Genomic DNA, 85934 nt, shown 5'->3' with positions numbered 1-85934 from the left:
TTCCTTCCCCGCGGGCGGGGGCGCTTACGCTACGGGGCGTGACCGGACTCCTCGGCCCGGCGGAGATCCGGGAACTCGCCGCGCGCCTCGGCGTCACGCCGACCAAGAAGCTCGGCCAGAACTTCGTGCACGACCCCAACACCGTGCGCCGGATCGTCACCACCGCCGGGCTGACCCCCGACGACGTGGCGCTGGAGGTCGGCCCCGGCCTCGGCTCGCTCACGCTCGCCCTGCTCCCGGTCGCCGCGCACGTACACGCTGTGGAACTCGACCCGGTGCTCGCCGCCGCGCTGCCGGAGACCGCCGCCCGCTTCGCCGGGACGGCAGCCGAGCGGCTCACCGTCCACCCGGCCGACGCGCTGCGGGTCACCGCCGCCGACCTGGCCGGCCCGGCGCCCACCGCCCTGGTGGCGAACCTGCCCTACAACGTCGCCGTGCCGGTCGTGCTGCACCTGCTCGCCGAACTGCCCACGCTGCGCCACGGCCTGGTGATGGTGCAGAAGGAGGTCGCCGACCGGCTCGTCGCCGGTCCCGGCTCCAAGGTGTACGGCATCCCGTCGGTCAAACTCGCCTGGTACGCCCGTTCGCGCGCCGCGGGGAAGGTCCCGCCGAACGTGTTCTGGCCGGTGCCGAACGTCGACTCCGGCCTGGTCGCGTTCACCAGACGCGAGCCGCCCCGTCCGGAGGTACCCCGGAAGGCCGTCTTCGCCGTCGTCGACGCCGCGTTCGCGCAGCGCCGCAAGACGCTGCGCGCCGCCCTGGCCGGCTGGGCCGGTGGCGCGGACCGAGCAGCCGCGGCGCTCACCGCCGCCGGCGTGGACCCGTCCGCGCGGGGCGAATCGCTCACCGTCGAGCAGTTCGCCGCCATCGCCGCGTCGGCCCCGGACGCCCCCGGCGGCGAGCAGTAGGCTGGCGCCGTTGCCCGACCCCTCGCCGAGGAGCTGACCGTGCCGAAGCCGTTCGACATCCGCCCACGTCCGGTGGAGTCCAGCCGGTGACCGAGGCATGGCGACCGGGGGACGAGGACGGGCAGCGGCGCGGGGCCAGCGGCCCGGTCAAGGTGCGGGTGCCCGCCAAGGTCAACCTGCACCTCGGGGTCGGACCGCTGCGGCGGGACGGCTACCACGAGCTGAACACCGTCTACCACGCGATCTCCATCTACGACGAGCTGACCGCCCGTCGCGGCGACACGCTCACCCTCACCATGGAGGGCGAGGGCGCCGGGGAGCTGGCGCTGGACGACACCAACCTGGCGCTGCGCGCCGCGCACGCGCTCGCCGGTTACGCGGGCGTCGCCCCGCACGCCCGGCTGCACCTGCGCAAGCAGATCCCGCTCGCCGGTGGGCTGGCCGGCGGCAGCGCCGACGCCGCCGCCGCACTGGTCGCCTGCGACACGCTCTGGGGCACCGGGCTGTCCCGCGACGAGCTGGCCGGCATCGCCGCCGACCTCGGCTCCGACGTGCCGTTCCTGATCCACGGCGGCACCGCGCTCGGCACCGGCCGGGGCGAGGCGGTCAGCCCGGTGCTGGCCCGCCCCACGTCCTGGCACTGGGTGGTGGCGATCGCCGACGGCGGCCTGTCCACCCCGGCCGCGTACCGGGAACTGGACCGGCTGCGCGACGCCGGAGCCGCCGGCACGCCCCTGGGCAGCACCGACGCGCTGCTCGCCGCGCTGCGCCAGCGCGACCCGCGGGTGCTCGCCGCCACGCTCGGCAACGACCTCCAGGACGCCGCGCTGACCATGCGCCCGTCGCTGGCCGAGACGCTCAAGGCGGGCGAGGCCGCGGGCGCGCTCGCCGGCATCGTCTCCGGCTCCGGGCCCACCTGCGTCTTCCTCGCCACCGGTGAAGCAGACGCGGTCCGGATCGCCGCCGAGATCACCGCCGCCGGGGTGTGCCGGGAGGCCCGCGTCGCGCACGGCCCGGTCGCCGGCGCCCGCGTGGTCTGACGACCCGTACCCTTGACTCAGGCGTCCCGGGCCCCCGGGACGCCTGAGTCATGAAGGGTGGGTCAGTGGCCAACATCGTCAACCTGGACCGGGTGTCCAAGGGGTACGGCGCCGCGGGGCCGCTGCTCACCGACGTCTCGCTCGGCCTCGACGACGCCGACCGGGTCGGTGTGGTCGGCCTCAACGGCGCCGGCAAGTCGACGCTGCTGCGGCTGCTCACCCGCACCGAGGAACCCGACGACGGCCGCGTCACCCACCGCCGCGACCTGCGGGTGGCCTGGCTGCCGCAGCGCCTGGACCTGGCCCCCGACCTCACCGTGCGGGACGTCGTGCTCGGCACCGCCTGGCTCGGCGAGAGCATGGGCGCCGAGCACGAGTGGGCCGGCGACGCGGGCGTGCGCGCCATCCTCGACGGCCTCGGCATGCCCCACCTCGGCCTGGACACGCCGGTCGGCCCGATGTCCGGCGGGGAACGCCGCCGCGTCGCGCTCGCCGCGCTGCTGGTCCGCGACGCCGACCTGCTCGTCCTCGACGAGCCCACCAACCACCTCGACGTCGGCGGCGTCGACTGGCTGGCCCGGCACCTCGTCACCCGCAAGGGCGCGCTCGTCGTGGTCACCCACGACCGCTGGTTCCTCGACGCCGTCTGCACCACCACCTGGGAGGTCGCCGACCAGACCGTCCGGGCGTACGAGGGCGGCTTCGCCGCGTGGACGCTCGCCCGCGTCGAACGGCAACGCGTCGCCGCCGCCACCGAGGCCCGCCGCCAGAACCTGCTCCGCAAGGAGATCGCCTGGCTGCGCCGGGGCGCTCCCGCACGCACCTCCAAGCCCAAGTTCCGCATCGACGCCGCGAACGCGCTCATCGCCGACGTGCCGGAACCCCGCGACACCATGTCGCTGCAACGGCTCGCCACCGCCCGGCTCGGCAAGCAGGTGTACGACCTCGAACACGTCCGGCTGCACGCCGGCCCGAAGGAGATCCTGCACGACACCACCTGGCAGGTCGGTCCCGGCGACCGGGTCGCCATCCTCGGCCGCAACGGCGCCGGCAAGACCACGCTGCTGCGGATGCTCGCCGGGGTGACCGGCCCCGACGGCGGGCGCTTCGCCGCCGGGCAGACCGTCCGGCCCGCGTTCCTGTCCCAGGAACTCGCCGAACTCCCCGGCCACCTGCGCGTGCTGGAAGCCGTCGAGGAGGTGGCCCGGCGTGTGCAGTTCGGCGACCGGGAGATCAGCGCCGCCCAGCTCGCCGAGATCTTCGGCTTCGACGACAAGCGGCTCTGGACCCCGGTGGGCGACCTGTCCGGCGGTGAGCGCCGCCGCCTCCAGATGCTGCGGCTGCTCGCCGGGGAACCCAACGTGCTGCTGCTCGACGAGCCCACGAACGACCTGGACACCGACACGCTCGCCGCGCTGGAGGATCTGCTCGACTCGTGGCCCGGCACGATCGTCGTGGCCAGCCACGACCGCTACCTGATCGAGCGGGTCACCGACGTCGCGTACGGCATGTTCGGTGACGGCCGGCTGGTGCACCTGCCCGGCGGCGTCGACGAATACCTCGCGCGCGCCGCCGCGGCCGGCGGCCCGGCGCCCGCCGACCTCACCCCGGCCACGGCGGCGCCGGCGCGCGAGGGCATGTCAGCGGCCGAGGTACGCGTCGCGAAGAAGGAACTGAACCGGCTGGAACGGCAGATCGCCAAGCTCGAACAGAAGGAGGCGGGCCTGCACGAGCAGCTCGCCGCGAACGCCACCGACTACGCCCGGGTCGCCGAGCTGGACGCCCAGCTCAAGGAGGTACGAGCCGAGCGGGACCGCACCGAGGAGACCTGGCTGGCCCTCGCCGAGGAGCTCCCGGGCGGCTGACCTGCCGCCGGGGTGGGGGGTGTGCGGCGTCACTGACCGGCGTACGGGACAATCACCCGTGGAACCCTCGTCCGAACGGTCTTTTGGAGACGCAGAGATGGCCCACACCCCCGTCAACCACCCCGCGCGGCCGATCTACCGGGCGATCGGCGGGATCGTTGGTCTGTACTTCGTCGTCTTCGGCGGCCTCGGCGTCATCGCCAGCGCCGGCAACGACTTCCTCGCCCAGGACGACACGAAGGTCCTCGGCCAGGGCACCAACATGGCGTTCTCGCTGCTGTCGGTGCTGTTCGGCGTCGTGATCCTGGTCGGCACCGCGATCGGCCGCAACCTCGACGTGGCGATCAACCAGTGGCTGGCCTACACGCTGATGGTGATCGGCCTGGCCGCGCTGGCGTTCCTGCAGACCGACGCCAACATCTTCAACTTCTCGATCATGACCGACGTCGTGGTCCTGACCCTGTCGCTGGTGCTCCTGATGGTCGGCATGTACGGCAAGGTCGGCTCCGACGACGAGCACGAGGCCTGGCAGAAGGCCCGCCTGGTGCTCTGATCCCGTCTCGTACCGAAGGCCCGGCGCGCTGCGCCGGGCCTTCGGTGTTTTCCGGACGCCGACGGACATCCCAAGCGACAATTGCCCCGAATCAGTCACACGGCTGGAGGGCATCATGGCGCACTTCCCGGTGAACCACCCCGCGCGGCCGCTCTACCGGGTGCTGTCCGGGCTCATCGGCCTCTACATCCTGGTCTTCGGCGTCTTCGGCGTCTTCCAGACCTGGGGCGAAGGACTGTTCGGCCGGGACAGCGACTGGGCGCTCGGCCTGCGCACCAACCTGGCCTTCTCGCTGGTCTCCGTGGTGTTCGGCGCGGTCCTGCTGGTCGGGGCGTCCCGCCGCGACAACCTCGGCCACTACATGAACCTCACCGCCGGCGTGGTCTTCCTGGTCACCGGCATCCTCATGATGTCGGTGCTGCAGACCCCGGCGAACTTCCTGAACTTCTCCATGTCGACGGTCATCGTGTCGCTGCTGTTCGGGCTGGTCCTGCTCGCCACCGGCCTCTACGACAAGGTCGGCACCGCCGAGCACGCCGAGGAGGAGCGGCAGCGCCGGTACCACCCGATCGGTGAGCGCTGACGCGGCTGTCGTGCTGACCCGGCGTCAGCCGCGGGGGATCGGCCCGGGTTTCGACTCCAGGTGCGACAACCCGTTCCAGGCCAGGTTCACCAGGTGCGCCGCCACCGTCTCCTTGCGCGGCTTGCGCACCTCCAGCCACCAGCGGCCGGTCAGCGCCACCATGCCCACCAGCGCCTGGGAGTACAGCTCCGCCAGCTTCGGGTCGTACCCCCGGATGGAGAACTCGCCCGCCAGGATGTGCTCCACCTGGTGCGCCACGTCGTTCATCACGCTGCTGAAGTTGCCCGTCGCCGACATCAGCGGCGACTCACGGACCAGCACCCGGAACCCGCTGGTCTCCTCCTCGATGTAGGTCAGCAGCGTCAGCGCGGCCTGCTCCAGCAGCTCCCGCGGGTTGCCTGCCGTCAACGCCGTGGTGATCCGGTCCAGCAGAGCGCGGACCTCCCGGTCCACCACCACCGCGTAGAGCCCCTCCTTGCCGCCGAAGTGCTCGTAGACCACCGGCTTGGAGACCTTGGCGCGCGCCGCCACCTCCTCGATCGAGGTCGCGTCGAAGCCCTTCTCGGCGAAGATCTGCCGGGCGATCGAGATCAACTGCTCGCGCCGCTGCGTCGCGGACATCCGTACCCGGGAGGGCTTCGCCGCCGGCACGGGCCGCCGCCGGGCGCGGTCGCTGCCGGAAACGTCGGTCACCCGTCCATCCTGCCAGGCGCGACGCTCTTGGTCAGACCGGCCGCTGTCGTACGCCTGTTCTAATCTGCGTCGGTGACCGACCCACTCGCCGCTGAGGCGCGGCGCCTGCGCATGGACGAGCAGCTCTCCGTCGCCGAGATCCGGGCCCGCCTGGGCATCGGCCGCGACCGGGTGTACGCGCTGCTGCGCGGCATCCCGCCGCCGGAGTGGACCCGCCGGCCACGCGCCCGGGACGACACCCGTGCCGAGGCCCTGCGGCTGCGCGCGGCGGGCCGGTCGGTCAACCAGATCGCGGCGCAGCTCGGGGTCGCGAAGTCGACCGCGTACCAGTGGGTGCGGCACCTGCCGCTGGACCCGGACGACGCGGCCGCGCAGCGGCGCCGCGCGCACTCGCAAACGATGACGGAGGCGCGCTGGAGCGCGTACCGGGAGGCGCGCGACGCGGAGCAGGCAGCGGAGCGGGCACGAGCCGCCGGTGTGGTGGGCGATCTCGGCGAGCGGGATCTGCTGATGCTGGGCGCGGCGATCTACTGGTGCGAGGGAGCCAAGTCCAAGCCCTGGCGCCGGGCGGTGACAATCCAGTTCGTCAACACCGATCCGGGGTTGCTGGCCCTGTTCCTCCGATTCCTGGAGGTCTGCGGCGTGGACCGGACGGTGCCGACCTATCGCGTGAGCATCCACGAGTCGGCGGACGCCGAGGCCGCTGTGCGCTGGTGGGTGGCGCGGCTGCGGCTGCCCGCGGAGAGGTTTCGCCGCACGGTGCTCAAGCGGCACAACCCGACGACGGTACGGCGGAACACTGGCGACACCTATCACGGCTGCCTCGTGATCACCGTGCCCCGCAGTCGTGAGCTCTACTGGCGGATCGAAGGTATGATCGCCGAGCTGTTCCGGATCGCGGGCGAAGCGCAAGGGGAAGACGCTGCTCCGTAGGTCTTGACATGGCGATGGGGTGTGGGGTAACGGCAACCCGCAGGCCTTTGGAGCCTTGAGCTCCTGGTTCGAATCCAGGCACCCCAGCTCATTCGTCGGATCGCTCTCGGGCGAACGGCGTTTGTGCGGCCGGATGCGAATTGTGGCGAGCCGCGTGGTTAGCATGACCGCGAGACTGTCGCCGTCCCGACGGGAGCCACGTCGTGTCCCAGCCCCACCTCCGCACCGTTGTCGTGCTCGCCGCCGGTGAGGGCAAGCGGATGAAGTCGTCCCTGCCCAAGGTGCTGCACCCGCTGCTCGGCCGTACCCTCCTCGGTCACGTCCTCGCCGCGGCCGGTCCGCTCGGCGCGGACCGCACCGTGGTCGTGGTCGGCCACGGCGCCGACCAGGTCCGGGAGCACCTGACCGAGGTCGCCCCGGGTGCCACGCCGGTGCTCCAGGAGCGCCAGCTCGGCACCGGGCACGCGGTCCGCATCGCGCTGGACGCGGCGCCGGACGCGACCGGCACCGTCGTGGTGATCAACGGGGACGTGCCGCTGCTGCGGCCGGAGACGGTCCAGGCGCTCGTCGAGGCGCACGAGGACGCCGCCGCGGCGGCGACCGTGCTGGCCGCCGAGGTGCCCGACCCGACCGGCCTGGGCCGGATCGTGCGGGACGTACAGGGGCACCTGGAGCAGATCGTCGAGGAGCGTGACGCCACCCCCCAGCAGCGCGCGCTGCGGGAGATCAACGCGGGCATCTACGCGTTCGACGCGGCCCGGCTGCGGGAGGCGCTGGGCAAGCTCTCCACCGACAACGACCAGGGTGAGGAGTACCTGACCGACGTCTTCGCGCTGCTGCGCGACGCCGGTGAGCCGGTGGCGGTGCACTGCGCCACCGACCACGTGGAGACGCTCGGCTGCAACGACCGGGTCGAGCTGGCCGCGCTGCGCCGGCTGCTGCGGGACCGGGTCAACGAGGGCTGGATGCGTACCGGGGTCAGCATCCTCGACCCGCACACCACCTGGATCGACGTGACGGTGACCGTCGAGCGGGACGCGGTGATCGACCAGAACACGCAGCTCCAGGGCGCCACGGTGGTCGGCGAGGGTGCGCTCGTCGGCCCGGACACCACGCTCGTGGACACGGCGGTGGGCGCGGGCGCGAGCATCGTGCGCAGCCACGCGCTCGGCGCCGAGGTGGGCCCGCAGGCGAGCGTCGGCCCGTACGCGTACCTGCGGCCGGAGTCGCGGCTGGGCCGCAAGGCGAAGGTCGGCACGTTCGTGGAGACCAAGAAGGCGTCGATCGGTGACGGCTCGAAGGTGCCGCACCTGTCGTACGTGGGCGACGCGACGATCGGCGACCACAGCAACATCGGCGCGGCCACCGTCTTCGTCAACTACGACGGGGTACGCAAGCACCACACCACCATCGGCAGTCACGCCCGTACCGGAGCGGACAACATGTTCGTGGCGCCGGTGCGGGTGGGCGACGGCGCGTACACCGCCGCGGGTTCGGTGATCACCGGCGACGTGCCGCCCGGTGCGATGGCGGTGGCGCGTGGTCAGCAGCGCAACGTGGAGGGCTGGGTGCTGCGCAAGCGGGCCGGTACGGACGCCGCGGAGGCGGCGCGGCGGGCCGGTGAGGGTGCGACGGACACGGGCGGCGCCGCAAGCGAAGGTGACTGAATCCACGGGGATCGGCGGGCCGTGGGTGGATCGCTGAACCGGGGGCATACTGCAACCGAACAGTCCCCGGCCCCACCGCCGCCGGGTACCACCGACATACGGGAGCAGACGGGCCCATGGGCAGCATCGTCGCCGAAAACCGCAAGAGCCTGATGCTCTTCTCCGGGAGGGGTTTTCCGGAGCTGGCCAAGGAGATCGGTGAGGTGCTCGGCGTCGCGCCGACGCCGGCCGACGCGTACGACTTCGCCAACGGCGAGATCTTCGTACGGTACAAGGATTCGGTCCGTGGTTCGGACGCCTTCGTGGTGCAGTCCGTGACGCACGGCGTGAACACCTGGGTCATGGAGACCCTGATCATGGTCGACGCGCTGAAGCGCGGCTCGGCCAAGCGGATCACCGTGGTACTGCCGTTCTACCCGTACTCGCGGCAGGACAAGAAGCACCGTGGCCGGGAGCCGATCTCGGCGCGGCTGATCGCGGATCTGCTGAAGACCGCCGGCGCGAACCGGATCCTGACCGTGGACCTGCACACCGCGCAGATCCAGGGCTTCTTCGACGGCCCGGTGGACCACCTGTTCGCGATGGACGTGCTGGCCGAGTACGTGGAGCACAAGTACGCGGGCCGGCCGATGACTGTGGTGGCGCCGGACTCGGGCCGGGTACGCGTGGCCGAGCGCTGGACCGACCGGCTGGGCGGCTGCCCGCTGGCGTTCATCCACAAGACCCGCGATCCGCTCAAGCCCAACCAGGTGGTGGCGAACCGGGTGGTCGGTGAGGTCGAGGGCCGGGTGTGCCTGATCGTGGACGACATGATCGACACCGGTGGCACGATCACCAAGGCGGCGGACATCCTCAAGGAGCAGGGCGCAGCGGAGATCGTGGTCGCCTCGACCCACGCGCTGCTGTCGGATCCGGCGACGGAGCGGCTGAAGAACAGCCCGATCAGCGAGGTCGTGGTGACGAACACGCTGCCGCTGCCGTCGGAGAAGCAGCTGGACAAGCTGACCGTACTGTCGATCGCCCCGCTGCTGGCGCGGGCGATCCGGGAGGTCTTCGACGACGGCTCGGTGACCACCCTGTTCGGTGGCCTGAGCTGAGCGTGCGGTCCGGTCGCCGGGGGGTTTCCGGCGGCCGGGCCGATGCCCTGCGGAACCGGCGGGGCGGTGATATGGGGGACTGCCGGAGAGCCGGGAATTCCCTCGGGTAGACTGGTGCGGTTGCCACGGCGAGGGTGCCCGGCGGGCTGCTGACAAGCACCGCACGGAGGCGCCGTCATCGACGCGGTGCTCCGGGCGGTCGTTCATGACCCTAGCCCCAGCGAGCCCCTCGCCCCAGCACCGCCAGACGACAAGCCGCCGCAGCGAAGCATCAGGAGTTTCCCCGTGTCCGAGGTAAAGATCAGCGCCGAGCCCCGTACCGAGTTCGGCAAGGGTGGTGCCCGTCGTACCCGCCGGGCCGGCAAGGTGCCCGCCGTGCTGTACGGCCACGGCGAGAAGCCCAAGCACATCGCGCTTCCGGCGCGCGAGTTCGCCGCCGCGATCCGTAAGGGCGGCGCGAACCAGCTCTTCGCGATCGAGGTCAGCGACGGCACCCAGGTGCTGGCGCTGCCGAAGGCGATCCAGCGTGACCCGATCAAGGACACCTTCGAGCACGTGGACCTGCTGCTGGTCCGCCGCGGCGAGAAGGTCACCGTCGAGGTCCCGGTCCAGCTGACCGGTGAGGCCGCGAAGGACACCCTGATCGTGCACGACCACGACACGCTGTCGGTGACCGCCGACGCGACCAAGGTGCCGGACCACCTGGAGGCGTCGATCGAGGGCGCCGAGCCGGGCACCACGATCACCGCCGCCGACGTCGAGCTGCCGGCCGGCGTCGAGCTGGCCACCGACGAGGAGACCGCTGTCGCCTCGGTGACCGCCGCTCCGACCGCCGAGCAGCTCGAGGCCACCCTCCCCGAGGTCGAGGAGGCCACCGAGGAGGCCGAGGCCGAGGTCGGCGAGGAGACCGCCGAGGGTGCCGAGGGCGCTCCGGCCGCCGAGGGCGAGGAGGCCCCGGCCGAGGCGAAGACCGAGGCCTGACCGGTCCGCAAGGCTGTGCGACAGGCGTCCCCGGTTCCCGGGGGCGCCTGCCGGCGTATCGGGACGGCTGGTCGGGCGAGCGAGCGGGAAGGGGCGTCGGGTGACGGACGAGGCGGGGCCGTGGCTGGTGGTCGGCCTGGGAAACCCCGGCCGGGAGTACGCGGGCAACAGGCACAACGTCGGGTTCATGGTGGCCGACCTGCTGGCGGCCCGGGTGGGTGCGAAGTTCGGGCGGCACAAGCGTGCGATGGCCGAGGCCGCGGAGGGGCGGCTGGGGTTCGGCGGCCCGAAGCTGGTGCTGCTGAAGCCGTTGACGTACATGAACCTCTCCGGCGGTCCGGTGGCCGGGCTGGCGCAGTTCCACAAGATCCCGCCGGCGCACGTGATCGCGGTGCACGACGAGCTGGACATCCCGTACGGGCAGGTGCGGGTGAAGTGCGGCGGCGGCGAGGGCGGGCACAACGGTCTGCGCTCGATGTCGAAGTCGCTCGGCACCAAGGACTACGTGCGGGTGCGGTTCGGCATCGGCCGGCCGCCGGGCCGGCAGGACCCGGCTGACTACGTACTCTCGGATTTCTCCCCGTCGGAGCGCAAGGAGCTGGAGTTCCTGGTGGACCGCGCGGCGGACGTGGTGGAGTCGGTGGTTCTGAAGGGCGTGGAGCCGACGCAGAACCTGTACCACGGGGGTTGACCGGCGGGGCGGAGCCCGGCCGGTAGCCTCGGGCGGCGGGAGCGAAGGCGGGTGACGGGAGCATCATGGGCAGTCCTCCGATGATCGACGGCGGGTTCGCCCGGTGGCTGGCGTCCCGGGCCGGTCAGGCGCTGACGGCCCTGCGCGCGGAAATGGGCTTCGCCGACGCGGGCGCGCTCCGGTCGGCCGGTGACAAGGTCTCGCACGATCTGATCCGCACCGAGCTGGCGAAGTGGCGGCCGGCGGACGCGGTGCTGTCGGAGGAGGACGAGGGCTCGCGGCTGGCCTGGACGGCGGAGGTGACGGACGCGGCCTTGTCGCGCCTGACCGCGGACCGGGTCTGGATCATCGATCCGCTGGACGGCACCCGGGAGTACGCGGAGGAGGGGCGCGCGGACTGGGCGGTGCACGTGGCGCTCTGGTCGCGTAACGCGTCGCGCCCGCACGGTCTGGTCGCGGGCGCGGTGGCGCTGCCGGCGCAGCACCGGGTGCTGGGCACGGACCACCCGCCGGCGTACCCGCCGATGACTGTGGAGGCGGCCACCGGGGGTGGCGCGCGGGTCATCCGGTTGGCGGCCAGTCGTAGCCGTCCGCCGGTTTTCCTGACCGACCTGGCAGAGGACGTCGGCGCTCATCTGGTTCCGATGGGCTCGGCGGGCGCGAAGATCGCCGCCGTGGTCACCGGTGAGGTCGACGCGTACATCCACGCGGGCGGTCAGTACGAGTGGGATTCGGCCGCTCCGGTCGCTGTGGCGACGGCCACCGGTCTGCATGCTTCCCGGATCGACGGTTCTGCGCTGAAATACAACGGGGCCGACCCGCGTCTACCGGATCTGCTGGTCTGCCGCAAGGATCTCGCGAGTCGGTTGCTTGCAGCGTTGCAGCGGCATTCCGGGTAACCTGAGCGTTCTTCTTCACGAGTCCGACCTGAAAGGTCTGGAATCCGATGTACGGATCCGTGCGAATCGAGTTCGTGTCATGACGTCCCCCGCCGCGTACCAGGTGTCGCACCTCGACGCGCTCGAGGCGGAGAGCATCTTCGTGATGCGCGAGGTCGTCGCCGAGATGGAACGGCCCGTGCTGCTGTTCTCCGGCGGCAAGGACTCGATCGTGATGCTCCGGTTGGCCCAGAAGGCGTTCGCGCCGGCCAACATTCCCTTCCCGGTGATGCACGTGGACACCGGGCACAACTTCCCCGAGGTGCTCGACTACCGCGATCAGCGGGTGGCCGAGCTGGGCCTGCAGCTCATCGTGGCGAGCGTGCCGGAGGCGCTGAACAAGGGCCTGGTCCGTGAGTCGGCCGACGGCATGCGCAACCGGATCCAGACGCCGGTGCTGCTGGAGGCGGTGGAGAAGCACCGCTTCGACGCGCTGTTCGGCGGCGCGCGGCGCGACGAGGAGAAGGCGCGGGCCAAGGAGCGGGTGTTCAGCTTCCGCGACGAGTTCGGCCAGTGGGATCCGAAGAACCAGCGTCCGGAGCTGTGGGCGCTCTACAACGGCCGGCACCACCCGGGCGAGTCGATCCGGGTGTTCCCGCTGTCGAACTGGACCGAGCTGGACGTCTGGCATTACATCGAGCGGGAGCGGATCCCGCTGCCGTCGATCTACTACGCGCACGAGCGCGAGGTGATCGAGCGCGACGGCATGCTCTACGCGGTGAACGAGTTCTTCCGGGCGCGCGCCGGTGAGCAGCCGTTCAAGGCCCAGGTGCGGTACCGGACCGTGGGTGACGCCTCCTGCACCGCGGCGGTCCGTTCGGACGCCGACACGGTGGAGAAGGTGATCGAGGAGGTGGCCGCCACGCGGATCACCGAGCGCGGCGCGACCCGCGGCGACGACCGGGTCAGCGAGGCCGCCATGGAGGACCGCAAGCGAGAGGGCTACTTCTGATGAGCGTCGAGACCCTGGCCCCGGCCGAGAGCGAGACCGCGCGGCCGATGGACCTGCTGCGGTTCGCCACCGCGGGCAGCGTCGACGACGGCAAGTCGACGCTGATCGGCCGTCTGCTCTACGACACCAAGTCGCTGTTCAGCGACCAACTCGCCGCCGTCGAGGCGGTCAGCGCGGCCCGTGGCGACGAGTACACGAACCTGGCGCTGCTCACCGACGGCCTGCGCGCCGAGCGGGAGCAGGGCATCACCATCGACGTGGCGTACCGCTACTTCGCCACGCCGCGGCGGAAGTTCATCATCGCCGACACCCCGGGGCACATCCAGTACACCCGGAACATGGTCACCGGCGCCTCCACCGCCGACCTGGCGCTGATCCTGGTGGACGCGCGTAAGGGCCTGGTCGAGCAGTCCCGCCGGCACGCGTTCCTCTGCTCGCTGCTGCGGGTGCCGCACCTGGTCCTGTGCGTGAACAAGATGGACCTGGTGGACTGGTCGCAGGAGGTCTACGAGCGGATCGCGGACGAGTTCACCGCGTTCGCCGCGAAGCTCGACGTGCCGGACCTGACCGTGGTGCCGGTCTCCGCGCTGCAGGGCGACAACATCGTCACCCGCTCGGAGAACATGCCCTGGTACGAGGGCCCGTCGCTGCTGCACCACCTGGAGCGGGTGCACATCGCCTCGGACCGCAACCTGGTCGACGTGCGGTTCCCCGTGCAGTACGTGATCCGGCCGCAGTCCACCACCGTCACCGACTACCGGGGCTACGCCGGTCAGGTGGCCTCGGGTGTGCTCAAGCCGGGCGACGAGGTGATGGTGCTGCCGTCGGGCTTCACCAGCCGGATCGCCGCGGTGGAGACCGCCGACGGCCCGGTGGACGAGGCGTTCCCGCCGATGTCGGTGACGGTCCGGCTGACCGACGAGCTGGACATCTCCCGCGGCGACATGATCTGCCGGCCGAACAACGCCCCGATGGCCGTGCAGGACATCGAGGCGATGGTCTGCTGGATGGACGAGACGCGGCCGTTGCAGGTCGGCGGCAAGTACGCGATCAAGCACACGACCCGTTCGGCGCGGGCGATCGTGCGCGGGCTGCACTACCGGCTGGACATCAACTCGCTGCACCGCGACGAGACGGCCGGTGAGCTGAAGCTCAACGAGATCGGCCGGGTTCGGCTGCGCACCACGGTTCCGCTGCTGGCCGACGAGTACCGCCGTAACCGCACCACCGGCGGCTTCGTCATCATCGACGAGTCGACGAACCGTACGGTCGGCGCCGGCATGATCGTCGAGGCCGGCTGACCCTGGGTGTAAGGAAGGGCCCCTTGTTAACAGCGCACTGTTAACAAGGGGCCCTTCCTCTACCGCAGGCGTTAATAAGGGGCCCTTCCTTACAGCCGGGTGACGCCGTCGGCCGGGACCACGGTGAGTGTGCCGGGGGCGGTGAAGCCGCGCTTCGCGTACGCCTGGGTGACGGCGGCGGCCACCGCGTCGGCGGCGTCGGCGTCGATCAGGGCGAGCACGCAGCCGCCGAAGCCGCCGCCGGTCATCCGTGCGCCGTACGCCCCGGCGGCCAGCGCCGCCTCGACCGCGGTGTCGATCTCCGGCACGGTGATCTCGAAGTCGTCGCGCATGGAGGCGTGCGAGGCGGTCAGCAGCGGACCGGTGTCGCGGACCCGCCCGGCGCGCAGCAGCGCGACGGTGTCGAGCACCCGCTGGTTCTCGGTGACCACGTGCCGGACCCGGCGGCGGGTCTCGTCATCGTCGAGGCGTGCGAGCGCGGCGTCGAGGCCGGCCACGTCGACGTCGCGCAGCGCGCTCACCCCGAGCGTCGCGGCGGCCCCCTCGCAGCTTTTGCGCCGGGCCGCGTACTCGCCGTCCGCGTGCCGGTGCGGCGCCCGGCTGTCGATCACCAGCACGGCCAGCCCGGCGCCGTCCAGGTCGAACGGGATCTGCTCGATCTCCTCGGTGCGGCAGTCGAGGAACAGGGCGTGCCCGGCCCGGCCGCGGATCACCGCGGACTGGTCCATGATCCCGGTGGGCGCGCCGACGTAGTCGTTCTCGGCGCGCTGGGCGAGCCGCGGCCACCGCCCGGCGGGCAGGTCGAGCCCGCCGAGGTCGACAAGGGCGGCCAGCACCGCCGACTCGATCGCCGCCGACGAGGAGAGCCCGGAGCCGACCGGCACGTCGGAGGCGACGGCGAGCCGCGCGCCGGGGACGTCGTGGCCGTCGGCGCGCAGCGCCCACACCACCCCGGCCACGTAGGCGGCCCACCCGGCGACCCGGCCGGGCTCGTCGGCCTCCGCCGCGCCGAACTCGACCGGTTCGTCGTCGAGTTCCGACCAGACGGTCCAGCGTCCGTCGGGGGCGGGCGCGGCGGCGACCACGGTACGCAGCGGCAGCGCGAAGGGCAGCACGAAGCCGTCGTTGTAGTCGGTGTGCTCGCCGATCAGGTTGACCCGTCCGGGAGCCGCCCAGCGGCCCGCCGGTTCGGTGCCGTACCGCTGCCGGAAGCCGGCGGTGGCGCGGTCGGCGACGTTCATGAGGGCTGTCCCGCGACGTGGGCCCGGTAGAACGCCCAGGCGTCGCCGACCATGTCGTGCAGGGTCGGCTTGGCCGGCGTCCAGCCCAGCTCGTCGCGGGCCAGCGCGGAGGACGCGACCAGCTCGGCCGGGTCGCCCTCGCGGCGGGGGGCCACCTCGACCGGCACCGGCTGCCCGGTGACCTCGCGGACCACGTCGACCACCTGCCGGTTGGTGAAGCCGTTGCCGTTGCCGAGGTTGTAGATGCGGTGCCGGCCCGGGGTGGCCGCGTCCAGCGCGAGCAGGTGGGCGCGGGCCAGGTCCTCGACGTGGATGTAGTCGCGGACGCAGGTGCCGTCGACTGTGGGGTAGTCGTCGCCGAAGAGTTGGAGCTTCTCCCGCCGCCCGGCGGCCACGTCGAGCGCGATCGGGATGAGGTGCGTCTCCGGGTCGTGCCGTTCGCCGATGGCCAGCCCGTCGCGCAGGTACGCCCCGGCGACGTTGAAGTAGCGCAGCGAGACGGCGGCCAGGTCGTGCGCGATCGCCTCGGAGGTGAGCGCCATGTCGACGGCCAGCTTGGTGGCGCCGTAGGTGCTGGTGGGGGCCTTGACGGCGGTCTCCGGGATGGGCAGCTCGGTGGGGTTGCCGTAGACGGCGGCGGTGGAGGAGAAGACCATCCGGGGCACCCGGGCGGCGCGGACCGCGTCGATGAGCGCGATCGAGCCGACCGTGTTGGTGTGCCAGTACAGCTCGGGGCGGATCATCGACTCGCCGGCGGCGATGAGGGCGGCGAAGTGCAGCACGCCGTCGAACCCGGCGTCGGGGGTGAGCACCTGGGCGGCCTCGTGCACCGGCAGCTCGACGTGGGTGGCGTCGGGGGCGAGGGCTTCCCGGTGACCGGTGCGCAGGTCGTCCAGCACGGTCACCTGGTGGCCGTGGTCGAGCAGCATCCGGGTCACCACGCTGCCGATGTAGCCGGCGCCGCCGGTGACGAGCAGTTTCACGTCGGTCCTCCTGCCTGGGCCGCGTCCCGCGGCGGCCGTCCCGCGATCACCCTACGGCTGAGGGCTGTGTCGCGGCTGTCGAGTCGAGTCCGCCTCTATTCCATCATAATCCTTCATGATTGAACAGATCCGAACATTGGGCCGAGCGTACGGTGGTCGCTGTCTACCATCCTTCTCATGCGGGAGGGTGGTGGTCCCGGGCCCCGGCGGCGACCGTCGGGGCGGCCCCGACGCGAACCCGGCCCGCTGGCCCGCACCGTTGCCCGTCTCGTGGTGCGCGGCGCCGACGGCGCCACCCGCCTGGTCACCGCCCTGCTCGGGGCCAGCCCCACCGCCGGGCGGGAACGGATCAGCGAGGCCGAGCTGCGGGATCTGGTCGCGGCGAACACGCTGCTCGACCCGGACGAGCGGCGGATCATCGACGAGGTGCTGGTGGCCGGCGCCCGGCTCGTCCGCGAGGTGATGGTGCCCCGCACCGAGGTGGTCTTCCTCAGCGCGGCGCTCCCGCTGGCGCAGGCCCAGCGGCTGGTCCGGGCCGACCCGCACACCCGCTACCCGGTGGTCGACGGCACCCACGACGACGTGGTCGGCCTGGTGCACCTGCGGGACGTGCTGCTGCGCCCGGACGCGGACCGGCCGCTGCTGGTCGGCGACCTGATCCGGGAGGTGAAGCGCCTGCCGGACAGCAAACGCGTGCTGGCGGCGCTCACCGAGATGCGCCGGGAGGGCCACCACCTGGCCGTCGTCGTCGACGAGTACGGCGGCACCGCCGGCATCGTCACCTGCGAGGACCTGGTCGAGGAGCTGGTCGGGGAGATCCGCGACGACGAGCACGGTCCGCTCGAACCGGAGCCCGCAGGCCTGCCCGCGGTCGTCGACGGCCGGCTCAACCTGACCGACTTCGCCGAGCGCACCGGGGTGTCGCTGCCCGCCGGGCCGTACGAGACGGTGGGCGGGTACGTGATGGCCGCCCTGGGCCGGCTGCCCGTGGCGGGCGACGAGGTGCCGGTGGCTGTCGACCCGGCCGGCGGATCGGTTCCGGCCGATCCGGCGGGCTGGCTGCTGCGCGTGCTCACGCTCGACGGCCGGCGCGTGTCCCGCCTGGCGGTCTCCGCCGCGCGGCTGCCCGAGCCCCGGCGCGAGGTGAACGGTCCGCTTCCGCCCGTACCCGCCCGATCCACCGGCCCGTCATGACGGACGCCGGGGCTTGCTGACAGAATTGCCGCCATGTCCGACGTACCCGCCCGCCCGCGCGTCTTCTCCGGCATCCAGCCGACGGCCGACTCGTTCCACCTCGGCAACTACCTGGGCGCGTTGCGGCACTGGGTGGCGTTGCAGGACAGCCACGACGCCTACTACTGCGTGGTCGACCTGCACGCGATCACCGCCGGGCACGACCCGTTGGTGCTCAGGCGCCGCAGCCGGGTCGCCGCCGCGCAGCTGTTCGCGCTCGGCCTGGACCCGGAGCGCAGCACGCTGTTCGTGCAGTCGCAGGTGCCCGAGCACTCGCAGCTCGCCTGGGTGCTCGGCTGCATCACCGGCTTCGGCGAGGCCGGCCGGATGACCCAGTTCAAGGACAAGTCGCAGAAGCAGGGCAGCGAGCGGGCCAGCGTCGGCCTGTTCACGTACCCGATCCTCCAGGCCGCGGACATCCTGCTCTACCAGGCGAACGCGGTGCCGGTCGGCGAGGACCAGCGGCAGCACCTGGAACTCTCCCGCGACCTGGCGCAGCGGTTCAACTCCCTGTTCGGCAGCACCTTCACCGTGCCCTCCCCGCACATCGTGAAGGACACCGCGAAGATCACCGACCTGCAGGATCCGACGGCCAAGATGTCGAAGTCGTCGTCCTCACCGGCCGGCATCATCGACCTGCTGGAGGACCCGGCCCGCTCGGCCAAGAAGATCCGCTCGGCGGTCACCGACACCGGCCGCGAGATCGTCTTCGACGCCGAGGGCAAGCCGGGCATCACCAACCTGCTGACGATCTACTCCGCGCTGTCCGGCCGGTCCATCGACGACCTGGTCGCCGCGTACGACGGTAAGGGCTACGGCGACCTGAAGAAGGACCTCGCCGAGGTGGTGCGGGAGTTCGTCACGCCGATCCAGGAACGCACGAACGCCTACCTGAACGACCCCGCCCAGCTCGACAAGCTGCTGGCGCGGGGCGCGGAGAAGGCCCGATCGGTGGCCGCCGGGACGCTGCGGGACGTGTACGAGCGGGTCGGCTTTTTCCCGCCGGTGCGGTTCGAGTAACGGCCCGGACGGGCGGAGACGGGTGACGCAGCCGGTGGCCGGAGGGGTGGCGCGCGACGTGGCGGGCAGTGACACGGCGCCGGGCGGCGCGGACACGATCCAGATCGGGATCGCGGTCGACGTCCCCGAGCCCTGGGGCGGGATGCTCACCCGCCGCCGGGTCGAGGCCGGCGACCCGCTCGCCGTCCCCGCGCACGTCACCCTCCTCGGGCCCACCGAGATCCCGGTACGCGCGCTGCCCGCCGTCGAGGAACACCTGGACCGGGTCGCCGCCGCGCACCTGCCGTTCACGCTGCACCTGCGCGGCACCGGCACGTTCCGCCCGGTGACCCAGGTGGTCTTCGTGGCGGTGGCGGCCGGAATCAGCGAGTGCGAGCTGCTCGCCGCCGCTATCAACTCGGCCCCCGAGCTGCGGCGCGAGCTGCGCTTTCCGTACCACCCGCACGTCACCGTGGCGCAGGACGTGCCGACCGAGGTGCTCGACAAGGCGTACGAGGATCTCGCCGACTTCTCCGCGTTGTTCCAGGTGGACGCGTTCACGCTGTTCTCGCACAGCGGGGCGACCCGGTGGCAGCCCCGCCGCGACTTCCGGCTCGGCGGCCGGAGCTGAACATCCGACCGGCTGGGCCACCTCCGTCACGGGCGGAGATCGGCGAGGATGACGGGGTGAACGTCTTCGGCCGGATCGAGGCGGCGGTCGGGCGCCGCATCGACGCGGCCCGGAGCCGCTCGTCGGTCTTCGACCACGTCTGGCGGGCCGGGACGCTCTACGCCGACCTGCTCGCCGGGCGGCTCGCCGCCGCCATCGCGTACTACGGCTTCTTCGCCGTGTTCGCGCTCGCGCTCGTCGCGTACTGGATCTTCGGCGCGGTGCTGCGCGACAACGAGGAGGTCAGCCGCGGCGCGGCCCACTTCCTGGAGGAGAACCTGCCCTTCCTCGACCCGGCGCAGATCGCTGAGAGCAGCGGCACCGTCGGCGTGGTCGGCCTGGTCATCCTGGTCTTCACCGGCATCGGCTGGGTGGAGGCGATCCGCTCCTCGCAGCGGCTGATGTACGGCTTCAACCAGCAGCCCGGCAACCTGGTGGTGCGGCGGCTGGTCGACCTGGGCGTGCTGGTGGCGGTCTTCGTGCTGCTGTTCGTCTCGGTCGCCGCCGTGGACGCGCTGGAGTCGCTGCTGCGCTTCCTGCTGCGCAGCACCGGCTCGGTGGGCCTGACCACGATCAGCGCGCTGCTGAGCGTGCTCGTCAACGCCGTGCTCGCCGCCGCGCTGCTGCTCGCCGTGCCCCGGCTACGGATGAGCCGGCGCCGGCTGCGCCCGGCGATCCTGACCATCGCCGTCGGGATCACCCTGCTGAACACCGTGGGGCGCTACTACGTGGTACGCACCGAGCGGAACCCCGCGTACACGGTGGTCGCCACCGCCGTGGGCCTGCTGCTCTACCTCTACCTGCTCAACCAGCTGGTGCTCTTCGGCGCGGCGCTCGCCGCGACCAGCCGGTACGGCCGGGTGGTGGACCTGGCCGAGGGCGGCGCCCGGGAGGTCGACGTGGAGGCGGACGTGCTCGACGAGGAGACCGAACCGGGGACACCGGGAGGAGCGGGATGAGCGCGCGGATCCGGATCGACGCCGAGTCGGCGGTGCCGCCGTACGAGCAGGTGCGGGCGCAGTTCGCCGCGCGCATCGGCGACGGGCGGCTGCCGGTGGGCACCCGGCTGCCGGCCGTGCGGCAGCTCGCCGCCGACCTGGGGCTGGCGGTGAACACCGTGGCGCGGGCGTACCGGGAACTGGAGGGCGCCGGGCTGGTGGAGACGCGCGGCCGGCACGGCACGGTGGTGGCCCCCGGCCGGGACGACGCCACCGACCGGCTGCAGCGGGCCGCCGCCGAGTACGCCGCCGAGGCGCGTCGCCTGGGTGTCGCGCCGGAGCGGGCAATCGCGCTGGTCCGTGCGGCGCTGGACGCCGGTACGCGTGGCTGAGCGTGGTCCCCGAAGCGGGGAGAGTCCGATGATTGCGTTCCCCGGTCCGGCAGGCGGCGACCATGATGGGCCGGTGGGCGCACTCGTGACACTGGACCTGCCGGACGACTCCCCGATCCGGGGCCTGCCGTGGATCATCACGTTCGGCCCGCTCGGCGCCGAGGACGACTGGGAGCCGGTGGTCTGCGGCCCGTACGAGCGACAGCACGCGCTGGCGCTCGCCGAGGCGGTGGTGGCCGACGAGCAGCTGATGGCGGTGGTGGAGCCGCTGCTGCCGGCGCTCACGCCGGAGGAGATCCGCGGCGAGATCGCCGCCGCGCAGATCGCCGCCGAGGACGAGGCGGCCGAGATCGACCAGGCGGACCTCTACGGCGACTTCGAGGACGTCATCGACGAGGAGCTGGAACGCGCCGCCGACCGCGAGCCGGAGCCCGAGCCGGCGACGGCACCCGACCGGGAGGAGATCCGGGCCGGGTTCGCCCGGATCGCCGCGCTGCTCACCGCCAAGGGCGGCTGAGAACGCGCTCGCTCCTCGATGGACACCGGCCCCCCGGGAGCGTGCTCCCGAGGGGCCGGGGCCACCTCACCCCCCACCACAAGGGGTCGGCAGCCCAGCCGCCCGTCGGCGCGGGGCACAACGGACGGCCAGGTCGTTGGCGGGTTACCCGGCTCAGCGCCGTTCGAACCACGCAGCCGCGTCCACCGGCAGGACGTACCCGTCGCCCCGCTCGGTGAGGTCGGCGCTGGCGACGAGCGGGCGGCCGTGGCCGCTCACCGTCACGTCGGCGCCGCTGATGTTCACCACGCACGTCACCTCGGCGTCGCCGGCGGTGCGGCGGAACGCGAGTACGCCGGGCTCGGTCTCCAGCCAGGTGATGCCGTCCAGGCCGGCCAGCGCCGGGTGCTCGTGCCGGACGCGCAGCGCGGTCCGGTACAGCTCCAGCGTCGAGCCGGGCGCACCGGCCTGGGCGGCCACCGACAGCTCCCGCCAGGTCGCCGGCGCTGGCAGCCAGCTCAGCTCGCTGCCGTCCGGCCCGAAGCCGTACGGGGGCAGGTCGCCACCCCACGGGATCGGCACCCGGCAACCGTCGCGGCTCTCTCCGGTACGCCGGAACGCCGGATCCTGACGCAGCTCGTCGGGAAGGTCCAGCACCTCCGGCAGGCCCAGTTCCTCGCCCTGGTAGACGTACGCGCAGCCGGGCAGCGCGAACATCAGCAGCGCGGCGGCGCGGGCGCGGCGCAGGCCGACCTCGCCGTCGCCGTACCGGGTGACGTGCCGCTGCCGGTCGTGGTTGGAGAGCACCCAGGTGGTCGGCGCGCCCACGATCGTGGACTCGGCCAGCGCCGTGTCGATCACCTTGCGGAACGAGTCGGCCGACCAGGTGGCGTCGAGGAAGTCGAAGCTGAAGGCCTGGTGCAGCTCGTCCGGGCCGATGTAGCGCGCCAGGCGCTGCGGCGTCTCGGCCCACGCCTCGGCGACAGCCATCCGGCCGCCCGGGTAGCTGTCCAGGATCGGCCGCCAGGCGCGGTAGATGTCGTGTACCTCGTCCTGGTCGAAGTACGGCAGCCGGCCCTTGCCCAGCAGTTCGGACTGACGCTGGCCGGTGGTCATCGAGTTGAAACCGACGTCCGGCAGGCCCTCGGCCTTGATCATTCCGTGCGCCACGTCGATCCGGAAGCCGTCCACGCCCCGGTCCAGCCAGAAGCGCAGCACGTCCTCGAACTCGGCCCGCACCTCCGGGTGACGCCAGTTCAGGTCGGGCTGGGCCGGGTCGAACAGGTGCAGGTACCACTGGCCGTCGACCACGCGCGTCCACGCCGGGCCGCCGAAGATGCTCTCCCAGTCGTTCGGCGGCAGCTCGCCCTGCTCGCCCTTGCCGTCGGCGAACAGGTAGCGCTCACGCTCCGGCGAACCGGGCCCGGCGGCGAGCGCGGCGGTGAACCACGGGTGCGCGCTGGAGGTGTGGTTCGGCACCATGTCGACGATGATCCGCAGGCCGAGCGCGTGCGCGTCGGTGATCATCTCGTCGAAGTCGGTCAGGTTGCCGAACAGCGGGTCGACGTCCCGGTAGTCGGACACGTCGTAGCCGGCGTCGACCTGCGGCGACGTGTAGAACGGCGTCAGCCAGAGCGCGTCCACGCCGAGGTCGCGCAGGTACGGCAGGCGCTGCCGGATGCCCTGGAGGTCACCCACGCCGTCGGCGTTCGCGTCCGCGAAGCTGCGGACGTACACCTGGTAGACGACAGCGGACCGCCACCAGTCGTCGTCGGCGGTGCGAGGGGTGGTGCTGGGGGCGGAGGTCATCGCTGTCGATCCCGTTCTGTGGCGGCTTCTGGTGCGGCGCAGGGTGTCTGAGAAGAATGCCGCCATCAGACTGCAAGAGTCAAGCATTCCTTGCGCAAGAAATGGCAGCCGTCACCCGCGCCGGCCCTCGCGCCGCCTCCCGCATCCCGGGACGCCCGCTCACCCGTACCGCCCGCCCGACCCCGTCGATCATGAGGTTGACGGTCCCCGCTGCCCGATTCGTCCCCGCCAACTTCATGATCGGCCCTGCCCGGGTCCGGGGGCGTTTGGGCGGTGATCAAGGGGTTTGTGTGCGGGAGGGAGATCGACTCCGCCGCAAACTCCTTGATCAACGGGGCGAAGGGGGGCGGGGGAGGCGGGGAGGGGCCGGGGGGGTCAGGCGGGGATGGGGAGGGACGGGGCGGGGCGCTGGCGCTTCGGGGGGTCGGCGGGGCGGGTCACCGCGGTCGAGCCGCGTACCACCAGCTCGGGGCGGAACAGGTACTCGGAGTTCGGGGAGGGGTGGCCGTTGATCTCGTCGACCAGGGCCCGCACCGCCGCCACCGCCATGGCGGCCACCGGCTGGCGCACGGTGGTCAGCGGCGGGTCGGTGAACGCCATCAGCGGGGAGTCGTCGTACCCGACCACGGAGATGTCGCCCGGCACCGACAGCCCGCGCTGGCGGGCCGCCCGGATCGCGCCCAGCGCCATCAGGTCCGAGCCGCAGACGAGCCCGGTCGCGCCGCGCTCGATGAGCCGGCCGGCGGCCGCCTCGCCGCCCTCGACGCCGAACAGCGACAGCTCGGTCAGCTCGGTCAGTTCGTCCTCGGTGATGTCCGTCAGGCGCCCCATCGCGGCCTTGTAGCCGGCGACCTTGCGCTGCACCGGCACGAACCGGTCCGGGCCGGTGATCAGGCCGATCCGGCGGTGCCCGAGCGCGACCAGGTGGGCGACGGCGAGTTCGGCGGACTCCCGGTCGTCGCAGGAGACGAACGGCGCGGGGATGCCGGGCGCGTACCCGTTGATCATGACGATCGGCAGCGGCCGGGCCAGCAGCGTGCGGTAGCGGTCGTGGTCGGCGGCCGTGTCGGCGTGCAGGCCGGAGACGAAGACGATGCCGGAGACCTGGCGGTCCAGCAGCATCTCCACGTACTCGTCCTCGCGGACGCCACCCGGCGTCTGCGTGCAGAGCACCGGCGTGTACCCGGTGGGGGCGAGCGCGGACTCGATGATCTGGGCGAACGCCGGGAAGATCGGGTTGTCCAGCTCCGGCACGACCAGGCCGACCAGTCCGGCGCTGCGCTTGCGCAGCCGGGCCGGTCGTTCGTAGCCGAGCACATCGAGGGCGGTGAGGACGGCCTGCCGGGTCTCGGGGGCCACACCGGGGCGGTCGTTGAGCACCCGCGACACCGTGGCCTCGCTGACTTCAGCCTGTTGGGCGATGTCGGACAGTCGAGCGCGCATGTGCGGCACTTTAGCCCAACGGCAAAGTCTTGCGTACACTTCTGCAAGCCCTTCCATTCTCTGCAACCTCTTGCTAACGTCCCCGCAACATGCGAGAGCAGCGGCGCAGCATCTCGGCGCCGGTCAGCAAGAACTTTCAGAGGTTTCCACTGGTGGGCCGCCCTTCCCCCGGCGGGCCGCCATGACGACAGGAGTACCGATGCGCATCCGTACCGCGGGTGTGGTCGCCGTCCTCGGCCTGGCGCTCGCCGCCTCCGGCTGTGGTGACAGCGGCAGCGACGACAAGCCGGCCGCCGGCGAGTCCGCCAAGGCGACCGGCGGCAAGCTGGTCATCTGGGCCGACGACAAGCGCACGGCCGCCCTCAAGCCGTTCGCCGAGGAGTTCGGCAAGGAGAACGGCGTGACCGTCGAGGTCCAGGCCGTCTCCAAGGACCTGCAGACCAACTTCGTCACCGCCTCGCAGCAGGGCAGCGGCCCGGACGTCGTGGTCGGCGCGCACGACTGGATCGGCAACCTGGTCCAGAACGGCGCCATCGACCCGGTGCAGCTCGCGGCCGAGCAGAAGTCCGGCTTCAACGAGACCGCGATCAAGGCCGTCACGTTCAACGGCCAGCTCTACGGCGTGCCCTACGCCACCGAGAACGTCGCGCTGATCCGCAACACCGAGCTGGCCCCCGAGGCGCCGAAGACGATCGAGGACCTGGTCGCCACCGGCAAGAAGCTCAAGGCCGAGAAGAAGGCCAGCGAGATCCTCTGCCTGCAGTCCGGGCAGAACGGCGACGCGTACCACATCTACCCGCTCTACACCTCGGGCGGCGGCTACCTGTTCGGCACCGCGGCCAACGGCGACTACGACCCGAAGGACCTGGGCGTGGGCAAGCCGGAGTCGATCGCTGCCTTCCAGAAGATCGCCAAGCTGGGTGAGAAGGGCGACGGTGCGCTGAAGCGCTCCATCACCGGCGAGAACTCCATCGCCACCTTCACCGGCAAGAAGTGCGCGTTCCTGGTCTCCGGCCCGTGGGCCGTGGCCGACGCCAAGAAGGCCAACATCTCCTACGACATCTCCCCGGTCCCCGGCTTCGCCGGTGGCAAGGAGGCCCAGCCGTTCGTGGGCGTCCAGGCGTTCTACGTGGCCGCCAAGGGCAAGAACAAGGCCCTGGCCCAGGAGTTCGTCACCAACTACGTGACCAAGCCCGAGCTGGCCGTCGCGCTGTACAAGGCCGAGCCGCGCCCGCCGGCGCTGACCGCCGCCTTCGACCAGGTCAAGGGCGAGGACCCGGACCTGGCGAAGTTCTCCGAGGCCGGCAAGAACGGCCAGGTTCTCCCGGCGATCCCGGCCATGGCCGCGATCTGGGACCCGTTCGGCAAGGCGGAGGCCGCCATCATCGGTGGCGCCGACCCGGCCAAGACGATCACGGCCGCCGGCAAGACCATCCAGGGTCAGATCAAGTAATGAGCGCGCCGCTGTCCGGCCCGGGGTCTGCACCGCAGGCCCCGGGCCGGGAGCCCGTACGCCGTGGGCTCCCGCGCACGTCCCGTACCGCGCGGCAACACGCGCCGATCACCGCGACCGGCCTCGTCGTCAAGGTGGTCCTGCTCGGCCTGGTGGCCGGGATCGCGATCTGGGCGGCCTTCCCGCTCATCGAGGCCGAGCACTGGCTCGCGCTGGGAGTCCTGGCGGTCACCACCGCCGGCCTGTTCTACCTCTACCTGAGCCGCCGGCACATCCCGGCCAAGTACCTGGTCCCCGGCACGCTCTTCCTGATCGCGTTCCAGATCTTCCCGGTGCTCTACACCGCGAGCACCGCGTTCACGAACTTCGGCGACGGCCACCGCGGCAGCAAGGACGACGCGATCGTCGCCGTGCAGACCTCCTCGGTGAAGCAGGTACCCGGCTCGACCGAGTACAACCTCACCATCGCCACCACCGGCGACCCGGCGACCGGCTCGCTGGTCTTCCTGCTCAGCGACCCGAAGACCAAGGATGTCTTCGCCGGCGACGCGGACGGGCTGCGCAAGCTCGACGCCGCCGACGTCGAGGTGAGCAGCCTCAGCGGAAAGATCACCGCCGCGGACGGCTACACCCTGCTGAACATCGGGCAGGCCAGCAGCCGCAGCGACGCCGTCACCGCGCTCATCGTGCCCACCGACGAGGGCGCCATCCGCTCCAACGGCCTGACCCGGGCGTACGAGGGCAAGGCGGCGCGGGCGTACGACGCCGCGTGCGACTGCGTCAAGGACAGCGAGACCGGCAAGACGTGGACCGCCGACGAGAAGGCCGGCTCCTTCATCGCCGCCGACGGCGAGCGCCTCGCTCAGGGCTGGAAGGTCGACGTCGGGCTGAAGAACTTCAGCACCGTGCTCACCGACCCGAACATCTCCGGCCCGTTCTTCGGCACGCTGGCCTGGAACTTCGCGTTCGCGATCGGCTCCACCGGCCTGACGTTCCTGCTCGGCATGGCGATCGCGCTCGCGCTGCACTCACCCCGGATGCGCGGCACCAACTTCTACCGGATCCTGCTGATCCTGCCGTACGCCATGCCGTCGTTCGCCATGCTGCTGATCTGGCGGGACATGTTCAACACCGACTTCGGCCTGCTCAACAACCTGTTCGGGCTGGACGTCGACTGGTTCGGCGGCAACTGGTCGGCGCGGATCGCGGTGCTGCTGGTGCAGTTGTGGCTCGGCTACCCGTACATGTTCCTGGTCGCCACCGGTGCGTTGCAGGCCATCCCGCGGGAGCTGACCGAGGCCACCTCGGTCGACGGCGCGTCGCCCTGGCAGTCGTTCAAGGCGGTCACCCTGCCGCTGCTGCTGGTGGCGCTGTCGCCGCTGCTGATCGCGTCGTTCGCGTACAACTTCAACAACGTCAACGCGATCCTGTTCACCACCGAGGGTGGGCCGTTCGCGCCGGACAACCCGCGTAACGGCGCCACCGACCTGCTGATCACCTACACGTACCGGCTCGCGTTCGGCGCACAGGGCGCCGAGTTCGGCCTGGCCGCCACCGTGTCGATCTTCATCTTCGCGATCGTGGCGACGGTGTCGGCGATCAGCTTCCGGCGGACCCGCAAGCAGGAGGAGGTGTACTCGTGACCACCATCGCGGAGACGCCCGCACCCACCCGCCGGCCGGCCCGTGGCTCGCGCGGCCGCTGGTTCACCCAGGTGGGCTGGCGGCACCTGGTCGGACTGGTGGCGGTGGCGTTCAGCCTCTTCCCGATCCTGTTCGTGATCTCGGCGGCGTTCAACCCGCTCGGCACGCTCTCCTCCACCGAACTGCTGCCGACCGGGGCGTCGCTGGAGAACTTCACGAACCTGTTCGACAACACGGCGTTCGGCCACTGGTTCCTCAACTCGCTGCTGCTGGCGGGCGTGGCCAGCTTCGCGTCGATCTTCCTGTCGTCGCTCGCGGCGTACGCGTTCTCCCGGATGCGTTTCGCCGGGCGCCGGGTCGGCCTGCTCGCGTTGCTGCTGATCCAGATGTTCCCGCAGTTCCTGGCGATCGTGGCGATCTTCCTGATCTTCACCACGCTCACCGACCTCTACCCGGCGATCGGGTTCAACACCCCGTGGGGCCTGTTCCTGCTCTACATGGGTGGCGCGCTCGGCGCGAACACGTGGCTGATGAAGGGCTTCTTCGACACGCTGCCGAAGGAGCTGGACGAGTCGGCGACCATGGACGGTGCGTCGCACGTGCAGGTCTTCTTCCGCATCATGCTGCCGCTGGTGGCGCCGATCCTGGCGGTGACCGGCCTGCTCGCGTTCATCGGGTCGATCAACGAGTTCATCATCGCCAACGTGTTCCTCACCGAGCCCGAGTCGAAGACCCTCGCGGTCGGCATGTTCGGCCTGGTCGCGGGCGAGCGTAACAACAACTTCGGGATGTTCGCGGCGGGCACGCTGCTCACCGCGATCCCGACGGTGCTGGTGTTCCAGCTGCTCCAGCGCTACATCGTCTCCGGACTCACCTCCGGAGCGGTAAAGGGCTGAGCCTCCTCGGCTCACGCTGCGGCAAGGGCGTCGTGTCGGCGTACACCGGAGCGGTTCTCGGGCGGACCGCCGCGGTCGGGTGAACCGACCGCGGCGGGTGCCCGCCCCCTCTCCCTGTCGGTACGACGCGAAAGGCAGCACCATGTCCCTTCAGCCGCACCACGACGGCTCCGCCACCTACGTCCCGGAGCAGGAGCCCGCGCTCGGGCAGACCGTGCCGGTCTTCGTCCGGGTACCGGCCGGAACCGGCGTCTCCCAGGTACACGTGCGCACCACCGGCGACGGCGAGCCGCGCTTCGCCGAGGCACGGATCGACCGCACCGACGGCGGCGACGTGTGGTGGCGGGCCGACGTCGAGGTCCGCAACCCGGTCAGCAACTACCGCTTCCTGCTCGACGGCGAACGCGGCACCCGCTGGCTCAACGCGGCCGGGCTGTCCGGCCACGACGTGCCGGACAACGGCGACTTCAAGCTGGTCAGCTACGCCCCGCCGCCGGCCTGGGCCCGCGACGCGGTGATCTACCAGATCTTCCCGGACCGGTTCGCCCGCTCCGCCGCCGCCGACGGCCGGACCGTGCCGGACTGGGCCATCGGATGCGACTGGGACACCCCGGTCATCGGCCGCGGCCCGGAGACGCCCCGCCAGTTCTACGGCGGCGACCTCGACGGCGTCACCGAGCACCTGGACCACCTGGACCGGCTCGGCGTCAACACCGTCTACCTCACGCCGGTCTTCCCGGCGCGCTCCAACCACAGGTACGACGCGTCGAGCTTCGACACCGTCGACCCGCTGCTCGGCGGCGACGCGGCGCTGGCCCGGCTCGCCGACGCGGTGCACGCCCGGGGCTGGCGGCTGCTCGGCGACATCACCAGCAACCACACCGGCGACGCCCACGACTGGTTCACCGCCGCCGTCTCCGACGTGAACGCGCCGGAACGCGAGCTGTACTACTTCGACCTGCCCGGCTCGGACTACGAGTCGTGGAACGGGGTGAAGTCGTTGCCGAAGCTGAACTGGGGCAGCGCCGAACTGCGCCGCCGGTTCGCCACCGCCGAGGACTCGCTGTTGCGCCGCTGGCTGCGCCCGCCGTACGGGCTGGACGGCTGGCGGGTCGACGTGGCGAACATGACCGGGCGGCGCGGTGCGGACGCGTACACCCACGAGGTGGCGCGGCTGCTGCGCGAGGTGGTCGCCGACACCCGCCCGGACGGGCTGCTGCTCGCCGAGCACGGCCACGACCACACCGGTGACCTGGACCGCGACGGCTGGCACGGGACGATGAACTACGTCGGCTTCACCGACCCGGTCTGGTCCTGGCTGCGCCACGGCGACGACCCGGTGCCGAACTTCCTCGGCACCCCGGGCGGGGTACGGCGGCGCGACGCGGGCGCGGTGCTCGCCACCATGAACACCTACCGGTCGCTGGTGTCGTGGCGCTCGTACACGCACTCGTGGCAGCTGCTCGGCTCGCACGACTCGGCCCGGATCCGCACCGTGGTCGGCGACGCGGCCCGGCAGGAGGTGGCGGCCGGGCTGCTCGCCACCATGCCCGGCACGCCGGTGGTCTTCGCCGGGGACGAGCTGGGCCTGACCGGTACGAACGGGGAGGGCTCGCGTACCCCGATGCCGTGGCACCGGCCGGAGAGCTGGGACCGGCGCACGTTCGAGGCGTACCGGTCGTTGCTGACGCTGCGCCGCGACGAGCCGGCGCTGCGGCACGGCGGCCTGCGGTGGGTGCACGCGGACGCGGACACGCTGGTGTTCCTGCGCGAGGCGCCCACGTCGACGGTGCTGGTGCTGGCACGGCGAGCCGCAGGCACCCCCGTCCACCTGACCGGCGTGGGAGCCGCAGACAACGTCTACGGAGACGCCCCCGCCCTCCACCCCGACGCCGAGGGCACGGTGACCCTCCCCGCTGACGGCCCCACCTTCCAGGTCTGGCGCCTGCGCTGATCCCGCGTCGCCGCCCCGTCGATCTTGCGGCTTCGGCCCGTGTCGCGCGGCTTTAGTCCCGTATGTCCGGGCGGGAACTGCAAGATCGCGGGGAGGGGGGTCACGGTATGACGGCAGGTCGGCGGGGCGACTACTACGAAGCGTCGTTGATGGGAGAGGATGGGTCGCGTGGAAGCTCTTCGACTGATTCTTCTCTACGTCCATCTGATCGGTTTCGCGCTGCTGCTCGGTGGTGGGATCGCCCAGTACGTCTCCGGCCGGCTGCGGATCAACGCGGCCATGCTCTGGGGCGCGATCATCCAGATCCTCACCGGCATCGGGCTGTCCGCTCCGCTGCGTGACGGGGACGAGCCGGCCCCGGCGAAACTTGTTACCAAGTTGGTGCTCGCGCTGCTCATCTTCGTCATGGTCTTCTTCTCCCGTAAGCGGGAGACCGTCAACCGTGGCCATTTCCTCGCGATCGTCGGGTTGACGCTGGTCAACGCGGCCGTCGCGGTGTTCTGGCGTTAGTTCGCCAGCAGTCGGGGAACCTCGGGAAAACGGACGTTCGCGACACCACCGCGCACGCCCACCGGCCGGAGAAGTGACGTGCCCCACCCAAGGGTTACGCCGGGGTAACGGACGCTCAACAGTCGTGCACGATTGTCGGCCGGTGGGTGGGCGCGGGCGTACGCTCCCGTCCGTAACGTGGGACGCCGGCGGCACTCCGCAGGCCGGCGAAGGGCTGCACACCGTGCACGACGCGGTGTGCAAGGGGAAGGAGACGTCTTGCGCTCTGTGCGTGGGATGCGGATCGCCTCCGCCATCGTGGCGGGTGGACTCGTGCTGGGCGCTGCCGCGTGTGGTGAGGCTCCGGACGACGACAACAACGCCGGCGGCGACGGTGGCAAGAAGTTCAGCGCCTGCATGGTGACCGACGTCGGCGGCATCGACGACAAGTCCTTCAACGCCTCGGCCTGGAAGGGCCTCCAGGAGGCGCAGAAGGAGAACGACAAGATCGAGATCAAGAACGTCCAGTCGAAGGCCGAGGCGGACTACGAGGTCAACCTGACCGGGTTCGTCAACCAGAAGTGCGACTTCATCCTGGCCGTCGGTGGCCTGATGTCGGACGCCACCAAGGCCGCGGCGGAGAAGAACCCGAACCAGCAGTTCGGCATCGTCGACGCCAACCCGGGTGTCTCGAACGTCTACCCGATGCAGTTCGACACCGCGCAGGCCGCGTTCCAGGCCGGCTACCTGGCCGCCGGGATGAGCAAGACCGGCAAGGTCGGCGCCTACGGCGGCCTGCCGATCCCGCCGGTCACCATCTTCATGGACGGCTTCGCCGACGGCGTGGCGTACTACAACAAGACCAAGAGCAAGAACGTCCAGGTTCTCGGCTGGGACAAGGCCGCCCAGAAGGGCTCCTTCGCCAACTCGTTCGAGAAGCAGGACGAGGGCAAGAAGGTCTCCGACGCGCTCGTCGCGCAGGGCGCCGACGTCGTGATGCCGGTCGCCGGTGGCGCCGGTCTCGGCACCACCTCCGCGGCCAAGGCCTCGGGCGGCAAGTACTCGGTCGTCTGGGTCGACATCGACGGCTGCGAGAGCACCCCGGACTGCTCGGCGATCCTGACCACTGTCGTCAAGAACATCCCGGAGGCCGTCAAGGAGGCCGTGCTGAAGGCCGCCGGTGGCGAGAAGCTGCAGTCCACCCCCGGCTTCGTGGGCACGCTGGCGAACACCGGCGTCTCGATCGCCCCGTACCACGACTTCGAGAGCAAGGTCCCGGCGGACCTGAAGGCCGAGGTCGACAAGATCAAGGCGGACATCGCCGCGGGCACCATCACCGTCACCTCGAAGGCCCAGCCGACCAAGTGACGGTTCCGCCGGCCGCCGCGGTGCGATCATCGGCAGCGGGGGCCGGCGGACACCAGGTTTGACGATCCGGCCGTCCCGGCGCGACGGGGAAGGTACCCCCAGCGCCGGGGCGGCCGATCAGCTTGACTCCCCCCGACATCCCCACCCGGCGTGGTGGCGGCGCGGCAGGTCGCTACGCTGCACCATCGCTCGCACTCCAGGAGGTTGCGCTGAGACTCGAACTGCGCGGCATCACCAAACGGTTCGGTGATCTGGTCGCCAACGACCACATCGACCTGACGGTGGAGCCTGGAGAGATCCACGCCCTGCTCGGCGAGAACGGCGCCGGCAAGTCGACCCTGATGAACGTCCTCTACGGCCTCTACCAGCCGGACGAGGGCGAGATCCTGGTCGACGGCAAGCCGCTGAAGCTGAAGGGCCCGTCGGACGCGATCGCCGCCGGGATCGGGATGGTGCACCAGCACTTCATGCTGGTGCCGGTCTTCACCGTGGCCGAGAACGTGATGCTCGGCGCCGAGCAGGTCAAGGGGCCCTTCGCCGGGATCCTCGACCGGCGGCGGGCCCGGCGCGAGGTCGCCGAGGTCTCCGAGCGGTACAACCTGCGGGTCGACCCGGACGCGGTGATCGAGGACCTGCCGGTCGGCATCCAGCAGCGGGTGGAGATCGTCAAGGCCCTCACCCGCGACGTCGACCTGCTGATCCTCGACGAGCCCACGGCCGTGCTCACGCCGCAGGAGACCGAGGAACTGCTCACGGTCATGCGGTCGCTCAAGGCCGCCGGCAAGTCGATCGTGTTCATCACCCACAAGCTGGGCGAGGTGAAGGCCATCGCCGACCGGATCACCGTGATCCGGCGCGGCAAGACGGTGGGCACCGCCGAGCCGAGCGCCAGCCGGGACGAGCTGGCCGCGCTGATGGTGGGACGCAGCGTCCGGCTGACCGTGGACAAGAAGCCTGCCACCCCCGGCAAGCCGATCCTGGAGGTCTCCGGCCTGGTCGTGGACGACGACCGGCAGGTACGCGCGGTCGACGGCGTCGACCTGACAGTGCACGCCGGTGAGGTGCTCGGCGTCGCGGGCGTGCAGGGCAACGGCCAGACCGAGCTGATCGAGGCGATCATGGGCCTGCGCCCGGTGCTCGCCGGCACGATCAGCCTCGACGGCGAGCCGACCCACGGCTGGTCGACCAAGAAGGTGCTCCGCGCCGGCGTCGGTTACGTGCCGGAGGACCGCAGCGTCGACGGCCTGGTCAAGGAGTTCTCCGTGGCGGAGAACCTGGTGCTGGACATCTACGACCGGCCGCCGTTCGGCAGGGGCCTGTCGCTCAAGCCCGACGCCATCGCGAAGTCGGCCCGGGAGCGGATCGAGCAGTTCGACGTCCGTACCTCCTCGGCCGACGCGGCGGTCGGCACGCTCTCCGGCGGCAACCAGCAGAAGGTGATCGTGGCCCGGGAGCTGTCCCGGCCGCTGAAGCTCTTCATCGCCGCGCAGCCCACCCGGGGCGTGGACGTCGGCTCGATCGAGTTCATCCACAGCCGGGTCATCCGCGAGCGGGACATCGGCACCGCGGTCATGGTGGTCTCCAGCGAACTGGACGAGGTGATCGGCCTGGCCGACCGGATCGCGGTCATGTACCGCGGCCGGATCATCGGCATCGTCGGCCCGGACACCCCGCGCGAGGAGATCGGCCTGCTGATGGCCGGCATCACCCCGGACGCCGCCACCCCGGACGCCGCCACCGCGACCGAGGACGGCCCTGGCAACGAGGACGAGGCATGACCAACCCGAACCCCGTCTCGGGCTCACCGGACAAGGAGCCGGCGACCGAGGCGCAGGAGTCGCTGAGCGAGGCCCGGGCGACGCCGACGCAGCCGGCCGGTGACACCGAGCAGACGGTGCCCGCCACCGCGACCGCGAAGAAGCCGGAACCGGCCGGGGAGTCCCGTCCCGGCATGGGCCGGATGTTCCTGGACAACCTCTGGGCGGCGAACACGTTCACCGTGACGGTGCTCGCGGTGCTGCTGGCCATGGTGGTCGGCGCGGTGCTGATCATCGTGTCCGACCCGGAGGTGCTCGCCACCTACAGCTACATCACGGCCCGTCCCACCGACGCGCTGAACGCCAGCTGGACTGTGGTCAGCGAGGCGTACGCGAACCTGTTCAAGGGCGCGATCTTCGACCCGGACGCGGTCGGCTTCACCGCCGCCATGAGCCCGATCTCGGAGACGCTCACCTACGCCGCGCCGCTCGTCTTCACCGGCCTGTCGGTGGCGCTGGCCTTCCGCGGCGGCCTGTTCAACATCGGCGCCCAGGGCCAGGCCACGATCGCCGTCATCCTGGCCGCCGTGGCCGGCTTCGCGCTTCCGCTGCCGCCCGTCGTGCACCTGCTGGTGGCGCTGATCGCCGGCGCGCTCGGCGGCGCGCTCTGGGGCTTCATCCCCGGCATCCTCAAGGCACGGGCCGGCGCGCACGAGGTGATCAACACGATCATGCTCAACTACGTGGCGGTCTACTTCCTGTCCTGGATCATCGTCCAGAACGGGGTGCAGAACCCGAACCGGGCGGACGCGATCAGCAAGCCGGTCGAGTCCTCCGCGCAGCTGCCCCGCCTGCTCGGCGACGACCTGCGGGTGCACGCCGGCATCCTGCTCGCGGTGGCGGCCACCTGGTTCATCGCCTGGCTGCTCAACCGCTCCACGCTCGGCTTCGAGCTGCGGGCCGTGGGCGCGAACCCGGACGCGGCCCGGACCGCCGGCATCAGCGTGACGAAGACGTACGTGCTGGTGATGGTGTTCGCGGGCATGCTGGCCGGTCTCGGCGGCTCGACCATGGTGCTCGGCACCACCGCCACCGCGCTGACCCCGCTGGTGATCGCGCAGATCGGCTTCGACGGCATCCTGGTCGCGCTGCTCGGCCGCGTGAAGCCGTGGGGCGTGCTGCTGGCCGCGCTGCTGTTCGGCGCGCTCCAGGCCGGCGGCAACCGGATGCAGTCGTACTCCGGCATCTCGCTGGAACTGGTCACCGTGCTCCAGGCGCTCATCGTCATCTTCATCGCCGCGCCTGCCCTGGTGAAGACGATCTTCCAGCTCCGGGCGGCCCGCGCCGCCCGGTTGCAGACGAGCCTCGCGAAGGGCTGGTGAGCATGTCCACCACCGCTGTCCCCGAGGTCGCCGTTACCGCGGTCGACGAGGGTTTCTGGACCCGTAACCGGAAGATCGGCGCGGTCCTGCTGGCGCTCGGTGTGCTCGCGGCGGTGCTGTTCGGCGCGCTCGCGACCGACCAGCACGCGCGGTTCACGCTCAGCGAGACCGAGGGCGGGGCCGCCCTGGAGATCAACGGTACGGTCGGCGCGATCCTGTTCGGGCTGATCACCGCCGCGGCCGGAGGCGCGCTGCTGGCCGGTGTGCCGAAGCGCTGGTTCACGCTGCTGCTCGGCGCCGGGCTGGTCGCCTTCGTGCTGAGCTTCCTGTGCTGGCAGGTCTCGGCCGCGCCCGAGGGCCGCAACTTCATGCCGCTGGTGAACGTCGTCCGCGGCACGTTCATCCTGGCCCTGCCGCTGATCTTCGGCGCGCTCGCCGGTGTGCTCTGCGAGCGTTCCGGCGTGGTGAACGTGGCGATCGAGGGCCAGCTCCTGATGGGCGCCTTCTCCGGCGCGCTGTTCGGCAGCATGTCCGGCAGCGTCTGGGTGGGCCTGGTGGCCGCCGCCATCGGTGGCGCGTTCATCTCGTTCCTGCTGGCCGTGTTCTCCATCCGCTACCTGGTCGACCAGGTGGTCATGGGCATCGTGCTCAACCTGCTGGCGGTCGGCATCACCGGCTTCCTGTACGAGCGGCTGATGCAGACCGACGCGGCGAAGTACAACAGCGCTCCCCGGTTCGGCAACTGGGAGATCCCGCTGCTGTCCGACATCCCGCTGATCGGCCCGGCGTTGTTCCGGGGCAACATCTTCCTCTACGTCGGCCTGCTGCTGGTGCTCGTCATCCACCTGGCGTTGTTCCGTACCCGGTGGGGCCTGCGGACCCGCTCGGTCGGCGAGCACCCGACCGCCGCGGACACGCTGGGCGTGAAGGTGCTGCGGCTGCGCTACCGCAACGTGATCCTGGCCGGTCTGGTGGCGGGTGTCGGCGGCGCCTCGTACACGCTGGCGCTCTACTCGTTCACCAAGAACATGATCGGCGGTAAGGGCTTCATCGCCCTGGCCGCGCTGATCTTCGGCCGGTGGAGCCCGACCGGCGCGTTGCTGGCGGCGCTGTTCTTCGGCTTCGCCGACCAGCTCGCCACCTACCTGGGCGCGATCGGCAGCAGCATCCCGAGCCAGTTCCTGGCGATGCTGCCGTACCTGGCGACGATCCTGGCCGTGGCCGGGCTGGTGGGCAAGGTCCGGGCGCCGGCCGCCGACGGCAAGCCGTACATCAAGGGCTGACCGCCCGCCGCGACACCGTGCCCGGCGGGGCGACCCGCCGGGCATCGTCGTCTCCGGCCGCACCCGCGACCGATCGGCGTTGAATGGGCAGAATGGGGGTTGTGATGGAGATCGACTGGGATCGGCTGCGTACCGCCGCCACCGAGGTCATGCGGCACGCCTACGTGCCGTACTCGAAGTTCCCGGTGGGTGCCGCCGCGCTCGTCGACGACGGCCGGGTCGTGGTCGGCTGCAACGTGGAGAACGCCGGCTACGGCGTCACGCTCTGCGCCGAGTGCGGCGTGGTCTCGCAACTGCACGCGACCGGCGGGGGCCGGATCGTGGCGCTGTCCTGCGTCGACGCCACCGGTGAGCCGCTGATGCCGTGCGGCAGGTGCCGGCAGCTGCTCTGGGAGCAGGGCGGGCCGGAGTGCCTGGTCGAGGCGAAGGGCGGACCGCTGCGGATGGCGGAGCTGCTGCCGCACGCCTTCGACGTGGCCGACATCGAGGCGGTGACCGGTGAGCATCCGGTGCCCGTGGTGCCGGACCGGCTGGCCGCCTGGCGGGGCCGGGGCACCGTGTTCGTGCACCCCGACCTGTCGGCCGGGCAGCAGGTCTGGACGACGTACTGGGAGCGGTCGTCGGGGGAGACCACTGACGCCGAGACCGGCGTGCTGGAGGAGGGGTCGACCTGGGACGACCCGGCCGAGGCGATCGAGTGGGGGCTGGCGCGGACACCGCGCGTGGTCGTGGTGGACGCTTCGGGGACGATCTTCTGGGCTGGTGAGGGTGAGCCTCCGACGGAGATTCCGTCCCGTTGGGGTGGTTGAGGTGGGGGAATCGGGCCGACCGTGCCCGGCTCCGGGCGGTCAGGCTTGATCCCTCCGCCGGTCACGGTCGGCCCGATTCCTCGACGGTCACCGTTCGCGGGGTTGCCGCGACCAAGCGCGATTACTGATTGGATCTTGTAAGTGAGTGCTTTCACGGCGGTTGACGTCATCCGGGCCAAGCGGGACGGGGGTGTGCTGAGCGACGGGCAGATCGACTGGGTGGTCGACGCGTACACCAAGGGTCTGGTCGCCGACGAGCAGATGTCGGCGCTGGCCATGGCGATCCTGCTGCGCGGCATGACCGCGCCGGAGATCGCCCGGTGGACCGCCGCCATGATCGCCAGCGGCGAGCGGCTCGACCTGTCGCCGGTGTCCCGGCCGACTGTGGACAAGCACTCCACCGGCGGCGTCGGTGACAAGATCACCCTGCCGCTGACCCCGCTGGTGGCCGCGTGCGGCGCGGCGGTGCCGCAGCTGTCCGGCCGGGGCCTGGGCCACACCGGCGGCACGCTGGACAAGCTGGAGTCGATCCCGGGCTGGCGGGCGGCGCTCACCAACGACGAGTTCATCGCCCAGCTCCGCGACGTGGGCGCGGTGATCTGCGCGGCCGGTGACGGGCTCGCCCCGGCCGACCGCAAGCTGTACGCGCTGCGCGACGTCACCGGCACGGTCGAGGCGATCCCGCTGATCGCCAGCTCGATCATGAGCAAGAAGATCGCCGAGGGGACCGGCGCGCTGGTGCTCGACGTGAAGGTCGGCTCCGGCGCGTTCATGAAGAACGTCGACGACGCCCGCGAGCTGGCCCGCACCATGGTCGAGCTGGGCGGCGCGCACGGCGTCCGGACGGTCGCCCTGCTCACCGACATGTCCACCCCGCTCGGCCTGGCCGTCGGCAACGCGGTCGAGGTGACCGAGTCGGTGGAGGTGCTCGCCGGCGGCGGTCCGGCCGACGTGGTGGAGCTGACGCTGGCACTGGCCCGGGAGATGCTCGACGCGGCCGGCCTGCCGGACGCCGACCCGGAGGCGGCACTGCGGGACGGCCGGGCGATGGACTCCTGGCGCACGATGATCCGGGCGCAGGGCGGTGACCCGGACGCCCCGATGCCCACCGCGAACGAGGTCGAGCTGGTCACCGCGACCGAGGACGGCTGGGTCGCCGAGGTCGACGCGTACGCGATCGGGGTGGCCGCATGGCGGCTCGGCGCGGGCCGGGCCCGCAAGGAGGACCCGGTGAGCATCCCGGCCGGCGTGGTGCTGCACAAGCGACGCGGTGACCGGGTACGTGTCGGCGACCCGCTGTTCGAGCTGCGGGCCGAGCACGCCGAGCGGATGCCCGCCGCGCTGGACGAGGCGCGCCGCGCGGTGCGGGTGGCGCCGGACGCGCCGGACGCGACGCCGCTGGTCGTCGAGCGGATCGGCTGACCGGGGACGGCCATGGTGCCGGCCCGGCGGGAGCCGCTATCCTCCCAGGCCAGGGGGGATCGGCCGGCGACGAGCCGAGGTGAGCAGACAGGGGCTTGACCGTGCGCGTACCCGCTCCCGATCCCCGGGCCGTCCGGGAGGCGAGCCTGGACGAGTTGTCCCGGCTGGGCCTTCCGTTGCCGCCGCCGCAGTTCCCGCTGGTGTGGGAGCCGGGCGACGAGATCGAGCTACGTCCGACCCCGGAGATCGAGGCCCGGATCGCGGTGCTGCACGTGATCCTGGCCCGCTGCTTCGGGATGCCCGCGCAGGCGGCGATGGGCTGGCTGCTGGAGTCGCACCTGGTCGACTCGGTGACGCCGCCGGAGTGGCAGTTCGTGATGGGCGGCCGGGGCGACCACAGGTCGTTCGTGCTGCACCACGACGCGCTGTTCTCGCTGGCCTGGGTGCTCGGGCTGGCGAAGGAGCTGGACCCGACGGTGCCGGTGGACGAGCGGCTGGTCGAGCGGATGCCGAACCTGGTGGCGGGGGAGACGTTCGGCCAGTGGCGGGCCCGGATCCTGGCGGCGCCGCAGCATCCCGGTGACGCCGCGGCGCTGCTGGATCTGCACTACTGCCTCGACTGGGCGTACCTGGAGACGGAGAAGGCCGGGCGCGCGCTGCCGGGCCTGGTGGACGCCAACGCGATCGGGCAGCGCCGGTGGGCGCTGGAGTGGGCGGTGGTGCTGCGCGGGCCGTACCACGACGAGCCGCCGGGCTGGGAAGAGGTCGACCTCTCCACCTGAGCCGGGTCAGCGCGGGCGGTGCACGCCGAGCCGGACGGAGAGCGTGACCGGCACCGGCTCGGGCAGCGCGGCGACGCGTGCGGCGAGCCGTTGCGGGTCGGCGTGCCAGGCGCTCGGTCCCATCCCGACGAGTGTGGTGACCTCGGCGCGGGTCAGCGCGAGCCGGGCCCGGTGCCCGGTCGCGGACTCCTCGGCGAAGTGGGCGCCGAGGCTGCCGGCGACCCGGTCGGCCTTGTCCGGGTCCACCCGCAGCAGGTCCAGCGCGTCGACGAGTTCGGTCAGGTGGTCGGCGGCCGGGGTGACCACCAGCAGCGCGCCGCCCGGGTCGAGCACCCGGTGGAACTCCGGGCCGTTGCGGGGCGCGAACACGTTCAGCAGCACGGCGGTGGACCGGTCGGCCAGGGGCAGCCGCTGCCAGGTGTCGGCCAGCGCGGCGGCGGCCCGCGGGTGCGCCCGGGCCGCGCGGCGCAGCGCCGGCTTGGAGACGTCCAGGGCCAGGCCGGCGGCGTCCGGCAGCGCCGCCAGCACCGCCGCGAGGTAATGCCCGGTCCCGGCGCCGGCATCGACCACCAGGGGGTACGGGTCGACGTCCGCGACGCGGACCGCTGTGGTCGCCAGCGCGGCGGCGACGGCGTCGTAGTGACCGGCGGCGAGGAAGCCGGCGCGGGCGGCGACCATCTCGGCGTTGTCCCCGGAGTGCGGGGCGCGGCCGGCGAGCAGGTTCACGTACCCCTGCCGGGCGATGTCGAAGCTGTGCCCGCGCGGGCAGCGCAGCGCGCGTGCGGTGCCGGCGGTGGTCGCGGTGAGCGGCTCGGCGCAGACCGGGCAGCGTAGCCGGGCGAGGACGCGGTCGTCCACGGCTCAGTCCTCCGTCGCCGGTCGGCCGGTGAGGTGGTCGATCACCCGCTGGCTGAGCGTGCCGAGTGCGGCCACCTCGGCCGGGGTGAGCCGGTCGATCAGGTGCCGGCGGACGGCCGCGACGTGCCCGGGTGCGGCGGCCTCGACGGCCCGGCGCCCGGCCGGGGTGAGCACGACGACCGAGCCGCGGCCGTCGGTGGCGCACTCCTCCCGGGTGACCAGGCCGCGTTGCTGCATGCGGGAGATGTGGTGGGACAGGCGGCTGCGGGACCAGAGCATGCGATCGGCCAGTTCGCTGAGCCGTAGCCGCTGCTCCGGGGTCTCGGAGAGGTCGCTCAGGACGTCGTAGTCGGGCTCGGAGAGGCCGGCGTCCTGCATCAGTTCCCGGGCCAGTTCCAGGTCGAGCAGGCGGCGCATGCGGCGGTAGCCGCGCCAGGCGCGGTCCTCCTGCTCGTCCAGCCAGCGCGGTTCGTCCACGGACCGATCCTACCGGTGTTGTTGACATGTCACCAAGTTGCGGTCTAGGTTGATGACATGTCAACCAAACTGCCGTCCCGGCTGGTACGGCTGTTCGCCGGCCTGGCCCTGTTCGGCGTCAGCGTCGCGCTGATGGTCCGCGCCGACCTCGGGCTCGCGTCCTGGGACGTGCTGCACCAGGGCCTCGCCGACCGCACCGGCCTGCCGATGGGCCTGCTGGTCAACGGCGTGGCGCTGCTGGTGCTGCTGCTGTGGATCCCGCTGCGGCAGCGCCCGGGCGTCGGGACCGTGGCGAACGTCGCGCTCGTCGGCCTGGCCCTCGACGCGACGCTGGCGCTCCTGCCGCCGGTCGCCCCGCTCGCCGGCCGGATCGGCCTGCTGGTCGCGGGCGTCCTGCTCAACGGCCTCGCCACAGCGCTCTACCTCGGCGCCCGCCTCGGCCCCGGCCCGCGGGACGGGCTGATGACCGGCCTGGCCGCCCGCGGCCTGCCGCTCGGCCCGGCCCGCACCGCGATCGAGGTGACGGTGCTGGCCGTCGGCTGGCTGCTCGGCGGCGTGGTCGGCCCCGGCACCCTGCTCTACGCGATCGGCATCGGGCCGATCGTCGCCTGGTTCGTGCCCCGGCTCACCGCCCCGGCCGCCGTCCCGACAGGAGTGACCTCACCATGCCCCGCCTGACCGTCGTCGTCGCCAGCACCCGCCCCGGCCGCGTCGGCCGGCGCATCGGTGACTGGTTCACCGCCGCCGCCGTCCGCCACGCCGGCTTCGACGAGGTACGCCTCCTCGACCTGGCCGAGGTCGGGCTGCCCTTCCACGACGAGCCGCACCACCCGTCCGAGCGGGTCTACCTGCACGAGCACACCCGCGCCTGGAGCGCCGAGATCGACGCCGCGGACGCCTTCGTCCTGGTCATGCCGGAGTACAACTACGGCTTCAGCGCGCCGCTGAAGAACGCGATCGACTACCTCTACCACGAGTGGCAGCACAAGCCGGTGGGTTTCGTCAGCTACGGCATGACCTCCGGGGGCCTGCGCGCGGTGCAGATGATCAAGCAGGTGGTGACCACGCTGAACATGACACCGGTCAACGACCAGGTGGTCGTCTTCCTGCGGCAGGCGCTGGACGAGGCGGGCGAGCTGCGACCCGACCCCGGCCGCGAGGAGGCCGCCGTGCTCATGCTCGACCAGCTCGCCCGGCTGGCCGCCGCGCTCGCGCCGCTGCGGGTTGCCGCATGAGCGCGCGGCTCTGGGAGCTGTTCGGCGAGCGCGGGCGCGGGGTGCTCGCCACGCTGCGCCGGGACGGCCGGCCCCAGCTGTCCAACCTCGACTACCTGGCCGAGCTGGGCCTGATCCGCTGCTCCACCACCGGCGACCGGGCCAAGGTGCGCAACCTGCGCCGCGATCCCCGGGCGAGCTTCCACGTGACCACCACCGACGGCGGGGCGTACGCGGTCGCCGAGGGCACCGTGACGCTCACCCCGCCCGCCGTGGCCACCGACGACGCGACGGTCGACGAACTGGTCGAGGTCTACCGGCGGATCCGCGGCGAACACCCGGACTGGGCCGACTACCGGGCCGCCATGGTCGCCGACGGGCGGGTGGTCCTGCGGCTCGCGGTGGAGCGGGTGTACGGCTGGCGACCCTGACCGCCCCGGTCCACCGCCGCGCCCGTACCGGGGGTGACTAGGGTCTGAGCATGGTCGCAATCTCGTACGAGGACATCGTCAAGGTCCCGAAGGCGCTGCTGCACGATCACCTCGACGGCGGCCTGCGGCCCGCGACGATCGTCGAACTGGCCGCCGAGGTCGGCCACGAACTGCCCACCACCGACCCGGCGGCGCTCGGCGTCTGGTTCACCGAGGCGGCGAACTCCGGCTCGCTGGAGCGCTACCTGGAGACGTTCGCGCACACGGTGGCGGTCATGCAGACCCCTGCCGCGCTGCGCCGGGTGGCTCGCGAGTGCGCGCTGGACCTGGCCGCCGACGGCGTGGTCTACGCCGAGGTGCGCTTCGCGCCGGAGCAGCACCTGGAGCAGAACCTGACCCTGGACGCAGTGGTCGACGCGGTGGTCACCGGGTTCCGGGAGGGCAGCGCGCTGGCCGCCGAGGCGGGCACCCCGATCCGGATCGGCACGCTGCTCACCGCGATGCGGCACGCGGCCCGCTCGCAGGAGATCGCCGAGCTGGCCGTGCGGCACCGCGACACCGGTGTGGTCGGCTTCGACATCGCCGGCGCCGAGGCGGGGTTCCCGCCCACCCGGCACCTGGACGCGTTCGAGTACCTCCAGCGGGAGAACTTCCACTTCACCATCCACGCCGGTGAGGCGTTCGGCCTGCCGTCGATCTGGCAGGCGATCCAGTGGTGCGGCGCCGACCGGCTCGGCCACGGCGTCCGCATCGTCGACGACATCACCCCGGGCAACCCGCCGGTGCTGGGCCGGCTGGCCGCGTACGTGCGGGACAAGCGCATCCCGCTGGAACTCTGCCCGTCGTCGAACGTGCAGACCGGCGCGGCGGCCTCGATCGCCGACCATCCGATCGGGCTGCTGCGTGACCTGCGGTTCCGGGTGACGGTGAACACCGACAACCGGCTGATGAGCGGCACCTCGATGTCGCGGGAGATGGCGCTGCTGGTGGAGGCCTTCGGCTACGGCTGGAAGGAACTCCAGTGGTTCACCATCAACGCGATGAAGAGCGCCTTCATCCCGTTCGACGAGCGGCTGCGGATCATCGACGAGGTGATCAAGCCGGCGTACGCCGAGCTGATCGGCTGATCACGACTGGCGGGGGTGGCCGGAGAGCAGTGCGGCCACCCCGCGCAGCACCTGCCCGGCACGGGCCGCCTCGGCGCCCAGCCCGGTCTGCCGGCGCAGCACGGCCGGCTCGGCGCGCAGCAGCGCGACCCCGCGCCGGAGCAGCACCCGGGGCGCCTTGCGCTGCTCGGCGAGATCCCGGGCGAGGCGGCGCAGGAACGTCGCGCCGCGCGGGCGGCGCAGCGCGTACGCCCCGGCGAGCAGCCCCAGCCGGCGGCACTCGGCCACGATCTCGGCCGCGAAGATCCCCTCGGCGACGAAGATTGGCGATCCGTCGACATCGAATGGCCGGGTGGCTACCCGACGGTCTGCGCCGATCGCATAAACCGGCACTTCGGCCTTGCCCTCACGAGCCAGTCGGGCGATTGTTTGCACCGCCGTGTCCGAATCCCAGGACAAGGGGGACTCCCAATCCACCTGTCCGTTTCGACGCGGACACGTAGGGTCATCGCCATCCTTGTAGAAGTCGTCCAGGCAGAGCACCGGAAGTCCGGTTCGCTGGGCTATGTATGACTTTCCCGACCCCGATGGGCCGGCGAGCAGGACGACGCGATGCGGGTGTTCCATTACCTTCAGTGACTCCGGCCAGACGGATTGCTATCAAATTGCATCAACATCTCATCACACCTCCGGTGAGGGACAACCTGGTCTTTCTCTTTGCGGAGCGGCGTGATGGAATCTCGGAGGTCCGACCCGCCGGGTCGGTCGCTCGGCGTTGCCCGCAGGGTGGCGCGGGGCGCGGTAATGCGAGGGCGGTGACGTGAGCAAACGGCCAACGACGGCGGGCTCCTTCCTGTCGCGGCTGCGCCGGCCGATGAGTCGGCTGCGCGACATGCCGATCTGGTCCAAGCTCGGTCTGATCATGATCGTGCCGACCATCGCCACGGTCGTGGTGGGCACCAGTGGTCTGGTCGACCACCTGGAGACGCTCAACAATGCCAACCGGGCGGGGGATCTGGCCAACCTGATCGGCTACTCGGGTGACCTGGTCGACACCGTGCAGGACGAGCGGGTCGGCGCCGTGCTCTTCCTCGGCGCGAAGGAGTTCCAGACCCGGGCGCAGTACCAGGAGGGCTACAACCGCGCCAACCAGCGGGTGGACCAGGCGAAGTCGCCGTACCTGCGGCAGCGTGGCGAGATCGACGACCTGCCCCGCAACTTCGTCGGGCTGCTCGACACGATCGACACCCAGCTGAAGGACCTTCCGGCGACCCGCAGCCAGGTGCTGAACGGCAAGCTGAAGATCAATGACGCCGACCAGGCGTACCGCCAGCTGATCGAGGACCTGCTGGCCATCCGCGACTCGGCCACCCAGCTCGCCGGCGACAACGACCTCAGCGACCGGATGCGCGCGGCGGCCGCCGTCGCCCGGCAGAAGGAATACCTGACCCAGCGCCGGGTCGTCGTCCACCAGGCGCTGACCCAGAACCAGTACACCGCCGCGCTGCGCGAGCAGTTCATCGCCAGCGGCACCGGTCAGTCGCAGTCGCTGGCGACCTTCCAGTCGGTCGCCACCGAGCCCGACAAGCTGTTCTACGAGCAGACCGTCTCCGGGCCCGACCTGCGTAAGGCCGACCGCTTCACGAGTTTCGTCTCGGGCAACAACAACGGCTCGATGGAGAACGCCCCGTTCGGGGCGGACCAGTGGGACCAGACCATGGTCGCCAACGCCAAGCTGATCCGGACCGTGGAGGCCCGGCTCGACGGCAACGTGGTCCGGCAGGCCGACGCGCTGCGCTCCGACACCCAGCGCCAGGTGTTCCTGGAGACCGGCCTGCTGCTCACCATGCTGCTGCTGGCCATCCTGTTCGCGTACCTGGTGGCCCGCTCGATGGCCCGGTCGCTGCGTGACCTGCGCCAGGGCGCCCTGGCGGTGGCCCAGTACGGGCTGCCGCAGGCGGTCGCCCGGCTGCGCGACCCCCAGGTCACCGGCCAGCTCTCCCCGGTGCAACTCGCCAACCAGATCGCCGAGCCGCTGCCGGTACGCAGCAAGGACGAGTTCGGCCAGGTGACCGAGGCGTTCAACGCCGTCCACCTGGAGGCCGTCCGGACCGCCGCCGAGCAGGCCGCCCTGCGGGCCTCGGTCGCGACCATGTTCGTCAACCTGGCCCGCCGCTCGCAGATCCTGGTCGACCGGCTGATCGGCCACCTCGACCGCCTGGAGCGCGGCGAGGAGGACCCGGACCGGCTGGCCGAGCTGTTCCAGCTCGACCACCTGGCCACCCGGATGCGCCGCAACGACGAGAACCTGCTGGTCCTCGCCGGTGCGGACTCCACCCGTGTGCAGCGCGAGCCCGCCGCACTGATCGACGTGCTCCGCGCCGCCCAGTCCGAGGTCGAGCACTACACCCGGATCGAGTTCGGCGTGATCGACCGGGACATCGAGGTCGCCGCCCACGCGGTCAACGACCTGGTGCACCTGGTCGCCGAGCTGTTCGACAACGCCACCGCCTTCTCCCCGCCGGACTCGCAGGTCATGGTGGAGGCCCGGCGGGTCGGCGACCGCGCCTCCCTCTACGTGGAGGACCGCGGCATCGGCATCAGCCAGGAGCAGCTCCGCGACCTCAACGAGCGGCTGGCCACGCCGCCGCAGGTGGACGTCGCGGTCTCCCGGATGATGGGCCTGGTCGTGGTCGCGCGGCTGGCCGCCCGGCACGGCGTCCGGGTCGAGCTGCGGCCGGGCGCCGACCGGGGCACCGTCGCCGACGTGACGCTGCCGACCTCGGTCCTGGTGCCGCGCGCCCTGGCCGGCCGTGGCCTGCCCGGACCGGCCCTGCCCGCAGCGGGCCCGCAGCAGAACGGCCCGGCACCGGCCTTCGGTGCCCTGGCCGCCTTCGGCAACAACAACCCGCCGAGCCTGCCGCCGGCGCCCCACCCGGGCTCCTCGGGCAACCAGGTCACGCTCGGCGGACGCGCGTTCGACCCGGCGCCGCGCAACGGCTCGGGCACCCCGGCGAACGCCGGTGGCGGCCGTGCCATGCCGGCCTGGTCCGACCTGACCGGCGCCAGCCCGTCCGGCGGCGACGGCGGATTCGGCGGCCGGCCCAACGGCCAGTCGACGGACCCGCTGCCGCAGCGGCGGAACCCGGCCGACGGCGACCCGGGCAGCACCGGGCAGCAGCCGGCGATCCCGCGCCAGCTTCCGAGCAGCCCGGAGGCGCGGCCCTACAGCCCGCCGCCGGTCTCCGCGCCGCCGGTCCCGCCGGTGTCGGCCCCGCCGCTGCCCCCGGTCTCCGGCGCACCGGTCTCCGGTAACCCGCTGCCGTACCGTCCGGTCTCGGCCGCGCCGGTGTCCGGTGACCCGTTCTCCGGCCGCCCGGTCTCCGCGGTGCCGGTCTCCGGTGACCCGCTGCCGTACCGTCCGGTCTCGGCCGCGCCCGTCTCCGGGCACCCCGCGCCGGTGTCCGGGCAGCCCGCCTCCGCGCCGCCGGCGAACCAGCCGCAGGCGCGTCCGATGCCCGCACCGGGTGTCAGCGCCCCGCCGGTCTGGCCGCCGGTCACGCCGACCCCGGCTCCGGCGGCGCCGGAACGCGCCACCAGTGGCATGGACATGACCACCGAGCTGCCCCGGGTGCCGCGCACGGAGATTCCGGCCCCGCAGCAGGCGGCCGGCCAGCCGTCCGCCGCTCCGGCCGCGAGCCGGCCGGCCGAGGCCCCGGCGGCGAGCCGCCCGGCGGCACCGGTGGCACGCCCGGCCGCGCCGCAGCAGCCGGGCAACCGTCAGCGGTACGCGGACGAGACGATGGAGCTGCCGATCTTCCGGGAGCTGGAGTCGGCGTGGTTCCGTACCCGCCGGCCCGGGCCCAACGAGGAGCCGGCGGCACCGGCCGCGACGACGAACGGCGGCGCCGCCACCCAGCAGTTCGCCAAGGTGGACACGGCCGGCCGGCCCGTGCCGCAGAAGACACCCGCAACGACAGGTAACACGCCGATGGCACACACTCCGACGGCCGGCGGAGCACCGCGTGACAACGGCGCGGCGAACGGGAACACCCGTTCCGCGTACACCGGCGGGTTGCCCACCCGGCAGCCGACCGCGTCGCCGCAGTCCTCCTCCCCGTGGCAGACGGCGGCCGACGACGGCTGGCGTGCCGCCTCGGCGGCCACCGAGGTTCCGGTTGCGGAGACCACCCAGAAGGGGCTGCCGAAGCGGACGCCGATGGCGCAGCTCGTGCCCGGCAGCATCGAGAAGCCTTCCGCGTCGGTGCAGCGGCGTACTCCGGAGGGTGTTCGGGGCCTGCTCTCGGCCTACCATCGGGGCGTGCAGCGTGGGCGTAACACCGACAGCAACACGACCGGCCCGGAGGGCACTCCGGGCGGGCAGCAGTCCTCGCAGTCTGACTCAGGCCCAGTGGCCGGGAGCGGGCAGAAGGAGCAACAAGGATGACTACTACGCAGGATCTCGGATGGCTGCTCGCCAACTTCGCCGACCGGGTGCCCGGTGTGGCGCACGCGGTCGCGGTCTCGGCCGACGGCCTGCTTCTGGCCTCGTCCCGTGACCTTCCGCGGGACCGCGCCGACCAGCTCGCCGCGATCGCGTCCGGTCTGGTCAGCCTGACCCAGGGCGCGGCCCGCTGCTTCGAGGGCGGGGCGGTGTTGCAGACAGTCGTCGAGATGGACAACGGTTTCCTGTTCCTGATGTCCATCTCCGACGGCTCGTCGTTCGCGGTGCTGGCGGCGCGAAGCTGCGACGTGGGTCAGGTCGGGTACGAGATGGCCCTGCTCGTGGACCGGGTGGGCGATGCCCTGACGCCGCAGCCGCGCACGGCTGTGGGGATGATGGGCTGAATGACGCGCTGGCCGGTGGGTCAGGTGCGGGAACAACTACGACAGCGACGGATGTCACCGGGGCGAGCCGGTGCCGGGTACGAGGGAGGTGAGCGGCGAAATGGCGGATCGTGACGAGCCGACCGGAGCGTTGGTCCGGCCGTACGCCGTCACCCGCGGTCGTACCCGTCCCCGGCTCGACATCGCCCTGGAGGCACTCGTCGAGACGACGGTGCGCGGCCGAGCGGTTGCCACTGGCAATGGTGGCCACGGTCGTGAACACCAGTACATCGCCGCGTTGTGTGACGGACGTGTGCAGTCGCTCGCCGAGATCGCGGCGCGGATGCAGCTTCCGCTCGGCGTGGCCCGGGTGCTCATCGCCGACATGGCGACGGACGGCCTGGTCGCGGTCCACGAGCCGACCATTTTGGACGACTCCGACGACGCGGTGGGCACTGAACTGCTGGAGAGGGTGCTGAGTGGACTTCGCAGGCTCTGACATGTCGCACCGGCCGCCGGCCCCGAGCGGCCGAGTGACGTCGGCGAAGATCGTTATCGCCGGTGGGTTCGGCGTCGGCAAGACGACGCTGGTCGGCTCGGTCTCCGAGATCACGCCGCTGACCACCGAGGCGATCATGACCTCCGCCGGTGTCGGCGTCGACGACACCCGGCAGGTGCCGGGCAAGACGACGACCACGGTGGCGATGGACTTCGGTCGTATCTCGATCGACCGGGATCTGATCCTGTACCTGTTCGGTACGCCGGGTCAGACGCGGTTCTGGTTCATGTGGGACGAGTTGGTCCGGGGTGCGATCGGCGCGGTGGTGCTGGTCGACACCCGGCGGCTCGCCGACTGCTTCGCCGCCATCGACTTCTTCGAGCACCGGCGGCTGCCGTACCTGGTGGCCATCAACTGCTTCGACGGCATGCAGTACCACGATCCGCAGGACGTCCGGGACGCGCTGGCGATCTCCCGCGACGTGCCGGTGGTGCCGTGCGACGCCCGTAACCGGGAGTCCACGAAGCACGTGCTGATCTCGCTGGTCGAGTACGTGCTCACCATGCGGCGCTCGCGGGCCGTCGCGCCCGCCTGACCGACACGCGGAAGCGCCCGGCGGCCCCAGGGCCACCGGGCGCTTCCTGCCGTCCGGGGTCGGACACGGTATGCGACCGCCCGGTGACCCTCCACGCGGGACGGTCGCCGGGCGGTGAGCGGGGTCAGGCGTACCGGGTCCAGGTACCGCGGAACACCTGGTACACGGCGAGCGAGTCGGGCTCCATGCCGCCGTGCCGGTCGGCGTTGAACGCGTACCCGCCGGCGATGCCCTCGACGGTCTGCGCCTGGAGGAGGGCCCGCAGCCGGCCCCGGTCCAGGCTCGTCGCCATCCGCGCCGACGTGGCCAGGAGTTGGAGCGCGTCGGAGGCGTACGGGGCGAAGTCCGGGCTGACGCCGTGCCGCTGCGTGTAGCGGTTGACGAAGTCCCTGCGGGCCAGCTGGGCCGTCGTGGTGGCGGTGGCGGCGGAGACGTCCAGGCAGGCCGGGTGCACCGCGTACGCGCCCTCCACGGCTGCGGCGTTCGCGCCCTGGACGGTGTCGTCGGCGACCGCGCCGGCGTCGAAGAAGATCGGGCCGCGGTGACCGGCGGCGCGCAGCTCCCGCGCGGCGACTCCGGAGTCCGGCGCGGTACCCCAGACCACCACGCCGTCCCGCTGGCCGCCGGAGACGCGCTCGGCGGCGGCACGGAAGCGCCGGCCGGTCGCGGGCAGGCGTACCGTGCGGGCCAGGTCGACGGTGCTGTCGGCGAGCGCCTCCCGCATCGCCCGCACACCCGAGTCGCCGTGCATCCCCTCGGCGGCGAGCACCGACACCCGCCGGATCTTCTTGGACTCGAACAGCTCCACCAGGCGACGCGCCATGTCGACGGCGTCCGGGGTGAGCTTGTAGGTGAACGTGCGCTCGTCCAGCGGCAGCACGATGCGGTCACCGTAGCCGAGCGACAGGAACGGCGTCTTGACCCGCTGGGCGGCCGCCGCGAGAGCCGCCGAGGTCTCGCCCAGCACACCGCCGATCAGCGCCTGCGCACCGATCCGGGTGAGGTCGGCGGCGTGCCGGGCGGCGACCTCGGGATTGCTGCCGTTGTCCAGGATCTGGAGCCGGACCGACCGGACCAGGTTCCCCACCGGCAGGCCGGTGCGGTTGAGCGAGTCGGCGGTGAGCTGCAGGGCCTGCCGCTGGGCGACGCCGAGCAGCGAACCCGCGCCGGTCAGTTCCAGGCTCGCGCCGACGATCAGATCCTGGTCGCTCGGCGCGCTGCTGGTCGGGCCGTCCTCCGGCCGCTGGCCCTGCGGAGCGCAGCCGGCGAGCAGCAGGCTCCCGGCAGCGGCGGCGAGGACGCCCCGCCGGGTGAGCACAGTGGAGTCGAACGCCGGTGTCGCCAATGGAATCGCCTTCCCACCCCGGCGAACAGGCGCCGCCGCTGGTCCGCCGGGTATGTTCCCGGCCGGTCCAGCCCAGCGTCAAATCGCCCCGGTGTGGGATGGAACACCCCCGGCGAGTCCGGTCAGGAGCGGTAGCCCGCCGAGCGGTACTCGTACTCCCGGTCGTCGTCGCGGTCGCCGGTGTCGCGGGTGAAGTCCCAGCCGCCGGCCGCCTCGCGGCCCGGGCGCCCGCCCACGGCGAAACCGCCGATCTCCTGGCCGCGCCGCCAGCCCCGGAAGTATCCGGTGGTGTTCTCGGCGAGGCTCGCCGCGTTCCGGACGATCCGCAGTGGACGCTCCTCGCGCAGCGGGGAGCCCGGCACCAGGTTGGCCTGCGGCACGCGCTTCGGCAGCCCAGCCTTGGTCTCGGCGCCGACGGCCGGACGGGCCGCCTGCTCGGCCGCCTGCCAGCCGGTGTCGGCGGTGGTCGACCACTCCAGGTCGGCCTCGTCGCCGTGCCCGACGAACCAGGCGGACTTCGCCTGCGCGAAGATCAGCAGGTCGCCGTCACCCTCGTCGGAGACCGGCGGCGGCCGGTGCTCCTTCGGGGCGGGACGCCGCTCGGGCGCGGCGGGCAGCGGGACGCGGCCCGGGTCGCCCTGGTCGACGAGACGCAGCGGCGGCGTCTCCAGGCCGGGGTCTGCCGAGCGGCTCATCTCGTCGCGCAGCGCCCGGTCCGCCAGCGGCGGCGGCTCCACCAGCCGCAGCATCGGCGGCTCCTGCGGCAGGTCGTCGGCGAGCCACGGCGGCGTGACCCGGCCCGGATCGCTCGGCGCGTCCACGCCCCGCCCGTACGGGTAGGTGGTGCCCTCCCGCTCCCGGGCGGTGTCGTCCTCGTTGTTCACCAGCGGCCAGTTCGCCCGGGAGCCCGGCGGCGCCTCCGGCGCGGGCGGACGTGGGGCCGGCACCGGAATGCTCAGGTCGGTGGCGCTGAAGCCACCGGTCGGCGGTTCCTGGTGCTGGTTGGTCTTGGGCCGGGGCGGGATGACGGTGCGCTGCCGCTCGGCCCGCGCCTTGTTGATCGCCGCGGTGGTGAGCGTCGGGCGGAACGGCTCGCCGGCCTCGGCCGGCGGTACGGCGCCGCGCGGGGACGGGGCGATCGGGGTGATCCCGGGGGGCGGCGGTGGCGGCGCGGAGATCGGCCGGTTGGTGGGGCCGTCCACCCGCGACGGCAGCGGCGCGCCGGTCGGCTCGGGTCGCGCCGGGGGAGCCGACGACGGCCGGCCCAGTGCGGCTGCCGGAGCGACGGGCGTGACCGGAGTCGGGGCGACGGGCGGCGGCGTCACGGGCGCGGGCGCGACGGGCGGCGGGCCGAGCGGCCGGGGCGTCGTCGTGGCGGCCGGACCGGACACCGGCTCCGGACGGCTGCGGCGCCCGCCGGGGAGCGGCTCGGGACGGCCGCGACGGCCGGCCGGTTCGGGTGCGCCGGCCGGTTCGGGACGACCGAGGTGAGGCTCGGCGATCGGCTCCGGCGGGATCGAGCGCACCGGACGCAGGTCGGCCGCGGGCGCCGGGGCCAGCTCGTCGACCTGCTCGCCCCGTCGTGCGGCGGCCCGGCGGCCGGTCGCGGGGGAGGGAGCGGTGCGTTCGGCGAGCGCGCCGACGAGCGCGTCGCAGCCGGCGTCGCAGGTGCGGACGGAGGCGACGGCCTGCCGTACGGTCTCGGCGACGGCAGCGGTGAGCGTGCGGTTGACGGTGGCCCGCCGGGGCGTCTCGGAGATGGCGACGCGTAGCGCGGTCACCGCGTCGGAGACGGCGTCGGCGTCTGCCACACCCTCGCCGGCCAGATGCGCGACGACCGCGTCGGCGGTCGGCGCGCCTCCACGGCCCGCGGGGCCGAGGAGCATGCCCGGCTCGGGCAGCGCGTCGAGCACCGCCAGGGCGACCCGGTCGGCCGGATCCGGGTAGGCCCGCAGCGCGGCCGGGTAGAGCTCGCGGAGCACCTCGCGCAGCGTCACCGCGGCGGAGTGCCGGCCACTCGCCAGCGCCGCGTGCGCGGCCAGGACCTGCGTGTATCCGGCCAGCTCACGCGGTGCCGGGAGGGTCACCGCGGAGAGCGCACCGGCCTGGAGCGCGCGGGCCAGCCCGACCGCGCGGCGCTCGGCGGGCGGGGACTGCATCTCCTCCAGGGAGTCGTCGTCGGCGAAGCGCTCGGCGAAGTCGTCGACCGAGTCGTCGTCGGCGATCGCCAGCGGCCGGCCGGCGGCGCTCAGCAGCGAGGTGACGATGTGGTCGTCGCTGTCGGCGGCGATGGCCGCGCCGCTCGGACCGCCGGACCGCTCCACCAGCAGCGCGACCAGCCGGGCGTAACCGGCGGGATCGTCACCGATCTCGCAGACGTGCAGCAGACGGCCTGCGTCGTCGACCACAGCGGACGTCAGCGTCGTTCCGGCCGAAGCCGTTCGGTCGGCCGGATCTGCCGAGGCCAGACCGCAGTACACGCGCACGAGCGCCACGGCGTCGTCCTCCTCCCGGGACACAGGTCTTGCTCTGCCAGAGACTGATGCTCCCCGCTCCGGGTCAGTCGCGCCAGTCCACAACCGCAGAGATCTTGCCGACAATGGTGCGCCAACCCAGACTTGCGGTTTGTGCCCCGATTTTCTTCAGCCGGCGCCGGCCCAGGAAACCACCGACGCCACCGTTGACGGAAGCGCGCAGAGCCTCGTCCAGGTCGTCCAGGCTGGAGCCGGCCGAGAGCATGTCCAGCACGGCGGGTAGCCGCAGGGCGTACGCCAGGTCACGGGCGATCTCACCGGCTTCGATGAGCAGCTCGTGGTCCCACGCGTCGTGGCCGCCGCGCAGGTTCTCGACCACCAGGTCGAGCTCGTACGTGTCCTCGTCCAGCGGGGCGATGTCGGCCGGTTCCAGCCGTTCGGACAGTTCATTCCAACTGTCCAGCTGGGACAGATCGTTCGGCGCACCGGAACGGATGAAAGTGACCAATGACTCGGGGGTCTTGAACAGCAGGAGCCGGCCCTTGTGGGTGAGGAAGAGCGGCACCTCCTCGTCGCCCGCCTCGTCCTCGTCCTCGTCGTCCTCGGAGTCGTCCTCGTCGGCCTCGGCCTTCTCGTCGCCCGAGGCGTCGGCCTTGCCCTTGCGGCGGGACTTGGCGTCCTTCTCCTCGTCCTCGTCGTCCTCGTCGTCCTCCTCGGCGGAGAGGGCGGCGAACTCCTCGTCGAGGATCACCACCTCCTCGTCCTCCTCGGTCTCGACGACCTGGCGGCGGGCCAGGAACGGGTCGTCCTGGTCGCGCTCGGCGACGTCGGTCGGGGTCAGCTCGCGCGCCGGCCGGTACGCCCGCAGCGTGAAGCCGGTGCCGGCGGGCAGGGCGATCTCCACCGGGTCGATCCGCACCTCTTCCCAGAGCGCGCGGTCCGCCGGCGGGCGGTCCTCCTCGACCTCGTCGGCCGCGGCGGCGGCGTCGGTGTCGTCGAGCTCGGGCTCGTCGGCGTCGGGCCGTTGGGGCGACTGGCGGGCCACGCTGACCTCCGTGTGCGTTCGGGTTGCCCACCCGGCGGCGTCGCGCCGCCGAGTGACTCTGCGCACATACCCTAGTGGGCGACGGTTCCGACCGGGAGTCGCACCCCTTGGCGTCGCGGCGGCACGACAAGTAGCGTTGCTACGCATGAAGGCGCAGGCGCTGCACGGACACCTGGACGCGCTCCTGCTCGCCGTGCTGGAACGGGGTGCGCTGCACGGCTACGCGATCATCGAGGCGTTGCGGGCCCGCAGCGGCGGCACGCTGGATCTGCCCACCGGCACCATCTATCCGGCGCTGCGCCGGCTGGAGCGGGCCGGGCTGGTGGCGAGCACGTGGAGCACCGTCAACGGCCGGGAGCGCCGCACGTACGAGCTGACCGAGGCGGGCGGCCGCGCGCTCGCCGGGGAGCGGGCCGGCTGGCACGAGTTCAGCGCCACCGTCGGGCGGTTCCTCGGCGCGGACGAGCCACCCACCGCCCCGGCCTGACGGGCGCGCCCCGGCAGCCGCTCAGCCGGCCGACCGGCGGTCGGCGAGCACCCAGCAGCGGGCCGCCCGGGCCAGCGCGAACCAGGCCGCCGAGACCACCACCATCCCGATGACCAGGGGTGGCCAGGTGAGCGCGGCGTCCCACAGCCCGATCGACCAGCCGAACAGCGCGCCGCCGGCGACCGCGCCGAGCAGCAGGCTGCCGGTCAGACCGAAACCGATCAGCCGCGCCGGGCGGACGAACCGCGGTGCACCCCACCGGGCGACCAGCGGACCGACCAGCAGCGCGACGAGCGCCAGCGCGGCGACCACGCCCCAGATGCCGTTCAGCGCGGCGGAGAGCAGCAGGTAGCTCTGCGGCGGCGGCGGACCGTCGCTCCAGCTCGACCCCTGCCACGTCAGGTCACCGGCGGCGATGAGCACCACCGCCACCACGAGCGTGCGCAGCGCCAGCCCGCGCAGCGCGCCGACGGCCAGCTCGGCCTGGAAACCCGGCACGAGCTGGGCGTCGCTGCCGAACTCGGCGACCGCCCGCCGCTGCGCCTCCGCGCGCGGCAGGCCCCCTTCCCGGTACGCCTCGACGGCGTCCTCCAGCGCGTGCCGCGCCTCGGTCAGCAGGTCGGTCTTGAGCCGGTGCGGCCCGTGCAACCGCGTGGACAACTCGTGCAGCCGGCGGTCGACCACTGCCTCCTCATGCACCCGCATGGGGTAAGCCTGCCACCGGCGGGCGACACCCGCGTCAGGGAAGACCCCGATCGGCCGGGCGTCAGGGCGTGATCGCCAGGTAGCCCCGTTCGGCCGCCTCCTGGCGCAGCCACTGCTCCCGGTACCAGCCGGGGCGTGCCACCAGCTCGTCGTGCCGGCCGCGCTGCACGATCCGGCCGCCTTCGAGCACCACGATCTCGTCGAACCCGGCGAGGCCGCTGAGCCGGTGGCTGATCAGCAGCACCGAGTGCCCGGCCGGGGTGGCGGCGAGCGTGGAGTCCAGCACCGCGTCGGCGGCCGCCGGGTCGAGCCCTTCGGTCGGCTCGTCGAGCACCAGCACCGGCGGGGCGGCCAGCAGCGCCCGGGCCAGCGCGAGTCGCTGCCGCTGCCCGCCGGAGAGCTGCCCGCCCTGCTCGCCGACCACCGTGTCCCAGCCGTCGGGTTGGTCGCGTACCCAGTCGAGCAGGCCGGCCGCCCGGGTCGCGGCGACCAGGTCCGCCTCGGTGGCGTCCGGGCGGCCGAGGAGCAGGTTCTCCCGGACCGTGGCGTGGAAGACGTACGCCTCGGCGAGCAGGCCGCCGACCACGCGGGGCAGGTGCTCGGCCGGGATCTCGGACACCGGCACACCGCCGGCGGTGACGCGGCCGGTATCGGGGCGTACCGCGCCGGTGAGCACGGCGGCGAGCGTGCTCTTGCCGGCGCCGCTCGGCCCGACCACCGCCACCCGCCGGCCGGCCGGCACGTCGAGGTCGAACCCGGTCAGGGCGGGGGCGGCGCCGGCCCGGTAGCGGACCGTCACGTCGGTGAACCGCACGTCGTGGCCGTCGACAGTGGGCTCCGGCGCGTCCGGTGGCCGTGCCGGGCCGGGCTCGGTGAGCAGGTCGGCGACCCGGGCCAGCCCGGCCCGCAGCTGGGTGCGCTGGCGGGCCGCCGCGACGAGCGCGAGCGCCACCTCCACGGCGGCGAGCGAGCCGACCGCGAGGACGCCGACCAGCACGCCGCCGACCTCGGCGCGCAGCGCCACGACCACCACGGCGGCGGCGGTGAGGCCGCCGACGAGGACGCCGAGCGCGTCCACCGCGAAGCCGGTCGCGGCGAGCCGGCGTTCCAGCCGGGCCAGTCGTCCGGCCCGCTCGTCGGCGGCGGCGAGCGCGGCGCCGGTGGCCCCGAACGCGGCCAGGTCGGCGGCGCCGTGGGTGAGGTCGACCGCGTCGACGGCGAGCGCGCCCCGCAGCGGGGCCACCTCGTCGGCGGCGCGGCGGGTGATCCGGGCGGCGAGTGCGGGCAGCGCCACTCCCGCCACGAGCAGGCCGAGCGCGAGCACACCGGCGGCGGGCGGCGAGATCAGCGCGGCGACGCCGACGGCGAGCACGCTGACCAGGGCCGCCGCGGCTCCCGGTACGAGGACGCGCAGTAGCAGGTCCTGGGCCGCCTCCACGTCGGAGACCAGCCGGCTCAGCGCGTCCCCGGTACGGCGACCGGTCTCGCGCCGGGCGGCGAGCGTGGCGAAGACGCGGGCCCGCACGTCGGTGATCATGCGGAGGACGGCGTCGTGTCCGGCGAGCCGTTCGGTGTACCGGAACACGCCCCGGCTGACCGCCAGCGCCCGGACCGCGACGATCGCCACCGTCAGCCGGTCCAGCGGTGGCCGGCCGGCGGCGCTCATCAGCAGCCAGGTGGCGGTGGCCATCAGCGCCAGGCCGGCGAACTCGGTGGCGGCGGCCAGCAGCCCGGCGCCGAGCAGCCGGCTCAGGTAGGGCCGGGCCAGGCGCAGCACCGCCCGTTCCGCGCCGGGGATCATCGGGGCACCGCCGGGCCGGTGGCGGTCGGGTGCAGTTCGGTGACCCGGCCGTCCTCGACGCGCAGGATCCGGTCGGCGTCGGCGAGCAGCGCGGGCCGGTGCGCGACGAGCAGCGCGGTACGCCCGGCGACCAGTCGCCGGGTCGCGTCCAGCACCACCGCCTCGCTGGCGCTGTCCAGCCGCGCGGTCGGCTCGTCGAGCAGCACGATCGGCGCGTCCCGCAGGAACGCGCGAGCCAGCGCGACGCGTTGCCGCTGACCGCTGGACAGGCCGTGACCGCGCTCGCCCAGGCGGGTGTCCAGCCCGTCGGGCAGGGCGTTCACCACCTCGTCCAGCGCGGCGCCGGTGACCGCCGCGGCGAGCGCGGCATCGGAGGTGTCCGGTGCGCCGAGGCGGATGTTGTCGGCCAGCGACCCGGCGAACAGGTGCGCCCGCTGCGGCACCCAGGCCAGTTCGCGCCGCCAGTCGTCGAGGTCGACGCCGGCCAGGTCCACCCCGTCGACGGTGATCCGGCCCGAGGTCGGTGCGACGAAGCCGAGCAGCAGGTTGAGCAGCGTGCTCTTGCCCGCGCCGCTGGGCCCGATGATCGCCACCCGGTCGCCGGGCCGGATGGTCAGCGTGACGTCGCGCAGCGCCGTGGTGCGGTCGTACGCGACGGTGACGCCCTCGAAGCGGATCTCACCCCGGCCGCGCGGCGCCGGACGGCGCGGCTCGGCGGTGGCGGGCGCGTCGGTGGCGGAGAGCGTGAGCGCCTCGTCCAGCGCGGTGAGTCCTTCCATGCTGGCGTGGAAGCGGCTGCCCGCGGCGCGCAGCGGCAGGTACGCCTCCGGGGTGAGCAGCAGCACCAGCAGCGCGGTGGAGAGCGTGAGACCGCCGCCGAGCAGCCGGATGCCGACCGGCACCGCGACCAGCGCGACGGACAGCGTGGCGACCAGTTCCAGCACCAGCGCGGACAGGAACGCGATGCGCAGCGTCTTCATGGTGGCCTGGCGGTGGCCGTCGGCCATCCGGCGGACCACGTCGACCTGCCCCTTGGACCGGCCGAACGCGCGCAGCGTGGGCAGCCCGGCGACCATGTCGAGGAAGTGCCCGCCGAGCAGCGACAACCGGCGCCACTGCCGTTCGGTGGCGGCCTGCGCCTGCCAGCCGAGCAGCGCGCCGAAGATCGGGATGAGCGGGATGGTGAGCGCGATGATCAGCGCCGAGCTCCAGTCGGCGAACACGATCCGGGCCAGCACCGCCACCGGCACCGTGACGCTCAGCACGAGCTGCGGCAGGTAGCCGGTGAAGTACGGGTCCAGCGCGTCCAGGCCGCGCCCGGCCAGCGTGGCGAGCTGTCCGGCCCGCTGCCCGGCGACCCAGGTCGGGCCGTGCCGGCCGACCGCGCCGAGCAGGTCGGCGCGCAGCGCCGCCTTCACCGTGGCGGCGGCCCGCGCCGCGACTGTGCCCTGCGCCCAGCTCACCAGCGCCCGCCCGGCCACAGCGGCCACGAGACCGGCCAGCGCCGGTCGGTGCAGCCGCCCGTCGAACGCCGTCGCCAGCAGCGTCGCCAGCGCGGTGGCCTGAGCGATCACCAGGAGCGCGGTGAGCCCGCCCAGCACCGCGAGCACGGCGAGGTCGCGCCGGGCCGCGGGGACCCGACGCAGCAGACGCGGGTCGAACGGGCGGCGGTTCACCAGTACACCGGTGCCCTGCCGTCGATCCGTCCCCGGAACACCCACCAGCACATCGCCTGAAAGCCTAGTAGGGCCGGCACGAGCGGTAGCGCGAGCCATCCCAACAGCGCCAGCGTCGGGCGGCTGGCGGCCGCCTCGGCCACCGTCAGCGACGCCGCCGGGTCGGCGGTGGAGACCAGGATCCGGGGCCAGAGCGCGGCTCCGATCAGCGGCGCGGGCAGCGCCAGCGCCGTCGCGGTCGCGGCGAAGGCGACCAGGGCCCGGCCCCGCCGCAGCGCCGCGCGGGCCGCCAGCAGCGCCGCCACGAGCGCCAACGGCAGGAGTACGGCCACAGCCGGGCGCGCCACCGCGGCGCGTACCCGATCGGAGAGCACGCCCAGGACGGTGGCCGCGCCGACCGCGACGAGTGCGGCGGGCACCAGGCCGGCGGCCAGCCGGGCGAGGGCCGGGGCCTCGGCGGCGGGCAGCCGGAGCGTGAGGAACGTCGCACCGTGCACCGCCACCAGCGCGAGCAGGGCCAGCCCGGTAGCTGCGACGAACGGGGTGGCGAGATGACCGACACCGACCACATGGCCGTCGGCGCTCAGCGGCACGCCCTGGAGCAGGCCGGCGAGCACCGCGCCCCAGCCCAGCGCGGCCAGTACGCAGCCGACCACCACCACCCGGTCCCAGCGGGCGCGGGCGGCGGCGGAGGCCGGGCGGCTACGCAGCTGCACCCCGGCGGTCACCAGCACCACACCGGCCAGCGCGGCGAGCACCGCCGGGTAGAAGCCGGAGAGCAGCTCGCCCTCCAGCCGGGGGAACGCGCCGAACAGGATGCCGACGGCGGCGACCAGCCAGACCTCGTTGCCGAGGAAGAACGGCCCGAGCGCGGTGAGCGTGGCCCGGCTTCCCGGTGCCGGGCCGCGCCGGGCCAGCAGCAGGCCGACGCCGTAGTCGTAGCCACCGAGCACGAGGTAGGTGGCGAAGAAGAGGCCGAGCAGGGCGTACCAGGCGAGTTCCACGGCGGGCTCCCTCAGACGAACACGGGCTGGTGGTGGGCGTCGCTGCCGGGCGCGGGCGGGCGGCCGAGCGCGGGGTCCTGCGCGCCGCGGGCGGCGTGCCGGGCCAGCAGCGTCCAGTTGGTCACCGCGAGCGCGCCGAGCAGCAGGCTGAACCCGATCAGCGAGGTGAGCATCAGCCCCGGTGAGACCGGCGAGACGGCCTGCGCGGTGGGCAGCAGCCCGTACGCGGCCCAGGGCTGGCGGCCGACCTCGCGGGCGATCCAGCCGAGCAGCATCGCCACGAAGGGCAGCGGCAGGCCGAGCAGGATCAGCCAGAGCGGCGCCTTCAACCTGATGATCCAGTCGCGCCAGAGCAGCGGCAGCAGGAGCCAGAGCGCGCCGAGCGTGAAGCCGATCAGGATCATGAAGCCGAGGCCGACGTTCGAGAGCACCGGCGGTTCCCAGTCGCCCGGGCCGAAGCGGGCGGTCCAGTCGGCGACGAGTGCGTCCCGGTCGGGGCCGCCGCCGAACTTGGTCGGCTGAAGCTGCCCGACCGGCCCGAACTGGGCGAAGCCGAAGCCCTGGAGCATGCTGACCGCTAGGGCCGCGGTGACCAGGCCGAGCCGCAGCGAGGTGCGGAACAGCGCGTAGTCGGGGGTACGCCGCAGCAGGTGCCAGGCGCTCACCGCGGCCATCAGCAGGCCGCCGGTGACCAGGCTCGCCGAGATCACGTGGCCGAACGCCATGCCGAACGTCGGGTTGGTGAGCAGCGCGCCGAAGTCGGTGAGGTGGGCGACGCCGTCGCGGACCTCGTACCCGACCGGGTTCTGCAGCCAGGCGTTCGCCACCATGATCCAGAAGGCTGAGGCGTACGCGGTGATCGCCACGCCCCAGAGCAGCGCCAGGTGCACGCCGCGCCGCAGCCGGTGCCACCCGAAGATCCACATGCCGAGGAACGTGGACTCCAGGAAGAACGCCACCAGCGTCTCGATGGCCAGTGGCGCGCCGAACACGTTCCCGACGTAGCGCGACAGCCCGCTCCAGTTCAGGCCGAACTGGAACTCCATCACGATGCCGGTGGCGATGCCGAGCACATAGTTGATCACGTAGAGCTGGCCCCAGAACCGGGTCAGCCGCTCGTACACCGGCTTGCCGGTCAGGTAACCGGCCGTCTGCAACCCGACCAGGAGCGTGACCAGGCCGAGCGTGACCGCCACGAACAGGAAGTGGATCGAGGTGGTGGTGGCGAACTGGAGGCGGGCGAGGAGCAGCGGGTCCACTGTCGTCCTCCCATGTGTTGGCTCTCTTGTCGTAGCCAACCTACACGTAGCCTGCCTACCTATCAGGGTGCGCGAACCCGGAGAAGTCCCGTAGGGGGCGACGTCAGCTCAGGAACAGGGCGAACGGCAGGGAGACGAGCGTGCCCGCGACCGCCAGCGCCATCGCGCCGAGCACCCGCGGCGGACGGTCCGCGACGAGCAGCCGCTGCACGCGTACGTCGAGGTCGCGGTCGCCGAGTCCGAGCGTGCCGGCCGGCTGGACCCGGTGCTCGGCGGCGGCGAACCGGCGCAGCGCACCGGCCAGCGGCGCGTCCGCGTGCAACTCCCGGGCCTTGTCGTCGGCGCGCATCTCGACCAGCAGCGCCACCCGCGCGTGCGCGTCCCGCACCCACTGGAACCAGGGCAGCGCCCGGCACAACGCGGTGAACGGCAGCAGCACCAGGTCGTGCCGCTCCTGGGCGTGCGCCCGCTCGTGGGTGAGCACCGCCGCCAGCTCGGCCGGGTCGAGCAGGTCGAGCGTGCCCGCGCTCACCACCACCCGGGGACGCACCCCGGGCAGGCAGTACGCCGCCGCGCTCGGGTGGTCGAGCACCAGCGCGCCGGGCACCGTGGGGTCACGCCGGGCCACCAGGTGCAGCAGCTCCCGGTGCCGGCGCTGAGCCCGGACCGCGCCGTGCAGGCTGCGTACCGTCGTGGTCAGCAGCACTGCGCCGATGCCGAGACCGACGCCGACCAGGCTGAGGTGCGCCGCGCCCACACCGGCCGGCAGCGTGCCGTGGGCCAGGTCGTCGACCAGGGCCAGCAGCGCGTGCCCGGTCGCCCGGTCGTACGCGTCGAGCCCCAGCGCCATCGGCAGCCCCATGGCCGACAGGCCGAGCGCCAGCCCGACCGCCTGCCAGCAGATGATCGCCACGCGCGGCGCCCGCCAGGTCCAGCGCGCGGCGGCGAGGACCTGCGCGGTCAGCCAGCAGGCCAGGATGATCGCGGCGAAGTGCAGGGCGTACGCCACGGCAGCCGCCCTACCGGTCCGTCGCCTCGTCGAGCGCCGGCCGGCCCGGCCGGGGGTTCTCGACCCGGCCGGCCGGTCCGTCCTCGACAGTCGCCCCGGCCTCGGCGCCGAGCGCGGCGCGGAGCACGTCCGCCTCCGTGCCGGTCACCGAGCGGGCGAAGCGTACGAGTGCGGCGTCCCGGCTGCCGCCGAGGTCGAGGGCTTCGAGCATGAGCTGGGCGATGTGCGCCTCGCGGGTGGCGGCCGGACGGTACCGCCACGCGCGGCCCTCCCGCTCACGCTGCACCATGCCCTTGCCGGCGAGCCGGTCGAGCACGGTCATCACGGTGGTGTAGGCGAGTTCCCGGCCGTCCAGGGCGTCGGCGACCTCGCGTACGGTCACCCCGCCCGACGAGGCGGGCGCCGCGTCCCACAGCACGTCCATCACCGCACGCTCAAGATCCCCCAGCCGAGTCACCCGTCAATCCTACCCCCGGTAGTAGATGCCTTCCGCCGCCCCGGTCCCCGGTTCCGTTCGCCGTCCCTCCCTCCCGAAGATCAACACCAGCTCGGGGAGGTGGTGTGGTCCGAGGCGGCTCGATGCAGCCACCTCGCCGTGCTGGTGTCGATCACGCTGTCCTCGGGCGGCGGACTGCCCTCGGTCAGACGCCCTTGGGGTGCCAGACCGTCTTGGTCTCCAGCAGCGCGGTCATCCGGGTGATGCCGGGGTCGGCGTACCAGTCGTGGTCGGCCGGGGCCGGCCGCAGCACCCGCTTGAGGTTCTCCGCCGCCTTGACCTCCAGGTCGGCCGCCAGGTCGGCGTCGGCGACGCCGGTCAGGTCGATCGCGTTGACGTCCATGTGCGCGGCGAGCGCCGGCACCGTCTCGGTCAGCCGGCCGGTGAGGATGTTCACCACCCCGCCGGGCAGGTCGGAGGTGGCGAGCACCTCGGCCAGCGTCACCGCCGCCAGCGGCGCCGCCGGGGAGGCGGCCACCACCACCGTGTTGCCGGTGACGATCGCCGGGGCGATCACGCTCACCAGGCCGAGCAGCGCGGGCTCCTCGGGGGCCACCACCGCCACCACGCCGGTGGGCTCCGGCGCGGACAGGTTGAAGTACGGGCCGGCCACCGGGTTCGCCCCGCCGTACACCTGGGACAGCTTGTCGGACCACCCGGCGTACCAGACCCAGCGGTCGATCGCCGCGTCCACCTCGTCGGCCGGGACGCCCAGGGCCACGAACTGCTCGCGCCGGCCCTCCAGCATCTCGGCGACCCGGTAGAGGATCTGACCCCTGTTGTACGCGGTCGCCCCGGCCCAGCCCTTCACCGCGGCGCGGGCGGCGACCACCGCGTCCCGCGCGTCCTTCCGGGAGGCAAGAGACACGTTCGCGGATTGCACGAGATACGACCGTCCCGACTCGCTGCGCGGGAACTTCCCGCCGATGAAGAGCTTGTACGTCTTGCGTACCGCGACCCGCTCAGACATTGAGGTACCCCTCCAGCCCGTGCCGGCCGCCCTCGCGACCGTAGCCCGACTCCTTGTAGCCGCCGAACGGCGACGTCGGGTCGAACTTGTTGAACGTGTTCGCCCACACCACGCCCGCGCGCAGCCGGTCGGCCAGCCACAGGATCCGGGAACCCTTGTCGGTCCAGATCCCGGCCGACAGCCCGTACGGCGTGTTGTTGGCCTTCTCGACGGCCTCCGCCGGGGTGCGGAACGTCAGCACGGACAGCACCGGGCCGAAGATCTCCTCGCGGGCGATCCGGTGGGCCTGGGTGACGCCGGTGAAGATGGTCGGCGCGAACCAGAAGCCGCGCTCGGGCAGCTCGCACGGCGGCGACCAGCGCTCCGCGCCCTCGGCGGACCCGGCGTCGGACAGCTCCCGGATGCGGGCGAGCTGCTCGGCCGAGTTGATCGCGCCGATGTCGGTGTTCTTGTCCAGCGGGTCGCCGACGCGCAACTGGGCCATCCGGCGCTTGAGCGACTCCAGCACCCGGTCGGCCACCGACTCCTGCACCAGCAGACGGGAGCCGGCGCAGCAGACGTGGCCCTGGTTGAAGAAGATGCCGTTGACGATGCCCTCGACGGCCTGGTCGATCGGGGCGTCGTCGAAGACGATGTTGGCGGCCTTGCCGCCCAGCTCCAGCGTCAGCTTCTTGCGGGTGCCGGCGACCGAGCGGGCGATGGCGCGGCCGACCTCGGTGGAGCCGGTGAACGCCACCTTGTCCACGCCCGGGTGCTCGACCAGCGCCCGGCCGGTGTCCCCGGCGCCGGTGACGATGTTCACCACACCGGCCGGCAGGTCGGCCTGCTGGCAGATCTCGGCGAACAGCAGCGCGGTCAGCGGGGTGGTCTCGGCCGGCTTGAGCACCACCGTGTTGCCGGCGGCCAGCGCCGGGGCGATCTTCCACGCCAGCATGAGCAGCGGGAAGTTCCACGGGATGACCTGCGCGGCCACGCCGAGCGGCTTCGGGTCCGGCCCGAAACCCGCGTGGGGGAGCTTGTCGGCCCAGCCCGCGTAGTAGAAGAAGTGCGCGGCGACCAGCGGCAGGTCGACGTCGCGGGACTCCTTGATCGGCTTGCCGTTGTCCAGCGACTCCAGCACCGCCAGCTCACGCGAGCGCTCCTGGATGATCCGGGCGATCCGGAACAGGTACTTGGCCCGGTCCCGGCCCGGCATCGGACCCCAGACCTTCTCGTACGCGCTCCGGGCGGCGCGGACCGCGCGGTCCACGTCGTCGGCGCCCGCCTCGGCGATCTCGGCCAGCACCTCCTCGGAGGCCGGGTTCACCGACTTGAAGCTGCCGCCGGAGGCCGGGTCGACGAACGCGCCGTCGACGAAGAGCCCGTACGAGGGCTTGATGTCCACCACCGAGCGGGACTCGGGGGCGGGTGCGTATTCGAACATCGCGTTCAGTCCAGGGTGAAGTAGTCGGGGCCGGCGTAGACGCCGGTCGTCAGCTTGGTGCGCTGCATGAGCAGGTCGTTGAGCAGGCTCGACGCGCCGAACCGGAACCAGTCCGGGCTCAGCCAGTCGGCGCCGACCGTCTCGTTGACCATGACCAGGTACTTGATCGCGTCCTTGGTGGTCTTGATGCCACCGGCCGGCTTGACGCCGACCTGACGCCCGGTGGCGGCGCGGAAGTCGCGGACCGCCTCCAGCATCACCAGCGTCACCGGCAGGGTCGCCGCGACCGGGACCTTGCCGGTGGAGGTCTTGATGAAGTCGCCGCCCGCGAGCATGGCGAGCCAGGACGCCCGCCGCACGTTGTCGTACGTGGCCAGCTCACCGGTCTCCAGAATGACCTTGAGGTGCGCGTCCCCGCAGGCTTCCTTGGTGGCCACGATCTCGTCGTAGACGTCGGCGTAGCGCCCGGCCAGGAACGCGCCCCGGTTGATCACCATGTCGATCTCGTCCGCGCCGGCCTCGACCGCCGCCCGCACGTCGGCGAGCTTGATCTCCAGCGGGGCCTGACCGGACGGGAACGCTGTGGCCACGCTGGCCAGGTGCACGCCGCTGCCGCGGAGCACCTCCGCCACGTACGGGACCATCGACGGGTAGACGCAGACGGCGCCGACGTGCGGGCAGCTCGGGTCGGCCGGGTCGGGGCGCAGCGCCTTGGCCGCCAGCGCCCGCACCTTGCCCGGGGTGTCCGCCCCTTCCAGGGTGGTCAGGTCGACCATCCGGATCGCCAGGTCGATCGCCTCGGCCTTGGCGGTGGTCTTGATGGAGCGGGTGCCGAGTTGTGCCGCCCGCTGCTCCGCGCCGACCTGGTCCACGCCGGGCAGGCCGTGCAGGAAGGTCCGCAGAGCGGTCTCGGATCGTCCCAGCTCGGTGAGGTCCGACCGGGCCGACGTCGTTGTCGCCGTCATGCCCCGAATAGTACGCACCCGCGAGTCGAGTGATCTTGCTCACTTGTGAGTGCCGCACGTGAGCGGTGTCGCTGGTCGTACCGCACCCGCCCTGCGCCGCGCTGCCGAACGGTAGGTTGAGCGATCGTGGACGTACACGTCATTGACCATCCGCTCGCCCAGACGCGGCTGACCGCCATGCGGGACGCCCGGACCGACTCGTCGTCGTTCCGGGCGGCGCTGCGCGAACTCACCACCATGCTGGTGTACGAGGCCGCGCGCTCCTTCCCGGTCGAGAAGTACTCGATCCAGACCCCGGTCACCGCCACCGAGGGCAGCCGGCTGGCGAACCCGCCGCTGCTGGTGCCGGTGTTGCGGGCCGGTCTCGGCATGGCCGACGCCGCGCTCGGCCTGCTGCCCGAGTCGTCGATGGGCTTCGTCGGCCTGGCCCGCGACGAGGAGACGTACGAGCCCCGCGCGTACATGGAGTCGCTGCCGCGCGACCTCAGCGGCCTGCCGGTGCTGGTGCTCGACCCGATGCTCGCCACCGGCGGCTCGCTGGAGCACTGCTGCCGGCTGCTCGCCGACCGCGGCTGCACCGACATCACCGTGCTGTGTGTGCTCGCCGCGCCGGTCGGCATCGAGCGGCTGGAGCGCTCCGGCCTGCCGCTGCGCCTGGTCACCGCCTCGATCGACGAGGGCCTGAACGACTCGAAGTTCATCGTCCCCGGTCTGGGTGACGCCGGCGACCGCCAGTTCGGCGGCATGCCCCGCTTCTGAGACCGGTCCGGTGCGGCGGGACGCCCTCCGCACCGTGGACCGGCCCCACCCGGCGAGTCGATGCGCGGGGGTGCGGGGAGGCGCTAGCGTTCCGGGCCATGACTGGTGTTGCGCTCGCCGAGGAGCTGCTGCTCCTCGCGTATGACGACGAAACCGGCAAGGCCACCATGCCGCGGATCAGCCTGGACCTGGGCATGGCCGCTGCGGTGCTGGTCGAGCTGGCCCTGGCCGGACGGGTCGCGTACGCGGACGGGAACCTGGCGGTGGTCGACCCGGCCCCGACCGGCGAGCCGATCGCGGACGCCGTACTCGCCAAGATCGCCACGGACACCCCGCACACGCCGTCGTCGTGGGTGCAGCGACTGCGGCACGGGCTGCGCGACCGGATCCTCTCCGACCTCTGCGGCCGGGGCGTGGTCCGCGACGTCGACGAGACCGAGCTGGGCTTCATCCACGTGCACCGCTACCCGGTGGCCGACGCCTCGGTCGAGGCGGACATCCGGCAGCGGCTGGCCGACGCGCTGACCAGCGGGCAGCTCCCGGACGAGCGGACCGCCGCGCTCGCCACGCTGGTCGCGGTGCTGCGGATGGAGCCCGCGCTGGGGCTGACCGGCCCGGCTGCCGAGGACGCCGGCCGACGCCTGGAGGAGATCGCGGCGGGCGCCGGGTTCTCCGGCACGGTGAGCCTGGACGACAGCGTGGTACGCCCGTCGATCAGCCTGGTCATCGCCGCACTGGGCCAGGCAGTCGACGCCGCCCTGGGCAAGCGGTAAGGAAGGGCCCCCTCTTAACGCCTCCGGTAGAGGAAGGGCCCCTTGTTAACGCCAGGCGTTAACAAGGGGCCCTTCCTTGCATCAGGGGTCAGAGGCCCAGGGCGGCGGCGATCTCGTTGCGCAGCTCGGTCACCGCGGCACGCGCGCGCTGCCGGGCCGCGGGCACGTCGCCGCCGCTCACCGGCTCCACCACCTCCAGGTACGCCTTGAGCTTCGGCTCGGTGCCGGACGGCCGGATCACCACCCGGGCCGCGCCGGTGCGCAGGATCACCACGTCCGCGTCCGGGAGCAGGTCGGACGCCTCGGTCACCGGCTGCCCGAGCAGCGCGGTAGGGGTGGCCGCCCGGATCCGGGCCATCGAGTCCGCGATCACCCGCAGGTCCTCCACCCGGACCGAGAGCTGCTCGGTGTGGTGCACGCCGAACTCGGCGGCGAGCTCGTCCAGCCGGTCGAGAAGCGTACGGCCCTCGGCCTTGAGACCGGCGGCCAGCTCGGCGACAGTCAGCGCGGCGGTGATGCCGTCCTTGTCCCGGACGTGTTCCGGCGCGACGCAGTAGCCGAGCGCCTCCTCGTAGCCGTACACGAGCGGCTCCCGGCCGCCGCCGGCCCGCACGATCCACTTGAACCCGGTGAGCGTCTCGTCGTAGGGCAGGCCCCGGGCCGCCGCCATCGCCCGCAGCAGCGCCGACGACACGATCGTGGTGGCGTACAGGCCGGTCACGCCGCGCCGCATCAGGTGGTCGGCGAGCAGAGCACCCACCTCGTCGCCGCGCAGCATCCGCCAGGATCCCGCGTCGCGTACGGCCACCGCGCAGCGGTCCGCGTCCGGGTCGTTGGCGATGGCCAGGTCTGCGCCGGTGCGGTCGGCGAGCGCGACCAGCAGGTCCACCGCGCCCGGCTCCTCCGGGTTGGGGAAGCTCACGGTCGGGAACGCCGGGTCCGGCTCGGCCTGCTCGGGCACCACGCCCGGCACGCCGAATCCGGCGCGCGCGAACGCGGCGGTCAGCACCGCGGCGCCCACCCCGTGCAGCGGCGTGTACGCCACCTTCAGGTCGCGCGGTCCGGCCGGGTGCACCACGGCGGCGGCCCGCTCCACGTACGCGGCCACCAGGTCGTCGCCGAGCACCTGACCGGCCGGGCCGAGCGGTACCGCCGCGAGGGGGCCGACCGCGCGGATGGCCGCCTCGATCCCGGCGTCGGCGGGCGGCACGATCTGCGCGCCGGCGCCCAGCTCACCGCCGAGCTGTGCGCCCAGGTAGACCTTGTAGCCGTTGTCCTGCGGCGGGTTGTGGCTGGCGGTGACCATCACGCCGGCCACCGCGCCGAGCTGCCGGACCGCGAACGCCAGCACGGGTGTGGGCAGCGGCCGGGGCAGCAGCAGCGCCTGACGGCCAGCACCGGTGGCCACCTGTGCGGTGCGCTCGGCGAAGGCCAGCGAGCCGCGCCGGGCGTCGTACCCGATCACCAGGGGGCCCTCGCCACCCTGGGCGGCGAGCCAGCCGACGAGCCCGGCGGCGGCCTGGGTGACCACGGCGAGGTTCATGCCGTTGGGCCCGGCCCGCAGCGGGCCGCGCAGCCCGGCGGTGCCGAAGGTCAGCGGACCGGCGAACCGGTCGGCCAGGTCGGCCGCCGTGCCGGGCAGCCCGTCGAGGACCGCGCGCAGCTCGACGCGGTCGGCCGGGTCCGGGTCGTCGGCGAGCCAGCGCTCGGCGCGTACGCGAAGGTCGTCAAGGTCAGTGGTATCCGCCGCCATTGCCTCATGAAAGCACGGCGGCGGATCACCACCGGCCGTCGGCCTCGACTCAGTTCGCCGCCGTGAGCTGGAACGAGCCGGCCATCGCGTCGAAGATCGGCTTGCTCTCGGCGAAGGTCGCGTCGCTGGAGGTGAGGTAGAACGAGTAGACCTTGCCGCCCTGGACCACGCCCCGCCACACGCCGTGCCGCTTCTCGTCGCCCTCGCCGCAGGTGTACTCGAACTCGGCGGCCGGCTTACCGGCCAGCGTCGTCTCGGTCATCGCGAGCTGTGCGTAGGGCTTGGCGCACGACTTGCTCTTGTCGCGCAGGTTGCGGGAGGCGAACTCGGCCCAGCTGACCGACGTGCCGCCCCAGTCCTCCGCCAGCAGCCGCACCTTGCGACCGCTGTCCTGCGGGTCGACGTAGTCGACGAAGACGCCGCCGGTCTTGCGGTCCCAGCCCTTCGGCACCTGGACGGTGATGCCCTTGACGGTCTGCTCCTGCATCTCCACCGGGGAGGCGGCGGCCGAGTTCGAGGGCAGCGCGCCCACGATCGGCGGGGGAGCGTCGTCGCCGCCGCTGGTCAGCGCGATCACGCTCACCAGCAGCACCACGGCGAGGCCACCGGCGGCGGCGAGCTGGACCTTGCGCGGCCACGCCTTCACCCGGCCGAGCAGGCCCTTGGCCGTGCCGAGCGGGCCGCCACCGGCGGCGGGCGGCGCGGTGGCCGGGGTGGTCCAGGCCTGGCCGGTGCCGGGCACCGACCACTGGTTGCCGCCGCCGTACACCGGCTGGGTGGCGTCGACGGTGCGGCCGTAGGCGGTGGGCACCGCCTGGGTCGCGTCCGCCGCGGCGCCCTGGCCGAGCCGGACCGTGGCGTCCGGCGAGATGCGCTGGGTGGCCTCCGGCGTGCCCGGCCCGGACATCGCGCCGGTCGGGGTGTGCAGCGGGCCGGCCAGCGCGTCGGCGCTGGTCTCGTCGAGCGCGGCGGCACCGGCCGCCGGCTTCTCCGCGCCGGGGCGCTCGCCGCGGCGCAGTGCCGCGAGCCGGTCGGTGAGCGACTCGTCCGGGCCGATCATCGCCCGGCCGCCGATCTGCCCGCTCGGCTTCGGCTCCGCGGCGATCGCCGGCGGCGTGGTCGGGCGCGGCACCGGCACCACCGCGTACGGGTCGGTGACCGAGTTGACGGCGGTGGCGGTGCTGGTCAGCGGCCCGGCGAGCAGCTCGCGCAGGTTGGCCCGGGCCCGGTGCACGTCCATCCGGCGGGCCGGGTCCTTCTCCAGCAGCCCCATCAGCACGCCGGTGAGCGGGCCGCTGCGCTGCGGCGTGGCGGGCGGGTCCTCGACCACGGCGTGCATGGTCTCGATCGGGTCGCCCTTGTCGAACGGGGGCCGGCCCTCGACCGCGGTGTAGAGCGTCACACCGAGCGAGAACAGGTCGCTCGGCGGCCCGAACTCCTGGCCCATCGCCCGCTCGGGCGAGATGAAGTGCGGCGAGCCGAGCACCATGCCGGGCGTGGTGAGCTGCACGTCGGTGGGCATCCGGGCCACGCCGAAGTCGGTGAGCACGCAGCGGCCGTCGGTGCAGATCAGTACGTTCGCCGGCTTCACGTCGCGGTGCAGCACGCCGATCGCGTGCGCGACCTCCAGCGCGCCGAGCAGCGCGATCCCGATCTTGGCGACGGCGCGTGGCGCGACCGGCCCGTCCTCGATCACCATGTCGGCCAGGCTGCGGGCGTCCAGCAGCTCCATCACGATCCACGGGCGGCCACCTTCGGTGACCACGTCGTAGACCTGCACCACCGCCGGGTGCTGGATCGCGGCGGCGGCGCGGGCCTCCCGCAGCGTCCGTTCGTAGAGCGCGTCGCGGTCGCTCGGGGCGAGCCCCGGCGGGAGGACGACCTCCTTGACCGCCACATCACGGCGCAGCAACGTGTCTGTGGCCCGCCAGACCGTGCCCATGCCTCCGTTGCCCACCGGGGAGCGCAGCGAGTAGCGACCACCGATGGTGGTGCCGGGCGCCGCGCGTCCAGTGGGGGGACTGGCCGGTCCGCCGCTCCACGTCGGAATCTGAGTCACAGAAAAGCCACCGGGGGATATCGAGGGGGCTGGGACACAACCCCTCTATCTTGCTGGTTCCGACGCCCGATGCGAAACCCGACGCGGCGGGCGTTTGCCTACTCGACGGTATGTGGTCGGTTGCTCACCTCCGGTGGGTGGCCGCCGCGAGGTGTGCGGTATCCCTCACCCACCAGGCGGTCAGCGCGTCCTACCATCCGGTAATGAGCGATGCGCGGTCAAGCGAGTCGGGTTTCCCGATCCAGGGCGTCTACACGGCGGCAGACCTTCCGGCGGACCTGGACGCCCGGCTGGGCGAGCCGGGCGAGTTCCCGTACACCCGCGGGGTCTACCCGACGATGTACACGTCCCGGCCCTGGACCATGCGACAGTACGCCGGGTTCGGCACCGCGACCGAGAGCAACGCGCGCTACCACCAGCTGCTGCGCGCTGGCACCATGGGCCTGTCGGTCGCGTTCGACCTGCCCACCCAGATGGGGTACGACTCGGACGACCCGATCGCGCACGGCGAGGTCGGCAAGGTCGGCGTCGCCATCGACTCCATCGAGGACATGCGCACGCTGTTCGGCGGCATCCCGCTGGACAAGGTCTCCACCTCGATGACCATCAACGCGCCCGGCTCGGTGCTGCTGCTGCTCTACCAGCTCGTGGCGGAGGAGAACGGCGTGCCGGGGGCGGCGCTCAACGGCACCATCCAGAACGACATCCTCAAGGAGTACATCGCCCGGGGGACGTACATCTTCCCGCCGAAGCCCTCGCTGCGGCTGGTCGCCGACACCTTCGCCTACTGCCGGGCCGAGGTGCCGAAGTGGAACACCATCTCGATCTCCGGCTACCACATGGCCGAGGCCGGCGCCTCGCCCGCGCAGGAGGTCGCGTTCACGCTCGCCAACGGCGTGGAGTACGTCCGCGCGGCGCTCGCCGCCGGGCTGGCCGTGGACGACTTCGCGCCCCGCCTGTCGTTCTTCTTCGTCGCCCGCACCACGCTGCTGGAGGAGGTCGCGAAGTTCCGCGCGGCCCGGCGGATCTGGGCCCGGCTGATGCGCGACGAGTTCGGCGCGAAGAACCCGAAGTCGATGATGCTGCGGTTCCACACCCAGACCGCCGGTGTGCAGCTCACCGCGCAGCAGCCGGAGGTGAACCTGGTCCGGGTGGCGGTGCAGGGTCTCGGCGCGGTGCTCGGCGGCACCCAGTCGCTGCACACGAACAGCTTCGACGAGGCCATCGCGCTGCCCACCGAGAAGGCGGCCCGGCTGGCGCTGCGGACCCAGCAGGTGCTGGCGTACGAGACGGACCTGACCGCCACCGTCGACCCGTTCGCCGGGTCGTACGTGGTGGAGGCGATGACCGCCGAGGTGGAGGCGGCCGCCACCGAGCTGATGGACCGGGTGTTCGACCACGGTTCGGCGGTGGACGCGATCGAGGCCGGGTTCCAGAAGCGGGAGATCGAGCAGTCCGCGTACCGGATCGCCCAGGAGATCGACTCGGGTGAGCGGGTGGTGGTCGGCCTCAACCGGTTCCGGATCGACGAGGAGGAGCCGTACGAGCCGCTGCGGGTCGACCCGTCGATCGAGGCGGCACAGGGGGAGCGGCTGGCCCGGCTGCGCGCCGAGCGGGACTCCGGCGTGGTCGAGCGGGCCCTGGCCGAGCTGCGTGCCGCCGCCGAGGGGGACGCCAACGTGCTCTACCCGATGAAGGAGGCGTTGCGCGCCCGCGCCACGGTCGGCGAGGTGTGCGGGACGCTGCGCGAGGTGTGGGGGATCTACCGGCCCAGCGACCGGTTCTGAGTCGTCCGGCGGCGGCCCCGCCGCGCACCCTGAGTGCGCGGCGGGGCCGCTTTCGCGTGTGCGATTCGGTGATTCGGGTAACCGGATCGGGTGAACGGGACGGACAGCCTGTGCGGTCGGCGGTCGGACGCTCGTGTCACCGTCGGGAGTCTTCCGGCAGCCGACAGTTGTCGTGCAATTGTCGGAGCGGCAGTTAATTGCCACGACTAATGCGACAATTCGGAACGACGGGTCGTTATTTGTGACCGATGAAACGGTTACGCGTTGTAGGAGGTGGGAGGCGGATGACGGCGTTCGACCGCGATCTACCTGCTGTCCCGCAGATATTCGAGCCCTCCCACCAGGGCATTCGTGACGCTGCGCGGTCCGACCGCTACGCGAAAGATGTTGCGCAGCGTCACCGTCGGAGGTCTAGGCTGTCTGCTGTCCGACCCGAAGATCCATCCACTTCTAGTGATCGAGAATTCGACGTGACGAGTGCGTTGACGCTGCCTTCCGGCGGCCCGCTGGCGTCGTCCCGGCCCGAGGCGCCGACCGGTTACCAGCCCCTGCCCTTCGAGCTCGACCATCTGCTCGCTCTGCGCGTACCGGGCCTCATCGAGACGCGCCGTCACATCCACTCCCACCCGGAGTTGTCCGGCGAAGAGTTCGAGACGGCCGCGCTGGTGCACCGGGAGCTGTCCCTCGCCGGGCTGAAGCCGCGTCTGCTGCCGAAGGGCAACGGCGTCATCTGCGACATCGACGGCCGCCCCGACGGCCCGGTGATCGCGCTCCGCGCCGACATCGACGCGCTGCCGCTGAGCGACCCGAAGGACGTGCCGTACCGCTCGACGGTGGAGGGCGTCTGCCACGCCTGCGGCCACGACGTGCACACGTCGGTGATGCTCGGCGTCGGCATGCTGCTGGCCCAGCTCGCCGACACCGGCCGGCTCGACGGCCGGGTCCGGCTGATCTTCCAGCCGGCCGAGGAGATCCTGCCCTGCGGCTCGCTGGAGGTCATCGAGGCCGGCGGCCTGGACGACGTGGTGCAGATCTTCGCGCTGCACTGCGACCCGAACCTGCCGGTGGGCAAGGTCGGCCTGCGGGTCGGCCCGATCACCGCCGCCGCCGACAACGTCACCGTCCGGCTGACCGGGCCGGGCGGGCACACCGCCCGCCCGCACCTGACCGTCGACCTGGTGGACGCGCTCGGCCGCCTGGTCACCGAGGTGCCGACGCTGATCAGCCGCCGGGTGCCGGCCAACAGCGGGCTGCTGCTGGTGTTCGGCCACGCCTCGGCCGGCACCCGTTACAACGTCATCCCGTCCGAGGCGTGCGCGGCGGGCACGCTGCGGGTGATGGACCGCGACACCTGGGACCAGGCGCCCAAGATCGTGGCTCAGGTGGTGCGGGACGTGCTCGCGCCGACCGGCGCCACCGTCGACCTGGAATACCTGCGCGGCCGGCCCCCGGTGACAAACGACGCCCGGGCCATCGGTGTGCTCACCGCGGCCACCGCCGCCGCGCTCGGTCCCGACGGCATCGCCGAGACGCCGCAGAGCATGGGCGGCGAGGACTTCTCCTGGTACCTGGAGCACGTGCCGGGCGCGCTCGCCCGTCTCGGCGTCGGCCGCAGCGGGCCCAACGTGGACCTGCACCGGGCCTCGTTCGACGTGGACGAGCGCGCCATCGAGGCCGGCGTACGCCTCATGGTCCAGACCGCGCTGCGGGCACTGGCGGCGGTGCGCTGACGGGACCGTCGGCCGGCCCGGCCGGGCCCGGCGGCATCGGGCCCAGGCCGGGCGGCAGCATCGCGCCCGGGCTGGGCGGCGGCGTCCGCCGGGCCCGCACCCGGCGTCGCCACAGGAGCAGCAACCACAGCGGTACGCCGATCACGACCGCGAACGGCAGCACCGCGCCGAGCACGGTGAGCAGGACCCGGGCCGAGGCCAGGAACGCCGTCCAGCCGCCCCCCAGCCCGGCCAGGAAGCCCAGGTCGGCCTCCTCCTCGGCGGTGCTGGCGTCCTGACCGAGGAACGTCACGGTGATGGTGGACAGCGAGGTCAGGTCCGCGAGCCGGCGCTTGCGGGCCTCCAGCGCGGCCAGGTCCGCCTGCCGGGTGCCCACCTCGTTCTCCAGCCGGACCAGCTCGTCCACCGACGTGGCCCGGGCCAGCAGCTTGCGGGAACTCTCCACCCGCGCCCGCTGGGTGGCGATCCGGGCGTCCAGGTCGACCACCTGCTCGGTGACGTCCTCGGTGCGGATCTCCCGGCGCTCCTGCCGGCCGAGACCGGCGATCCGGTCGATCACCGCGCTGAACCGGTCCGCGGGCACGCGCAGCGTCAGCGCCGCCCGCGCCTCGGCGGCTTGGCTCGACCGCCGGTCCGCGCCGACGAATCCGCCGGCCGCCGTCACCGCTGTGGTCGCCTCCCGCGCGGCGGCCTCCACATCGTCCACCCGGACCTGCATGGTCCCGGTGTAGATGATGGACCGCTGGTCGACCCGCAGGTCCGCGCCACCGGTGCCGCCCGGGGCGGCCTGGTCGCGATCCGCGCCACCGCTGTCCGAGCCGCCCCCGGCGGCCTGCTCGCGCCCCGCGCCTCCGTCGGCGGCCGGTGCGGCCGAGTCGCTGCCGGAGTCCCCGCCCGCGCCGCAGGCGCCCACACCCAGTGCCGCTATCAGAACCACAGCCACCAGGGCCACGCCCCGGAGTCGTCGTCCGCCCATTCCCCGTACTCCGATCGTCGGCGGCCCCGACTGCCGGGACCGATACCTCGGACGTGACGCGTGGTCGCGCCGGTTCCGGCAGACTGCGCTGAGGACATCACGATTCGATAATCGAGGAGTCACGATGCAGGTGACCAAAAACGCCCACTCCTGTCTCCGGCTGGAGCACGACGGTGCGGTGCTCGTCGTCGACCCGGGTGTCTTCAGCGATCCGGCGGCGCTGGACGGGGCGGACGCGGTGCTGATCACCCACGAGCACCCGGACCATGTGGACGTCGCCGCGCTGACCCGGGCGCTGGAGCGGCGGCCGGTGCCGGTGCACGGTCCCGCCTCGCTCGCCGGGGTGCTCGGCGACGCCGCCGAGGCGCTGGTGACGGTCGAGCCCGGACAGTCGCTCACCGTCGCCGGGACGCCGGTACGGACGTACGGCGGGCAGCACGCGGTCATCCACCCGGACATCCCGGTGATCCAGAACATCGGCTACCTCTTCGCCGACGTGGTCTACCACCCGGGCGACGCGTTGTTCGTGCCCGACGACGTGCAGGTGGACACGCTGTTCGCCCCGATCCACGCGCCCTGGTCGAAGTTCTCCGAGGTCGTCGACTTCATCCGCGCGGTCGCGCCGCGCCGGGCGTACGCGCTGCACGACGGGCTGCTGAACGACAACGGCTTCGGTGTGCTGGACCGGCAGTACACGGCGATGTCCAACACCGACTACCGCCGTCTGGAGCCGGGCACCCGGATCGACGCCTGACCATGACCGAGGTGCCCGCGGAGGTGGTCCGGCGGCTCTACGCCACGCCGCCGGACCGGTTCGTGGCGGCCCGGGACGAGGCCGTCGCGCAGGCGCGGCAGTCCGGTGACCCGCGTACCGCCCGGGAGATCGGCAAGCTGCGCCGTCCCACAGTGGCGGCCTGGCTGGTCAACCTGCTGGCGATCCGCCGGCCCGAGCTGGTCGCCGACCTGAGCCAGCTCGCCGAGTCGCTGCGCGCCGCGCAACGCGACCTGCGCGGCGGCACGCTGCGGGAACTGTCCGCGCAGCGGCGCGCCGTCGTGGGCGCGCTGGTGGCGGAGGTACGCCGGCTCGCCGCCGCCGAACCCGCCGCGCCCCCGGCCGGGAAGCTACCGCTGGGCGAGGTGGAGGCGACACTCAACGCCGCGCTGTCGGACACCGAGGTGGCCGAACAGGTACGCGCCGGACGCCTGCTGCGGGCCAGCCACTACGCCGGGTTCGGCGAGGTGCCCCGCCCCCAGCTCCGGCTCGTGACAGGGGGCGAGGAGGCGCCTGTCGTACCGGATCGGGCGGCCGAGCGGGCCGACGCGCGGCGGGCCCGCGACGAGCGGGCGGCGCGGGCCGAACGGGCCGGGCGGCGGCGGACCGCGACCCGGGAGCTGACCCGGGCCCGCGCGGACCTGGACCGGGCCGAGAAGGAGCTGGTGGCGGCCGACACGGCCGAGCGGGACGGCGCCGCGACGCTGGACCGGATCGAGACCGAACTGGCCGAGCTGGAGCGTCGCCGGGCCGTGGCCGAGCAGGAGCTGAGCCGGGCCCGGCTGGCCCGCCGGGGCGCGGAACGGGCGGTCACCGCGGCCCGGCGCCGGGCCGGTGAGGTGGAAGCCGTGTTGGAGGCGCTGGACGCCGAAGAGGGGGATGCCGACACCGGTGACGACCGGGCAGACTGAGCGTGATGAATGGCTACGGTGGAGTGACGGGCGGCCGATGACTCCGGAACAGCTCGCCGCCGCCTGCAAACCGCTGGTGCTCGAACTCGGGGAGGCGTTCGCGCGCTGCCCGTCCACGCTGCGCCGGGCGCGGCTGCTCGGCATCTCCGGGTGGGCCTTCTACATCACCGGGCGGGCCGGTGCGCTCGGTGACGTCCGCGCCGAGACGGTCGCCGCGGCGCTCGGCTTCATCGCCCCCGAGGCGGTCACCGACGGCTGGGACGCCGCCGCGCGCACCGTCCCGCCGCTGGAGGTGGCCGCCGCCAACCTGGCCGAGTGCTGCCGGTGGGGCACCGCGCGGCTGGGTGACAGCGCCGAATCGTCCCGGCTGGCCGCGCTGCTGGGCCGGGCGGTCGACGCGGCGGACGGCAGCGGCATGCCGCTGTTCGCCGCCTGGCGGGCCATGCCGGTGCCCGACCCGTCGCCCGGCGCGCGGGCGGCTGTCGGGATGCTGCTGCTGCGTGAGCACTTCGCCGGGGCGTACCTGCTGGCGGTGCGCGCGGCCGGGCTGACACCGCTGGAGGCGGTGCTGGCCGGGCCGGAGGGCGAGGCCGGTGCCGCCGCGTGCGGCTGGGCGCCCCCGTACCCGCCGGTCGGGCCGCTGGTGCGGCGCCGGCTGTGGGCCGAGGCGGTGACCGACCGGCTGGCGTCGGCGGCGTTCCGCGCGCTGGACGCCGCCGAGGGCGCTGAGCTGCGGGGTCTGCTCGCCGCCGCGCGGCAGCGTGCCCGCGGCGGATAAATGGGAGGCGATCCGGCCGGTGCGCCTGCCAGGATCTGGCCCGTGACGCTTCCCGCCGGCTGGTCGGCCCGCCGCCCGACCCTCGACGACGTGCCCGCGATCCTGGCGGTGGTGCACGCCGCCGACACGTTCGCCGTCGGCTACCCCGACTTCGACGACGAGGACGTACGGTCCGCGCTGACCGCGCCGTTCGTCGACCCGGCCCGCGACTCGTGGCTCGTCACCGACCCGGACGGTACGGCGGTGGCCTGGTCGATCCTCGCGAACCCGAGCGGCGTGGGCCGGGAGTGGGTGGACGTGCTCGTCGACCCCGACCGCGGCGCCGACCTGCGCGCGCCACTGCTGGCCCGGCTGCTGGAACGCGTCGCCGAACGGGCCGCCGAGCGCGGCCTGCCCGCGCTGACCGCCCGCGCCGGGGTGTACGCGCCGGAGACCCGCTGGGCCGGTGAGCTGGCCGAGGCCGGGTTCACCCGGATCAAGCGCTACATCCGGATGAGCCGCTCGCTCGCCGACCTGCCCGCCGAGCCGGCGCCCCCGCCCGGGGTGACGGTCCGGCCGCTGCGCGCCGACGACGAGGACGACCTGCGGCTGTTCCACCGGATCTACGACACCGCGTTCCGGGACACTCCCGACCACGATCCGCTCGACTTCGCGCAGTGGCGGGACCTGCTGCCGTCGTACGGCAAGGTCTGGGACGAGTGGTTCCTGGCCGAGGTCGACGGCGAGCCGGCCGGTGCGCTCCAGTCCTCCGACCAGGCACTCGACCAGGACCGGGGGTGGGTGCGGACGCTGTCGGTGCTGCCCGCGTACCGGCGCCGGGGAGTGGGCGCGGCGCTGCTGCGCCGGGCGTTCGCGGTCTACGCGGCCAAGGGCCGTACCGGCGCCGGGCTCGGCGTCGACCTGGCCAACCCGACCGCGCCGGTCACGCTCTACCGCTCCGTCGGGCTGGTGGAGGAGCACTGGGCCGACATGTACGAGCGCAGCGTGCCCGCCTCGCGGGTGTGACCCGGTACCCCTCGTACCGGGGTCGCCGAGCGCGGGTACGGCCGCCCGGCGCACACTGTGGGTGTGGGAGACGCGCTACGCCGACGCGGTGCCGGTGGGGCGGGACCGCAGCTCGGTGACGTAGTCGTCCGGCGCGCCCGCCTTCTCCGCGGCGTTCGCGAGCTCCGAGAGGTACCACGCCGTGGGCAGCCCGCCCTCGTACCCGTCGAACACGTAGACCCACGCGGTCACGTCGCCGTCGAGCGTCGAGACGCGCACTGTCAGCCTGCGGTACGTCTCGGAGGTCACGCCCTCGATCTCGTCGAGCTGCGCGGCGTCGTACGGGTGGATGTCGTAGAGCGCCACGAACACCCGGTCACCGGGGGACTCGACGACGGTGCTGACCGAGCCCTCCCACCCGATGACGTCCTCGCCGGCGAAGGTGAGCCGCCACCCCTCAAGCCAGCCGGTGCCCACCATCGGCGAATGCGGGCAGTAGGCGCGCATGCGAGCGGGGTCCAGGTTTGAGCCGTAAGCAGCGTAGAGACGCACGGCGACGACGATAGCCCGGCTGGCGGGTGGGGGAGAATACGACAGTGCGTGTCGGACGGGACGGGGAGAAGAAAGTCACTGTGAGCACAGACGAGGGGCGACTGCTGTGAGCCAGATCGTGATCATCGGCGGCGGGCCGGCCGGGTACGAGGCGGCTCTGGTCGCCGCGCAGTTGGACGCCGATGTCACGGTGGTCGAGGCGGAGGGCGCCGGCGGCGCCTGCGTGCTCTCCGACTGCGTGCCCTCCAAGACGTTCATCGCCAGCTCCGAGGTGGTCACCGGCTACCGGGACACCGAGGAGTTCGGGGTGCACTCGGACGGCCTGGAGGCGGTCACCGTCGACGCGCGGGCGGTGCACGAGCGGGTCAAGCGGCTTGCGCTGGCCCAGTCCGCCGACATCCACACCAAGCTCGTCAAGGCCGGCGTCGAGTTCGTCGCCGGCACCGCCCGGCTCGGCGAGGACACGCTCGGCCACACCCACCGGGTGATCGTCACCCCGGCCGGCGGGGGAGCCGAATACTCCATCGCCGCGTCGACGGTGCTCGTCGCGACCGGCGCGACCCCCCGCCAGTTGCCCACCGCCGTACCGGACGGCGAGCGCATCCTGACCTGGCGCCAGGTGTACGACCTGCCCGAGCTGCCCGAGCACCTGATCGTGGTCGGCTCCGGCGTGACCGGTGCCGAGTTCGCCAGCGCGTACCTCGCCATGGGCGTCAAGGTCACGCTCGTGTCCAGCCGGGACCGGGTCATGCCGCACGAGGACGCCGACGCCGCGTCGGCGATCGAGCGGGTGTTCCGCAACCGGGGCATGAGCATCCTGAACAACTCCCGCGCCGAGGCGGTCCGCCGCGTCGGTGACGGGGTCGAGGTGGTGCTCTCCGACGGCCGGCAGGTCACCGGCTCGCACGCGCTGATCGCTGTCGGCTCGATCCCGAACACCGCCGACCTGGGCCTGGCCGAGTACGGCGTGGAGCTGGCCCGGGGCGGTTACGTGACGGTGGACCGGGTCTCCCGTACCAATGTGCCGGGCATCTACGCGGCGGGTGACTGCACCGGCGTGCTGCCGCTCGCGAGCGTCGCGGCCATGCAGGGCCGCATCGCCATGTGGCACGCGCTGGGCGAGGCGGTGCGGCCGCTGCGGCTGCGTACCGTCGCGGCGAACGTCTTCACCGACCCGGAGCTGGCCACCGTCGGCGTCTCCCAGGACGAGGTGGACGCCGGCAAGACCCCGGCCCGCCAGGTGATGCTGCCGCTGTCCGGCAACGCCCGGGCGAAGATGGACGACCTGGCCGACGGCTTCGTCAAGCTGTTCTGCCGGCCGGCGAGCGGCCAGGTGATCGGCGGCGTGGTGGTGGCCCCGAAGGCCAGCGAGCTGATCCTGCCGATCACGATGGCGGTGGAGAACAATCTCACCGTCAACGAGCTGGCGCACACCATCACCATCTACCCGAGTCTGTCCGGCTCCATCACCGAGGCCGCCCGCCAGCTCATGCTCCACGAGCTGGAGTGATCCCGTCTCTGCCCCGTCTTCGTCGATCATGGAGTCGTGGCCCCCGATCCGACCGGAATGCCCGGTCTGTGCGGGGTCACAACTGCATGATCGACGGCGCTGGTCCTGGGGCTCAGGGTGGCGTGCAGGGCCAGGGTGGTTATGACGGCTGTCTCGGTCAGGATGAGCAGGCGCTCGATCAGGCCCAGCAGGGCCCGGTCGCCGGGGTAGGCGGACCAGATCATCGCGCCCGCCAGCACCAGGCTGGCCACTGTCAGCCCGCGTAGCCAGGTGGCGGCTCCGGCGACCGGGTGGCGGGCCAGCAGCCAGCCGGCCACCGGCAGGGCCAGGAACGACAGCACCGAGGCGTACCGGTGCACGTACGCGGCGGTGTCCATCGGCGTACCCGGCTCGTTCGTGGGCACCACGGCGGCGGCCAGCAGCCCGGCCGACCAGACGGTCAGCAGCGCGAGCGGCACCCGGCCCGCACCGGCCCGGCGCAGCGACGGCAGCAGCACCAGACTGGCCGCCGCGAGCACCGCCATCGCCGTGTCGATGACGCCGCCCCGATCGGAGACGGCGAAGTCGCTGACGGTCAGCGACCAGGGATCCAGGTCGTCGCTCACCTCGAGATGACCGACCATCGCGAGTACCGCCGCCAGGACGATCCCGCCGAGGGCCAACAGGCCGCTGCTCCGCGTTCCAGGCATATGGCCAGCCTGTCGCCGTAACCGCCCCAGACGGATCCGGGACCACCACCCACTTCGCTCCCCGGGTCGTCCCCTACCGGACCCCCGAGAACCGCGTCAGGCTACGTCGAGGCGGATGTTCCCGATTCGGGCGACAACATCAAGGTGTCCGCCCAGTCCGGTCACATAGGCGCGAAGGATCTCCAGGTTGACGCTCTCGCCGTTCTCGATCTGGCTGATCCGCGCCTGAGACAAGCCCGCCGCTTCCGCCAGTTGAGCCTGGGTCATACCCAACTGCTTGCGGATCTCCGCCAGCTGCGCGCCGCTGACCGAAGCCAGCATCTTCTCTCGGAGCTGTCCCCGCCGGGCGACACGCTCGCTGTCGTCCCACGAGGGATCGATACCTCGGGCCTTCGCCTTGACGTCGCGCCAGTTGGCCCCACCGCTCATGACTGCTCTTCCTTCAAGTTGATCAGGTGCTCCTGGAACCGCTCGTCCGCCAACGGAATGGCGAGCCGGTACCAACCCTGCCACTGCCCCGCCTTGTCCCCGGCCACCAGGAAGATGGCTTCACGGGAGGGATCGAACGCGAAGATCATCCGAACCTCCGAGGTGCCGCTCGAGCCTGGTCGTAGTTCCTTCATGTGGTGATATGCGCTGCCCTTGAGCCGGTCGACCAGTGGTCGGCCCAGTGCGGGACCGTGCTCCGCCAGCAGGTCGAGCGCCTCGCTGACGAGGTCAGCGGTGCTCGGCTCACTCGTGCACAGGCCCAGGAACCAAAGCTCGACCTCAGGATGAAGCCTGATCTCCCACACTCGGTCAATATAAACCGAACTTATACGCGGTGGGGGTCAACGCTCCGAACTGCGCGTCAGGTGCCGGCGGAGTCGGCGGTGGCCTCGGCACGGGTCTGCCGGGCGCTGCTGATCCAGGTCATCGCCCACCCGGCCAGCGCGAACCCCGCAGCGGCCACCCCGCCGATCAGCAGCAGCCGCCACGCCGAGTGGGTCAGCGCCGTACCGCCCAGATGACCGACGAGCGCGCCGTAGCTGGACCACGCGAGCGCCGCCGCCGCCTCGTAGGGCAGGAACAGCCGGTACGGGTAGCGGCTGCGCCCGGCCGAGAAGCAGGCCGCCATGCGGCCACCTGGCACGAAACGGCAGAGCAGGATCACCATCGGCCCCGGTTCGCGCAGCCCCCGGGTGACCCGGGTGACGGCCCGGCGTGCCCGTCCCGGTGTCGTGGCACGCGCCGCGCGGCGGGTCGGCGTACTGCGGCCGATCAGGTAGCAGGCCAGGTCACCGATGAACACACCGGCAGCGCCGACCGCGATGGTGAGCGGCAGGCTGAGCCCGCCGTACACGGTCAGCGCCCCGCTGGTGATCATGACGAGCTGGGTCGGCACCACCGGGACGAAGGCGTCGGCGATCAGCAGGATCAGCAACAGCGCGTACGCCCACATGGGCGACGCGACGTCAGAGATGAGCTCGGCCACGACCGCCACCTCGCCGGAGTTCTCCGTTCGACCGGATCGAGCCTGACGCCGTGTGCGGCGTCACCACCACCGGCCCCGCCGCACGGTGACAGCCGACACCGGCAGGCCGTAGGTGTGAAACGAGGCGGCCCGCCCGCGAGTGACGGGCCACCGGCGCATACACCACGGGGCGGGGCGGCGCATCGTCGATTCCCGGCGTACCGTTGGTCGGACGCGGCACCGGAGCCGTCGGGTCCCCCGTTCCCGATGCCCGAGCCGCCGCGGGTCGCCGGCAGGTCCCGTGCCGGCGACCCGCACCCACTCTCCGTTGTCGCGACTGCGACAGCACACTTCCGTGAGTGCATTCCGCGAATACGATCCAGGGCTCCACCAGCAGACCCTCACGGGAGGCTTCTCGATGCGTTCGACCCTGCTCCGGGGCGTACTCGCCCTGACCCTGGCATTCGGCGGCGGCGCGGTAGCCGTCGCCGGACCGGCGGAGGCGGCGGCGAAGAAATACAAGAACTGCACCGCGCTCAACAAGACGTACAAGCACGGCGTGGGCAAGAAGGGCGCGAAGGACAAGGTCCGCGGCAGCACCAAGCCGGTCACCAACTTCACCGTGTCCAACAGCGTGTACGCGAAGAACACCCACCTCGATCGGGACAAGGACGGCGTCGCCTGCGAGAAGCGCTGACAGCAGGTGATCGGCGCCGGCCGGAAAAGCGGTCGCGGCACATGTGAGGTCGGCCGTACGGTCGGGGCATGCGCAGCGCGGTAGTGACCACGACGCCGGGTGTTCCCGGCGCGCCGCACTGACGTTTCCGTCGACGAGGCCCTGGGGCGATCCGCTCCGGGGCCTCGCGGCGTACCGGGCCTGCTCGCCTCCGGGTCGTACCCGATCAAGGAGAGCGACATGATCGACCACCGCAGGCTCGGCCGGGACCTGGAGCTGTTCGTCTCCGATCCGCTCGCGGGCGCCGGGCTGCCGATCTGGCTGCCGGCCGGCGCCGCCGCCCGGCACGCCGTCGAGGAGTACGTCCGGGAGTTGGAGCGCCGGGCCGGCTACCAGCACGTCTACTCGCCGCCGCTCGGTAAGCGGGAGTTGTTCGAGCTGTCCGGGCACCTGGGCTACTTCGCCGACGACATGTTCCCGCCGATGCGGCTGAGCGCCGACGACGAGTTCGTGCTGCGCCCGGCGCTCTGCCCGCACCACGCGCTGGTGTTCCGTGCCCGGGGGCGCTCCTACCGGGAGTTGCCGCTGCGCGTCGCCGAGCTGGGCGGCATGTACCGGGCGGAGCGCTCCGGAGTGCTCGGCGGCCTGTCCCGGGTGCGCGCCATCTCGCTCAACGACGCGCACAACTTCTGCGCCCTGGAGCAGGTCGGTGACGAGGTCCGCGAGATCCTGCGGCTGATCGGCGAGGCGCACGCCGCGCTCGGCGTCCGTCCCGCCGGGTTGCGGTTGTCGCTGCGCGGGCCGGACCAGCGGTACGTGGGCGACGACGCCGCCTGGGCGCGGGCCGAGGAACTGCTCCGCGCCGCGCTCGACGGGGTGGACGTCGTCGAGGCGCCGGGCGAGGCCGCGTTCTACGGCCCGAAGATCGACATTCAGATCGTGGACGCGGCCGGCCGGGAGTCGACCATCTCCACCGTCCAGCTCGACTTCGACAAGCCGGAGCGGTTCGACCTGTCGTACACCGACTCGGACGGCCGCCGGAAACGGCCGGTGATGGTGCACCGCAGCCTCGTCGGGAGCATGGAGCGGCTGTTCGCGTACCTGATCGAGGTGCACGAGGGCGCGTTCCCCGCCTGGTACGCCCCGGTGCAGTTGCTGCTGCTCCCGGTCGACGCGGCGCAGGCCGACGCGGCCGTCGGGCTGGCCCGCCGGGCCGAGGCGGCCGGACTGCGGGTCGAGGTGGACCACGCCGGTTCGCTCGGTGCCCGGATCCGGGACGCGTCCCGGCGCCGCGTCCCGTACACCGGGGTTCTCGGCGCCCGGGAGGCGGCCGACGGTTCGGTCTCGCTGCGCCTGCGCGACGGCCGGGTGCTCGACCCGATGCCCGCCGCCGATGCGCTGAGCCTGGTCGGCGCGGTGGTCGCGAGCCGGTCGGCGGCGCTGCTCCCGGCCTGACCCCGAC

Annotated in this window: 78 protein-coding genes, 1 tRNA gene and 2 pseudogenes; 52 read left to right on the top strand and 29 right to left on the bottom strand. The window is 72.7% G+C overall.

Features of this window, described 5'->3' with window-relative positions:
• Positions 1-38: 38 nt before the first annotated feature.
• The 5 genes from rsmA to ACPCK6_RS10880 all read left to right on the top strand — a co-directional run bounded on the left by rsmA (position 39) and on the right by ACPCK6_RS10880 (position 4949).
• Positions 39-908: a 16S rRNA (adenine(1518)-N(6)/adenine(1519)-N(6))-dimethyltransferase RsmA gene (gene rsmA / locus ACPCK6_RS10900; protein WP_423481017.1), complete on the top strand. Its 870-nt coding sequence runs from the start codon at positions 39-41 to the stop codon at positions 906-908.
• A gap of 86 nt (positions 909-994) precedes the next feature.
• The gene (locus ACPCK6_RS10895) at positions 995-1948 is read left to right on the top strand and encodes a 4-(cytidine 5'-diphospho)-2-C-methyl-D-erythritol kinase (RefSeq protein WP_423481016.1); all 954 of its coding nucleotides are present in this window, start codon (positions 995-997) and stop codon (positions 1946-1948) included.
• Between the two features lie 65 nt (positions 1949-2013).
• Positions 2014-3813: an ABC-F family ATP-binding cassette domain-containing protein gene (locus ACPCK6_RS10890; protein ID WP_396879869.1), complete on the top strand. Its 1800-nt coding sequence runs from the start codon at positions 2014-2016 to the stop codon at positions 3811-3813.
• A 97-nt stretch (positions 3814-3910) separates the two neighbouring features.
• Positions 3911-4366 carry a DUF4383 domain-containing protein gene (locus ACPCK6_RS10885; RefSeq protein WP_396879870.1) on the top strand — a complete coding sequence of 152 codons (456 nt, stop codon included), beginning with the start codon at positions 3911-3913 and terminating at the stop codon, positions 4364-4366.
• 115 nt (positions 4367-4481) lie between these two features.
• Complete coding sequence (locus tag ACPCK6_RS10880; RefSeq protein WP_030274086.1) at positions 4482-4949, top strand: DUF4383 domain-containing protein; 468 nt, start codon at positions 4482-4484, stop codon at positions 4947-4949.
• 24 nt (positions 4950-4973) lie between these two features.
• Here ACPCK6_RS10880 and ACPCK6_RS10875 read toward each other — a convergent pair whose 3' ends face one another.
• A complete protein-coding gene (locus ACPCK6_RS10875; protein WP_013473950.1) occupies positions 4974-5642 on the bottom strand; it encodes a TetR/AcrR family transcriptional regulator in 669 nt (222 codons plus the stop codon).
• 72 nt (positions 5643-5714) lie between these two features.
• On the opposite strand from ACPCK6_RS10875, the gene ACPCK6_RS10870 reads away from it, so the two are divergent.
• The 9 genes and pseudogenes from ACPCK6_RS10870 (at position 5715) to ACPCK6_RS10830 (ending at position 14202) form a co-directional block, all read left to right on the top strand.
• Positions 5715-6575: a helix-turn-helix domain-containing protein gene (locus ACPCK6_RS10870; RefSeq protein ID WP_423481015.1), complete on the top strand. Its 861-nt coding sequence runs from the start codon at positions 5715-5717 to the stop codon at positions 6573-6575.
• A 15-nt stretch (positions 6576-6590) separates the two neighbouring features.
• Positions 6591-6662: transfer RNA gene (locus ACPCK6_RS10865), tRNA-Gln, on the top strand.
• A 116-nt stretch (positions 6663-6778) separates the two neighbouring features.
• Positions 6779-8302, top strand: a pseudogene (glmU, locus tag ACPCK6_RS10860) (bifunctional UDP-N-acetylglucosamine diphosphorylase/glucosamine-1-phosphate N-acetyltransferase GlmU); the annotation flags it as partial.
• A gap of 56 nt (positions 8303-8358) precedes the next feature.
• Positions 8359-9339 (top strand): ribose-phosphate diphosphokinase, encoded by a 981-nt coding sequence (locus ACPCK6_RS10855; protein WP_013283956.1) that lies wholly within the window; start codon positions 8359-8361, stop codon positions 9337-9339.
• A 285-nt stretch (positions 9340-9624) separates the two neighbouring features.
• Entirely contained in the window at positions 9625-10320 is a 696-nt protein-coding gene (locus ACPCK6_RS10850) for a 50S ribosomal protein L25/general stress protein Ctc (protein ID WP_013283957.1), read from the top strand.
• Positions 10321-10420: 100 nt separating this feature from the next.
• The gene (gene pth, locus ACPCK6_RS10845) at positions 10421-11011 is read left to right on the top strand and encodes an aminoacyl-tRNA hydrolase (RefSeq protein WP_043326805.1); all 591 of its coding nucleotides are present in this window, start codon (positions 10421-10423) and stop codon (positions 11009-11011) included.
• 65 nt (positions 11012-11076) lie between these two features.
• Positions 11077-11910, top strand: a complete 834-nt coding sequence (locus ACPCK6_RS10840) for an inositol monophosphatase family protein (RefSeq protein WP_030274093.1) — start codon at positions 11077-11079, stop codon at positions 11908-11910.
• Between the two features lie 79 nt (positions 11911-11989).
• Complete coding sequence (gene cysD / locus ACPCK6_RS10835) at positions 11990-12901, top strand: sulfate adenylyltransferase subunit CysD (protein ID WP_013283960.1); 912 nt, start codon at positions 11990-11992, stop codon at positions 12899-12901.
• Positions 12901-14202, top strand: a complete 1302-nt coding sequence (locus ACPCK6_RS10830; protein WP_396879872.1) for a sulfate adenylyltransferase subunit 1 — start codon at positions 12901-12903, stop codon at positions 14200-14202. The genes cysD and ACPCK6_RS10830 overlap by 1 nt, the downstream gene beginning before the upstream one ends.
• Before the next feature lie 89 nt (positions 14203-14291).
• On the opposite strand, the gene galK is transcribed toward ACPCK6_RS10830, so the two are convergent.
• Positions 14292-15443, bottom strand: a complete 1152-nt coding sequence (gene galK, locus ACPCK6_RS10825; RefSeq protein WP_423481014.1) for a galactokinase — start codon at positions 15441-15443, stop codon at positions 14292-14294.
• The gene (galE, locus tag ACPCK6_RS10820) at positions 15440-16426 is read right to left on the bottom strand and encodes a UDP-glucose 4-epimerase GalE (RefSeq protein WP_423481013.1); all 987 of its coding nucleotides are present in this window, start codon (positions 16424-16426) and stop codon (positions 15440-15442) included. Before galE ends, galK begins: the two co-directional genes overlap by 4 nt.
• A gap of 177 nt (positions 16427-16603) precedes the next feature.
• Between galE and ACPCK6_RS10815 the strand changes: the two genes are divergently transcribed.
• From ACPCK6_RS10815 to ACPCK6_RS10790, 6 genes are all read left to right on the top strand, one after another.
• A complete protein-coding gene (locus tag ACPCK6_RS10815; protein ID WP_396879874.1) occupies positions 16604-17620 on the top strand; it encodes a hemolysin family protein in 1017 nt (338 codons plus the stop codon).
• A gap of 33 nt (positions 17621-17653) precedes the next feature.
• A complete protein-coding gene (gene trpS, locus ACPCK6_RS10810) occupies positions 17654-18679 on the top strand; it encodes a tryptophan--tRNA ligase (RefSeq protein ID WP_396879875.1) in 1026 nt (341 codons plus the stop codon).
• Between the two features lie 22 nt (positions 18680-18701).
• Complete coding sequence (locus ACPCK6_RS10805) at positions 18702-19289, top strand: 2'-5' RNA ligase family protein (RefSeq protein WP_396879876.1); 588 nt, start codon at positions 18702-18704, stop codon at positions 19287-19289.
• A gap of 56 nt (positions 19290-19345) precedes the next feature.
• Positions 19346-20287, top strand: coding sequence for a YhjD/YihY/BrkB family envelope integrity protein (locus ACPCK6_RS10800; protein WP_318332317.1), 942 nt, complete (start codon positions 19346-19348; stop codon positions 20285-20287).
• Complete coding sequence (locus tag ACPCK6_RS10795; protein ID WP_318332318.1) at positions 20284-20658, top strand: GntR family transcriptional regulator; 375 nt, start codon at positions 20284-20286, stop codon at positions 20656-20658. Before ACPCK6_RS10800 ends, ACPCK6_RS10795 begins: the two co-directional genes overlap by 4 nt.
• 73 nt (positions 20659-20731) lie before the next feature.
• On the top strand, positions 20732-21175 hold the full coding sequence (locus tag ACPCK6_RS10790) for a hypothetical protein (RefSeq protein WP_396879877.1): 444 nt from the start codon (positions 20732-20734) through the stop codon (positions 21173-21175).
• 153 nt (positions 21176-21328) lie between these two features.
• Here the strand turns inward: ACPCK6_RS10790 and ACPCK6_RS10785 are convergent, their stop codons facing one another.
• Together ACPCK6_RS10785 and ACPCK6_RS10780 are read right to left on the bottom strand one after the other, a co-directional pair.
• On the bottom strand, positions 21329-22963 hold the full coding sequence (locus ACPCK6_RS10785) for a glycoside hydrolase family 13 protein (RefSeq protein WP_135243260.1): 1635 nt from the start codon (positions 22961-22963) through the stop codon (positions 21329-21331).
• 375 nt (positions 22964-23338) lie between these two features.
• Positions 23339-24406, bottom strand: a complete 1068-nt coding sequence (locus ACPCK6_RS10780) for a LacI family DNA-binding transcriptional regulator (RefSeq protein WP_318332320.1) — start codon at positions 24404-24406, stop codon at positions 23339-23341.
• A 199-nt stretch (positions 24407-24605) separates the two neighbouring features.
• On the opposite strand from ACPCK6_RS10780, the gene ACPCK6_RS10775 reads away from it, so the two are divergent.
• The 12 genes from ACPCK6_RS10775 to ACPCK6_RS10720 all read left to right on the top strand — a co-directional run bounded on the left by ACPCK6_RS10775 (position 24606) and on the right by ACPCK6_RS10720 (position 39644).
• Positions 24606-25859 (top strand): sugar ABC transporter substrate-binding protein, encoded by a 1254-nt coding sequence (locus tag ACPCK6_RS10775; RefSeq protein WP_396879878.1) that lies wholly within the window; start codon positions 24606-24608, stop codon positions 25857-25859.
• Positions 25859-27502, top strand: a complete 1644-nt coding sequence (locus ACPCK6_RS10770; RefSeq protein ID WP_423481012.1) for an ABC transporter permease subunit — start codon at positions 25859-25861, stop codon at positions 27500-27502. Before ACPCK6_RS10775 ends, ACPCK6_RS10770 begins: the two co-directional genes overlap by 1 nt.
• Positions 27499-28398, top strand: a complete 900-nt coding sequence (locus tag ACPCK6_RS10765; protein WP_396879880.1) for a sugar ABC transporter permease — start codon at positions 27499-27501, stop codon at positions 28396-28398. Before ACPCK6_RS10770 ends, ACPCK6_RS10765 begins: the two co-directional genes overlap by 4 nt.
• Positions 28399-28540: 142 nt before the next feature.
• Complete coding sequence (locus ACPCK6_RS10760) at positions 28541-30352, top strand: glycoside hydrolase family 13 protein (protein WP_396879881.1); 1812 nt, start codon at positions 28541-28543, stop codon at positions 30350-30352.
• Positions 30353-30520: 168 nt separating this feature from the next.
• A complete protein-coding gene (locus ACPCK6_RS10755) occupies positions 30521-30862 on the top strand; it encodes a hypothetical protein (protein WP_396879882.1) in 342 nt (113 codons plus the stop codon).
• A gap of 276 nt (positions 30863-31138) precedes the next feature.
• Positions 31139-32209, top strand: coding sequence for a BMP family lipoprotein (locus ACPCK6_RS10750; RefSeq protein ID WP_194798958.1), 1071 nt, complete (start codon positions 31139-31141; stop codon positions 32207-32209).
• Between the two features lie 122 nt (positions 32210-32331).
• On the top strand, positions 32332-33987 hold the full coding sequence (locus ACPCK6_RS10745; protein WP_423481011.1) for an ABC transporter ATP-binding protein: 1656 nt from the start codon (positions 32332-32334) through the stop codon (positions 33985-33987).
• Between the two features lie 173 nt (positions 33988-34160).
• Positions 34161-35348 (top strand): ABC transporter permease, encoded by a 1188-nt coding sequence (locus tag ACPCK6_RS10740; protein ID WP_396880391.1) that lies wholly within the window; start codon positions 34161-34163, stop codon positions 35346-35348.
• Between the two features lie 2 nt (positions 35349-35350).
• On the top strand, positions 35351-36631 hold the full coding sequence (locus ACPCK6_RS10735) for an ABC transporter permease (protein WP_135243268.1): 1281 nt from the start codon (positions 35351-35353) through the stop codon (positions 36629-36631).
• Between the two features lie 92 nt (positions 36632-36723).
• On the top strand, positions 36724-37440 hold the full coding sequence (locus ACPCK6_RS10730; protein ID WP_396879883.1) for a cytidine deaminase: 717 nt from the start codon (positions 36724-36726) through the stop codon (positions 37438-37440).
• Between the two features lie 141 nt (positions 37441-37581).
• Positions 37582-38862 carry a thymidine phosphorylase gene (locus ACPCK6_RS10725; RefSeq protein ID WP_396879884.1) on the top strand — a complete coding sequence of 427 codons (1281 nt, stop codon included), beginning with the start codon at positions 37582-37584 and terminating at the stop codon, positions 38860-38862.
• A gap of 101 nt (positions 38863-38963) precedes the next feature.
• Positions 38964-39644 carry a DUF4272 domain-containing protein gene (locus ACPCK6_RS10720; protein WP_396879885.1) on the top strand — a complete coding sequence of 227 codons (681 nt, stop codon included), beginning with the start codon at positions 38964-38966 and terminating at the stop codon, positions 39642-39644.
• A gap of 6 nt (positions 39645-39650) precedes the next feature.
• On the opposite strand, the gene ACPCK6_RS10715 is transcribed toward ACPCK6_RS10720, so the two are convergent.
• Both ACPCK6_RS10715 and ACPCK6_RS10710 read right to left on the bottom strand, forming a co-directional pair.
• Entirely contained in the window at positions 39651-40502 is an 852-nt protein-coding gene (locus tag ACPCK6_RS10715; protein ID WP_423481010.1) for a putative RNA methyltransferase, read from the bottom strand.
• 3 nt (positions 40503-40505) lie between these two features.
• Positions 40506-40979, bottom strand: a complete 474-nt coding sequence (locus ACPCK6_RS10710) for a MarR family winged helix-turn-helix transcriptional regulator (RefSeq protein ID WP_423481009.1) — start codon at positions 40977-40979, stop codon at positions 40506-40508.
• Between the two features lie 57 nt (positions 40980-41036).
• Between ACPCK6_RS10710 and yczE the strand changes: the two genes are divergently transcribed.
• The 4 genes from yczE to ACPCK6_RS10690 are packed head-to-tail and all read left to right on the top strand — an operon-like array spanning position 41037 to position 43751.
• Complete coding sequence (yczE, locus tag ACPCK6_RS10705; RefSeq protein ID WP_396879888.1) at positions 41037-41657, top strand: membrane protein YczE; 621 nt, start codon at positions 41037-41039, stop codon at positions 41655-41657.
• A complete protein-coding gene (locus ACPCK6_RS10700; protein ID WP_423481008.1) occupies positions 41645-42214 on the top strand; it encodes an NADPH-dependent FMN reductase in 570 nt (189 codons plus the stop codon). The genes yczE and ACPCK6_RS10700 overlap by 13 nt, the downstream gene beginning before the upstream one ends.
• A complete protein-coding gene (locus ACPCK6_RS10695; RefSeq protein WP_423481007.1) occupies positions 42211-42624 on the top strand; it encodes a PPOX class F420-dependent oxidoreductase in 414 nt (137 codons plus the stop codon). The genes ACPCK6_RS10700 and ACPCK6_RS10695 overlap by 4 nt, the downstream gene beginning before the upstream one ends.
• Before the next feature lie 50 nt (positions 42625-42674).
• Complete coding sequence (locus tag ACPCK6_RS10690; protein WP_396879891.1) at positions 42675-43751, top strand: adenosine deaminase; 1077 nt, start codon at positions 42675-42677, stop codon at positions 43749-43751.
• On the opposite strand, the gene ACPCK6_RS10685 is transcribed toward ACPCK6_RS10690, so the two are convergent.
• Positions 43752-44018 (bottom strand): hypothetical protein, encoded by a 267-nt coding sequence (locus ACPCK6_RS10685; RefSeq protein ID WP_228531240.1) that lies wholly within the window; start codon positions 44016-44018, stop codon positions 43752-43754.
• 532 nt (positions 44019-44550) lie between these two features.
• Between ACPCK6_RS10685 and ACPCK6_RS10680 the strand changes: the two genes are divergently transcribed.
• From ACPCK6_RS10680 to ACPCK6_RS10665, 4 genes are all read left to right on the top strand, one after another.
• Positions 44551-48177, top strand: a complete 3627-nt coding sequence (locus tag ACPCK6_RS10680; RefSeq protein ID WP_396879892.1) for a sensor histidine kinase — start codon at positions 44551-44553, stop codon at positions 48175-48177.
• Complete coding sequence (locus tag ACPCK6_RS10675) at positions 48174-48578, top strand: roadblock/LC7 domain-containing protein (RefSeq protein WP_013283992.1); 405 nt, start codon at positions 48174-48176, stop codon at positions 48576-48578. The genes ACPCK6_RS10680 and ACPCK6_RS10675 overlap by 4 nt, the downstream gene beginning before the upstream one ends.
• Before the next feature lie 100 nt (positions 48579-48678).
• Complete coding sequence (locus tag ACPCK6_RS10670) at positions 48679-49056, top strand: DUF742 domain-containing protein (protein WP_030501200.1); 378 nt, start codon at positions 48679-48681, stop codon at positions 49054-49056.
• Between the two features lies 1 nt (position 49057).
• The gene (locus ACPCK6_RS10665; protein WP_030501201.1) at positions 49058-49651 is read left to right on the top strand and encodes a GTP-binding protein; all 594 of its coding nucleotides are present in this window, start codon (positions 49058-49060) and stop codon (positions 49649-49651) included.
• A 124-nt stretch (positions 49652-49775) separates the two neighbouring features.
• On the opposite strand, the gene ACPCK6_RS10660 is transcribed toward ACPCK6_RS10665, so the two are convergent.
• From ACPCK6_RS10660 to ACPCK6_RS10650, 3 genes are all read right to left on the bottom strand, one after another.
• Complete coding sequence (locus tag ACPCK6_RS10660) at positions 49776-50996, bottom strand: ABC transporter substrate-binding protein (RefSeq protein WP_423481006.1); 1221 nt, start codon at positions 50994-50996, stop codon at positions 49776-49778.
• A gap of 122 nt (positions 50997-51118) precedes the next feature.
• A complete protein-coding gene (locus ACPCK6_RS10655; RefSeq protein ID WP_396879894.1) occupies positions 51119-53515 on the bottom strand; it encodes a transposase in 2397 nt (798 codons plus the stop codon).
• Between the two features lie 40 nt (positions 53516-53555).
• On the bottom strand, positions 53556-54515 hold the full coding sequence (locus ACPCK6_RS10650) for a SatS C-terminal domain-containing protein (protein ID WP_423481005.1): 960 nt from the start codon (positions 54513-54515) through the stop codon (positions 53556-53558).
• A gap of 145 nt (positions 54516-54660) precedes the next feature.
• Between ACPCK6_RS10650 and ACPCK6_RS10645 the strand changes: the two genes are divergently transcribed.
• A complete protein-coding gene (locus ACPCK6_RS10645) occupies positions 54661-55002 on the top strand; it encodes a PadR family transcriptional regulator (protein ID WP_194798637.1) in 342 nt (113 codons plus the stop codon).
• A 21-nt stretch (positions 55003-55023) separates the two neighbouring features.
• Here the strand turns inward: ACPCK6_RS10645 and ACPCK6_RS10640 are convergent, their stop codons facing one another.
• The 10 genes and pseudogenes from ACPCK6_RS10640 to deoC form a co-directional block, all read right to left on the bottom strand.
• The gene (locus tag ACPCK6_RS10640; RefSeq protein WP_396879895.1) at positions 55024-55707 is read right to left on the bottom strand and encodes a permease prefix domain 1-containing protein; all 684 of its coding nucleotides are present in this window, start codon (positions 55705-55707) and stop codon (positions 55024-55026) included.
• 61 nt (positions 55708-55768) lie between these two features.
• Positions 55769-57583: pseudogene (cydC, locus tag ACPCK6_RS10635) on the bottom strand (thiol reductant ABC exporter subunit CydC); the annotation flags it as partial.
• Positions 57505-59184 carry a thiol reductant ABC exporter subunit CydD gene (gene cydD / locus ACPCK6_RS10630; RefSeq protein ID WP_423481004.1) on the bottom strand — a complete coding sequence of 560 codons (1680 nt, stop codon included), beginning with the start codon at positions 59182-59184 and terminating at the stop codon, positions 57505-57507. The gene cydD and the pseudogene cydC, both read right to left, overlap by 79 nt.
• Positions 59181-60188 (bottom strand): cytochrome d ubiquinol oxidase subunit II, encoded by a 1008-nt coding sequence (locus tag ACPCK6_RS10625; RefSeq protein WP_423481003.1) that lies wholly within the window; start codon positions 60186-60188, stop codon positions 59181-59183. Before ACPCK6_RS10625 ends, cydD begins: the two co-directional genes overlap by 4 nt.
• A gap of 11 nt (positions 60189-60199) precedes the next feature.
• Complete coding sequence (locus ACPCK6_RS10620; RefSeq protein WP_423481002.1) at positions 60200-61447, bottom strand: cytochrome ubiquinol oxidase subunit I; 1248 nt, start codon at positions 61445-61447, stop codon at positions 60200-60202.
• A gap of 103 nt (positions 61448-61550) precedes the next feature.
• Positions 61551-62456 carry a M56 family metallopeptidase gene (locus ACPCK6_RS10615; protein WP_423481001.1) on the bottom strand — a complete coding sequence of 302 codons (906 nt, stop codon included), beginning with the start codon at positions 62454-62456 and terminating at the stop codon, positions 61551-61553.
• 10 nt (positions 62457-62466) lie between these two features.
• A complete protein-coding gene (locus tag ACPCK6_RS10610; protein WP_026268060.1) occupies positions 62467-62913 on the bottom strand; it encodes a BlaI/MecI/CopY family transcriptional regulator in 447 nt (148 codons plus the stop codon).
• A gap of 184 nt (positions 62914-63097) precedes the next feature.
• Positions 63098-63922, bottom strand: a complete 825-nt coding sequence (locus ACPCK6_RS10605) for an aldehyde dehydrogenase family protein (protein WP_423481000.1) — start codon at positions 63920-63922, stop codon at positions 63098-63100.
• The gene (locus ACPCK6_RS10600; RefSeq protein WP_366622747.1) at positions 63915-65345 is read right to left on the bottom strand and encodes an aldehyde dehydrogenase family protein; all 1431 of its coding nucleotides are present in this window, start codon (positions 65343-65345) and stop codon (positions 63915-63917) included. Before ACPCK6_RS10600 ends, ACPCK6_RS10605 begins: the two co-directional genes overlap by 8 nt.
• A gap of 5 nt (positions 65346-65350) precedes the next feature.
• On the bottom strand, positions 65351-66310 hold the full coding sequence (deoC, locus tag ACPCK6_RS10595; RefSeq protein ID WP_396879901.1) for a deoxyribose-phosphate aldolase: 960 nt from the start codon (positions 66308-66310) through the stop codon (positions 65351-65353).
• 126 nt (positions 66311-66436) lie between these two features.
• Between deoC and upp the strand changes: the two genes are divergently transcribed.
• Positions 66437-67069: a uracil phosphoribosyltransferase gene (gene upp / locus ACPCK6_RS10590; protein ID WP_013284009.1), complete on the top strand. Its 633-nt coding sequence runs from the start codon at positions 66437-66439 to the stop codon at positions 67067-67069.
• Between the two features lie 98 nt (positions 67070-67167).
• On the top strand, positions 67168-67842 hold the full coding sequence (locus ACPCK6_RS10585; protein WP_423480999.1) for a GOLPH3/VPS74 family protein: 675 nt from the start codon (positions 67168-67170) through the stop codon (positions 67840-67842).
• A gap of 88 nt (positions 67843-67930) precedes the next feature.
• On the opposite strand, the gene ACPCK6_RS10580 is transcribed toward ACPCK6_RS10585, so the two are convergent.
• Together ACPCK6_RS10580 and ACPCK6_RS10575 are read right to left on the bottom strand one after the other, a co-directional pair.
• Complete coding sequence (locus tag ACPCK6_RS10580; RefSeq protein WP_396879902.1) at positions 67931-69595, bottom strand: phospho-sugar mutase; 1665 nt, start codon at positions 69593-69595, stop codon at positions 67931-67933.
• 49 nt (positions 69596-69644) lie between these two features.
• Positions 69645-71654, bottom strand: a complete 2010-nt coding sequence (locus ACPCK6_RS10575; RefSeq protein ID WP_396879903.1) for a serine/threonine-protein kinase — start codon at positions 71652-71654, stop codon at positions 69645-69647.
• 203 nt (positions 71655-71857) lie between these two features.
• Here ACPCK6_RS10575 and ACPCK6_RS10570 point away from each other — a divergent pair, with 203 nt between their 5' ends.
• Positions 71858-73441, top strand: a complete 1584-nt coding sequence (locus ACPCK6_RS10570; protein WP_423480998.1) for an acyl-CoA mutase large subunit family protein — start codon at positions 71858-71860, stop codon at positions 73439-73441.
• Between the two features lie 470 nt (positions 73442-73911).
• Complete coding sequence (locus ACPCK6_RS10565; RefSeq protein ID WP_396879904.1) at positions 73912-75171, top strand: amidohydrolase; 1260 nt, start codon at positions 73912-73914, stop codon at positions 75169-75171.
• Here the strand turns inward: ACPCK6_RS10565 and ACPCK6_RS10560 are convergent.
• The gene (locus ACPCK6_RS10560; RefSeq protein WP_423480997.1) at positions 75128-76147 is read right to left on the bottom strand and encodes a DUF4349 domain-containing protein; all 1020 of its coding nucleotides are present in this window, start codon (positions 76145-76147) and stop codon (positions 75128-75130) included. The two genes, ACPCK6_RS10565 and ACPCK6_RS10560, sit on opposite strands and share 44 nt — an antisense overlap.
• 124 nt (positions 76148-76271) lie before the next feature.
• On the opposite strand from ACPCK6_RS10560, the gene ACPCK6_RS10555 reads away from it, so the two are divergent.
• The 4 genes from ACPCK6_RS10555 to ACPCK6_RS10540 are packed head-to-tail and all read left to right on the top strand — an operon-like array spanning position 76272 to position 79613.
• Positions 76272-76901 carry an MBL fold metallo-hydrolase gene (locus ACPCK6_RS10555; RefSeq protein ID WP_423480996.1) on the top strand — a complete coding sequence of 210 codons (630 nt, stop codon included), beginning with the start codon at positions 76272-76274 and terminating at the stop codon, positions 76899-76901.
• A gap of 2 nt (positions 76902-76903) precedes the next feature.
• Positions 76904-77830: a hypothetical protein gene (locus ACPCK6_RS10550; RefSeq protein ID WP_423480995.1), complete on the top strand. Its 927-nt coding sequence runs from the start codon at positions 76904-76906 to the stop codon at positions 77828-77830.
• Between the two features lie 37 nt (positions 77831-77867).
• Positions 77868-78608, top strand: coding sequence for an SCO6745 family protein (locus ACPCK6_RS10545; protein WP_396879908.1), 741 nt, complete (start codon positions 77868-77870; stop codon positions 78606-78608).
• A gap of 42 nt (positions 78609-78650) precedes the next feature.
• The gene (locus ACPCK6_RS10540; protein WP_423480994.1) at positions 78651-79613 is read left to right on the top strand and encodes a GNAT family N-acetyltransferase; all 963 of its coding nucleotides are present in this window, start codon (positions 78651-78653) and stop codon (positions 79611-79613) included.
• Positions 79614-79688: 75 nt separating this feature from the next.
• On the opposite strand, the gene ACPCK6_RS10535 is transcribed toward ACPCK6_RS10540, so the two are convergent.
• Complete coding sequence (locus tag ACPCK6_RS10535) at positions 79689-80144, bottom strand: gamma-glutamylcyclotransferase (RefSeq protein ID WP_135243301.1); 456 nt, start codon at positions 80142-80144, stop codon at positions 79689-79691.
• Positions 80145-80250: 106 nt separating this feature from the next.
• Here ACPCK6_RS10535 and ACPCK6_RS10530 point away from each other — a divergent pair, with 106 nt between their 5' ends.
• Positions 80251-81654: an NAD(P)H-quinone dehydrogenase gene (locus ACPCK6_RS10530; protein ID WP_396879910.1), complete on the top strand. Its 1404-nt coding sequence runs from the start codon at positions 80251-80253 to the stop codon at positions 81652-81654.
• Between the two features lie 26 nt (positions 81655-81680).
• Here ACPCK6_RS10530 and ACPCK6_RS10525 read toward each other — a convergent pair whose 3' ends face one another.
• From ACPCK6_RS10525 to ACPCK6_RS10510, 4 genes are all read right to left on the bottom strand, one after another.
• Entirely contained in the window at positions 81681-82343 is a 663-nt protein-coding gene (locus ACPCK6_RS10525) for a DUF998 domain-containing protein (RefSeq protein ID WP_423480993.1), read from the bottom strand.
• 96 nt (positions 82344-82439) lie between these two features.
• A complete protein-coding gene (relB, locus tag ACPCK6_RS10520; protein ID WP_396879912.1) occupies positions 82440-82772 on the bottom strand; it encodes a type II toxin-antitoxin system RelB family anti-toxin in 333 nt (110 codons plus the stop codon).
• Positions 82769-83137, bottom strand: coding sequence for a type II toxin-antitoxin system RelE/ParE family toxin (locus ACPCK6_RS10515; RefSeq protein ID WP_423480992.1), 369 nt, complete (start codon positions 83135-83137; stop codon positions 82769-82771). Before ACPCK6_RS10515 ends, relB begins: the two co-directional genes overlap by 4 nt.
• Before the next feature lie 56 nt (positions 83138-83193).
• Positions 83194-83817 carry a DedA family protein gene (locus ACPCK6_RS10510; RefSeq protein ID WP_318332360.1) on the bottom strand — a complete coding sequence of 208 codons (624 nt, stop codon included), beginning with the start codon at positions 83815-83817 and terminating at the stop codon, positions 83194-83196.
• A 397-nt stretch (positions 83818-84214) separates the two neighbouring features.
• On the opposite strand from ACPCK6_RS10510, the gene ACPCK6_RS10505 reads away from it, so the two are divergent.
• Complete coding sequence (locus tag ACPCK6_RS10505) at positions 84215-84493, top strand: excalibur calcium-binding domain-containing protein (RefSeq protein ID WP_423480991.1); 279 nt, start codon at positions 84215-84217, stop codon at positions 84491-84493.
• Positions 84494-84712: 219 nt separating this feature from the next.
• The gene (gene thrS, locus ACPCK6_RS10500) at positions 84713-85927 is read left to right on the top strand and encodes a threonine--tRNA ligase (protein ID WP_423480990.1); all 1215 of its coding nucleotides are present in this window, start codon (positions 84713-84715) and stop codon (positions 85925-85927) included.
• The last annotated feature ends 7 nt before the right edge of the window (positions 85928-85934 follow it).

The organism is Micromonospora sp. AB353 (assembly GCF_049538395.1).
GTDB lineage: Bacteria > Actinomycetota > Actinomycetes > Mycobacteriales > Micromonosporaceae > Micromonospora > Micromonospora aurantiaca.
This window is presented reverse-complemented; position numbering and strand designations above follow the sequence as displayed.

Coding starts and splice junctions, on each gene's coding strand:
- ACPCK6_RS10785 (WP_135243260.1), bottom strand. CDS start 22,963: ATGACCTCCGCCCCCAGCACCACCCCTCGCACCGCCGACGACGACTGG.
- ACPCK6_RS10885 (WP_396879870.1), top strand. CDS start 3,911: ATGGCCCACACCCCCGTCAACCACCCCGCGCGGCCGATCTACCGGGCG.
- ACPCK6_RS10555 (WP_423480996.1), top strand. CDS start 76,272: ATGCAGGTGACCAAAAACGCCCACTCCTGTCTCCGGCTGGAGCACGAC.
- thrS (WP_423480990.1), top strand. CDS start 84,713: ATGATCGACCACCGCAGGCTCGGCCGGGACCTGGAGCTGTTCGTCTCC.
- deoC (WP_396879901.1), bottom strand. CDS start 66,310: ATGACGGCGACAACGACGTCGGCCCGGTCGGACCTCACCGAGCTGGGA.
- ACPCK6_RS10600 (WP_366622747.1), bottom strand. CDS start 65,345: ATGTTCGAATACGCACCCGCCCCCGAGTCCCGCTCGGTGGTGGACATC.
- ACPCK6_RS10750 (WP_194798958.1), top strand. CDS start 31,139: ATGCGGATCGCCTCCGCCATCGTGGCGGGTGGACTCGTGCTGGGCGCT.
- ACPCK6_RS10840 (WP_030274093.1), top strand. CDS start 11,077: ATGGGCAGTCCTCCGATGATCGACGGCGGGTTCGCCCGGTGGCTGGCG.
- ACPCK6_RS10545 (WP_396879908.1), top strand. CDS start 77,868: ATGACTCCGGAACAGCTCGCCGCCGCCTGCAAACCGCTGGTGCTCGAA.
- relB (WP_396879912.1), bottom strand. CDS start 82,772: ATGAGCGGTGGGGCCAACTGGCGCGACGTCAAGGCGAAGGCCCGAGGT.
- trpS (WP_396879875.1), top strand. CDS start 17,654: ATGTCCGACGTACCCGCCCGCCCGCGCGTCTTCTCCGGCATCCAGCCG.
- ACPCK6_RS10550 (WP_423480995.1), top strand. CDS start 76,904: ATGACCGAGGTGCCCGCGGAGGTGGTCCGGCGGCTCTACGCCACGCCG.
- ACPCK6_RS10730 (WP_396879883.1), top strand. CDS start 36,724: ATGGGGGTTGTGATGGAGATCGACTGGGATCGGCTGCGTACCGCCGCC.
- ACPCK6_RS10585 (WP_423480999.1), top strand. CDS start 67,168: ATGACTGGTGTTGCGCTCGCCGAGGAGCTGCTGCTCCTCGCGTATGAC.
- galK (WP_423481014.1), bottom strand. CDS start 15,443: ATGAACGTCGCCGACCGCGCCACCGCCGGCTTCCGGCAGCGGTACGGC.
- ACPCK6_RS10880 (WP_030274086.1), top strand. CDS start 4,482: ATGGCGCACTTCCCGGTGAACCACCCCGCGCGGCCGCTCTACCGGGTG.
- ACPCK6_RS10560 (WP_423480997.1), bottom strand. CDS start 76,147: ATGGGCGGACGACGACTCCGGGGCGTGGCCCTGGTGGCTGTGGTTCTG.
- ACPCK6_RS10735 (WP_135243268.1), top strand. CDS start 35,351: ATGTCCACCACCGCTGTCCCCGAGGTCGCCGTTACCGCGGTCGACGAG.
- ACPCK6_RS10795 (WP_318332318.1), top strand. CDS start 20,284: ATGAGCGCGCGGATCCGGATCGACGCCGAGTCGGCGGTGCCGCCGTAC.
- ACPCK6_RS10770 (WP_423481012.1), top strand. CDS start 25,859: ATGAGCGCGCCGCTGTCCGGCCCGGGGTCTGCACCGCAGGCCCCGGGC.
- ACPCK6_RS10855 (WP_013283956.1), top strand. CDS start 8,359: ATGGGCAGCATCGTCGCCGAAAACCGCAAGAGCCTGATGCTCTTCTCC.
- cysD (WP_013283960.1), top strand. CDS start 11,990: ATGACGTCCCCCGCCGCGTACCAGGTGTCGCACCTCGACGCGCTCGAG.
- ACPCK6_RS10580 (WP_396879902.1), bottom strand. CDS start 69,595: ATGGCGGCGGATACCACTGACCTTGACGACCTTCGCGTACGCGCCGAG.
- ACPCK6_RS10780 (WP_318332320.1), bottom strand. CDS start 24,406: ATGCGCGCTCGACTGTCCGACATCGCCCAACAGGCTGAAGTCAGCGAG.
- ACPCK6_RS10605 (WP_423481000.1), bottom strand. CDS start 63,922: ATGTCTGAGCGGGTCGCGGTACGCAAGACGTACAAGCTCTTCATCGGC.
- ACPCK6_RS10830 (WP_396879872.1), top strand. CDS start 12,901: ATGAGCGTCGAGACCCTGGCCCCGGCCGAGAGCGAGACCGCGCGGCCG.
- ACPCK6_RS10690 (WP_396879891.1), top strand. CDS start 42,675: ATGGTCGCAATCTCGTACGAGGACATCGTCAAGGTCCCGAAGGCGCTG.
- ACPCK6_RS10670 (WP_030501200.1), top strand. CDS start 48,679: ATGGCGGATCGTGACGAGCCGACCGGAGCGTTGGTCCGGCCGTACGCC.
- ACPCK6_RS10665 (WP_030501201.1), top strand. CDS start 49,058: ATGTCGCACCGGCCGCCGGCCCCGAGCGGCCGAGTGACGTCGGCGAAG.
- ACPCK6_RS10740 (WP_396880391.1), top strand. CDS start 34,161: ATGGGCCGGATGTTCCTGGACAACCTCTGGGCGGCGAACACGTTCACC.
- ACPCK6_RS10760 (WP_396879881.1), top strand. CDS start 28,541: ATGTCCCTTCAGCCGCACCACGACGGCTCCGCCACCTACGTCCCGGAG.
- ACPCK6_RS10700 (WP_423481008.1), top strand. CDS start 41,645: ATGCCCCGCCTGACCGTCGTCGTCGCCAGCACCCGCCCCGGCCGCGTC.
- ACPCK6_RS10570 (WP_423480998.1), top strand. CDS start 71,858: ATGAGCGATGCGCGGTCAAGCGAGTCGGGTTTCCCGATCCAGGGCGTC.
- ACPCK6_RS10505 (WP_423480991.1), top strand. CDS start 84,215: ATGCGTTCGACCCTGCTCCGGGGCGTACTCGCCCTGACCCTGGCATTC.
- ACPCK6_RS10525 (WP_423480993.1), bottom strand. CDS start 82,343: ATGCCTGGAACGCGGAGCAGCGGCCTGTTGGCCCTCGGCGGGATCGTC.
- ACPCK6_RS10645 (WP_194798637.1), top strand. CDS start 54,661: ATGAAGGCGCAGGCGCTGCACGGACACCTGGACGCGCTCCTGCTCGCC.
- ACPCK6_RS10775 (WP_396879878.1), top strand. CDS start 24,606: ATGCGCATCCGTACCGCGGGTGTGGTCGCCGTCCTCGGCCTGGCGCTC.
- ACPCK6_RS10695 (WP_423481007.1), top strand. CDS start 42,211: ATGAGCGCGCGGCTCTGGGAGCTGTTCGGCGAGCGCGGGCGCGGGGTG.
- ACPCK6_RS10640 (WP_396879895.1), bottom strand. CDS start 55,707: ATGCGGGTGCATGAGGAGGCAGTGGTCGACCGCCGGCTGCACGAGTTG.
- ACPCK6_RS10675 (WP_013283992.1), top strand. CDS start 48,174: ATGACTACTACGCAGGATCTCGGATGGCTGCTCGCCAACTTCGCCGAC.
- ACPCK6_RS10815 (WP_396879874.1), top strand. CDS start 16,604: ATGCGGGAGGGTGGTGGTCCCGGGCCCCGGCGGCGACCGTCGGGGCGG.
- yczE (WP_396879888.1), top strand. CDS start 41,037: ATGTCAACCAAACTGCCGTCCCGGCTGGTACGGCTGTTCGCCGGCCTG.